The 93384-nt window shown below is 66.5% G+C and carries 86 protein-coding genes, 2 tRNA genes and 2 pseudogenes; 53 read left to right on the forward strand and 37 right to left on the reverse strand.

The genetic code is table 11. The features are described 5' to 3' along the window. Window positions 1-433: 433 nt before the first annotated feature. A complete protein-coding gene (locus ACQR03_RS22430) occupies window positions 434-808 on the reverse strand; it encodes an alpha/beta fold hydrolase (RefSeq protein ID WP_434841889.1) in 375 nt (124 codons plus the stop codon). Between the two features lie 26 nt (window positions 809-834). Beyond that, window positions 835-1806 carry an alpha/beta fold hydrolase gene (locus ACQR03_RS22435; protein WP_315717901.1) on the reverse strand — a complete coding sequence of 324 codons (972 nt, stop codon included), beginning with the start codon at window positions 1804-1806 and terminating at the stop codon, window positions 835-837. A gap of 103 nt (window positions 1807-1909) precedes the next feature. On the opposite strand from ACQR03_RS22435, the gene ACQR03_RS22440 reads away from it, so the two are divergent. Further along, the gene (locus ACQR03_RS22440) at window positions 1910-2842 is read left to right on the forward strand and encodes a LysR family transcriptional regulator (protein WP_315717900.1); all 933 of its coding nucleotides are present in this window, start codon (window positions 1910-1912) and stop codon (window positions 2840-2842) included. Window positions 2843-2856: 14 nt separating this feature from the next. On the opposite strand, the gene ACQR03_RS22445 is transcribed toward ACQR03_RS22440, so the two are convergent. The 6 genes from ACQR03_RS22445 to ACQR03_RS22470 all read right to left on the reverse strand — a co-directional run bounded on the left by ACQR03_RS22445 (window position 2857) and on the right by ACQR03_RS22470 (window position 12981). Then, window positions 2857-6375, reverse strand: a complete 3519-nt coding sequence (locus ACQR03_RS22445; protein WP_434841890.1) for a PAS domain-containing hybrid sensor histidine kinase/response regulator — start codon at window positions 6373-6375, stop codon at window positions 2857-2859. Window positions 6376-6644: 269 nt separating this feature from the next. Next, entirely contained in the window at window positions 6645-7874 is a 1230-nt protein-coding gene (gene hemA, locus ACQR03_RS22450) for a 5-aminolevulinate synthase (protein ID WP_315717898.1), read from the reverse strand. 209 nt (window positions 7875-8083) lie between these two features. After that, window positions 8084-9142 carry an MBL fold metallo-hydrolase gene (locus ACQR03_RS22455; protein WP_315751312.1) on the reverse strand — a complete coding sequence of 353 codons (1059 nt, stop codon included), beginning with the start codon at window positions 9140-9142 and terminating at the stop codon, window positions 8084-8086. Between the two features lie 191 nt (window positions 9143-9333). Then, entirely contained in the window at window positions 9334-11472 is a 2139-nt protein-coding gene (locus tag ACQR03_RS22460) for a methyl-accepting chemotaxis protein (RefSeq protein WP_434841891.1), read from the reverse strand. A 243-nt stretch (window positions 11473-11715) separates the two neighbouring features. Then, window positions 11716-12450 (reverse strand): outer membrane protein, encoded by a 735-nt coding sequence (locus tag ACQR03_RS22465; protein WP_315717895.1) that lies wholly within the window; start codon window positions 12448-12450, stop codon window positions 11716-11718. A 219-nt stretch (window positions 12451-12669) separates the two neighbouring features. Then, window positions 12670-12981 carry a hypothetical protein gene (locus ACQR03_RS22470; protein WP_315717894.1) on the reverse strand — a complete coding sequence of 104 codons (312 nt, stop codon included), beginning with the start codon at window positions 12979-12981 and terminating at the stop codon, window positions 12670-12672. A 286-nt stretch (window positions 12982-13267) separates the two neighbouring features. Between ACQR03_RS22470 and ACQR03_RS22475 the strand changes: the two genes are divergently transcribed. Beyond that, on the forward strand, window positions 13268-15256 hold the full coding sequence (locus ACQR03_RS22475; RefSeq protein WP_316201993.1) for a methyl-accepting chemotaxis protein: 1989 nt from the start codon (window positions 13268-13270) through the stop codon (window positions 15254-15256). A gap of 81 nt (window positions 15257-15337) precedes the next feature. Here the strand turns inward: ACQR03_RS22475 and ACQR03_RS22480 are convergent, their stop codons facing one another. The 3 genes from ACQR03_RS22480 to ACQR03_RS22490 are packed head-to-tail and all read right to left on the reverse strand — an operon-like array spanning window position 15338 to window position 19141. After that, window positions 15338-17602, reverse strand: a complete 2265-nt coding sequence (locus ACQR03_RS22480) for a xanthine dehydrogenase family protein molybdopterin-binding subunit (RefSeq protein ID WP_315751318.1) — start codon at window positions 17600-17602, stop codon at window positions 15338-15340. Then, a complete protein-coding gene (locus ACQR03_RS22485) occupies window positions 17592-18650 on the reverse strand; it encodes an FAD binding domain-containing protein (protein ID WP_315751320.1) in 1059 nt (352 codons plus the stop codon). The genes ACQR03_RS22480 and ACQR03_RS22485 overlap by 11 nt, the downstream gene beginning before the upstream one ends. Next, a complete protein-coding gene (locus tag ACQR03_RS22490; protein WP_315751322.1) occupies window positions 18647-19141 on the reverse strand; it encodes a (2Fe-2S)-binding protein in 495 nt (164 codons plus the stop codon). Before ACQR03_RS22490 ends, ACQR03_RS22485 begins: the two co-directional genes overlap by 4 nt. A gap of 196 nt (window positions 19142-19337) precedes the next feature. On the opposite strand from ACQR03_RS22490, the gene ACQR03_RS22495 reads away from it, so the two are divergent. Beyond that, entirely contained in the window at window positions 19338-19928 is a 591-nt protein-coding gene (locus tag ACQR03_RS22495; RefSeq protein ID WP_315751324.1) for a TetR/AcrR family transcriptional regulator, read from the forward strand. A gap of 281 nt (window positions 19929-20209) precedes the next feature. Here ACQR03_RS22495 and ACQR03_RS22500 read toward each other — a convergent pair whose 3' ends face one another. From ACQR03_RS22500 to ACQR03_RS22510, 3 genes are all read right to left on the reverse strand, one after another. Beyond that, window positions 20210-20506 (reverse strand): zinc-ribbon domain-containing protein, encoded by a 297-nt coding sequence (locus ACQR03_RS22500; RefSeq protein WP_315751326.1) that lies wholly within the window; start codon window positions 20504-20506, stop codon window positions 20210-20212. 46 nt (window positions 20507-20552) lie between these two features. Beyond that, window positions 20553-21254 carry an alpha/beta fold hydrolase gene (locus ACQR03_RS22505; protein WP_315751328.1) on the reverse strand — a complete coding sequence of 234 codons (702 nt, stop codon included), beginning with the start codon at window positions 21252-21254 and terminating at the stop codon, window positions 20553-20555. An 827-nt stretch (window positions 21255-22081) separates the two neighbouring features. Next, window positions 22082-22882 carry an IclR family transcriptional regulator domain-containing protein gene (locus tag ACQR03_RS22510; protein ID WP_315751330.1) on the reverse strand — a complete coding sequence of 267 codons (801 nt, stop codon included), beginning with the start codon at window positions 22880-22882 and terminating at the stop codon, window positions 22082-22084. 211 nt (window positions 22883-23093) lie between these two features. Here ACQR03_RS22510 and ACQR03_RS22515 point away from each other — a divergent pair, with 211 nt between their 5' ends. Together ACQR03_RS22515 and ACQR03_RS22520 are read left to right on the forward strand one after the other, a co-directional pair. Then, window positions 23094-24452: an aromatic ring-hydroxylating dioxygenase subunit alpha gene (locus ACQR03_RS22515; protein WP_315751332.1), complete on the forward strand. Its 1359-nt coding sequence runs from the start codon at window positions 23094-23096 to the stop codon at window positions 24450-24452. A gap of 193 nt (window positions 24453-24645) precedes the next feature. Continuing rightward, window positions 24646-26085 (forward strand): glutamine synthetase family protein, encoded by a 1440-nt coding sequence (locus tag ACQR03_RS22520; protein WP_315751333.1) that lies wholly within the window; start codon window positions 24646-24648, stop codon window positions 26083-26085. A gap of 15 nt (window positions 26086-26100) precedes the next feature. Here ACQR03_RS22520 and ACQR03_RS22525 read toward each other — a convergent pair whose 3' ends face one another. Continuing rightward, a complete protein-coding gene (locus ACQR03_RS22525) occupies window positions 26101-26805 on the reverse strand; it encodes an SDR family oxidoreductase (protein ID WP_315751335.1) in 705 nt (234 codons plus the stop codon). Window positions 26806-27062: 257 nt separating this feature from the next. On the opposite strand from ACQR03_RS22525, the gene ACQR03_RS22530 reads away from it, so the two are divergent. Further along, window positions 27063-28100, forward strand: coding sequence for a magnesium and cobalt transport protein CorA (locus ACQR03_RS22530; RefSeq protein ID WP_315717882.1), 1038 nt, complete (start codon window positions 27063-27065; stop codon window positions 28098-28100). Window positions 28101-28306: 206 nt separating this feature from the next. Here the strand turns inward: ACQR03_RS22530 and ACQR03_RS22535 are convergent, their stop codons facing one another. After that, window positions 28307-29590: a hypothetical protein gene (locus tag ACQR03_RS22535; protein WP_434841892.1), complete on the reverse strand. Its 1284-nt coding sequence runs from the start codon at window positions 29588-29590 to the stop codon at window positions 28307-28309. A 120-nt stretch (window positions 29591-29710) separates the two neighbouring features. Between ACQR03_RS22535 and ACQR03_RS22540 the strand changes: the two genes are divergently transcribed. Together ACQR03_RS22540 and ACQR03_RS22545 are read left to right on the forward strand one after the other, a co-directional pair. After that, window positions 29711-30439, forward strand: coding sequence for an SDR family oxidoreductase (locus ACQR03_RS22540; protein WP_315717881.1), 729 nt, complete (start codon window positions 29711-29713; stop codon window positions 30437-30439). Between the two features lie 203 nt (window positions 30440-30642). After that, a complete protein-coding gene (locus tag ACQR03_RS22545; protein WP_315828007.1) occupies window positions 30643-32718 on the forward strand; it encodes a methyl-accepting chemotaxis protein in 2076 nt (691 codons plus the stop codon). Window positions 32719-33060: 342 nt separating this feature from the next. Here ACQR03_RS22545 and ACQR03_RS22550 read toward each other — a convergent pair. Further along, window positions 33061-33730 (reverse strand): annotated as a pseudogene (locus tag ACQR03_RS22550) (IS3 family transposase); the annotation flags it as partial. A 164-nt stretch (window positions 33731-33894) separates the two neighbouring features. Between ACQR03_RS22550 and ACQR03_RS22555 the strand changes: the two are divergent. After that, complete coding sequence (locus tag ACQR03_RS22555; protein WP_315717878.1) at window positions 33895-34068, forward strand: hypothetical protein; 174 nt, start codon at window positions 33895-33897, stop codon at window positions 34066-34068. 113 nt (window positions 34069-34181) lie between these two features. Here ACQR03_RS22555 and ACQR03_RS22560 read toward each other — a convergent pair whose 3' ends face one another. The 4 genes and pseudogenes from ACQR03_RS22560 to ACQR03_RS22575 all read right to left on the reverse strand — a co-directional run. Continuing rightward, window positions 34182-34535 carry a response regulator gene (locus ACQR03_RS22560; RefSeq protein WP_315717877.1) on the reverse strand — a complete coding sequence of 118 codons (354 nt, stop codon included), beginning with the start codon at window positions 34533-34535 and terminating at the stop codon, window positions 34182-34184. Window positions 34536-34731: 196 nt separating this feature from the next. Next, the gene (locus ACQR03_RS22565) at window positions 34732-35418 is read right to left on the reverse strand and encodes a response regulator transcription factor (RefSeq protein WP_315717876.1); all 687 of its coding nucleotides are present in this window, start codon (window positions 35416-35418) and stop codon (window positions 34732-34734) included. Beyond that, complete coding sequence (locus ACQR03_RS22570; RefSeq protein WP_315717875.1) at window positions 35399-36133, reverse strand: sensor histidine kinase; 735 nt, start codon at window positions 36131-36133, stop codon at window positions 35399-35401. Before ACQR03_RS22570 ends, ACQR03_RS22565 begins: the two co-directional genes overlap by 20 nt. A gap of 489 nt (window positions 36134-36622) precedes the next feature. After that, window positions 36623-36796 (reverse strand): annotated as a pseudogene (locus tag ACQR03_RS22575) (nuclear transport factor 2 family protein); the annotation flags it as partial. Window positions 36797-37228: 432 nt separating this feature from the next. Here ACQR03_RS22575 and ACQR03_RS22580 point away from each other — a divergent pair. Then, complete coding sequence (locus tag ACQR03_RS22580) at window positions 37229-37435, forward strand: hypothetical protein (protein WP_316165561.1); 207 nt, start codon at window positions 37229-37231, stop codon at window positions 37433-37435. 14 nt (window positions 37436-37449) lie between these two features. Here the strand turns inward: ACQR03_RS22580 and ACQR03_RS22585 are convergent. Further along, a tRNA-Thr gene (locus ACQR03_RS22585) sits at window positions 37450-37524 on the reverse strand. Between the two features lie 351 nt (window positions 37525-37875). Between ACQR03_RS22585 and ACQR03_RS22590 the strand changes: the two genes are divergently transcribed. The 16 genes from ACQR03_RS22590 to ACQR03_RS22665 all read left to right on the forward strand — a co-directional run bounded on the left by ACQR03_RS22590 (window position 37876) and on the right by ACQR03_RS22665 (window position 49933). After that, window positions 37876-38058 carry a hypothetical protein gene (locus ACQR03_RS22590; protein WP_316165560.1) on the forward strand — a complete coding sequence of 61 codons (183 nt, stop codon included), beginning with the start codon at window positions 37876-37878 and terminating at the stop codon, window positions 38056-38058. A gap of 43 nt (window positions 38059-38101) precedes the next feature. Continuing rightward, a complete protein-coding gene (locus ACQR03_RS22595; RefSeq protein WP_410052261.1) occupies window positions 38102-39802 on the forward strand; it encodes an FAD-dependent oxidoreductase in 1701 nt (566 codons plus the stop codon). A 149-nt stretch (window positions 39803-39951) separates the two neighbouring features. Beyond that, a complete protein-coding gene (gene murA / locus ACQR03_RS22600) occupies window positions 39952-41241 on the forward strand; it encodes a UDP-N-acetylglucosamine 1-carboxyvinyltransferase (protein WP_316226730.1) in 1290 nt (429 codons plus the stop codon). Window positions 41242-41265: 24 nt separating this feature from the next. Beyond that, complete coding sequence (locus ACQR03_RS22605; RefSeq protein WP_316175679.1) at window positions 41266-41715, forward strand: DUF2948 family protein; 450 nt, start codon at window positions 41266-41268, stop codon at window positions 41713-41715. An 87-nt stretch (window positions 41716-41802) separates the two neighbouring features. Then, on the forward strand, window positions 41803-43098 hold the full coding sequence (gene hisD, locus ACQR03_RS22610; RefSeq protein ID WP_316202000.1) for a histidinol dehydrogenase: 1296 nt from the start codon (window positions 41803-41805) through the stop codon (window positions 43096-43098). Continuing rightward, window positions 43095-43601, forward strand: coding sequence for a UPF0262 family protein (locus tag ACQR03_RS22615; protein ID WP_315717869.1), 507 nt, complete (start codon window positions 43095-43097; stop codon window positions 43599-43601). The genes hisD and ACQR03_RS22615 overlap by 4 nt, the downstream gene beginning before the upstream one ends. Before the next feature lie 54 nt (window positions 43602-43655). After that, window positions 43656-44126 (forward strand): low molecular weight phosphatase family protein, encoded by a 471-nt coding sequence (locus ACQR03_RS22620; protein WP_315717868.1) that lies wholly within the window; start codon window positions 43656-43658, stop codon window positions 44124-44126. 181 nt (window positions 44127-44307) lie between these two features. Then, window positions 44308-44937 carry a Maf-like protein gene (locus ACQR03_RS22625; RefSeq protein WP_006613056.1) on the forward strand — a complete coding sequence of 210 codons (630 nt, stop codon included), beginning with the start codon at window positions 44308-44310 and terminating at the stop codon, window positions 44935-44937. A 51-nt stretch (window positions 44938-44988) separates the two neighbouring features. Next, window positions 44989-45195 carry a DNA gyrase inhibitor YacG gene (gene yacG / locus ACQR03_RS22630; protein ID WP_315751356.1) on the forward strand — a complete coding sequence of 69 codons (207 nt, stop codon included), beginning with the start codon at window positions 44989-44991 and terminating at the stop codon, window positions 45193-45195. 174 nt (window positions 45196-45369) lie between these two features. Further along, window positions 45370-45445: transfer RNA gene (locus tag ACQR03_RS22635), tRNA-Phe, on the forward strand. A gap of 775 nt (window positions 45446-46220) precedes the next feature. Then, window positions 46221-46502 carry a type II toxin-antitoxin system RelE/ParE family toxin gene (locus tag ACQR03_RS22640; protein WP_315751358.1) on the forward strand — a complete coding sequence of 94 codons (282 nt, stop codon included), beginning with the start codon at window positions 46221-46223 and terminating at the stop codon, window positions 46500-46502. Window positions 46503-46513: 11 nt separating this feature from the next. Then, window positions 46514-46819, forward strand: coding sequence for a HigA family addiction module antitoxin (locus ACQR03_RS22645; protein WP_315751360.1), 306 nt, complete (start codon window positions 46514-46516; stop codon window positions 46817-46819). A 1255-nt stretch (window positions 46820-48074) separates the two neighbouring features. Then, window positions 48075-48827 (forward strand): aquaporin Z, encoded by a 753-nt coding sequence (gene aqpZ / locus ACQR03_RS22650; protein ID WP_315826528.1) that lies wholly within the window; start codon window positions 48075-48077, stop codon window positions 48825-48827. Between the two features lie 133 nt (window positions 48828-48960). After that, on the forward strand, window positions 48961-49239 hold the full coding sequence (locus ACQR03_RS22655; RefSeq protein ID WP_315826529.1) for a hypothetical protein: 279 nt from the start codon (window positions 48961-48963) through the stop codon (window positions 49237-49239). 70 nt (window positions 49240-49309) lie between these two features. Further along, the gene (locus ACQR03_RS22660; RefSeq protein WP_315826530.1) at window positions 49310-49627 is read left to right on the forward strand and encodes a hypothetical protein; all 318 of its coding nucleotides are present in this window, start codon (window positions 49310-49312) and stop codon (window positions 49625-49627) included. A 120-nt stretch (window positions 49628-49747) separates the two neighbouring features. Beyond that, window positions 49748-49933 (forward strand): hypothetical protein, encoded by a 186-nt coding sequence (locus tag ACQR03_RS22665; RefSeq protein ID WP_315751364.1) that lies wholly within the window; start codon window positions 49748-49750, stop codon window positions 49931-49933. Between the two features lie 30 nt (window positions 49934-49963). On the opposite strand, the gene ACQR03_RS22670 is transcribed toward ACQR03_RS22665, so the two are convergent. Both ACQR03_RS22670 and ACQR03_RS22675 read right to left on the reverse strand, forming a co-directional pair. Next, window positions 49964-50374 (reverse strand): flagellar basal body rod protein FlgC, encoded by a 411-nt coding sequence (locus ACQR03_RS22670; RefSeq protein ID WP_315716344.1) that lies wholly within the window; start codon window positions 50372-50374, stop codon window positions 49964-49966. A 116-nt stretch (window positions 50375-50490) separates the two neighbouring features. After that, on the reverse strand, window positions 50491-50736 hold the full coding sequence (locus tag ACQR03_RS22675; protein WP_315826531.1) for a hypothetical protein: 246 nt from the start codon (window positions 50734-50736) through the stop codon (window positions 50491-50493). 376 nt (window positions 50737-51112) lie between these two features. Here ACQR03_RS22675 and ACQR03_RS22680 point away from each other — a divergent pair, with 376 nt between their 5' ends. The 10 genes from ACQR03_RS22680 to glgA all read left to right on the forward strand — a co-directional run bounded on the left by ACQR03_RS22680 (window position 51113) and on the right by glgA (window position 63009). Next, entirely contained in the window at window positions 51113-52060 is a 948-nt protein-coding gene (locus ACQR03_RS22680; RefSeq protein ID WP_315826532.1) for a sugar-binding transcriptional regulator, read from the forward strand. 163 nt (window positions 52061-52223) lie between these two features. After that, window positions 52224-53555: an ABC transporter substrate-binding protein gene (locus ACQR03_RS22685; protein WP_315716341.1), complete on the forward strand. Its 1332-nt coding sequence runs from the start codon at window positions 52224-52226 to the stop codon at window positions 53553-53555. Window positions 53556-53961: 406 nt separating this feature from the next. After that, window positions 53962-54834 (forward strand): carbohydrate ABC transporter permease, encoded by an 873-nt coding sequence (locus ACQR03_RS22690; protein ID WP_315826533.1) that lies wholly within the window; start codon window positions 53962-53964, stop codon window positions 54832-54834. 2 nt (window positions 54835-54836) lie between these two features. Further along, entirely contained in the window at window positions 54837-55667 is an 831-nt protein-coding gene (locus tag ACQR03_RS22695; protein WP_315716339.1) for a carbohydrate ABC transporter permease, read from the forward strand. 14 nt (window positions 55668-55681) lie between these two features. Continuing rightward, a complete protein-coding gene (locus ACQR03_RS22700) occupies window positions 55682-56689 on the forward strand; it encodes an ABC transporter ATP-binding protein (RefSeq protein WP_315716338.1) in 1008 nt (335 codons plus the stop codon). A 47-nt stretch (window positions 56690-56736) separates the two neighbouring features. Beyond that, window positions 56737-57510 carry an SDR family NAD(P)-dependent oxidoreductase gene (locus ACQR03_RS22705; RefSeq protein ID WP_315716337.1) on the forward strand — a complete coding sequence of 258 codons (774 nt, stop codon included), beginning with the start codon at window positions 56737-56739 and terminating at the stop codon, window positions 57508-57510. Between the two features lie 29 nt (window positions 57511-57539). Next, on the forward strand, window positions 57540-59189 hold the full coding sequence (locus tag ACQR03_RS22710; protein WP_434841894.1) for an FGGY-family carbohydrate kinase: 1650 nt from the start codon (window positions 57540-57542) through the stop codon (window positions 59187-59189). Further along, the gene (locus ACQR03_RS22715; RefSeq protein ID WP_434841895.1) at window positions 59189-60136 is read left to right on the forward strand and encodes a carbohydrate kinase family protein; all 948 of its coding nucleotides are present in this window, start codon (window positions 59189-59191) and stop codon (window positions 60134-60136) included. Before ACQR03_RS22710 ends, ACQR03_RS22715 begins: the two co-directional genes overlap by 1 nt. Window positions 60137-60280: 144 nt before the next feature. Then, the gene (gene glgC / locus ACQR03_RS22720; RefSeq protein WP_316175700.1) at window positions 60281-61546 is read left to right on the forward strand and encodes a glucose-1-phosphate adenylyltransferase; all 1266 of its coding nucleotides are present in this window, start codon (window positions 60281-60283) and stop codon (window positions 61544-61546) included. Beyond that, window positions 61543-63009, forward strand: coding sequence for a glycogen synthase GlgA (gene glgA / locus ACQR03_RS22725; RefSeq protein WP_316185479.1), 1467 nt, complete (start codon window positions 61543-61545; stop codon window positions 63007-63009). The genes glgC and glgA overlap by 4 nt, the downstream gene beginning before the upstream one ends. A gap of 26 nt (window positions 63010-63035) precedes the next feature. Here glgA and ACQR03_RS22730 read toward each other — a convergent pair whose 3' ends face one another. Then, window positions 63036-64073 (reverse strand): zinc-dependent alcohol dehydrogenase family protein, encoded by a 1038-nt coding sequence (locus tag ACQR03_RS22730; protein ID WP_315826538.1) that lies wholly within the window; start codon window positions 64071-64073, stop codon window positions 63036-63038. A 255-nt stretch (window positions 64074-64328) separates the two neighbouring features. Here ACQR03_RS22730 and ACQR03_RS22735 point away from each other — a divergent pair, with 255 nt between their 5' ends. After that, a complete protein-coding gene (locus ACQR03_RS22735) occupies window positions 64329-65801 on the forward strand; it encodes an N-acyl-D-amino-acid deacylase family protein (protein WP_434841896.1) in 1473 nt (490 codons plus the stop codon). Window positions 65802-65806: 5 nt separating this feature from the next. Here ACQR03_RS22735 and ACQR03_RS22740 read toward each other — a convergent pair whose 3' ends face one another. The 4 genes from ACQR03_RS22740 to ACQR03_RS22755 form a co-directional block, all read right to left on the reverse strand. Continuing rightward, window positions 65807-66685: a caspase family protein gene (locus tag ACQR03_RS22740; protein WP_434841897.1), complete on the reverse strand. Its 879-nt coding sequence runs from the start codon at window positions 66683-66685 to the stop codon at window positions 65807-65809. Between the two features lie 32 nt (window positions 66686-66717). Continuing rightward, a complete protein-coding gene (locus ACQR03_RS22745; RefSeq protein WP_315826541.1) occupies window positions 66718-67146 on the reverse strand; it encodes a hypothetical protein in 429 nt (142 codons plus the stop codon). A 94-nt stretch (window positions 67147-67240) separates the two neighbouring features. After that, window positions 67241-67726, reverse strand: a complete 486-nt coding sequence (locus ACQR03_RS22750; protein WP_434841898.1) for a hypothetical protein — start codon at window positions 67724-67726, stop codon at window positions 67241-67243. Between the two features lie 4 nt (window positions 67727-67730). Then, window positions 67731-68192, reverse strand: coding sequence for a DUF1843 domain-containing protein (locus ACQR03_RS22755; protein ID WP_434841899.1), 462 nt, complete (start codon window positions 68190-68192; stop codon window positions 67731-67733). 79 nt (window positions 68193-68271) lie between these two features. On the opposite strand from ACQR03_RS22755, the gene ACQR03_RS22760 reads away from it, so the two are divergent. Both ACQR03_RS22760 and ACQR03_RS22765 read left to right on the forward strand, forming a co-directional pair. Next, window positions 68272-69744 carry a radical SAM protein gene (locus ACQR03_RS22760; RefSeq protein ID WP_434841900.1) on the forward strand — a complete coding sequence of 491 codons (1473 nt, stop codon included), beginning with the start codon at window positions 68272-68274 and terminating at the stop codon, window positions 69742-69744. Between the two features lie 112 nt (window positions 69745-69856). Then, window positions 69857-70315, forward strand: coding sequence for a hypothetical protein (locus tag ACQR03_RS22765; RefSeq protein ID WP_315716325.1), 459 nt, complete (start codon window positions 69857-69859; stop codon window positions 70313-70315). A gap of 359 nt (window positions 70316-70674) precedes the next feature. Here ACQR03_RS22765 and ACQR03_RS22770 read toward each other — a convergent pair whose 3' ends face one another. Genes ACQR03_RS22770 through ACQR03_RS22780 form a run of 3 tightly spaced genes read right to left on the reverse strand, consistent with a single transcriptional unit; the run spans window position 70675 to window position 73358 of the window. Further along, window positions 70675-71424 carry a CoA-transferase gene (locus tag ACQR03_RS22770; RefSeq protein ID WP_316175704.1) on the reverse strand — a complete coding sequence of 250 codons (750 nt, stop codon included), beginning with the start codon at window positions 71422-71424 and terminating at the stop codon, window positions 70675-70677. Continuing rightward, complete coding sequence (locus ACQR03_RS22775) at window positions 71421-72239, reverse strand: CoA transferase subunit A (protein ID WP_434841901.1); 819 nt, start codon at window positions 72237-72239, stop codon at window positions 71421-71423. Before ACQR03_RS22775 ends, ACQR03_RS22770 begins: the two co-directional genes overlap by 4 nt. A gap of 57 nt (window positions 72240-72296) precedes the next feature. Then, a complete protein-coding gene (locus ACQR03_RS22780) occupies window positions 72297-73358 on the reverse strand; it encodes a LacI family DNA-binding transcriptional regulator (RefSeq protein ID WP_315751400.1) in 1062 nt (353 codons plus the stop codon). A gap of 122 nt (window positions 73359-73480) precedes the next feature. Between ACQR03_RS22780 and ACQR03_RS22785 the strand changes: the two genes are divergently transcribed. Both ACQR03_RS22785 and ACQR03_RS22790 read left to right on the forward strand, forming a co-directional pair. Further along, window positions 73481-74782 (forward strand): M24 family metallopeptidase, encoded by a 1302-nt coding sequence (locus ACQR03_RS22785; protein WP_315751402.1) that lies wholly within the window; start codon window positions 73481-73483, stop codon window positions 74780-74782. A gap of 155 nt (window positions 74783-74937) precedes the next feature. Next, complete coding sequence (locus ACQR03_RS22790) at window positions 74938-75903, forward strand: NAD(P)-dependent oxidoreductase (protein ID WP_315751404.1); 966 nt, start codon at window positions 74938-74940, stop codon at window positions 75901-75903. A 6-nt stretch (window positions 75904-75909) separates the two neighbouring features. Here the strand turns inward: ACQR03_RS22790 and ACQR03_RS22795 are convergent, their stop codons facing one another. From ACQR03_RS22795 to ACQR03_RS22805, 3 genes are all read right to left on the reverse strand, one after another. Next, the gene (locus tag ACQR03_RS22795; RefSeq protein WP_434841902.1) at window positions 75910-77223 is read right to left on the reverse strand and encodes a tetratricopeptide repeat protein; all 1314 of its coding nucleotides are present in this window, start codon (window positions 77221-77223) and stop codon (window positions 75910-75912) included. Window positions 77224-77225: 2 nt separating this feature from the next. Then, entirely contained in the window at window positions 77226-78236 is a 1011-nt protein-coding gene (locus ACQR03_RS22800; RefSeq protein WP_316165538.1) for an aldo/keto reductase, read from the reverse strand. 158 nt (window positions 78237-78394) lie between these two features. Beyond that, entirely contained in the window at window positions 78395-78817 is a 423-nt protein-coding gene (locus tag ACQR03_RS22805) for a PaaI family thioesterase (protein WP_315716316.1), read from the reverse strand. Between the two features lie 80 nt (window positions 78818-78897). Between ACQR03_RS22805 and ACQR03_RS22810 the strand changes: the two genes are divergently transcribed. After that, entirely contained in the window at window positions 78898-79527 is a 630-nt protein-coding gene (locus ACQR03_RS22810; RefSeq protein ID WP_315751410.1) for an NUDIX hydrolase, read from the forward strand. A 25-nt stretch (window positions 79528-79552) separates the two neighbouring features. Further along, window positions 79553-80734 carry a hypothetical protein gene (locus ACQR03_RS22815; protein ID WP_316165807.1) on the forward strand — a complete coding sequence of 394 codons (1182 nt, stop codon included), beginning with the start codon at window positions 79553-79555 and terminating at the stop codon, window positions 80732-80734. An 18-nt stretch (window positions 80735-80752) separates the two neighbouring features. On the opposite strand, the gene ACQR03_RS22820 is transcribed toward ACQR03_RS22815, so the two are convergent. Beyond that, entirely contained in the window at window positions 80753-81055 is a 303-nt protein-coding gene (locus ACQR03_RS22820) for a hypothetical protein (RefSeq protein ID WP_315716313.1), read from the reverse strand. A gap of 173 nt (window positions 81056-81228) precedes the next feature. Between ACQR03_RS22820 and ACQR03_RS22825 the strand changes: the two genes are divergently transcribed. From ACQR03_RS22825 to ACQR03_RS22845, 5 genes are all read left to right on the forward strand, one after another. After that, on the forward strand, window positions 81229-81705 hold the full coding sequence (locus ACQR03_RS22825) for a hypothetical protein (RefSeq protein WP_315716312.1): 477 nt from the start codon (window positions 81229-81231) through the stop codon (window positions 81703-81705). Between the two features lie 208 nt (window positions 81706-81913). Further along, window positions 81914-82876, forward strand: coding sequence for a TAXI family TRAP transporter solute-binding subunit (locus tag ACQR03_RS22830; RefSeq protein WP_315716311.1), 963 nt, complete (start codon window positions 81914-81916; stop codon window positions 82874-82876). Window positions 82877-83032: 156 nt separating this feature from the next. Then, complete coding sequence (locus ACQR03_RS22835) at window positions 83033-85126, forward strand: TRAP transporter permease (protein WP_315716461.1); 2094 nt, start codon at window positions 83033-83035, stop codon at window positions 85124-85126. Then, window positions 85123-85497: a DUF1850 domain-containing protein gene (locus ACQR03_RS22840; protein WP_315751414.1), complete on the forward strand. Its 375-nt coding sequence runs from the start codon at window positions 85123-85125 to the stop codon at window positions 85495-85497. Before ACQR03_RS22835 ends, ACQR03_RS22840 begins: the two co-directional genes overlap by 4 nt. 23 nt (window positions 85498-85520) lie before the next feature. Beyond that, complete coding sequence (locus ACQR03_RS22845; RefSeq protein ID WP_315716309.1) at window positions 85521-86321, forward strand: SDR family NAD(P)-dependent oxidoreductase; 801 nt, start codon at window positions 85521-85523, stop codon at window positions 86319-86321. 147 nt (window positions 86322-86468) lie between these two features. Here the strand turns inward: ACQR03_RS22845 and ACQR03_RS22850 are convergent, their stop codons facing one another. Further along, on the reverse strand, window positions 86469-87239 hold the full coding sequence (locus tag ACQR03_RS22850; RefSeq protein ID WP_315751416.1) for a hypothetical protein: 771 nt from the start codon (window positions 87237-87239) through the stop codon (window positions 86469-86471). A gap of 325 nt (window positions 87240-87564) precedes the next feature. On the opposite strand from ACQR03_RS22850, the gene ACQR03_RS22855 reads away from it, so the two are divergent. The 5 genes from ACQR03_RS22855 to ACQR03_RS22875 all read left to right on the forward strand — a co-directional run bounded on the left by ACQR03_RS22855 (window position 87565) and on the right by ACQR03_RS22875 (window position 93111). Further along, window positions 87565-88314 (forward strand): tetratricopeptide repeat protein, encoded by a 750-nt coding sequence (locus tag ACQR03_RS22855; protein ID WP_315716460.1) that lies wholly within the window; start codon window positions 87565-87567, stop codon window positions 88312-88314. Window positions 88315-88415: 101 nt separating this feature from the next. Continuing rightward, window positions 88416-89798, forward strand: coding sequence for a tetratricopeptide repeat protein (locus tag ACQR03_RS22860; RefSeq protein ID WP_316235510.1), 1383 nt, complete (start codon window positions 88416-88418; stop codon window positions 89796-89798). 122 nt (window positions 89799-89920) lie between these two features. Next, a complete protein-coding gene (locus ACQR03_RS22865; RefSeq protein WP_315751418.1) occupies window positions 89921-91825 on the forward strand; it encodes a propionyl-CoA synthetase in 1905 nt (634 codons plus the stop codon). Between the two features lie 98 nt (window positions 91826-91923). After that, a complete protein-coding gene (locus ACQR03_RS22870) occupies window positions 91924-92196 on the forward strand; it encodes a hypothetical protein (RefSeq protein ID WP_315751419.1) in 273 nt (90 codons plus the stop codon). 183 nt (window positions 92197-92379) lie between these two features. Further along, the gene (locus ACQR03_RS22875; RefSeq protein WP_315751420.1) at window positions 92380-93111 is read left to right on the forward strand and encodes an OmpW/AlkL family protein; all 732 of its coding nucleotides are present in this window, start codon (window positions 92380-92382) and stop codon (window positions 93109-93111) included. Window positions 93112-93384: the final 273 nt, after the last annotated feature.

The following is a 93384-nucleotide window of genomic DNA, read 5'->3' on the forward strand; positions in this document are numbered from 1 at the left end:
TCCGTGCAAGTCTCCCCAAAGCCACGGTAAGATTCCGCAGGTGTGCCGAGGCGCCCTGCCGCGAGGTTTGCGACGTTGAGTTTTGTTGGACTGTTACCGAGGCCTTCCAGTCTTGTGGAGCAAGTGACGCCTTGTTGGTCCGTACATCAATCCGGTCGGCTAGACCTGATCTTTGAGATCGAGTGTAGCAATCTCCTCCCTCACTTCGTCGCTAAGATAATTGGGATTGACCGTTCGCAGATATCGAAGTGCTTCTACGTCATTGGCCTTGTACTCCAGGCGTCGCTTGTAAAATGTTAGGCGACCTTCGGATTCCGAGATTATCTGACCCCAGGTCTTTACCCAAACTCGAACCTTCGGCTCGTCATACTCGGCCACTAAGCCGCGTGCTTTGCCAGTCTGGCGCGTCTCAATTTCGGTGTCGCGAGTCAAGCTATTCGATATTGCAACGAAGTCCCATTCCACATCGGGAGCCTTGAACCTGTCGTCCGAAGCAACTGCCTTTGCGTACGAGGATCTGCGCGATCAGGCCGCCGAAGGAATGGCCGATGAGGGCGGGGCGCCGGTCGAGTGCGCCCGCGATCGCGGCGAAGTGCGCCGCTACCTCGCCGATGGTTTCGGGCGCGGCGGCGCCACCCATCTCCGCCGGCCAGCCGGGCGCCAACCCGGCGTAGCCGGCGGCGTCGAACAGCTCGACCCACCGATCCCACGAGCCGGGCTTCAGCCACAGGCCGTGGATGAAGATGATCGCGCGCCTTTGCGAGGCGTTGGCCCCGCCGATCGCATCATCGCATGTTTGGGTCGACATGATCGGCGCCCTTCTGCTGCGTTGGATCAGTTGCGCGGCGGCGTGGCGGCGGACTGCCCGTTGAGGAAGGCGTCGATCGCAGCGACCGTCGCGGCCGGCTGCTCCTCCATCAGCCAATGGCCGGAGCCGGGGATGACCTGCTCCTGCACGTTGGACGCGCCGGCCCGTGCCACCACCGCCATGGTCGGGCCGAAGGACGCCGCGCCACCGATCGCCAGCACCGGCATCGTCAGCTTGCCATGCGCCGCGAGCCAGGCGCGGTTGTCGATCGCGTCCTGATCGAAGGCGGCGAACTGGCTGAAGCCCGCATGCATCCGCCCCGGGCCGGCATAGAGCTGCGCGTAATGGACGCGCGCGGCCTCCGGGAAGTGGGCAGGGTTAGCCGAGAACTCGTTCCAGAAGCGGTCGAGATAGATGCGCTCGCGCCCCTCCACCAGGCGCTCCATGTCGGGGCCGCCGAAGCGGAAGTGCCACAGCAGCGGGTTCTTCAGGATCTCCTCCCACGGGCCGATGCCCGGCACCGGCGCATCCATCAGCACCAGCTTGGTCACGCGGTCGGCGTGCCGCGCCGCCAGCGCATAGGCGACCATGTTGCCGATGTCGTGCGCCACGACCTCGGCGGTGCGCGCGCCCAGCGCGTCCATGACGCCGGTGATGTCCTCGGCCTGGTTGGCCTTCTCAAAGCCCCTGTCGGCGCGGGCGGACAGGCCGAGCCCGCGCAGGTCGGGCACGATCACGGTGTGGTTCTCGGCGAGCTTAGCGGCGAGCGGCACCCACATGTCGCCGGTGTCGCCATAGCCGTGCAGCAGGACGACCGCCGGTCCGCTGCCGCCGACGCGGACATGGATCGTGGTGCCGTTGGTCGGGATCTCCTGGGTGCGGAAGGTCTTCGGGAAATTGCCGGGCGCGTCGGTTGCGTCGGCGAGGGCGGCGCTGGTCAGCATCGTGAGCGCGCTGGCGGCGAGGGCGGTTCGTTGCAGCAGGCGGGGAAGGGTCATGGCGATCTCCTCATTGGGCGTGTTGATGCACGCAAAGCTAGACGAGGGAGGTGCGCGGTATTAGAGGGTAGCCGCGCCAAGGATTTTTGATCGGGACGCAAAGATGGTACTGGCCAGCGCGGATCGTGCCAGGGATCTCGAAGTGTTCTGCGCCGTCGCCGGCAGCGGCAGCTTCTCGGCCGCTGGTCGCAGTCTCGGGCTGACGCCATCGGCTGTGAGCCGGACGCTCGACCGCATCGAGGCGCGGCTTGGCGCGCGGCTGCTGTTGCGAAGCACGCGGGCGCTGACGCTGACCGCCGAGGGGCAGTCCTATCTCGCGGCCGCCCGTCGCATTCTCGCCGACCTCGACGAGGCCGAGCAGGCGATCGCAGACCAGGGCGCGCCGCGCGGGCGCATCCGGGTCAGCGCCGCCCTCTCGCACGGCCGCGTCTGCATCGTCCCTCTGCTCGGCGAGTTCGTGCGGCGCTATCCGAACATCCTGGTCGACATCAATCTGAGCGACGGGCTCGTCGACGTGGCGGCGGGGCAGGCGGACGTCGCGATTCGCGGCGGTCCGCTGCCCGACAGCGCGCTCACCGCGCGCCGCCTCGGCGACAACGGCCGCACCATCGTCGCCTCGCCCGACTACCTGGCGCGCTGGGGCGTGCCGGAGGCGCCGGAAGACCTCTACAACCACAATTGCTTGAACTTCAGCTTTCGCCGCGCCGAGCCGGTGTGGCCGTTCCGCCGCGATGGCGTCGACTATGCGCTGAAGGTGCGCGGCGCCGTCGAAGCCAACAGCGGCGACACGCTCAGCCAGCTCGCGCTCGATGGCGTCGGCATCGCCCGCGTCGGCGATTTCAGCCTCGGCAACGCGATCGCAGAGGGGCGGCTGGTGCCGCTGCTCGAAGCGTTCAATCCCGGCGACAGGGAGGTCTTTCACGCCGTCTTCGTCGGCGGCGCCAACACGCCCGCGCGTGTTCGGGTGTTCGTGGACTATCTGGTCGAGCGGATGGGGGACAGTCCCGGCAAGGCAGCAACGCGGCGAGGGTCGTGACTTGGCAGCCGCCCTTACTCCGCCGCCACCATCTGCTGAATCCGCCACTGTCCCAACAACGCCCGCAGCGACGCCGGCTTCAGCGGCTTGTTGAGCACGGCGATGTTGTCGTCGCGGGCGGCAGCGCGGACGTGGGGGCTGCGGTCGGCGGTGATCAGGATCGCGGGCAGCGCCTCGTTGAAGCGGCGGCGGATGTCGCGGATGGCGGCGATGCCGTTGCCGCGGTCGAGATGGTAGTCGACGAGCAGGCCGGTGACGGCGCCGTCGCGCGCCGCGATCGCCTCCATCGCGGACTCCGGATCAGGGACGGCGATCACCTCGGCGTCCCACGCCGTCAGCAGGGTCTTCATGCCGTCGAGGATCGCCGGGTCGTTCTCGATGCAGACGATCAGGGCGCCCGCAATCGGCGTCGTCGCCAGCGGGGTCGCGGTGGTGACGGCGGCGGTGTGGTTGATCGCCTTGGCGATCGGCACCGTCACTGAGAACACCGAGCCGCGGCCGGGCCGCGAGTCCAGCGCAATGCCGTGATTGAGCACGCGCGCGATGCGCTCGACGATCGACAGCCCCAGGCCGAGGCCGCGCGCGATCCGCGCGCCCTGCTCGAGGCGGTGGAATTCCTTGAAGATCTCGCCGCGCTTGACCGGGGGGATGCCGACGCCGGTGTCGTAGACGCCGATCTGCAGCGACTGGCCGTGGCGGCGGCAGCCGACCAGCACGCGGCCCTTGGGGGTGTACTTGATGGCGTTGGAGATGAAGTTCTGCAGCAGCCGGCGCAGCAGCAGACGGTCGGACTCGACCGGCAGCGACGACGGCACGAACACCAGCTCCAGACCCTTGGCGCGCGCGGCGGGCGCGAACTCGATCTCCAGCGAGCGCATCAGGTCGGCCATCTTGAAGCTCGAGACCTGCGGCGTCATCGCGCCGGCATCGAGCCGGGAGATGTCGAGCAGCGCGCCGAGAATCTCCTCGATCGCCTCGAGCGAGTCGTCGATGTTCTCGACCAGGCGCGAATCCTCGCCGGCCGTCTGCCGCTCGACGAGGCTCGTCACGTAGAGCCGCGCCGCGTTCAGCGGCTGCAGGATGTCGTGGCTGGCCGCCGCAAGGAAGCGCGTCTTGGAGATGTTGGCGTCCTCGGCGGCGCTCTTCGCCAGCGCCAGCTCCGAGTTCAGCCGCGTCAGCTCCTCGGTGCGGTCGCGGACGCGCTTCTCCAGCGTCGCATTGGCGCGCTCCAGTGCCTCGGCGGCTTCGAACGAGGGCGTGACGTCGGTGAAGGTGATGACGAGGCCGCCATCCGGCATGCGGTTGGTGCGGACCTCGATCACCATGTGGCGGTCGGCGAGGCGTTCCAGATAGGGCTCGCCTTCGGTGGTGTAGGCGGCGAGCCGCCGCGCCAGCAGCGCCTCGCCGTCCTCATAGGTGGGCGCGCCGATCGTGCCCATGAATTCGAGGATTTCCTTCAGCGGGCTGCCGATCTGCACCAGATCCGGCGGCAGCCCGAGCAGGTCGACGAACTGGCCGTTGGAGCAGATCAGTTGCAGGTCGGCGTCGAACACCGCGATGCCCTGGCGCACATGGTTCAGCGCGGTCTGCAGGATCTCGCGGTTGAAATGCAGCGCGGCATGGGAATCGTCGAGCAGCTTGAGCGCGGCCTTGGCGGACACCGTGCGCTTGCGCAGGAGCAGCGACATCACGAGGCGCGACGACGCCGCGCCGATCGACGAGGCGATCAGGTGCTCGGCATGGCGCAGCAGCTCGAAATCGGCCGGCGCGGCCGGATCGAGCGGGAGGTTGCGCTGGGCGGCGAACGACTCGAACGAGGCGCGGGCACGGTCGGGACCGAGATATTGGCCGACCGTGCTCTGGATGTCCTGCACCGTCACGGTCGAGCGCCAGCGCCGGAAGCTCGGCGCACTCGGCGTCAGCTCGGCCGGCACGAAGATGTCGGCCTGCAACAGCTCGATCGACGACGGCTGCCGCGCCAGCGACAGCACGACGTAGGTCAAGAGATTGAGCGACAGGCTCCACAGCACGCCGTGCAGCAGCGGCGGCAAATCGGTGCCGAGCAGCGCCTGCGGCCGCAGCGGCTCGAAGCCGAACGGACCGTGCTGCAGGAACAGGATGCCGGCGGTGGAGGTGTCGAGGAAGCTCGGGATGAACAGCGTGTAGAGCCAGACGGCGAAGCCGACCAGCATGCCGCCCATCGCGCCGCGCGCGGTTGCGCGCCGCCAGAACAGACCGCCGAAGAAGCTCGGTGCGAGCTGCGCGATGGCGGCGAACGACAGCAGGCCGATCGCGGCGAGCTGGGTGTTGCCAAGCGCGCGGTAGTAGAAATAGGCCATCACCATGATGGCGAAGATCGCGATGCGGCGGGTGCCGAGCAGGAAGCCGGCGAAGTCGCGGCCGATCTCGCGCTGCTCCTGGCGCTGCAGCACCAGGGGCACGACGATGTCGTTGCACACCATGATCGACAGCGCCACGCATTCGACGATCACCATCGCGGTCGCCGCCGACAGGCCGCCGACGAAGACCAGGATCGACAGCCATTGCGAATTGGCCTCGATCGGCAGCGCCAGCACGTACATGTCGCTGTCGACGGCGCCGAACGGGAAGGTGATGAGGCCGGCGAGAGCGATCGGGATCACGAACAGATTGATCGCGATCAGATAGAGCGGAAACAGCCAGCGCGCACGCGACACCTCGGCATCGTCGGCGTTCTCGACCACGCTGACATGGAACTGGCGCGGCAGCAGCATCGCGGCGCAGAACGACAGCAGGGTCATGGTGAGGAAATTGCCGATGCCCGGCACATATTCCAGCGCGCGCTCGGCCTCCGGCGATTTCATGGCCCGCTCGATCAGCTCGACCGGCGAGAACATCCAGAAGGTGACGAAGGCGCCGGCGGCGATGAAGGCGACCAGCTTGATGATCGACTCGGTCGCGACCGCCAGCATCAGGCCGTGCTGGTGCTCGGTGGCGTCGGTCTGCCGCGTGCCGAACAGCACCGCGAAGACAGCCATCGCCAAGGTGACCATCAGCGCCATGTCGCCGACGAAGGGGATGTGGGCGAAGGCGCGGTCGTCGATCAGGATGGTCTGCAGCGACGAGGCGACGGCCTTGAGCTGCAGCGCGATGTAGGGCACCGAGCCGATGATCGCGATCAGCGCCACGGTGGCCGCCACCGCCTGGCTCTTGCCGTAGCGGGCGCCGATCAGGTCGGCGACGGAGGTGATGTTCTGCGACTTGGCGAGCCGGATCACCCGGCGCAGCAGCGGCGTGCAGGCGCCGACCATCAGGATCGGCCCGAGATAGATCGCGAGGAAGTCGACGCTGGTGCGGGAGGCAAAGCCGACCGAGCCGAAGAAGGTCCAGGACGTGCAGTAGATCGCCAGCGACAGCGGGTAGATCAGCCCGGCCAGCCGACCGCGGCTCTCTGCCGGCCGCCGTTCGCCGGCCCGGTTGCCGCGGCTGGCGACCAGGAACAGGAACCCGATATAGCCGAACGCGGCCAGGATCACGCCCCAGTCGTGCAGCATCTCCTACGCGTCTCCGACGTCTTCCTCGAAGGCTCCGGGCTGATCCCGTTGTCCGGGAAATCTAGCCCGTTGCTGGAGGCAGGGCGATAGCGATCTTGCCGAGAGAGCGCGGAGCTGGAGTCATCGTTAGCGCGGGAGACCCCGCAGTCTCCGCCGTCATTCCGGAGCGCCCGCAGGGCGAGCCCGGAATCCATGTCGCCTGATGCCGTGCTGCCCGATGGATTCCGGGCTCGTGCTTCGCACGCCCCGGAATGACGGAGAGAGCGATGCTACTCCGCCGCGAGCGGCTTCTTGTGCAGCGCCAGGCCGAGCCGTTCCCAGACCTGCAGCAGGGCCTCGGCCAGGCGATCGATCAGGCCGTCGTCGTGGTAGGGCGAGGGCGTGATGCGCAGGCGCTCGGTGCCCTTGGCGACCGTCGGGTAGTTGATCGGCTGGATGTAGATGCCGTGCTCTTCCAGCAGGAGATCGGAGGCCTGCTTGCACTTCTCGGGATCGCCGACGAACAGCGGCACGATGTGGGTGTCGTTGGTCATCACCGGCAGGCCGGCGGCGTTGAGGACCGCCTTCACCCGTGCGGCGCGGTCCTGGTGGCGCTCGCGCTCCCAGCTCGACGATTTCAGGTGCTTGATCGCAGCCGTGGCGGCCGAGCAGATCGGCGGCGGCAGCGCGGTCGTGAAGATGAAGCCCGGCGCGTACGAGCGAACCGCGTCGATGATCTCGCCCTTCGCGGCGATGTAGCCGCCGAGGCAGCCGAACGCCTTCGCCAGCGTGCCTTCGAGGATGTCGATGCGGTGCATGACGCCATCACGCTCGGCGATGCCGCCGCCGCGCGGGCCGTACATGCCGACCGCGTGCACCTCGTCGACATAGGTCATCGCATTGTAGCGCTCGGCGAGATCGCAGATCGCAGCCAGCGGCGCCACGTCGCCGTCCATCGAATACAGGCTCTCGCAGGCGATCAGCTTCGGCCTGTTAGGACCGGCGGCGATCAGGAGCTGTTCGAGATGGGCGAGATCGTTGTGGCGCCAGATCTGGCGCTCGCAGCCGGACTGGCGCACGCCCTCGATCATCGAATTGTGGTTCAGCGCGTCCGACAGGATCAGGCAGTCGGGAATCAGCTTGGCGAGCGTGGCGATGCCGGTCTGGTTCGACACGTAGCCGGAGGTGAACAGCAGCGCCGCTTCCTTGCCGTGGAGGTCGGCGAGCTCGGCCTCGAGCTGCACCAGGGGATGATGGGTTCCGGCGATGTTGCGGGTGCCGCCGGCGCCGGTGCCGACGCGGGTTGCGGTCTCGACCATCGCGCCGACCACCTTCGGGTGCTGGCCCATGCCGAGATAGTCGTTGGAGCACCAGATCACGACATTGCGCGGTCCACTCGGCGAGTGCCAGGTCGCGTGCGGGAACCGGCCGGCGATGCGTTCGAGATCGGCGAAGACTCGGTAGCGACGCTCATCATGCAGGCGACCGAGGGCGGCACTGAAGTACTGGCTGTAGTCCATCACGAAACCCGAACTGGCGCGCTGCAGTGCAGCACCTGAAGCGAAAACCTCGCGGCATGCGTGGCGTGAGGTCTTCTTAGAGCGTTTCCAGAGCGGCTGTCGAGCCGGAATCCCAAGGCAGGAATTGGGCGATTTGTCCAAGGGGGGAGTGATCTCGGCCGAACGGCGCCGGGATTGCGGCGACGCGGCGGCGTCGCGGCCCCGCAGCCTCAGGTGGTGCGATAATGCAGCACGCCGTCGATGGTCTGGCTGGTCAGGCGGCCCTCGACCAGCATGTAGTTGACATGGGCGATCAGCTCGCCGGCGGCGAAGCCCATCTGGTGCGGGTCGAGCACGTGCTTGTGGAACACGACCGGCACGAGCTGCGCCGAGGTCTTCGGCTCGTCGCGGCAGGCGTCGGCGATCATCCGGCAGCGCTCCTCATGGTGGTCGGCGAGCTGCTTGATGCGCGTCTTCAGCCCGTAGAACGGCACGCCATGGCCTGGCAGCACCAGCACGTCATAGGGCAGGGTGGTGGTGAGGCTCGCCAGCGACGCCAGATATTCGCCGAGCGAGTTCTGGTCGGGCTCGACCGCCCAGACGCTGACATTGGGCGAGATCTTGCTCAGCACCTGGTCGGCGGACAGGAACAGCTTGTCGGCGGCGCAGTACAGCATGACCTGGTCGAGCGCGTGCCCGCCGCCGGTGATGACCTTGAAGCGCCGGCTGCCGATTTGGATTTCGTCGCCATGGGAGATGCGGCGGTAGGAGGCCGGCAACACCGAGACGCGCTGCAGATATTCCTGGCCGCGGCCGAGCAGCTTGTCGGTCAGGGTCTCGTCCATGCCGTGGCGGCGGAAGAACAGCCGCTGGGCATTGCGGCGCTCCTCGGTGCCGCGGTTCTGGTGATAGACCGACTGCAGGTACTCGACCTGCGACATCACCAGCGGGCAATTGAAGCGCTCGACGATCCAGCCGGCGAGCCCGACATGGTCGGGATGCGAATGCGTGACGATCAGCCGGGTGATCTTTACATGCTTCAGCGGGCCGTCGAGCAGCCGCGTCCAGGCGGCGATCGACTCCTCGTTGCCGAAGCCGGAGTCCACCGCGACCCAGCCGTCGCCGTCGGCGAGCAGATAGATGTTCACATGGTTGAGGCGGAACGGCAGCTTCAGCCGCAGCCACAGCACGCCGGGCGCGACCTCGACGACCTGGTCCTCGCCGGGATGCTGCTCCCAGGGATAGCGCAGGGCTTCGGCGGAGGAGGTGGCGGTGTCGGTCTTGGTCATGCCTCATCGATTAACGGCCGCCGCGGACGAGCGCCAGCCGAAAAACACATGGCTGCTTGGCATTCCGGGGTACGGAAGGTGCTTCGGGTCGCGCCAGCATGACCTGCCTCGACGCCTTCTGCTTCGCCACGCCCCCGTCATTCCGGGGCGAGGCCGCAGGCCTCGAACCCGGAATGACCGGCGAGTAGCAACTACGCCGCTCGGATGTTGGTCAGGAACGCATCGACCTCGGCGCGCAGGGTGTCGGCCTCGCGCCGCAGCGCTTCGGAGGCACTGAGCACCTCGTTGGCGGAGGTGCCGGCCTGGGCCGAGGCGCTGGAGACGCCTGTGATGTTGTTGGAGACCTCGGTGGTGCCGGAGGCCGCCTGCTGGATGTTGCGGGCGATCTCGTGCGTCGCGGTGCCCTGCTGCTCCACGGCGGCGGCAATCGCGGTGGTGACGTTGTCGATCTCGGCGATGGTCTCGCCGATGTTGCGGATCGCCGACACCGCCGACGAGGCGACCTGCTGCATGCCTGCGATCTGGGTGCGGATCTCGTCGGTGGCCTTGGCGGTCTGGCTCGCCAGGCTCTTCACCTCCTGCGCGACCACCGCGAAGCCGCGGCCGGCCTCGCCGGCGCGCGCCGCCTCGATGGTGGCGTTGAGCGCGAGCAGGTTGGTCTGCGAGGCGATCGCCTGGATCAGGTCGACGACGACGCTGACGCGGCTCGCGTTGTCGGCGAGTCCCTGCATCGTCGAATCGGTGGCGCCGGCTTCCTCGACCGCCTTCTTGGCGATCTGGGCCGAGGTCACGACCTGGCGGCTGATCTCCGCGATCGACGACGACAATTGCTCGGTGCCGGCCGACACGGTCTGGACGTTGACCGAGGTCTCCTCGGCAGCCGCCGCGACCGCATTGACCAGCGAGTTGGACTGGTCGGCGGTCTGTGACATGCTCTGCGCGGTCGCCTGCATGGCCGTGGCGGAGTTCTGCAGCGTGCCGAGGGCGCTGCGCACCGTCGCCTCGAACGTGGCGATCTGGGCCTCCATGCGCGCGGCGCGCTCGGCCTTGGCGGCATTCTCGCGGTCCTGCTCGGCGGCCAGGGTGCGGGCACGGACCATGTTCTCGCGGAACACCTGCAGGGTGTCGACCATCGTGCCGATCTCGTCGCGCTGCTTCGAGGCCGCAATCTCGGTGTCGAGATCGCCGCTCGACAGCGTCTGCATCGCCTGCTGCAGCCGCTTGATCCGGCGCAGGATGTTGCCGCCGACATAGAGCCAGACGAACAGCACCGAGCCGAGCAGCGTGGCTGCGCCGGCACCGGCCATGCCGAGCGTTGCCAGCTCGATGTCACGGCCCGCCGTGCCGGTGGTGCTTTCGGTCGACTTGCGCACGCCTTCGACGAGCTGCTGCACGCTGATGTCGAGACCGACATTGAGCTTGCGCGTCTCCTCCAGCACGGTCTGCCCGTAATCGTTGGCGTCGAGCTCCTTCTCGCGCGTCTTGAACACGCGGGCCTTGCCCTCGCCGAGCGCGGCGAGCTTCAGCGCGGCATCGTGGATTGCCTTGGTGCTGCGGCCGGTCGGCAGCAATTCGAGATTGGATTTGAGCTGCGCCACCGCCTCCTTGAACTGCCGCTCGATCGTCTCCAGCGTGTCGCTGTCGTTGGCCGATAGCGCGGCAGCCATCTGCGCCACCAGCAGGTTGCCGGACGCGATCACATTGCCGAGCTGCTCGACGAACCGTGCGGCTGCCGTTGCGTCGTCTGCCGACACCTCGGCTGCGCCGAGCACGGCGTTGAGCTGCGTCTGGGCATCCAGCATCGGCTCGTTGGCGGCGGCAGTGAAGTCCGCCTGCGCCTTGCGCAACGCGTCATACTGCTTGTTGTGCAGGGCCGCGACTTCGAGACGCTCGCGTGCGGCGGACACCAGGCTCTGATTGGCCTCGTTGATGTTCTTGATGGTCTCGGCGAGCGGCGCCACCACGCTCTTCGCGGCGCCGAGCGCGCTGATCTCGCTCAGGCGCTCCTGCGTGGTCTTCTGGATCTCCTGCATCTTCTTCAGGCGCTCGTTGAGCGCGTCCTCGCTCTGGGACTGCAGCAGCGCCGGGCCGAGGCTGGCCAGGCCGGAGCTCTGCGCCAGCAGCTGCAGGCTCGCGGTCAGGCGCGGAATCTCGCGGCCCGAGAGTTCGACCATGGTGCCGCCGACGTGTCGCAGCATCAGTCCCGCAGCGACGCTGATCGCGATCGCCATGCCGGCGATCACTGCGAAGGCTGCGAACAGGCTGCCGCGGACGCCCCATCTGGGTCGCAGGACTCCGAGCACCCTGCTGAAGCTGAACCGAATCGCCATCTCTGGTGTCCCCCGATATGCACTACTTGGAGCTGTTGCTTGCAGGCAGTATCGCGGCGGGCGGTTAACAAATCCGGGAAACTACTCGGGCAGTGCTGAGTTTTCTCGCATTTTCGCATTTCACCGTGCGGCATTTAACGGGACGGAAGGGATTGTTGGGCCGCGCCTTCGATAACCTATGACAGAAAAGGCCGGCATCGCTGCCGGCCTTCCCGTCGTTTGTTGTTATTTGACGCCTGCGGATCAGTAGCGGGCCGCGAGCGGAGCGCCCCAGTTGAAGCGGTAGTTCACGCCAGCCTTGAAGGTGTGGTCGTCGGTGGTGAAGCTGCCGGTCGGCACCAGCGCGGCGGGCGCCGTGAAGGTGGCGCTGCCGAAATTGTAGTACTGATACTCGGCCTTGGCCGACCAGTTCGGCGCGAACATGTATTCGAGTCCGCCGCCGACGGTCCAGCCGTTGCGATGGTCGCCGTTGGTCGCGAAGCCGACCGGCGTGCCGGCGAACGTCACCTTCTCGTTGTTGTCGGAATAGGCGTAGCCGCCCTTCACGTAGAGCAGGCCCGGACCCCAGGTATAGCCGAAGCGGCCGGTGATCGAGCCGAGGCCGCGCTGGCTGTTGGTGTAGACGAGGCCGCCGGGGAAGGCGGCGCCGACGCTGCCGCTCAGCCAGCTGTACTGGCCCTCGGCGCCGATCACCCAGGTCGGTGCGAACTGCCAGTCGGCGCCGACCTGCAAGCCGCCCAGGAAGCGGCCGTTGGAGTTGTTGCCGGTGGCGAGGCCGGAGAAGTTGTTGTCGCTCGAGAACGCGCCGCCGAGATGGGCGCCGAGATAGAAGCCGGTCCAGTTGTAGATCGGGGCGGCGTAAGCCGGCGGCGCCTTGGTGGCGTAAGGATAGGTCCGGGCGCCGAGATCGGCGGCGACAGCGGACTGGGCCGAAGCCAGCGCGGCGACGGCAACGGTTGCGAACAGGATCTTCTTCATGGCGGGTCTCCGATACTCAACTAACAAGGCTCGCGCATCGCGCGCCGTCGATGCATCGGAGATAGATCGCTTTTGAATAAAATGCTGTCACTCCCGCAGCACACCGGCCTCCAACCCGACCTTCTCCGGGCAAAGGTTCTGGCGTAGTTAGCAATGCACTAACGAAGGCTGAACCGGGAGTTAACGCCGGGCCCCTTTGTGCCGCCGCGGCACAACCGGTTAAGGCGCGTTAAGAGCTCGATGCAGAGCCGCGACTGCGTCGCGCAGCTGCTCGCGATGAACGATGTCGTCCTTGGGCATCGAAGCGATGCCGGCGGCGAGCTCGTGCAGAATCGCGGCGAGCAGTCCGAAGTTCAGGTGCATATGGATCGACTTGCGGACGTCCTCTGGGCCGGGCCGCTCCAGGGTCAATGCCAGGCCGGATGATTCGAGATGGGCTTCGAACCGCGAGGAATGCTCGAACGTGCCGGCATAGAACTTGTCGGGATATTCGAGCGCGATCTCGGCCTTGTCCGGGATGGGTTTCGACATGGTGGCTCCTGAAGCGACGATCCATGAATGTTCGCAGATCCGCCTCCCGCCGCCTTGCGCCAGGTCATAGTGGGAGGAGCGCCTGCATCCTCGGCCGAAACGGGCTGGACCGCATTTCTACGGGGGCGGAAATTTACCTTCCCTGAGAAAAGGTTGTGCACGCTGGATCAAATTAACGACTCGATGCCGGTCGTTCCGGACGGACCTGCTCCATGCAAGCGAGCGGAGAGGGCTCCGGCGGGGCGACGGCGGGTGCAGTCCACCCTCCAGCGAATGTGCCGCCGACATGAAGATGCGTCTCTCCATTTCCACGTTCATTGCGGCTTTTGGCCTTGTGCTCGCACTCGGCTTCGGTGCGGTCGTGCTGACCAGCGCCTATGCGCTGCGCGAGCTCAAGGTCGGCGGGCCCCTCTACGACAAGATCAAGCTCGGCAATGATCTGGTGGCCGACATCCTGCCGCCGCCTGAATATGTGCTCGAGGCCTATCTCGAGGCGACCCTCGCGCTCCGGACGCCGAACGATCTCGACGCGCACGTCACGAAGCTGGCGCAACTGAAGAAGGACTATGAGGATCGCAAGACGTTCTGGACCGGCTCGGCGCTGCAGCCTGATCTGAAATCGCTGCTGGTCGAACGATCGGACGGCGAGGTCCGGAAATTCTGGCAGGCCCTGGAGGCCGAGTTGATCCCGGCGCTGCGCTCCGGCGACATGGCGAAGGCCGATGCCGCCTATGCCCGGCTGGCCGAAGCCTACGCCGCCCACCGCGCGGTGATCGATACGCTGGTCGACAAGGCGAACAAGCTGAATTCGGACATGGAGGCGACGGCGGCGACCCAGGATCGCAGCATCTCCATCATTGTGTGGACCGTGTCCGGCATCGTTCTGGCTCTGGTCGTCGCCGGCATGTCGGGGCTGGTGATCGGCGTCGTCCGTCCGCTGTCGCGCATGACCGGGCTGATGCGGCGGATCGCCGAGGGCGATCTGTCGGCCGACATTTCCTATTCGGAACGCGGCGACGAGATCGGCGCGATGGCGGGCGCGCTGAGCATCTTCAAGACCAACGCGCTCGAGAACGCGAGCCTGCGCGACAGGCAGGAGCGCGATCGCTCGGCCGCCGAGGAGCATAAGAAGCGCGCCATGCTCGACATGGCCGACGTGATCGAGCGCGAGACCGAGACGTCCGTCGAAGCTGCGGCCGGCGCATCGCGCCAGGTCGAGGCCGTCGCCGCAGGCCTCTCGAAACTGGCCGAGGAACTGTCGACCGATGCGCAATCGGTGGCCGCAGCCTCGGAGAAGTCGCTCTCCAATGCCCAGACGGTCTCGTCGGCAGCCGAGCAACTGAGCTCGGCGATCCGCGAGATCTCGAGCCAGGTGGCGCGCGCCAGCACGATCACCAAATCGGCGGTGACCGAGCGCGAGAAGGCGAAGAACACGATGCTCTCCTTGTCCACGGCCGTGGACAAGATCGCCGAGGTCTCCAACCTGATCGGCGGCATTGCCGAGCAGACCAACCTTTTGGCGCTCAATGCCACCATCGAGGCCGCGCGCGCCGGCGATGCCGGCCGCGGCTTTGCCGTGGTTGCGGCCGAGGTCAAGTCGCTGTCGGATCAGACCGCCAAATCGACCGAGGAGATCTCGCGCCTGATCGGCGAGGTGCAGACCACCACGCAGGCGACCGTCGACGTCGTCGAAGGCATCGGCAGCCAGATTTCCGAGATCGACGAGGTCGCAGCCTCGATCGCCGCGGCGATGGAGGAGCAGCACGCGGCGACCCAGGAGATCAGCCGCTCGGTCCAATCATCGGCCAGCGCGGCGCGCGACGTGTCGTCCAAGATCGGCAATGTCGGCAGGGACGCCGGCATGGTCAACGATCGGGCCGCCGAGGTGCGCAACGCCATCGGCTCCGTGGCAACGGGCCTGACCTCGCTCCGTGCCACGCTGGTGAAGGCCGTCAGGACGGCGACCGCCGAAGCCGATCGCCGTCAGTCGCCGCGGTTGAAGTCGAGCCTGTCGATCAAGGTCGTCGACGATCGCAGGGGCGCGGTGAAGGCCGATCTGGTGGACATTTCCGAAGGCGGCGCCTGGTTCCGGTTCGACCCCGAGCCGGGCATCGGCGATCGCGGCGTCATGGAATTCAGCGGCTTCGACGGCAGCGTGCCGTATCGGGTTCGCGCCCGTGAAAAGGACGCGCTGCATGTCGAGTTCGACCCCGGCCAAAATCGCGAGGCGTTCCTGGCATGGTTCAGGCGGACCTTCGCACGGCAGGCGGCCTAGACGGAGCGAGGTCGCTTGCCTCCGCTCTCGGTCAGGAGAACGGAGGCATTGCTTCGAACGGGCTTCGTCAACGCGCCAATGTCATTGGCGCGAGACCAGATCGCTGATCCGCACCGGAAAGCGCCTGATCCGAATGCCGGTCGCATGCGCCACCGCGTTGGCGACCGCCCCGGCAGAGCCGGTGATGCCGATCTCGCCGACGCCCTTGACGCCGAGCGGGTTGACGAACGGATCGTGCTCCTCGACCGTGAAGGCCTCGATCGCCGGGACGTCGGCATTCACCGGCACATGATACTCGCCGAGATTGGCATTCATGATCCGCCCGGTGCGGCGATCGGTGACCGCCTCCTCGTGCAGCGCCAGCGAGATGCCCCAGATCATGCCGCCGACGAGCTGGCTCTTCACCAGCTTCGGATTGATGATCCGTCCCGCCGCGAACGCGCCGACCATGCGGGTCACCCTGACCTGGCCGAGATCGGGATCGACCTTCACCTCCGCAAAGACCGCGCCATGTGAATGCATCGCATATTGCTCGTTGGCCGCAGGGTCCGGCATGCCGCTGCCGGAGCCCTCGACCTGGTCGAGGCCGGCGCGGGCGAGGATGTCGGCGTAGCTCTCGCCGCGGCCCTCGTCGTCGCGCCGAAGCAGCCGACCGTTGCGCGCGATCACGCCGGCGTTGCCGGCGCCGAACAGCGGCGAGCGCTGGTCTGATGTCGCGAGCTCGGCGAGCCTGGCGATGACGGCGGCGCCCGCATTGTGGATCGCAGTACCGACCGTCGCCGTATGTGCCGAGCCGCCGGCGATGCCGGCATCCGGCAGGTCGGAGGTGCCGGCCTTGAACGTCACCCGGTCGAGTTCGAGCGCGAGCGAGTCTGCCGCAATCTGTGCGAAGGCGGTCCAGGCGCCCTGGCCCATGTCGTGCGCGCCGCTCTCGACGACGCCGGTGCCGTCGCGCCGGATCACCGCGCGGGCCTGGCCCGCGAACATCAGCGCATGGAACGTCGCCGTGCCCATGCCCCAGCCGACCAGGAAGCCGTCCTTGTCGCGCATCATCCGCGGCTTCAGCGGCCGCTCCCACCAGCCGAACCGCTCGGCGCCTTGCGTGTAGCACTCGCGCAGCGCCTTGGATGAGAACGGTCTGCCCGTGGCCGGCTCGACCTCGGCGTAGTTCTTGACCCGGAAGGCGAGCGGATCGAGGCCGCAGGCTTCCGCCATTTCGTCGACGGCGCTCTCCAGCGCGATCGATCCCGGCGCGATTCCGGGGGCGCGCACGAACAGCGGCGTGCCCGTGTCCATGCGTACCGCGTCATAGGTCGTCGCGATCGCCGGCGCGGCATACAGCGTGTGCGTCACATGCGCCGCCGCTTCGTAGAAGTCCTCGAAGCTCGAGGTCGCGATCCTCGCGTGGTGACGGATCGCCGACAATTGTCCGGTGCTGCTGGCGCCGAGCTGCAGCGTCTGCCGGGTCGGCGAGCGATGGCCGAACGGGCCGTAGAGCTGCTCGCGACGCGCCACCAGCTTCACCGGGCGGCCGACCATCTTGGCGGCGAGAATGCCGAGGACCTGCGGCCCGGCCATCAGGCCCTTGCCGCCGAAGCCGCCGCCGAGATAGGGGCTGCGGATCAGGATGTTCTCAGGCGCGATGCCGAACAGCTCGGCAAGGCGGCCGCGCATCATCACCAGGCCCTGGGTCGGCGTGTCGATGATGAGCCTGTCGCCCTGCCACTCGGCGACGATCGCGTGCGGCTCCATTGCGTTGTGATAATGCGGCGGGGTCTCGTAGATCGCGGTGATCTGCTTGTCGCTGCCCGCCAGCGCGGCCTCGACATCGCCGTGATGGCTCTCGGCGGGAAAACCCATGCCGACGACAGGCGGCACATAGGCGTCGGCGGCATCGAGACCGATGCGGGCCGGCTCGGCCTCGTAGCGCGGCGACAGCAGCGCGGCGCCCTCGGTCGCGGCTTCCAGGCTTTCGGCAATGACCAGCGCGATCGGCTGGTTGGCGTAGCGCACACGGTCGTTCTGCAGCGCCTCGAAGCGGAATGCGAACGGGTTCGGCTTGCCGTCGGGATCGGCGTGCAGCGGCGGCCGGTTGGCGGAGGTCATCACCTCGACCACGCCGGGATGCGCCTTGGCGGCTTCGACGTCGAGCGCGACGACGCGGCCGCGCGCGATGCTGGAGACGGCGAGCACGGCATAGAGCAGGCCGGGCGGATTGTTGTCGGCGGCATAGCGCGCCGTGCCGGTGACCTTGGCACGGCCATCGACGCGCGACAGCGGCTGGCCGATGTTGGAGCCGTGTCTGACATGGGCGGGATCGCGGGAGAGATTGAGCTCAGGCGTCATGAAGTGCTCCTGGAACGGCGGAGAAGGGAGAGGCCGGCAGCGCCGGCACGCGCGACGGCGTGCCTTGCGCAGCGGCGGCAAGCGCGCGCATGATCAGGCTGCGCACGAGAGGGATCTTGTGGGCGTTGTCGCCGGATGGCTTTGCATCGCGCAGCGCGATGTCGGCAGCCTGCTGGAATGTGTGCGGCATAGCCGGCTGGCCTGCGAGCAGTGCTTCGGCCTGGTGGGCGCGCCACGGCTTGGCAGCGACGCCGCCGAGCGCCAGACGTGCGTGCTTGATTGCGCCGTTCTCGATCACGAGACCGGCCGCGGCGGAGACGACGGCGAACGCATAGGAATTGCGCTCGCGCACCTTCAGATAGCGCGCGTGCCTTGCGAACGCCCGCGCCGCCGCGGGCAGCCGGACCGCGACGATCATCTCGCCCGGCGCGAGCACGGTCTCGCGCTCCGGCGTGGTGCCGGGGAGCAGATGCAGCGCCTCCAGCGCGACCTCGCGCCGGCCGGAGCCGCCTTCGATCTCGACGATCGCATCGAGCGCGGCGAGCGGCACGCAGAAGTCCGAGGGGTTGGTGGCGATGCAGGCCTCGCTCCAGCCGAGCACGGCGTGCTGATGGGTGTCGCCCCCGCGCGCGTCGCAGCCCGCGCCGGGCGTGCGTTTGTTGCAGGCCGAGGCCGGATCATAGAAATACGCGCAGCGTGTCCGCTGCAGCAGATTGCCGCCGACGGTGGCCGCATTGCGCAACTGTGCCGAGGCGCCCGACAGCAGCGCTTCGGCGACCGCCGGGAAATCGCACGCGAAGGCCGCGTCATGCGCAAAGTCCGCATTGCGCACCAGCGCGCCGATCCGGACGTCGCCATTGCCTGAAGTCTCGATCCGCGTCAGCTCCTTGATCTGCGAGATGTCGACGAGCCGCGCCGGCCTGATGACATTGCCCTTCATCAGATCGAGCAGGTTGGTGCCCGAAGCGAGATAGGCCGCACCGGGCGCGCTGGCCGCTGCGACCGCCTCCGCGACCGTCGACGGCTTCACATAGTCGAACCGGTTCATGCCGCGCGCTCCTTGTCCTCGGCGAGCGTCGCCTGGGCGTCGAGCACCGCCTCGACGATGCCGACATAGGCGCTGCAGCGGCACAGATTGCCGCTCATGCCTTCGCGCACGCGCTCCGGATCGCCGCCGGCGTGACCTTCGTTGATGAGCCCGACCGCGCTCATGATCTGGCCGGGCGTGCAGAAGCCGCATTGCAGGGCATCGTGGGCGATGAAAGCTACCTGCACCGGATGGAGCTGGTCGCCTTGAGCGAGTCCTTCGATGGTGGTGATCGCCGCGCCGTCGAGGCTGACGGCCAGCGTCAGGCAGGAATTGATGCGGCGGCCGTCGACCAGGACGGTGCAGGCGCCGCACTGGCCGCGGTCGCAGCCCTTCTTGGCGCCGGTGAGGTGGAGGCGCTCGCGCAGCAGGTCGAGCAGGGTGACCCTGGGGTCGTCGAGCGCAAGCGTTCGCGGCTCACCGTTGACGGTGAGTCTGACAGTCCAATTCATGCGTTGTTCCGATCGAAGCGATGGCCTAATCGGATCGCAGCGGACACCGCCTTACGGGCGAATGTCCGTCCAGATCCAGCGACCGCGGGACGACAGCTGAGGAAGGTTGGCTGTCCCGGGTGGCAGGTCTATTTATACGGAGGGTTCCTCCGTTTAGCAAGGGGACATGAACGGTCCGTCATCAAGAGCTGGTGAGATGGAGACGAAACCACAAGACCGCCATCGCAAGCCGCGCGCCGATGCGCAGCGCAATCGCGAGCGCGTGCTCGAGGCGGCCAAGGCGGTGTTCAGCGTCGGCGGCGCCGAGGCCAGCCTGGAGGCGGTGGCGCGCCAGGCCGGCGTCGGCATCGGCACGCTGTATCGCCATTTCCCCACCCGCGAGGATCTGTTCGAAGCGGTGTACCGGCGCGAGGTCGAGCAGCTCGCCGAGCTTGCGGAAGAGCTGAAGAGCGAGCAGTCGGCGGTCGAGGCGCTCCGCCGCTGGCTGCGCTCGACGGTGCAGTTCGTCGCCACCAAGAAGGGCATGATGGCCGCGCTCGCGATCGTCATGAACGCGAACTCTGAGCTCGCGGCCTATTCGCACGGCCACCTCACCCGCTCGATCGGCGCGCTGCTGGCGCGTGCCGTCGCGGCCGGCGAGATCCGCAGCGACATCAGCGCCGACGACGTCCTGCGCGCGCTGATCGGCATGTGCTACATGCACGACCAGACCGGCTGGCAGCAGAGCGTGCTGCGGCTGTTGGATGTGTTCGTGGATGGGCTGCGGGTGGGGAAGGGGCGGGCGTGAGATTGCCTCACGCTGCGTATTAGCCGCTCATTGACTTGCCCGGGCCGACACGTCCGACGGCACTCTCGTCCGGGCGATACTCCGTAGATCCGGATGCTCCCTCCATCGTCATTCCGGGGCGCGCGAAGCGCGAGCCCGGAATCCATAACCACGTTCTGTTGCTGAAATTCGCAGTGCCTCTGTACGGCCCTCTCGCTCCACAACCAAGACCTGTGAGTATGGATTCCGGGCTCATTCGCTGCGCGAATGCCCCGGAATGACGAAGTTGGCGTGGGGTGATGCTATGAAACCGGCGTCCCGCAGGCGGCGCAGAATTTCGCGCGGGGTGTTCTCAACGGCTTTCCACACGACGTGCACGCCGGACCGAAATCACTTCGTCGATGGTGCCAGATCGCAAGGGCATTCGTCTCGTCAAAGCCGGTCAGTTCACGGTAGCGCTGCAGCACGCCCGCTTTGCTATCGACCGCAGCGGCGGCTTGCCCGAGAGTACATTCATTCAACCGCCGGTAGTCTTTGATGTCGTCGATCGGTTTCCTCAGGAGAGGCTCGATCTCCACCCACTCCTTCTCATCGAGCATGGGCACCTCGATGCCACAACGCCAGCAATATACTGTGATGGCCATCTCACCCCCGCAACCATTCCATCAGCGCCTGCGCCGTTTCCTCCGGCTGCTCGGGCTGCGGCAGGTGACCGCAATTCTCCAGCACGACCAGCCAGCTGCCGTCGATGCCGTCGGCCATTTCCTTCGACAGGCTGTTCGGGATGGTGTTGTCGGTGTCGCCGGTCAGCACCAGGGTCGGGCAGCGGATCGCTGTCAAGGTCGGCCGCGAGTCCGGACGCGACATGATGGCCGTCAGCTGCCGGATGAAGCCGATGACGCCGACCTCCTCGGCCATGTCGTGCACGAGCTGGCGCAGCCGCGGATCATCCTGGCGCGACGGATGCACGAAGCCCGAGAACAGCTCGTCGACCACGCCGTGATAGTCGCCCTCCTTGGCGCGGGTGATCATGGTGCGGCGGCGGGCGCTCGCCTCCGGCGTGTCGGGCCGCGCCTGGGTGTTGATCAGCGCCAGCCGACCCACGCGTTCTGGCGCCTGGCGCATGATCTCGAGCGCGATGTAGCCGCCCATCGAATGTCCCGCGAGCGCGAAGCGCGGCGGCGCCTCGGCCAGGATGCGGCGCGCGATCGCGGCCATGCTGTCATCGCGGATGTGGTTGGCCACCATCACCGGCCCGAGCCGCCACAGCGCCGGGATGACAGGCGCATAGATGCGGGGCGACGAGATCAGGCCAGGCACCAGCACGAGCGGCAGCGCATCAGTCATGGGTCTTCCCCCCGGAAACGGCATTCACCTGCAGGTCCGGGTGTTGTCCGCCCGGCATGCCATTTACGCGCGAGAAGCAGCCGATGTCCAACGATGTGCTGCGGCTCGCGCCCGCCGCCCCAGGCCGACAACCTCGTCCCCAGCCGAGTCCTGGCTCCTCCTGCGCCTCTTCGCGGCAGCGGGGGGGCCGGTCGGATGATCGCGGTGATCGGGTTGCCCGCGATGCTGCTTGGGCCGCGGCGCCTTCGGCTTTCGTGATTGCGGCGCCATTCGCGGCAATCTGGTGGCGTCGTCCGCAATTCGCGCGTGAGATCGGAGATCGAACTACTTCCGCTCCGGATCATGCCACCATCGCATGCAGCGCGATGATACCTGGACGGACCATCAATCGTGGCAAACAGGGTCGGGCGTCACGATAATATCACGTAATGGGCGTGGGCCGCGGCGTCGCAAGGCCTGCGACCACAACGATTAGTTCGCGCGGCCGGTAACTTCACGTGGCCGGCGATGGCCGGCTCTCTCGTGCTGCTGCGGAGATAAGTTGGTAGCACCGCGCTGTCGGTGATGACATCGGAACGAGTGTCGCGCGAAGTCCGGCTCTCACGAGAACGGCGAGTGCGCCGATCCGCGATGCAGCGAGGGGCGGGACGACGTGCTCGATCAGCGGCGCGACGATGCCTCCCGGCGATGTCGCTGCCGGATGGAGCAGCGGCGCTCGTGGCCGCGAGTTCGATGCGACGCGAGTTCGATGCGAAGGTTGCGGTGGCGTGACCTGATGCGCGAGCGAGAGCCAGCGCGCGCCGGCGGCCGAGGCCTCTCCCCGACGATCAGACGAGCAGAGGCTGCGCCGTCGCCGCGAGCTTCTTCAGCAGCGGCAGGAAGCGCTCCTTCATCTCGTCGACGCCGATGCGATCGACGTGGCCGCCGATGTTGGCGGCGGCGATGATGCCGCCGTCATATCGGCGAATCGGCACTGAAATCGAGCGGAAACCCTGCTCCGCCTCACCGTCGACGAGCGAGTAACCGTCGTCGCGGACGGCGATGATCGACGCGAGCAATGCTTCCTTGTCGGTGATCGTCTGCGGCGTCATCTCGGTCAGAGTCATGCGCTCGACGGCCTGGCGCAACTGATCGTCCGGCATCCGGCTCAGCAACACGCGGCCGACCGACGTGCAGAACGCCGGCAGCCGATAGCCGATTTCGAGCCCGGTCGAGAACATCCGCGTCGAGGTCGCGCGCGCGATGAAGACGACCGACTCGCCGTCGAGGACGGCGAGCGAGCAGACCTCGCGCGCCTCGCCGGCCATGCTGTCCATCAACGGCTGCATCACGCTGTTGATCTGGTTGGAGGCGAGATAGCTGGAGGCCAGCAGCAGCACGCGCGGCGTCAGCGAGAACAGCCGGTCGTCGCCATGGACGAAGCCGGAGGCCTTCAGGGTCAGCAGAATCCGTCGCACCGTGGCGCGGGCGAGGCCGGTGAGTTCCGCGGCCTTGCTCAGCGTCATCGGCCGGCCCTCGCGGCTGAAGGCTTGTATCACCCGCAGGCCGCGATCGAGCGCTTCCACGAACTCGGGGCCGTCGCCCCGAGCCTGCTTCTTCTCCTCATCAGTGCGCTTCAGTTTCGGCATCGGCCTGACATGATCCGCTGTTGTTGTTTTCGGCCGCAGTGAAGCTGCAGTCCGTTGGCCCCTCGGCTTCGGTTGTAGCTTTTTCACTTGCGCTTCTCCCCACTTAAAGCGAATCTAATCTGGGCGAACATGTGTTCGTCTAGCGAACATTATTAGATGATCGCGTGACGCTCAACGCCCGACTTGCGACGGAACAGGAGAGACGGCCATCATGATGAGCCAGGAGCAGAACGACCTGATCACGCGCGTCGGACCCGGCGCGCCCGCCGGTAAACTAATGAGGATGTACTGGCAGCCGGCCGCGCTGGTCGATGAGCTCGTGGGCGAGCGGCCGGTGCGCGCGGTGAAGCTGCTCGGCCAGGACTTCGTGCTCTTCAAGGATGCGCAGGGCCGCTACGGACTACTTGATCGCGATTGTCCGCATCGCGGCGCAGATCTCGCCTTCGGACGGCTGGAGAACGGCGGGTTGCGTTGCGCCTTCCATGGCTGGCTGTTCGACGCCGACGGCAATTGTCTGGAGACGCCGGCCGAACCGGCGGGCTCGCCGCTGTGCAAGAACGTCAAGCAGCGCGCCTATCCCGTGGTCGAGAAGGGCGGCATCCTCTGGGCCTGGCTGGGCGAGGGCGCCGCCCCGGCGTTCCCGGATCTCGACTGCTTCACCGCGCCAGACGCCTACACCTTCGCCTTCAAGGGCCTGATCGAGTGCAACTGGCTGCAAGCGCTGGAGGTCGGCATCGACCCCGCGCATGCCTCGTTCCTGCACCGCTTCTTCGAGGACGAGGATACGTCGACCGCCTATGGCAAGCAGTTCCGCGGCGCCTCCGCCGACAGCGAGCTGCCGATGACCAAGGTGCTGCGCGAATACGATCGTCCGATCATCAATGTCGAGGGGACCGAATACGGCCTGCGCATCATCGCGCTGCGTGAGATCGATGCCGAACGCACCCACGTGCGCGTCACCAATCAGCTGTTCCCGCATGCCTTCGTGATTCCGATGAGCACGGAGATGACGATCACGCAGTGGCACGTGCCGGTCGATGACGAGAGCTGCTATTGGTACGCGATCTTCACCAGCTATGGCGCGCCGGTCGACCGGGCGAAGATGCGGGCGCAGCGGCTCGAGCTCTATGAGCTGCCCGACTATCGCTCGCGCAAGAACAAGAGCAACGACTACGGCTTCGATCCACGGGAGCAGGCGACCGCGACCTACACCGGCATGGGCAACGACATCAACGTGCACGACCAGTGGGCGGTGGAGTCGATGGGCCGAATCCAGGACCGCACCCGCGAGCATCTGGGCCAATCCGACAAGGCGATCATCCAATATCGCCGGCTGCTGCGCGAGCAGATCGAGAAGGTCGCGAGCGGCGAGCCGCCGATGCTGTTCCTCGATGCCGCTGAGGCCCGCAGCGTGCAGGGCCCGGCGACGATGGACGGCATCGGTCCGACGCGCGGCTGGGAGACCTATTGGATGGAAGTCGATGTCCGCCGCCGCCGCAATGCCCCCTGGGCCCCGCCGGTGCCCGCGGATATCGTGCGGCGGGCCCCGCATCTGAGCGCGGCGGAGTAGCTCCTTTGCTCCGAGCTGCCGTAGGGTGGGCAAGGCCGGCGGAACGGCGCGTCGTGCCGTCCGACGGCCCGCCCACCATTCACGCGCACCGTCGCGGCGGTGGGCGCGTCGCGTTCGCAGTGTCCACTGGCGCAACAGCGGAGGCAGCGCCGCGAGCGCGCCTTTGCCCGTCCCACGATTCGAGGAGCCATCGTTGAGTTTCGTCGACAAGCATCAGTTGTGGACCGTCGAGCAGGCCGAGGCCGCAATGCGCATGCGCCGCCTCGCCGAGGAGCACGGCCTCACCACCATCCGCTTCTCGTTCCCGGACCAGCATGGCATCCTGCGCGGCAAGACACTCACTGTCGATGCTGCTTTGTCCTCGCTCGAGGATGGCTGCTCGATCACGACGACCCTGCTCGCCAAGGACACCTCGCATCGCACCGTGTTTCCGGTGTTCACCGCCGGCGGCGGCTTCGGCATGGCCGAGATGCAGGGCGGCAGCGACGCGCTGATGGTGGCCGATCCCACCACGTTCCGGGTGCTGCCCTGGGCGCCCGGCACCGGCTGGGTGCTGTGTGATCTGTATTTCGCCAACGGTGCGCCGGTCCCGTTCGCCACGCGCAATCTCTATCGGTCGGCATTGGCGACGCTCGAACAGCGTGGCTATCAGTTCATGGCCGGCCTCGAGGTCGAGTGCCACATCTTCAAGGTCGAGGATCCCAGGCTCGCGCCCGGTGATGCCGGCTCGCCCGGTCAGCCCGGCGTGCCGCCGACGGTCAGCCTGCTGACCCAGGGCTATCAATATCTCACCGAGCAGCGCTTCGATCAGATGGAGCCGGCGCTCGAGATCATCCGGGCGAACCTCGTCGCGCTGGGCCTGCCGTTGCGCTCGATCGAGCTCGAATATGGACCGAGCCAGTGCGAATTCGTGCTGCAGCCGGGCATCGGGCTGGCGCCTGCGGATACGATGGTGCTGTTCCGCAGCGCCGTGAAGCAGATCTGCCAGCGCCACGGCTATCACGCCACCTTCATGTGCCGGCCGCGCATCCCCAACGTGATGTCGTCGGGCTGGCATCTGCACCAGTCGCTGGTGGCGCGCGACGGCAGCAACGCGTTCATGACGGAGGACGCCGAAGGTCTGTCCGCGCTCGGCCGCCACTACATGGCGGGTCTGCTCGCGCATGCGCGTGCCTCCGCGCTGTTTTCGACGCCGACGATCAACGGCTACCGGCGCTACCGCGCCTATTCGCTGGCGCCGGACCGCGCGATCTGGGGCCGCGACAACAGAGGCGTCATGATCCGCGTGCTCGGCGGCCCCGGCGATCGCGCCACCCGCCTGGAGAACCGCATCGGCGAGCCCGCCGCCAACCCCTATCTCTACATGGCTTCGCAGATATCAGCCGGCCTCGACGGCATCGACCGCGAGCTCGATCCGGGACCGTCGGCGGATGTGCCCTATGAGACCAAGGCGAGCCTGCTGCCGAAATCGTTGCGCGAGGCGGTCGATGCGCTGAAGGACGATGCGTTCTTCCGCCAGGCGTTCGGTTCGACCTTCATCGACTACTACACCTTCATCAAGAACGCCGAGCTCGAGCGCTTCCAGCAGGAGGTCTCCGACTGGGAGCAGCGCGAATATTTCGAGATGTTCTGACGGCGCGGTGGCCCCTCACACGCTGCGCGTCAGCCCGCCGTCGACGCGGATGTTCTGGCCGGTGATGTAGGCGGCACCCTCGGAGGCCAGGAAGGCGATGGTCGCGGCGATCTCCTCGGACTTGCCGTAGCGGCCCATCGGCACCGTCTTACGGCGCTCCTCCGTCGCCGGCAGGCTGTCGATCCAGCCCGGCAGCACGTTGTTCATGCGGATGTTGTCGGCCGCGTAGGTGTCGGTGAAGATCTTGGTGAAGGATGCGAGCCCGGCGCGGAACACCGCCGAGGTCGGGAACATCGAAGACGGTTCGAAGGTCCAGGCGGTCGAGATGTTGATGATCGCGCCGCCCTTATGCGCCTGCATGACCGGTGTCACCAGGCGTGTCGGGCGGATGACGTTCAGCAGATAGGTATCGAGGCCCGTGTGCCACTGCTCGTCGGTCAGCTCCAGGATCGGCGCTCGCGGGCCGTGGCCGGCGCTGTTGACGAGCACATCGATGCGGCCCCAGCGGTCCATCGCGCCGTCGACGAGGCGTTTCAGATCGTCGCTGGACGTGTTGGAGCCGGTGATGCCGAGGCCGCCGAGCTCGGCCGCCAGCGCCTCGCCCTTGCCCGACGACGACAGGATCGCGACGTGGAACCCATCAGCGGCAAGCCGGCGCGCGGCCGCTGCGCCCATGCCGCTGCCGCCCGCGGTGACCAGTGCGACACGTTGTGTGGCCATGACGATGACTCCTGCCTTTCACGGATGACGACGGCGATCATGTAGCGCTGTTCTCCCGGTGGCGTCGAGCAAAACACAGGAACGCGCCGGTCGCCATGACGGCGAGCGACAGATCATCAACAAGCCGTATCGGCACCGATCTGATCCGGCGCGTTGCTTGACCGGCGGCTGCAACGCGCCGAAAATCGGAAACAGGCCGGTGCAACGGGAACGCGCCACCGCGTGGATCCGTTGAGACCGGACAGCAGGGAGGCACGATGCGCCACGTGACGACGCAGACACCGGCCGATACGCCGGCCGTTCAGGTTCGCGGCGCGTCGCGCGAGCCCGGCGTGGTCGCGGCGAGCGCCTATGCCGATGGCCGCCGCGTCGCCGACGTCGCGATCGAGGAGGCCGGCGCCTGGAGCAGGCGGCCGGGCCATGTGGTGTGGATCGGGCTGCATGAGCCTGATGCGGCGCTGCTGCAGCGCGTCGCGGATCAGTTCGGGCTGCACGAGCTCGCGATCGAGGATGCGTCGAAGGCGCATCAGCAGCCCAAGGTCGAGCGCTACGGCGACGCGCTGTTCGTCGTCGCCCGCACCGCGCAGCTCGTCAAGGAGCACATCGTGTTCGGCGAGACCCACATCTTTGTCGGCCCCGGCTTCGTGGTCTCGGTGCGCCACGGCGCCTCGACCTCCTATGGCGCGGTGCGCGAGCGCTGCGAGAGCTGTCCGGGCTCGCTCGCCAAGGGGGAGGACTACATCCTCTATGCGATCCTCGATTTCATCGTCGACAACTACCGGCCGGTGACCGAGAGCATCATGGCCGAGGTCGAGACGCTGGAGGAGGTCGTGCTGCAGCGGCCGCTGGCGCGCCACGAGGTCGACCTTCTGTATCGCCTGCGGCGCGACCTGCTGCGGCTGCGCCGCGCCGTCGGCCCCGTGGTCGACGTCTGCAAGCGGCTCGAGCATGTCGACAACGTCGCGATCGACGCCGAGATGGCGCCGCTGTTTCGCGACGTGCTCGACCACGCCAAGCGCGCCGAGGAGGATGCGGATTCCCTGCGCGAGATCCTCGCCTTCGTGTTCGAGGCCAGCATGATGGCCGGCCAGGCGCAGCAGACCGACATCGCCCGTCGGCTCACGGCCTGGGCCGCGATCCTCGCGGTGCCGACGGCCGTCGCCGGCATCTACGGCATGAACTTCGAGCACATGCCGGAGCTGAAATGGCAATACGGCTACTACGCCGTGCTGGGCTTCATCGCCACCGTGTGCAGCGTGCTGTACTGGCAGTTCCACCGGCGCGGATGGCTGTGAGGGGAGGGCCGTCGGTCCCTCCTCGCGAAGCGGGTTCAGCCACTTGCGAGCGGCGCGAAGGCGTTGCTCCAAATCCCCTGCGCCCAAGCGAGGCGCGGTGCCAGGGCGCCGAGTGCCGTGGCGCCGAGACCGCCGGGCACGGCGTGGCGCGTGTGACATCGAAATCGTTTGCCGTTGAGGAGGCAAGGGGTGCCATGGCGCAGCGGTCACGCCGCGGCGGATCGCCCCTGGTGCGCGGACCACCACGCGGCGATCGCGTCCGTCAGTTCGTCCCAGATCGCCGTCGGCAGGTCGGGCACGGCGACGCGCACGCTGTAGCGATCCGTGGTGGCGTCGTGAAACCATTCCGTCGCAGCGAAATCGAAGCCGAAGCTGCCGGCGTGGCGGATCGGCAGCCCGGCGCGCCGGAGATCGTCGCTCATGGCGGTTGCGGCTTGCCGCGCGGTGGCCTCGTCGAGCGGCGCGCGGCCGGCGAGCGTGACGTAGAGCCCGTGCGCGAAGTCGAGCTCCGCGGTCAGGCCGTGCAGCGCGGTCGCGAATTGACGCCGCGCGCGCCGGCTGTTGCGCAGGATGGCGGCGACGCGCCGCGCGGTCAGTTCGCGATAGGCGGGCAGGCCGACATAAGGCGGGAAATGCGCCGGCAGCGCCGCGCCGCCGAGCAGCCTGACGGCATTGCGCGTCTCGTCCGGCAGCGTCTGAAGCACAACGCGGCCCGCGGCGGCGGCCTTGCTCCAATCGATGAAGGCGACCGAGCCGAGCCGGCCGTATTCGGCGCCGAGCGAGTCGAGCTTGGTGTGGCTGCGCACCATCACGACCGGCACGTCCCAGCGTCGCGCCCAGGCCAGCACGCGGCGAACGCGGCCGGAGCCGTTGGCAAAGCAGGTGGTGTCGAAGATCAGGAGATCGATCACTGGGCGGTCGCAATTCAGTACGGCTTCGAAGCGCGGCGCGGTCGCGCTGGAATCGATCAGCAGCAGCCGCGGCGCGGGCGAGGGCTGCGCCAGCGCGGCGGCAAGGTCACGGGTCAGCGTCACCGGGCGCAGGTGCCGCGCATGCGCCGCGACCAGCTCCTGCGTCTCGCCATAGGAGCCCGGCAGCATCAGCAGGTCCGCCGTACCGAGAACGGGCCGCGTCGCGAGCAGCAGTGCCGCGATCGCCGCCATGCCGGAGATGGTGTAGATGGTGTCATGACGGCTCTCGCCCGCCGCGTAGAACGACGGCCCGCGCACGTCGAGATCGGCGCGCTGATAGTCGTAGCTGAAGGCGAACGGTCCGGCGCGATGATCGTCCGCATCCGCCCAGGCCGTCTCGGTCGCGGTCCAGTCGCTGAGCGCGTGCTCGGCCTTCAGCGCGGCCGCGAGCTGAAACTTGCGCCGGACGACCTCCATCACGGAGCGCGGCGCCGGCAGCGCATGCGGTCTCCGCAGGCAGCAATTCAGGAGCTGCAGCTCCTGATGCTTGCGGGCGAGATAGGCTTCGATCGTCTCCATCGGGCTCTTCACGGGTGATGCTGGCGGCCGGGATGCAACGCGCAGGGATTGCGATGGGTCCAACGGAGTGCGGCAATGCCGCGCGGTTTGCTGTAGTCTGGCCGGACAAGGAGGAGATGAATGGGCAGGGAACTCGAAGGCAAGGTGGCGGCGGTCACCGGCGCGGCGTCGGGCATCGGCCTCGCCAGCAGCGCGGCGATGCTGGCCGCCGGCGCGCGCGTCGTCATGATCGACCGTGATGCCGCGGCGCTGGCGAGCCTGCGCGAGCGGCACGGCGAGGCCGTGATCCCCGTGGTGATCGACCTGCTCGATCCCACGGATTGCGCCACCCTGCTGCCGCGCGTCCTCGATGCGGCCGGCCGGCTCGACATCCTTCACGCCAATGCCGGCAGCTATCTCGGCGGCGACCTCGTCGACGCCAGGACGGACGCGATCGACCGCATGCTGAACCTCAACGTCAACGTCGTGATGAAGAACGTGCGCGACGTGCTCCCGCACATGATCGCGCGCGGCTCCGGCGACATCATCGTCACCAGCTCGCTCGCCGCCCATTACCCGACGCCGTGGGAGCCGGTCTATGCGTCGTCGAAATGGGCGATCGACTGCTTCGTGCAGACGGTGCGCCGCCAGGTCTTCAAGCACGGCATCCGCGTCGGCGCGATCTCGCCAGGCCCGGTGGTCACCGCGCTGATCGCGGACTGGCCGGCCGAGAAGCTGAAGGAGGCGCGCGAGTCCGGCAGCCTGCTGGAGCCCTCGGAGGTCGCCGAGGTGATCATGTTCATGCTGACCCGTCCGCGCGGCATGACCATCCGCGACGTCGTGATGCTGCCGACGAATTTTGATCTGTAGGGCAGCCGGGTTTTCCTGAGCTGGAATCGGTCCCAAGTCATCGCCGCGCTTCAGGACATTCTTCAAGCGGCACGGGACGTCCTGTCCGGTGCCGTGTCTCCGATCGAGGGCGCGCGACGACCCCGTGGAACTACGGGGGTCGAATTAAGCGCAACCTTAATCATAAGGAACCTAGCGTGAGCCCGCGCAATCCGGGGGCAATAATGAAGATCGGCCGACTTTTCGCAATTTCCATGCTGTCGGTGACGGCTTTGGCCGTCCTGCCTGCTGCTCAAGTCGTGATCGAGCAGGTCAGGGCTGTCAGCCACAAGGCCGAGGCGATCAAGACGGTCGAGGCGTTCGGCGCCGTGCTGCTCTACGCGCAGGACGTGGTCGGCCATCGCGCCCCCTACATCACGCCGATCTTCCAGGATACTCCCGCCACGCCCGCGCAGCTCGAAGGCGTGCGCAAGATCAGGCAGTCCGCCGACGCATCCTTCGCCAGGGCGCGCGCGCAGCTGGCGAACGTCTCCAACGGCGAGGCGATCACGCGCAGCCTGGACCAGGCCTCTTCCAAGCTGAACGAGATCCTCGCCAAGGTGGACCCCGCGCTGACCGCGCCGCTGACCGCGCGCGATCCGGCCGTCATCAAGAGCTTTCTCCCCGGGGTCACCCAGGTCGCCCTGGCAATCGAGCCGATCCTGAACCAGCTGCAGAACCGCATCGCCAATGCCGACGCGTCGCTGACGACGCTGCTCGACGTCGCCCGCACCGCGCAGGACCTGCGCGTGACCGCCGGTGGTCGTGCCGCCGCGCTGTCGCCGGCGCTCAGCGCCCGCCGCGCCGTGGCACCGGCCGAGAAGGCGGCGATGGACCGCGCCCAGGGCCGCACCGAGGCCGACCGCGAGCGCCTGGACGCCGGCATCGACCAGCTCGGCAATCCGGAGCGGCTGCTCACGGCGTTCAAGGAGGCCCGTGACGCCTATTTCGGGCGCGCCGTTCCGATCGTCGACAAGGACATCGCAGCCGGGCTCGGCGATCTCAACTACACACTCACCGCCGACAGCCTGGCCGAGGCGGTCGTCCCGGCCGTGCAGAAGTTCTTCGTCGTGCGCGACGCCGCGATCGCCGAGGCCCGCGAACGCGCCGTCGCGGCGCGCGATGCAGCCTATCTGATGCTCGCGCTGGCGACGGCGGTGGTCGCGGCCCTCGCCGGCATTCTCGTGTTCGTCACCATGCTGCTGCGCCGCCGCGTGATCAACCCGATCGTGAACCTGACCGGCCTGATCGGCGAGATGGCGGCCGGCCACGACGACGTGGCGATCCCGACGATCAATCGCGACGACGAGATCGCCGCGATGACCGGCTCGCTGCAGACCTTCAAGGAGGCGCTGCTGGAGAAGAAGCGCGCCGAGCAGGCGGCCGCGGCCGACGCGCAGGCCAAGATCGAGCGCGGCCAGCGTGTCGAGCGCTTCACCCGCGAGTTCGAGATGGCGATCGGCGAGGTCGTCGGCGTCGTGTCATCAGCGTCGGCCGATCTGGAGCGCTCCGCCGCCACGCTGACGACGACCGCCGGCCGCTCGCTGGAGCTCGCCACCGTAGTGACCTCGGCCTCCGAGGAGGCCTCGACCAACGTGCATTCGGTCGCCGCGGCCGCCGAGGAGATGAGCTCGTCGGTCAACGAGATCAGCCGCCAGGTGCAGGACTCCGCGCGCATCGCCAACGAGGCGCTGGCGCAGGCGCGCAAGACCAACGACAACGTCGCGGAGCTTGCCAAGGCGGCGGCGCGGATCGGCGACGTCGTCGAGCTGATCAACGCGATCGCCGGCCAGACCAATCTGCTCGCGCTCAACGCCACCATCGAGGCCGCCCGCGCCGGCGAGGCCGGCCGCGGCTTCGCGGTGGTCGCCTCCGAGGTCAAGGCGCTGGCCGAGCAGACCGCCAAGGCCACCGGCGAGATCGGCCAGCAGATCGGCGGCATCCAGGCGGCGACCCAGGAGTCGGTCGGCTCGATCAAGGAGATCGGCGAGACCATCGCCCGGATGTCGGAGATCGCGTCCGCCATCGCCTCGGCCGTCGAGGAGCAGAGCTCGGCGACGCGCGAGATCTCGCGCAACGTCCAGCAGGCGGCGCACGGCACGCAGCAGGTGTCGGCGAACATCGCCAGCGTCCGGCATGGCGCCGACGAGACCGGCTCGGCCTCCTCGCAGGTGCTGTCCGCCGCGAAGTCGCTGTCCGGCCAGAGCAGCCGCCTCCGCGACGAGGTCAGCCGCTTCCTCGACTCGGTGCGCGCGGCGTGAGGGTGCATTATGCGTGGCCTCGACGAGGGCCGCGCATCGCCACCCGATCGCAGCAGCTATAGCCCGCATGAGCGCAAGCGACATGCGGGGCCAGCCCCCTCAGATATCGGTGCCGCTCATCCGGGCTACAGCTACTCAGATCTGCGCTGCTGCCGATGCTCCGCGATCGGACCGATCGCGCCCTTTGTTCTTCTCGGCTGCCCCGCTCTCCCGCGAACGCGGGAATCCATAACCCCAGGCGGATGTTAGCTTGCGAGACACGTTCAACTGAAGTGGACCCCACGCACGGGACCATGGATCGCCGAAAATTAAGGTGTGATCGCGCCTGCCCTGTCGTTCAAATCAAGCAGCTTCCTGCTGCTGCGTCTGGGCCTGCTGTGGGTATGTGGGCAACGCGTTTGCGTTGTCCAAGCGAAGCGGCATATCCACAGTCTGGGCCGCCTCGATCACATCCATGCCGGCGCGCCATGCCGCCATGGGAAACTGATTGTTCATCGCCTGGTGCGGGCGGCGATGATTATAAAAGGTCATCCATGAGCCGATGCCGTCTCGCGCTTCGCGCCCGTCAGCATAGGCTTTCAGATGCACTTCCTCATACTTGATCGAGCGCCACAATCGTTCGATGAAGATGTTGTCCATGAAACGGCCGCGTCCGTCCATCGAAATCGCAATGCCTGCAGCCTCCAGCCTGCCGGTGAAGGCTGAGCTGGTGAACTGCGCGCCCTGATCGGTGTTGAAGATCTTAGGCCGGCCGTGACGCGCCATCGCCTCGTCGAGCGCAGCGATGCAAAAGCCCGTATTCATCGTGTTCGACAAGCGCCACGCCAGCACCGCCCGGGTGGCCCAGTCGATGATCGCCACCAGATACAGGAACCCCTGCGCCATCGGAATGTAGGTGATGTCGGCCGCCCAGACGTGATTGGGCATCGGTGATGCTGACGCCGCGCAGCAGATAGGGATGGATCTTGTGGCCGGAGGCGGCCTTGCTGGTGCCGGGGCGCGGGACCAGCGCCAGTACCGTTAACGGACCGCCGGACAATGGTTGAAGTTTCCGATACAGGTGCTCTTTGAGTTTTGCTTCCAACCCTCTCCCTTTGAGGGGTTTCCAAGACATGTCTTGCAAGAAGTGGTCGACGTAGCGCCCTTGCAACCTAAGTTTTTGTAGCAGGTGCCCGCATGGACGGTCCAAGGAATGAAAACAATCGCGACTATTGCGGCGGCGGTGCAGATATTTCTCATCGTTTTTTCCCATTTGAAGCGGTGATGGTCTCGATCGAGCCGATAAGCGAAGGGCTCGACCAGCATTTCAGTCGTCAAAGCGGGCACGGCATTGGTAGCTACCAATGCTAACGCTGGAGACTTAAACTGACATCGGGGTCGCACCCCGTTTTCGCATTGGGAGAATCCCCCATGGGCCGCCCAGCTTCGCACGCGTCAACTTGCCGGACGCAGACGGGCATGGATCAAGGCGCCGGTGCGCCGTAAGGGTCGCCGAGCAGCACGCTGCGGATCGCCACCAGAAGGTCTTCTGTCATCTCCTGCTTGGCGACGTAGTCGTCGGTGCCGGATTCGAAAGCGCGGCGGACGTATTGCGGCGAATCATGCCTGCTCAATCCAGGTAGCGGCAGACGAACAAAGCGCGCGCGAACGTCTCTCACCAGATCCAAACCATTGCTATCGCCAAGGAACAGATCGACGATCCCTAGATCGGGTTTCGTGGCCGCGATGGCCACGAGCGCATCCCGTTGGGTGGCCGCCAAGGCACATACGACAAGACCGGGCTCAGCATTGATCAGCGCGGTCAGCCTGCGCCGCATCAGGGGTGACTGTCCACAATGAGCAGACGCCGCGTGCGCCGTGCTGATTGCGCAGTCCGCTTTAGCACCATGGCCCAGACCGCGTGTTCGGCCGTCGCGCTTGCCGGAGAGGGGCTGTGCCTGCTTGGTCGAGAAGTCATCGGCGGCATGGCAGACGTGTATGACACTAGCCGCGCACTTGGGCGAACTTTATGACTCAACCCAATCGGCCGATTGTAACCCATTGAGCCGCGCGTTGGGCGAGTTCAGCAGCCGATTCGATCGCCAGCTTATTCTTGATGTGCTCAAGATGGGATTCTACCGTTTTGACGCTGCGGTTCAGTAGACCAGCGATCTGCCGCGTGGTTCGGCCCTGACCAACGAGCCGAAATACCTGCAATTCCCGATCGCTCAGCGTGCGCACCGGCGAGGCGGTCTCGAGCGGTCGCGCGCCGACGCATCGTTCAGCCAGCCGCCGCTGCAGAGCCTCGCTCATGTAGGTCTCGCCTGCAAGCACCCGACGAATGGCAGCGATCACGGTCGATTCGAGCTGTTGTTTGGTGACATAGCCGAGGGCGCCGGCGCAAAGCGCGCGCTCGGCGAACACCTCTTCGTCGTACATCGAAAGCACCAGCGAGCGAACGCCGGGATGACGCGCTTTGATTTCCTTGACGAGATCTAGGCCGTCCTCGTCGCCGAGAGCAAGGTCTACGATCACCAGATCAGGGCGACTGATCGCGATGGTCTTGAGCGCGGCCACGCGCGTACCGACCGCGCCGTGAACGGCGAGGCCGTTTTCCGCCTCGATGAGGGCGATCAACCCGCGGCACAGCACGGGATGATCGTCGACGACAAGCAGCCTCTTCCGCACCGCGTCCGCGGCTTCAGCCAGGCAAGTGGGCATCGCCGATACTTTCCTGCCGTTCGTAATTCGATAACAGCGGAAACGCGCACGCAACCATGACGCCGCGACGGGCCTGCGGCTCCACAGTAAGAGAACCGCCGATCGCCCGCGCGCGGTAGTCCATGGTATAAAGCCCGATGCCGTCATGATCGCGCCATTTTTCGGGAAGCCCGACACCGTTGTCCCGGATGCTCAATAGTCCCGAGCCTGCAGTGCACGCCAGACGGATCTCGATTTCGTCGGCTCGGCCGTGGCTGACCGCATTGCGGACGGCTTCTTGGGCGATACGCACGAGGTGGCTCGTGGTTTCGCGGCCAAGATCGGGACAAGGGTTATCTTCCACAAACGCACAAAAGGCGCCATGAGCGGCGCTGACGTTGCGGGCGAGGCTCTCAAGGGAGCCGACAAGATCCGCGCTATTCAGACCGATCGAGCTGAGCCCACGAGCGAGGTCACGCGCCTCGCCGATGGTCTCGTTCAGCAATCGTACGAGTTCGGCCGCGGCCGCGGCGGGACCCGGTTGGCCGCTCGCCGCCAAACTTCGCCACAGCGCCGCAGCTAGCGCCGCTAAGCCGGCGAGCGATTGGCAGAGCCCGTCGTGGAGTTCACGCCCAATGCGCTGTCTCTCGCGAGAGGCAATCGCAAGAATTTCACGTTCAAGAATTTCTTGTTGCCCAATATCGCGAGTTATGGCTTCGATCTGCTCCCGTTGCATCGAAGACCAGCCAGGTTTTCTCGTGACTAAGATACACCCTTAGGATGTATCAGTAGTATGATCGAGTCAACTTCAAAGATCGATTTAAACCGCATAACTTTATGTACATTAAAGCTACGCGCCGCACCGTTGTAATTGTCGATCGGCAGGGCGTCGATGAAGCTCATCGCGTCGACGGAGAACACCGCGCCGCCATTCGCCGTCTTTCCCGACGCTAGCATGAGTCAGTGGACGCTGAGCCTTGCAGCTTCCATACGCATGAAATGTGGACGTGAGGTGAAGGTCTCACAGGCGTTGAATAGCGGGCAGCGGGTTTATCCTCATTCATGATTGATCGCCTCGGCAACTCTGTTGAGGCAATCTCATGACAGGCAAGATCAAACCAATCTCGATCTGTCTCGCGGGCGCCCGACCGCAAGGTACGACCGCCGTGCTTCCACGTCAGTTGCGCGAAACGGAAATGCAACGCCAGCGGTCGCCACGCCTCCATTAGACGTCCGTGTAGCAGCCAGTCCCCCGGCTTCCGTCGGGTTTGGTGAAGTGCGTGCGTGCATTCACGACACCGATGTCTCCAAGGACCCTGATCTGGATGTCGCTGCCGGAAATCTCGGTGACCGGCGACTTCCGGGCGACTTGCCGCAGGAAGCCGGCGCGGTCGAGGACGGTCCCGTCCGGGGATTACGGTGACGCTGGGATTACGGTGACGCTGCACCAAACAAAGCCCCCTCCGCCGCCCGTATCCCAGCTCTGCTGAAACTGCCCGTCGTGCCACTCTGCCGCACCCATTCCCCTTGTGCCGTCGGGCAAATCACCTGCACATTTCCGGCCGTCCCGTGCTCATCGAAGAGGGGCGTTCGCGAGTCGTCACGAGCGTTGGGTGTGGGATGCGATGGCCGGGTCGGAGTTGCAGCGCGCATTCGCGAGCGGACGAACAACTTCGATACGGACGGTGAAGTCGCGTGGTCCTGGCCTCCCGATGCTGAGGTCAAGCTCGCTGATGTGCGTCAGTGCATCGCGGGTGATGGGGGCAACAAAGCCCGGTCCCCAGGGAGAGCGCGTATAAATCGTAAGCCCATTGCGCAGGGAGGGCCGGGTGTGTTCGGCCAGACCTGTGGTACCTGCCGCCTGCATTTTTTTCCGCAGGCGGGCCACGGGCGCGGCCAGCGCCCGGCCTTCCCTGCGCCCTCGATTTCCGGAGAGGGCGGTGCTGCAGCAGAGCTCGGACGCAAATTGCGCCGCGAGGCCGATGACGCGCATCTGCGCGTGGCAAGTGGTCCCGAGGCGTCGCCGAAGATCATGTAGGGGGAAGAATGCCCTGGTGCTGCCGGACAGGATTGAACTGTCGACCTCTCCCTTACCAAGGGAGTGCTCTACCACTGAGCTACGGCAGCAAAGGGACTGGCGGGGACCGGCCCGAAAGCCGCGACCGAACGCGGGCGGTTCTTGCCACAAGGTCCCCGCCTGCGCAAGCGCGGCTCGCCTGGTTTTCCGGGAAAGACGTCCGCGTGATGCATCGAAAGGGAGCGAAAGACCTTCGAATCGGAGTGAAATCGCCCGTTCGCGGCGGATTCTCGCGGTTTGCCGCTCGAGGTGCCCAACTGGCCGCAGCCGCGGCGGCAACTCCCCATCCGGGCAGGCGACGGCCGGCCGGGCGGAACCTAGCGTCTGCGTCGCCAACGCCTCTTGGCTTTCGCACCTGCGGCCCCAATTGTGCCTCTGGTATGGGGTGACCGGGGGAAGGGATGACGGATAAGACCGGGAAGGCGGCGCCGAAGGGTGCGCGCGAGGAGCGGCTGAAGCAGGCGCTGCGCGAGAACCTGAAGCGGCGCAAGGCGCAGAGCCGCGAGCGCAGCCAGGCGGTGACGGTCGAGAAGGACGGCTTGGACGAGGCCGCTGCCGACGGCCGGGACGATTCGAAGCATTGAGCAGATGGCAGGCGGGGTGGGCGTGATGGCAGCGGATGAAGGGATGACGGCGGATGCGGCGGCACAACGGGCGGAGCTCGCGAAGACGCTGCCGCGCTTCGACCAGACTTTTCCGGAGCTGACGCCCCAGGAGATCGCGCGCCTGCGCGGCTTCGGCGAGATCCAGACCTATCGTGACGGCGAGCTGCTGTTCGAGACCGGCAAGCCCGGCCCCGGCATGTTCGTCATCCTCAAAGGCCATGTCGCGATCACCCAGCGTGACGGCCTCGGTCACGTCACCCCGGTGATCGACCAGGGGCCAGGGCAGTTTCTGGCCGAGATCGCCCAGCTCTCCGGCCGCGTCGCGCTGGTCGATGGCCATGCCGAGGGCGACGTCGAGGTCATCCTGATTCGCCCCGAACGGTTGCGCGCGCTGTTGATCGCCGAGGCCGAGCTCGGTGAGCGCATCATGCGGGCGCTGATCCTGCGCCGTGTGAATCTCATTCAGGGCGGCGCCGGCGGCCCGGTCATGATCGGGCCGCCGCAATCGGCGGCGATCGCGCGGCTGCAGAGCTTCCTCACCCGCAACGGCTTTCCGCACCATCTGCTCGATCCCGCCGTCGATCACGACGCCGCCGACCTGATCGCGCGCTATTCGCCGACCCCGGCCGAGCTGCCGCTGGTGGTGGTGTCCGACGGCAGCGTGCTGCGCAATCCCAGCGAGACCGAGCTGGCGCGTGCCGTCGGGATGATCGGCGGGCCGCGCGGCGAGAAGATCTACGATGTCGCGGTCGTCGGCTGCGGGCCGGCGGGCCTTGCCACGGCGGTGTATGGCGCCTCCGAAGGTCTTTCCGTCGCGGTGCTGGACTCGCGTGCGTTCGGCGGCCAGGCCGGCGCCAGCGCGCGCATCGAGAACTATTTCGGCTTCCCGACCGGCATCACCGGCCTCGCGCTGACCGCGCGCGCCTTCAACCAGGCGCAGAAGTTCGGCGCCGAGATCATGATCCCGGTGTCGGTCAATGCGCTCGACTGCGAGCGCAAGGCCGGCGCCTTCGTGCTGGCGCTCGAGGGCGGCGACGAGGTGCGGGCGCGCTCGGTGGTGGTCGCCAGCGGCGCGCGCTATCGCCGGCCTGATCTTGCCCGGCTCAAGGAGTTCGAGGGGCGCGGCGTGTGGTACTGGGCCTCGCCGATCGAGGCGCGGCTGTGCGCGGGGCAGGAGGTCGCCCTCGTCGGCGGCGGCAATTCCGCGGGGCAGGCCGCGGTGTTTCTGTCGGGGCACGTCAAGAAGGTGCGGATGATCATCCGTGGCGGCGGGTTGGCCGCGTCGATGTCGCGCTATCTCATCGAGCGCATCGAGGCGACGCCGAACATCGAGCTGTTGTTCAACACCGAGGTCGTCGCGCTCGATGGCGGGGCCGACACCGGCCTCGAACGCATCACCTTGAAGAGCCGGCTGTCCGGCGAAGAGACGCCGGCCGACATCAGCAATCTGTTTCTGTTCGTCGGCGCCGATCCCGCCACCGGCTGGCTCGACGGCTGCGGCATCACGCTCGACCGTGCCGGCTTCGTCGTCACCGGCGCGCAGTCGGAGCAGAATGCCGGGCGGATGGTGTCGCCGCTCGAGACCTCGGTGCCCGGCGTCTATGCGGTCGGCGACGTCCGCTCCGGCTCGGTCAAGCGCGTCGGCGGTGCGATCGGCGAGGGGGCCCAGGTCGTCGCCGCGCTGCACGGGTTTCTGGCCGATGCGCTGGTCCCGCCGGTCTGATTCGCGCCTTTCCGCCGCGGGGGCCGTACCGTCAGGGGATGAATTCCCGGCGGCTGCGACCTGCCGTTGCGAACTCATCAAATCGCCGTAATGTCGGTCCTGTTGCGCCGACCTTAGCCCAATTTCCCGGCCAGCCCAGCAGGACCAGCATGGATCGCATTCGCATCGTCGGCGGCAACCCGCTTCACGGCATCATCCCGATTTCGGGCGCGAAGAACGCTGCGCTGCCGCTGATGATCGCGGGTCTTTTGACGCCGGAGACGCTGATCCTGGACAACGTCCCCCGCCTCGCCGACGTCGCGCAGCTGCAGCGCATCCTCGGCAATCACGGCGTGGACATCATGGCCGTCGGCAAGCGTCCCGGTGACGGCCAGTATCAGGGCCAGACGCTGCAGATCTCGGCGGCCAACATCATCGACACCACGGCGCCCTATGAACTGGTGTCGCGGATGCGCGCCAGCTTCTGGGTGATCGCGCCGCTGCTCGCGCGCATGCACGAGGCGCGGGTGTCGTTGCCGGGCGGCTGCGCCATCGGCACGCGGCCGGTCGACCTCCTGATCATGGCACTGGAAAAGCTCGGCGCCAGCATCGAGATCGATGCCGGCTATGTCGTCGCCAAGGCGCCGGGCGGCCTGCGCGGCGGCACGATCGATTTTCCCAAGGTCACCGTCGGCGGCACCCATGTCGCGGTCATGGCCGCGAGCCTCGCCAAGGGCGCGACCGTCATCACCAACGCCGCCTGCGAGCCGGAGATCACCGATCTCGCCGACTGCCTCAACAAGATGGGCGCGCGCATCACCGGCGCCGGCACGCCACGCATCGAGATCGAGGGCGTGGCGTCGCTGCACGGCGCGCGTCACACCGTGCTGCCCGACCGCATCGAGGCCGGCACCTATGCGATCGCCGCGGCGATGACCGGCGGCGATGTCCGGCTCGCCGGCGCGCGGCCGGAGCTGTTGCAGTCCGCGCTCGACGTGCTGACCGAGGCCGGCGCCGAGATCTCGAGCGACGCCGAGGGCATCCGTGTCGTCAGAAACGGCCACGGCATCCGCCCGGTGCAGGTGACGACCGCGCCGTTCCCCGGTTTTCCGACCGACCTGCAGGCCCAGCTGATGGCGCTGATGGTCTGCGCGCAGGGCGCCTCGGCAATCACCGAGACCATCTTCGAGAACCGATTCATGCATGTGCAGGAACTCGCACGGTTCGGCGCGCGTATCAGTCTCGACGGCGAGACCGCGCGGATCGAGGGCACCTCTCATTTGCGCGGCGCGCCCGTGATGGCGACCGATCTGCGCGCCTCGGTGTCGCTGGTCATTGCCGGGCTTGCTGCGGAAGGCGAAACCATGATCAATCGCGTCTACCATCTCGATCGCGGCTTCGAGCGGCTGGAGGACAAGCTGAAGGCCTGCGGCGCCACGATCGAGCGCATCCGCGAGTGAAGGCGCTGCCAAGAGGATGAGACCGTGACCGACCGGCTCAAACTGATCGCGCTCGATGCCGACGATCTCGCCGTCATCTCGGCCCATGTGCAGGACGCGCGGGTGCAGGCGGCCGACATCATCTGGCGCCAGGCCGAGAAGCGGCTGGTGATCGGCATGAACCGGCTCGACTGGGATCAGGCGCTGCATGGTGAGAGCGAGCCGCGCCGGCTGCTCGCGGCGTTGCGGTTCGACCGGGTGCTGGCCTGCAAATCGCGCCGCATCGACCTCGCCGCGCCCGCGGCCGTGCTGGAGCTGATCGGCATCGAATTCCATGCCGGCGCCGAGCCGCCCGCCGGCAGCGCGCTGCTGCTGTTCTCCCACGGCGGCGCATTGCGGCTCGACGTCGAATGTCTGGAATGCGAGCTGACCGATCTTGGCGAGGACGATCTCGGCACCAGCGATATCGAAGGCGTCCCGCCGCTGACCGGGTAGGCGCCGGTTCAAAGGGTTGACGGCCCCGCGCTGCCGCGCCATTGAGCAGGAGGTCGGGGGCAGCCACCCCTTCGGAAAGTGCCAGAGATGCCCATTCGCCTGTCCCGCGCCAGCACCGATTTCGACACTCAGTTTCGGCAGTTTCTCGCCGCCAAGCGCGAGACCTCCGCCGACGTCGAAGCCGCCGCCCGCGCCATCGTCGACGACGTCGCCCGGCGCGGCGATGCGGCGCTGCTCGAGGCAACGCGCAAGTTCGACCGGCTGGAGCTCGATGCCTCCTCGCTGCGCGTGACGGCCGCCGAGATCGAGGCCGCCTTCAAGGCCTGTGACGCCGCGACCTTGGATGCGCTGAAATTCGCCCGCGACCGCATCGAGGCGTTTCATCTCAAGCAGCTGCCGGCCGACCAGCGTTTCACCGACGAAGCCGGCGTCGAGCTCGGCTGGCGCTGGAGCGCGATCGAATCCGCCGGGCTCTATGTCCCCGGCGGCACCGCGGCCTATCCGTCCTCGGTGCTGATGAATGCCATTCCCGCCAAGGTCGCCGGCGTCGGCCGGCTCGTGATGGTGGTGCCGGCGCCGGACGGCAAGCTCAATCCGCTGGTGCTGGCGGCCGCCCATCTCGGCGGCGTGTCCGAGATCTACCGCGTCGGCGGCGCCCAGGCGGTGGCCGCGCTGGCGCATGGCACCGCGACGATCGCTCCGGTCGCCAAGATCGTCGGCCCGGGCAACGCCTATGTCGCCGCCGCCAAGCGGCTGGTGTTCGGCAAGGTCGGCATCGACATGATCGCCGGCCCCTCCGAGGTGCTTGTCATCGCCGACGACAGCGGCAATGCCGACTGGATCGCCGCCGATCTGCTCGCCCAGGCCGAGCATGACGCCAGCGCGCAATCGATCCTGATCACCGACAGCCGCCGCCTGGCCGATGATGTCGCCCGCGCCGTCGAGGGCCAGCTCAGGACCCTGCCGCGTGCCGCGATCGCCGGCGCGTCCTGGGCCGATTTCGGCGCCATCATCGAGGTCGAGCATCTCGACCAGGCCGTGCCGCTGGCGGACGCCATCGCCGCCGAGCATCTGGAGATCATGACGGCCGATCCCGACGCGTTCGCGGCCCGTGTCCGCAATGCCGGCGCCATCTTCCTGGGTGCGCACACGCCCGAGGCGATCGGCGACTATGTCGGCGGCTCCAATCACGTGCTGCCGACCGCGCGCTCGGCGCGGTTCTCCTCCGGTCTCGGTGTGCTCGACTTCATGAAGCGCACGTCGCTGTTGAAATGCGGCCCCGAGCAGTTGCGCGCGCTGGGGCCAGCGGCGATGACTCTGGGCAAGGCCGAGGGTCTCGACGCCCATTCACGCTCCGTGGGAATACGCCTCAATCTGCCATGACCCAGCACCCGCCAGGCGACGACCGGACCAATCGCATCGTGGCGGTGACGCTCGACGAGGAGTCGATCGGCCGCTCCGGTCCGGACATCGAGCATGAGCGGGCGATCGCGATCTACGACCTCGTCGAGGAGAACCTGTTCGCGCCCGAGGGCGCCGACGGCGCCGGTCCCTTCACCCTGCATCTCGGCATCACCGCCAACCGCCTGATGTTCGACATCCGCAAGGAGGACGGCACGCCTGTCGTAACGCACCTGTTGTCGCTGTCTCCGTTCCGGCGAATCGTGAAGGACTACTTCATGATCTGCGACAGCTACTACCAGGCGATCCGCACCGCGACCCCCGACAAGATCGAGGCCATCGACATGGGCCGGCGCGGCATCCACGACGAGGGCTCGCGCACCTTGCAGGAGCGGCTGAAGGGCAAGGTGCGGGTCGATTTCGAGACCTCGCGCCGGCTGTTCACTTTGATCACGGTGCTGCACTGGAAGGGCGAGGGCCAGTGATGCCGCGGGCCGCCACGCGCGCGTCCCAGCTTTCGGCCAAGGGCGCCTAGGCGCATGGCCGAGGGGCCGCCGCGCGCGCGCCAGCCGCAGGCGGTGCTGTTCGCCTGCGGCCAGAACAGCGTGCGCTCGCCGATGGCCGAGAGCCTGCTGCGCCAGATGTATCCGCAGGCGCTCTATGTCCGCTCCGCCGGCGTCAAGAAGGGTGAGCTCGATCCGTTCGCGGTGTCTGTCATGGCCGAGCTCGGCCAGGACATCTCGCAGCACAAGCCGACCACCTTCGAGGAGCTCGAGGACTGGGAGGGGCTGAATTTCGACCTCATCATCACCCTCTCGCCCGAGGCCCATCACAAGGCCCTGGAGCTGACCCGCACCATCGCCGCCGACGTCGAATACTGGCCGACGCCCGACCCGACCGGCACCGACGGCAATCGCGAGCAGAAGCTCGCGGCCTATCGCGAGGTCTGCGACGGGCTGTTCACGCGGATCCGCAAGCGTTTCGGCAAGCCCGGTCCGGCGGGCTTGTAGGTTCCCGGTTCCACCGCAGGTGTCATCGAACCGAAATACCAACGTCGTCCCCCGCTCAAATTCGCGCCGTAGAGCAGGCTCGTCGCAGCCTTGTCGCAGCCTTCGGGTTGTGGAATGGCAGCCCTTCCGATAGGTTCCGCGCGCACGCCCCGCCGCTTCCGAATCCCCCAGCGAAATCAGCATGCTCGGCCGTCCCAAAATCGTTCTTGCATCCGGCTCGCCGCGGCGTCTGGCGCTGCTCAACCAGGCCGGCATCGAGCCCGACGCGCTGCGCCCGGCCGACGTCGACGAGACGCCGAAGCGTGGCGAGCTGCCGCGCGCCTGCGCCAATCGGCTGGCCCGCGCCAAGGCCGATGCCGCGCTCAAATCCGTCCAGCTCGACGACGAGCTGCGCGGCGCCTTCATCATCTCCGCCGACACCGTGGTCGCGGTCGGCCGCCGCATCCTGCCGAAGGCCAATCTGGTCGACGAGGCCTCGCAGTGCCTGCGCCTCCTGTCCGGCCGCAACCACCGCGTCTACACCGCGATCACGCTGGTGACGCCGAAGGAGGCGTTCCGCCAGCGCCTGGTCGAGACCCGCGTCCGCTTCAAGCGGCTCAGCGAGGACGACATCCAGGCCTATATCGGCTCCGGCGAATGGCGGGGGAAGGCCGGCGGCTACGCCGTGCAGGGCATCGCCGGCTCGTTCGTGGTCAAGATGGTCGGCTCCTACACCAACGTCGTTGGCCTGCCGCTGTACGAGACCACGACGCTGCTCGCCGGCGAGGGGTTTCCGATCCGCTTCGGCTGGCTCAACACCGTCGGAGTCTGACGCCATCCTTGAGGAGGTGCATCGCGCGTCGCGGGCGCCTAGATAGCGGCCATGTCCCAAGAATCGACCCGTTCGACCAGTTCCCCATCCGCCGCCTCCGCCAAGCCCACCGGCCGCTGTCCGATCTGCCGCCGGCCCGCAGCCGAGGCCGTCCGCCCATTCTGCTCGCCGCGCTGCCGCGACGTCGACCTGCATCGCTGGCTCAGCGGCTCCTATGTCATCCCGGCCACCGAGGGCGACGAGGACGACGTCGAATAGGGCCGTGTTTTCATGGCTTTGCCCCAGCGGAGCCGGCCGTCCGGCGGCGGCCCCGGGGCCTTCCGCGCAACTGCGAAAGGAATGTGAAAACTTCGCCTCAGGGCGGTAGACAGCGCCGCCCGCTCTGACTATAACCCGCCGGCTCGCCGGGCTTTTTTGCCCTTCACGAGACCTGCCCAGGTAGCTCAGTTGGTAGAGCATGCGACTGAAAATCGCAGTGTCGGTGGTTCGATTCCGCCCCTGGGCACCACGCTTCGCCCGTTGGGCTACGCGTGGCGCAGCCGCGCTGTAGTCCAACGGGCGAAGCGTGCCCGGCGAAGCCTCTTGGCGAAGCCGGGCGTTTGAGCCCCCCAAGTCTCGCTTGAGACCCGCTCTCTGATCTCCGATCAACCTTGTCAAACAGCCTGCCGCTCGTCGCCGTAGCTCGCGGCCATGCGCTCGCAACCTCGCGGCTGGATTGGCCCGAGCTCTGCTGCATGTGAGCGTCCTCATCAATTGAGAGGGCGCAGGGAAGGCCGAGTGCCGACTGGCACCCGCGGCCCCCGTGCGAAAGAGAGTGCACGGGGCAGGAACCACAGGCTCAGCCGGAAACAACCCGGCCTTCCCTGCGCGATGGTTTGAACGGCTGCTCCGTGCTCTCCCAGGGGACCGGGCTTGCTTGCCCCCGTCATCGACATCGTCGCCGACCAAGACACCAGCGTCGGGGTGTCGGGACCACACGGCTTGACCGTCCGCAGCACGACGTTCGTCCGCACCCCCAAATGAGATGCTGCGTCGCCCCGCGGCCACCGCTCCCCGCCGCAACGTCCCGTGACGATCGCGATGCGCCCCTCTCAGTGCGGGCGGGATGGCGGGAAATGTGGAGGTGATTTGCCCGACGGCGCAAGGGGAATCAGCACGACGGGCAGTCTGTGCAGAGCTGGGATACGCTGGCCGACATACGAGTTGGCAGAAACAGCGCGAGCAGCTCGGAGACATCGCCATTGTTTGACGTATGTATCATTAAATGATACATACGTTGGCACATGATCAGAAGCTTCCGCGACAAGATCACCGAGGCTGTCTTCGACGGCGAGAACCCGAAGGGCTTTCCGTCGGATCTGTCAAAAGTGGCCCGCCGGAAGCTGCGTTACCTCAACGCTGCAGCCGATCTCCGCGACTTGCGATCGCCTCCGGGCAATCGGCTGGAGGCGCTGACGGGGGATCGTCAGGGGCAGCATTCGATTCGCATCAATGATCAATTTCGGGTGTGCTTCGTTTGGACGGCGGAAGGTCCGGCGGACGTCGAGGTCGTGGACTATCACTAAGAGGCACTGCAATGACCAAGAAGCTGAAACCCATGCATCCCGGTGAGGTTCTGCGGGAGGAGTTCCTCGATCCTCTCGGGATCTCCGCGGGCGCTCTCGCCAAGGTGTGTGGCCTGCCGCGGACACGAATCGAGCGGATCGCGAGCGAGCAGAACGGCATCACCGCCGACACCGCGCTTCGGCTCGCCAAGGCGCTCGACACGACGCCCGAGCTTTGGCTCAACCTGCAGACGGACTATGACGTCCAGATCGCGAAGCGCGACCTCGGCAAGACTCTCGACCGGATCGAGACGGTGAACAAGCCGCGAGCGGCGTGACCGGGCCACGGCCGCCGAGCGGTCGCGCACTGCGGCCCGGAGTTTCATGCAGCGTCACCGTAATGCGCAGCTTGAAACTCGCGAGAGCGCGGGTGCTATCAAAACGAAAATCAAAGACGCAATCTCACCCGAGCATCACGACACGCGAACTGACGAAGATGATTGAGGGAGTTTCGACCGTCACGATGTCAGCAATCAGGTCCAAGTTCAGGGCGGACCTCAAACGACCAAGAGAACGAGGCGTGCCGGTGTGCATGTAACGTCGAATTCGTTACCAAGTGTGCACTCCGGAATCACGGTGATTTCCTGAATGCCCTTCTTTTTTGTTGCATGCACGGCCACACTTTGGACACGGCTCTCCGCACCTTATCTCAGGAAACTCCTTCTTGGTTTGTTTCTTTGCAGTGGAGGCCTTCTTGGTAGCGGAGGTCTTCTTTGTAGCGAGGCCGCGTTTGACGTTCCTTTTGGTTGAATTCTTCATTTCAAATACTCTTCATTATTATCGTTGCAACTTTAAGTTCAATTTTGCATTCGCGTATTGATGTAGGTCAATATTTGTCGGGGCAGGGCTAGACGTCGATGTGATCTTTCTCACAGCCCGCCACGCGATGGCGCGTCAATGTCGTCCCGTGTGGTCCTGGCACGCCGAACACGCGAGGTGATGACATGCGCTGGAGTGACTCAGCCAAGGGATTTGCGGTCGTTCTGGTGGTGACCGTCGCGGGGTACGTGTCCACGACCTATGTCGACCACCGGTTTGCCGCGCTTGACGCATCCGCGGATGCGACAACGAGCCCGCCTCCGACATCCTCCGCTTGCGTCGGCGAAGATGGGCGCTGGCACAATTGGCCGTGGGCGAACGTGCCGATGCTCTCGCCGGCATGTCGGCAAAATCGATAGCACGTAGCGGATGAGCGGAGCATCATCCGCCATGCGGGATCATCGATGTCGGCCTGGACCGTCGGCCGCAAGCTCGATGAGCAACCCCTCGCCGATCAAGCTGGTTCACGGCAGGAACGAGCTTCCGCCAGGAATGAGCGCCGACGACTGTTGGCAAGCAGCGTAAGCTGGCGGATGACGCTTCGCTCATCCGCCCTACGAACTACGAACGGTCGGACTCTTTCTGACTCAAAGTCACAGGCATCCCACGGCCGACCGCGAATCCGCCTTTGACTCCAGGTTGTCGAAGTGATCATCTTCTCCATTGACGGGAGAGGCAGGCTCCAGCCAATCACACGCACCCAGGGAGGCGATGATGAACGGCATCAACAACAAGCTCGTGGCGGAGGCGATCGGGACGTTCTGGCTGACGTTCGGCGGTTGCGGCAGTGCGGTGATCGCGGCCGGCGTGCCGGATGTCGGGATCGGCATGCTCGGCGTGGCGCTGGCGTTCGGGCTCACCGTGGTGACCATGGCCTATGCGATCGGGCACATCTCGGGCTGCCATCTCAATCCGGCTGTCACCGTGGGACTGGCGTGTGGCGGGCGTTTCCCGACCGGGCTGATCGTGCCCTACATCATCGCGCAGGTGGTCGGCGCCATCGTTGGCGCGGCCGTGCTGTATGCGATCGCCAGCGGGGCGCCGGACTTCAGCACGGCGAGCGGCTTTGCCGCCAATGGCTATGCGGAGCATTCGCCCGGCAAATATGGGCTCGGGGCCTGCCTGCTCAGCGAGTTCGTGCTGACGATGATGTTCCTGTTCGTCATCATGGGCGCGACCCATGGCAAGGCGCCGGCCGGGTTTGCGCCGCTGGCGATAGGGCTGGCGCTGACGCTCATTCACCTGATCAGCATCCACGTCACCAACACCTCGGTGAACCCGGCGCGCAGCACCGGGCCGGCGCTGTTCGTCGGCGGCTGGGCGCTGGCGCAGCTCTGGCTGTTCTGGGTGGCGCCGCTGCTCGGCGGCGCGGCCGGCGGCTTCATCTATCGCTGGCTGAGCCCGGAGCCGGCCGGCGAGGTGACCGGCGAGCGGACGGGGCAGGGCGCGGTCGCGAAAAGCGCCTAGGAGATCTCCCCACGCAGTTGGATCGGGCCGCGTCACGGCGTGGCCGATGCCGTGGTCGCGCCGCTCTTGATCGCGGTCGGCTCTGCTGGATAATGCGCGCCTTGTCAGCGTGCACGATTTTGCAGGTGTCGTGATGAGCCGGAGGAACAACGAGCCGCTGTCCGATCGGGTCGCCAGGGTGGCCGAGGCGCTGCTGGCCGACCAGCATTACGTCAGCGTCGCCGACCTGTTCTGTGGCCTCGGCTGGCTCGATGCGTCGCTGCTGGAGCAGTGGCGGCGTGGGCAGGTTGGGTCGCTGGAGGAGGTCACACGCTCCGGTCTCCCGCGCATCCAAGGGGCCGAGCCCGAGCGAGACCGCCTATGTCGCACAGACGCCAAGCCGGCAGCCGCTGCGGTTCAGCCGCAGCAATGATCCGCAACTTGAAGAGCTGTTCCGGACGCATTGGGTCTCGCCGGCGCTCTCCGAGAAGAAGCGCGAGCGCGTGGCAGTGAAGGCGAGCCGGGCGCCGGAGCTGGTGGCGATCGCGCCGGCGCGGGACGGCTGGAGCTGTCATCGCTGCGGCGGGACCGGCGATGTCCTCATGATGGAGGATGGCGGTCCGGCGTGTCTCTCATGCGTCGGTCTCGGCGATCTCGTGTTTCTGCCCGCCGGCAACGCGCTGCTGTCGCGGAGGGCCAAGGCGAAGAGCAAACGCCATGCGGTCGTGGTGCGCTTCAGCCGGACGCGCGGGCGCTATGAGCGGCAGGGGCTGCTGGTGGAGCCAGGGGTGCTGGCCGAGCTGGGTCAGGACACCGCGTGAGCACGGCGCAGGACGCGCTGTCGGTCGTCTCCATGATCTCGCCGTGCTACGATGCTCGTCGTCCGCAGGGGCATCCGGTCCGCCCGCTCCGGCGTTCTGCAGCGACAGGTGAGGGCCGCAATGTTCGTCGACTTGCCCGGCCACTGGCCGCATGATCCGAAGCCGGAGCCGCCGAAGCGACGGCTGTCGCCGCGGCGTGAAAAGCTGCTGCTCGTGCTGATCGGCTTCAACATGATGCTGCTTATGGTCGCGCCTATTGGCGGTGCCACGCTGATCCACTGGCTAGTCGCCGTATTCTCGCGCTGACGCGGGAGACGCCGGGCTATCGAGGCCGGCCTACACCTTCATGTCGATCACGGTGCGGCTCATCTCGTCGCTCGCCTTCAGCACTTTCGCGTTCGCGGCGAAGCTGTATTTGGCGACGAGCTGGCTGATCATCTCCTGCGCGAGATCGACATTGGGCGCGGCGACGAGGCCATCCTTGTTGGCGAACGGCGCGGTGGGATCGTAGCTCGCGGACGTACCCGAGCTCGAACGCGTGATGGTCGTCTGCGTGCCGCCGCCGGCGACGTCGCTCTGCACCAGCTCGAGCGGGTCGTAGGCCTTCGGCGCGCCGGCCGGCAGCGTGCCGTCGGCATTGGGCAGCGCGCCCGTGCTCCTGGCATTGGCGACGTTCGAGGCGGACACCTCGAGCCGGCGCGAGGCGGCTTGCATGCCGGAGACTGCGATGGTGGCGGTGGGACTCATGGCGGCGCTTGCTGATGACGTGATGCGCCAGCTAAGCCCGCGGCGCACCAAGCAAGTGTCAAGACCGCCGATGAGACTCGAGCGTCCGGCTCAAGGTTTTGTTCACCATCACGAACTCAACGCGGCCCGTTTGGATCGTCGCGCAGCAGCGCCAAGGCGGTGGGCACATCCATGGCTGCGGAGACGAGCACATATTCGCCGCGTGCCGCGTGGACGCCCCCGGTGACCACGACCGCCCGCTTCGGGCAGAGGCCGAAGCAGCTCGTCGCGATGACGCGGGCGGGCTTCTCGCCTGCGCGGTTGCCGGGGCTGCCGCGGGATTCCAGCGCGTGCTTGAGGGCCTTCTTCAAGGCCTTGTTCAATGCTTTGGGGTCATCGCTGCGCTTCAGGCAATTGCGGCAGACGAACACCGGAGCGGCGCGGTGGGGGCGGACGAGAGAGGGGAGGGCCATGCCCCCGAGCTAAGCGGCCGGCCGAGCCGCCGCATCCCGCGGGGATGCGCAGCCGTCGTGCGCCGAGCGAGGATCCGCGACGCTGGGCGCAACCTGCCGAGATTGGGCTATTGCCCACGATCAGAGCATATGATCTGGTCTGGATGACCCTGCCGCGTTCCTCCTGGGGATGGTGGCGCGCCTCGGTCCCCGGCGCCGTGAGCGCCATGGCATAGTGCAGGCCGATCAGCGTCGGGCCGCGCTCGGCCGGGAAGACGTGTTCTGAAAGGGAGGCCGGCTCGGCGTCATGGCGGGCGACAGCGACAAATCACGGCTCGACGATGCCGCTCGCGCCGGCTGGCTGTACTTCATCGCGGGCCATACCCAGGACGAGATCGCCCGGATGCTGCAGGTGTCGCGCGCCTCGGCGCAGCGGCTGGTGTCGCTGTGCCTTGCCGAGCGGCTGATCACGTTCCGGCTCGAGCATCCGATCGCCTCGTGCATGGCGCTGGCCGCGCAGCTCAAGGCGCGCTTCGCGCTGGTGCACTGCGAGGTGGTCCCGACCGATCCGGCCGCGCCGGCCGGCGCGGCGGGGATCGCCGAACGCTGCGCCAACCTGCTGGAGACGACGCTGCGCGCCGAGACGCCGGTCATCATCGCGCTCGGCACGGGCCGGGCGGTGCGCGCCGCGGTCGAGCGCGTCTCGCCGGTCGACCGGCCCGAGCACCAGATCGTCTCGCTGGTCGGCAACATCCTGGCCGACGGCTCCGCCAGCTTCTTCGACACCGTCGGCCGGCTCGCCGACCGCACCGGCGCGCGGCATTATCCGATGCCGCTGCCGTTCCTGATGGGCACCGAGGACGAGCGCGACCGCATGGTCCGGCTCGATGCCATCGCCAAGGTCAAGGCGGTCGCCGACAAGGCCGACCTCAAGCTGGTCGGCATCGGCCAGATGGACCAGAAGGCGCAGATGCATGTCGACGGCTTCGTCACCCGCGACGAGCTCACCGAGATGATGCGGCTCGGGGCCATCGGCGAGATCACCGGGTGGGCCTATGACGCCAACGGCAGGGTGATCGCCGGCGGCACCAACCGCAGGCTCACCAGCATTCCGCCCGAGGTGCCGGCCCGCGCGATGACGATCGCGGCGGCGCTGGGACCGGCGAAGATCCCGGCCATCCGCGCCGCGCTGACCGGGCGGCTCATCAACGGCCTGATCACCGACGAGGCCACGGCGCGCGCCATCCTGGCGTGAAGGCCCGCGGCGCTGCTGCGCATTGTTCTATCAAAGATCGGATTCCTGTCGCGCCGCACAACCTGTGGGCGCCGGCGCATGCTTGACAAAGCCCGATCAGTGTTGTGAACATCAGCCCAGCCCGTGAGCATATATTCAATAACCGCGGGAATGGGAGGAGACCGTGAAGACCATCTTCACTCGGACGAGCACGCTTGCCGCCCTGCTGGGCGCCGCCACGCTGCTGACACATGCGCCCGCACTGGCGGAGACGAGTCTGACGATCGCCACCGTCAACAACGGTGACATGATCCGGATGCAGGGCCTCACCAGCGAGTTCACCAAGGCCAATCCCGACATCTCCGTGAAATGGGTGACGCTGGAAGAGAACGTGCTGCGCCAGCGCGTGACGACGGACATCGCCACCAAGGGCGGCCAGTTCGACATCCTCACCATCGGCACCTATGAGGTGCCGATCTGGGCCAAGAAGAACTGGCTGGTGCCGCTCGACAAGCTCGGTGCCGACTATGACGCGGGCGACATCCTGCCCAAGATCAAGGACGCCGTGTCGGTCGACGGCAAGCTCTATGCAGCGCCGTTCTACGGCGAGAGCTCGTTCGTGATGTACCGCACCGACCTGTTCGACAAGGCCGGGCTGAAGATGCCGGAGAGCCCGACCTGGGACTTCGTCGTCGACGCCGCCAAGAAGCTGACCGACAAGCAGGGCGGCGTGTACGGCATCTGCCTGCGCGGCAAGGCCGGCTGGGGCGAGAACATGGCGTTCCTGACCGCGATGTCGAATTCGTTCGGCGCGCGCTGGTTCGACGAGAAATGGCAGCCGCAGTTCAACACGCCGGAATGGAAGAAGACGCTGACGACGTATGTCGAGCTGATGAAGGAGGCCGGCCCTCCCGGCGCCAGTTCGAACGGCTTCAACGAGAACCTCGCGCTGTTCAACTCCGGCAAATGCGCGATGTGGATCGACGCGACCGTGGCGGCCTCGTTCGTGACCAACCCGAAGGAGTCGAAGGTCGCCGACAAGGTCGGCTTCGCGCTGGCGCCGAACACCGGCCTCGGCAAGAACGCCAACTGGCTGTGGGCGTGGAGCCTCGCGGTGCCCGCCGGCTCGCAGAAGGTCGAGGCGGCGGAGAAGTTCATCGCCTGGGCGACCAGCAAGGACTATCTGAAGCTCGTCGCGTCGAAGGACGGCTGGGCCAACGTGCCGCCGGGCACGCGCACCTCGCTCTACAAGAACGAGGAGTACCTGAAGGTCGCGCCGTTCGCCAAGCTGACCCTGGCCTCGATCGATGCCGCCGATCCGAACAAGCCGACGGTCAAGCCGGTGCCTTACGTCGGCGTGCAATACGCCGCGATTCCTGAATTCCAGGGCATCGGCACCGCGGTGGGGCAGCAGTTCTCCGCTGCGCTGGCCGGCTCGATGACCGTCGATGCGGCGCTCGCGGCGGCACAGTCCTCCACCGAACGCGAGATGAAGCGCGCCGGCTACATCAAATAGGCGCGCAAAGTTATCAGCTCGACACGAAACTCCTCCCGAGCTGATCACTGGCGGCCATCCCTCCCCACAGGGATGGCCGCATTTTCTCTCCAACGTTGTTCGAGCTCTCGCCCGGACGACGGTGCGCTCCCTCTCCCCGCTTGCGGGGAGAGGGTTGGGGTGAGGGGGACTCTCCACGAATACCGCGCTCGCGGAGAGTCCCCCTCACCCGGATTGCATCTGCCGATGCAATCCTCTCCCCGCGGGCGGGGCGAGGTGCACCGAGCCCGAGGCTTTATTCTCACGGCGGCGTGGTCATTGCGAGGAGCCGAAGGCGACGAAGCAATCCAAAGTCCCCCCGTGATTGTGGATTGCTTCGCTTCGCTCGCAATGACGGCAGTGTTCATCGAGCAAATGGACAGCGGCAATGGCCACCAGACAGACGCAACTCCTCGCCCGCGCGCTGATGTCGCCAGCGGTCATCCTGCTGTTCATCTGGATGATCGTGCCGCTGGCGCTGACGATCTATTTCTCGACCCTGCATTACAGCCTGCTCGATCCCGGCTCGGAGAGCTTCGTCGGCTTCGAGAACTTCACCTACTTCCTCACCGATCCCGCCTTCCTCGCCTCGCTGCAGAATACGCTGGTGCTGGTCGGTTCGGTGCTGCTGCTGACCATCGGTCTCGGCATTCCCCTCGCGATCCTGCTCGACCAGCCCGTGATCGGCCGCAACATCATCCGTCTGATGGTGATCGCGCCGTTCTTCGTGATGCCGACGGTCAGCGCGCTGGTCTGGAAGAACCTGCTGATGCACCCGGTGTCCGGCCTGTTCGCCTGGATCGCGACCTCGCTGGGGCTGACGCCGATCGACTGGTTCACCGACGCGCCGCTGCTCGCGGTCATCTTCATCGTCGCCTGGCAGTGGCTGCCGTTCGCGACCCTGATCCTGCTGACCGCGCTGCAGTCGCTCGACGAGGAGCAGAAGGAGGCCGCCGAAATGGATGGCGCCGGCGCGGTGTCGCGCTTCATCTATCTGACCGTGCCGCATCTGGCGCGCCCGATCACGGTGGTGATCCTGATCGAGACCATCTTCCTGCTCACGGTGTTCGCCGAGATCTTCGTCACCACCGGCGGCGGGCCGGGGTTGCAGACCACCAATATCGCCTTCCTGGTCTATTCTCAGGCGCTGATCCAGTTCGACGTCGGCACCGCCTCGGCCGGCGGCCTCGTCGCGGTGGTCATCGCCAACATCGTCGCCTTCTTCCTGGTCCGCATCGTCGGCCGCAATCTGGAGGCCTGACCATGGCGCGCAAGGTCACCGGACGTCATGTCGCGATCGCGACGCTAGCCGCCTGGCTCGCCGGCTTCGTGATCTTCTTCCCGATCCTGTGGATGGTGCTGGCGAGCTTCAAGACCGAGCTGGAGGCGTTCGCGACGCCGCCGTCGTTCCTGTTCTTCCACTGGACCACCGAGAACTACGTCACCGTGCAGGAGCGCAGCGACTATCTGCACCACGCGCTGAACTCGCTGATCGTCGCCGGCGGTTCGACCCTGATCGCGATGCTGATCGCGATCCCTGCGGCGTGGTCGATGGCGTTTGCGCCGACCAAGCGCACCAAGGACATCCTGCTCTGGATGCTCTCGACCAAGATGATGCCGCCGGTCGGCGTGCTCGTGCCGATCTATCTCATCTACAAGAACTTCGGTCTGCTCGACACCCGCACCGGGCTGGTCTTCATCCTGTGCCTCGGCAATTTGCCGATCGTGATCTGGATGCTGTTCACCTACTTCAAGGAGATCCCGAAGGACATCCTGGAAGCAGCGCGGATGGACGGCGCCACGATCGGGCGCGAGCTGATCTACGTGCTGACGCCGATGGCGATCCCGGGGCTGGCCTCGACCCTTCTCCTGAACCTGATCCTGGCCTGGAACGAGGCGTTCTGGACCTTGAACCTGTCGACCCTGAATGCGGCGCCGCTGACGACCTTCATCGCGTCCTATTCGAGCCCGGAAGGCCTGTTCTGGGCGCGGCTGTCGGCGGCCTCCACGCTCGCGATCGCGCCGATCCTGATCATCGGCTGGTTCAGCCAGAAGCAGCTCGTGCGCGGGCTGACCTTCGGCGCAGTGAAGTAACGAAAGGGCTGACCATGGGACGGATCACGCTGGAAGGTGTGCAGAAATCGTTCGGGCCGGTCCACATCATCAAGGGCGCCGATCTCGACATTCCCGACGGCGCCTTCGTGGTGTTCGTCGGCCCCTCCGGTTGCGGCAAGACCACGCTGCTGCGGCTGATCGCGGGGCTCGAGGACGTCTCCGGCGGACGGATCCTGATCGACGGCAACAATGTCGTCGATGTGCCGCCGGCCAAGCGCGGCCTGTCGATGGTGTTCCAGTCCTACGCGCTGTATCCGCATATGAGCGTGCGCGGCAACATCGCCTTCGGCCTGAAGATGGCCGGGCTGCCCAAGGCCGAGATCAACCAGAAGGTCGAGGCGGCCGCGGCCACCTTGAACCTCACGCCCTATCTCGATCGAAAGCCGCGCGAGCTGTCCGGCGGCCAGCGCCAGCGTGTCGCGATCGGCCGCGCCATCGTGCGCGAGCCCAAAGCGTTCCTGTTCGACGAACCGCTGTCCAATCTCGATGCCGCGCTGCGCGTGCAGATGCGGCTCGAGGTGACGCGGCTGCAGAAGCAGCTCGGCACCACCGCGATCTACGTGACGCACGACCAGGTCGAGGCCATGACCATGGCCGACAAGATCGTGGTGCTGAACGCCGGCCGCATCGAGCAATATGGCTCGCCGATCGAGCTCTATCAGCGCCCCGCCAATCTGTTCGTCGCCAGCTTCATCGGCTCGCCGAAGATGAACCTCATCACCGGCGCGGAAGCGGACAAACACCATGCGACCACGATCGGCGTGCGGCCCGAGCATGTCGCGGTCGTCGACGACGGCGGCGAGGGCTGGCCCGGCAAGGTGGTGATCGCCGAGCATCTCGGCAGCGACACCTTTCTCTACGTCGATGCCGGCGCGCTCGGGACGCTCACCGTGCGCGTCGTCGGCGAGAAACGACTCGGTGCCGGCGACACTGTGACGCTGCGGCCCGAGCCCAGCCGCATCTACCGCTTCGACGAGAGCGGCAATTCGATCTTCGCATGAGAGGTGACGTCCCCTCCGGGCGTCAACGACAACAACGGACCACGACGATGTATCTCGAAAAATTCAAACTGAACGGCAAGACCGCGTTGGTCACCGGCGGCGGGCAGGGCATTGGCCTGGCTTGCGTCGAGGCGCTGGCGGAGGCGGGCGCGCATGTCGTGATCGCCGATCGCGACGCCAAGGCGGCGGCGGACGGGCAGGCGGCGATGAAGGCCAAGGGCTATGACACCGAGACCGCGCTGATGGACGTCACCAACTCGGCTCAGGTCAACGAGGTGGCCGACGATCTGGTCGCGCGCTACGGCGGCATCGACATCCTCGTCAACAATGCCGGCATCGCGCGCAGCGAGACGCCGGCCGAGACCGTCACCGACGAGCACTGGCTGAACGTGCTGGACGTCAATCTCAACGGCACCTTCTGGTGCTGCCGCGCCTTCGGCAAGCACATGCTGGCGGCCAACAGTGGCGCCATCGTCAACATCGGCTCGATGTCCGGCTTCATCGTCAACAAGCCGCAGGAGCAGTGCTTCTACAACGCGTCCAAGGCTGCGGTGCACCATCTGACCAAGTCGCTGGCTGCCGAATGGGGCGCGCGCGGCATCCGCGTCAACGCGGTCGCGCCGACCTATATCGAGACGCCGCTGAACGCCTTCGTGAAGAGCAATCCGCGGATGTACGACGCCTGGATCGGTGGAACCCCGATGGCACGGATGGGGCAGGTCGAGGAGATCGCCTCGGTGGTGCTGTTCCTGGCCTCGGAAGCCGCAAGTTTGATGACCGGCAGCGTCGTCGTTGTCGATGGCGGCTACACTTGCTGGTAAGCTCGCGTCAAAATTGACGGGAGCGAAACATGCGGCAGGCGTTCATCGGTGTCGATGTCGGCACAACCAGCACGCGCGCCGGGATTTTTGACGGCAACGGCCGGCTGCTTGCCGCGGCGCGGCATCCGATCCAGACTTGGCACGAGGCCGGTGATGTCGTCGAGCAGTCGTCCGACGACATCTGGCGTGCGTGCTGCGCGTCGGTCAAAGCCGCGCTAGCGGAGGCCGCGATCGTGCCGGAGCTGATCAAGGGGATCGGCTTCGATGCCACCTGCTCGCTGGTGGTGCTGGACCGCCAGGGCGCGCCGGTCACCGTCAGCGGCTCCGGCGACGCCGGCCGCAATGTCATCGTGTGGATGGATCATCGCGCTCTGGCCGAGGCCCGCGACATCAATGCGACCCAAGACGAGGTGCTGCGCTATGTCGGCGGCTCGATCTCGCCGGAGATGGAGATGCCGAAGCTGCTGTGGCTGAAGCGGCATCTGCGCAAGAGTTTCGATGCGGCCGGCCATTTCTTCGATCTCGCCGACTTCCTCACCTGGCGTGCGTCAGGCTCTCTGGCGCGCTCGATGTGCACCGTCACCTGCAAATGGAATTATCTGGCGCACGAGACGCGCTGGAGCGCGGCCTTCTTTCGCCGTATCGGGCTGGAGGATTTCGTCCGCGAGGATTACGCGCGGATCGGCACCGAGATCGTCGCGCCCGGTACGCCGCTCGGCCGTGGGCTGTCGCAGGACGCGGCCGAACAACTCGGGCTCGTCGCGGGTACGCCGGTCGGAGCCGCGCTGATCGATGCCCATGCCGGCGGCATCGGCGCCATCGGTGGCCGCGCGGCTGACGGCGGGGAGGTCGATGTCTGCGACCGGCTCGCCTACATCATGGGGACTTCGGCCTGCATCATGGCGACGACGCGGGTGCCGTCCTTCGTGTCCGGCGTGTGGGGACCGTATTATCAGGGCATGGTGCCTGGGTTCTGGCTCAACGAGGGTGGCCAGTCTGCCGCGGGGGCGGCGATCGATCATCTGCTGCGCTCGCACCCGGCCGCGGCCGAGGCGACCGCTGCGGCGCGCGCGGAAGGGCTCGACCTGATCACCCTGCTCGAAAAACGGATCATGGCGCGGGTGCCGAATGCCGGCAGCGCGGCGCTGCTGGCGCGAGATCTTCACATTCTCCCGGAATTTCTCGGCAACCGCTCGCCCTATGCCGATCCGGACTCGCGCGCCGTCATTGCCGGCCTCGATCTCGATGCCGATGTCTCCGCGATGGAGCGGCTGTTCATGGCCGGGTTGTGCGGGCTCGCCTATGGCCTTGCCGACGTCATCGATGCCTTCGCCGCCAACGGTGTTACCAGCCGGACGCTGGTCATGGCGGGTGGCGCCTCACGCAGCCCGCTGGTACGCCAGATCATGGCCGATACGACGGGATTGACGGTGGCGCTGCCGGGCACCCAGGAGCCGGTGCTGCTCGGTGCGGCCATGCTCGGCGCGGTCGCCAGCGGCGCTTTCCGCTCGATCGGCGATACGATGGCCTCGATGTCCTCGCTCGGGCGTCTCAGCGACCCGACCGATCCGAACATCGCGGCCTTCCATCGCCGCAAGCGGCGCATCCACGGCTTGCTGCGAGCGCTTGATCGCGAGAGCCGTTCCGTGATGCATGGTGCCGATGAGGAGGCACGCTGATGATCCTGAGCTGCGGCGACGCGTTGATCGATTTCGTGCCGGCCAGATTGGCCGACGGGCGCGATGCCTTGCGGCCAGTGGTCGGCGGCTCCTGCCTGAACGTCGCCGTCGGCGTGGCGCGGCTCGGCGCGCCCACGGGCTTCGTCGGTGGCATCTCGACCGACCTGTTCGGCACCATGATCGCGGCGCATGCCCAAGGCTCGCACGTCGACCTCGGCTGCGCCACGCGCAGCCCGGACCAGACCACGCTCGCTTTCGTGCGCCATGTCGGCAGCGAGGCGCAGTATGCCTTCTACGACGCCGAGACCGCCGCGCGGAAGTGGACGTTCCGGCCGGGCAGTATTGCCTTTGCAGACATCGACGCCATCCATGTCGGATCGACCACGCTGATCCACGATCTCGGTGCCGCGGAGACCCGTGCGCTGATCGCCGCCACGCAGGGCGCGGTGACGATCTCCTTCGACCCGAACTGCCGTCCGAATCTGGTGACTGATAAGGCCGGCTATCGCGCTGACATGGATGGGTTCGCCGCGAGCGCCGACCTGATCAAGATGTCGGATGTCGATTTCGACTATCTGCATGGCCACGACGACTACGCTGCGCGGGCGGACGCGCTGCTGGCGCGCGGCACCAGCCTGGTCGTCGTCACGCGGGGTCCCAAGGGGGCGCTCGGCTGGCATGCGCAGGCCGGCGCGGTCGAGGTCGCGGTCCCCGCGATCGAGGTGGTCGATACGATCGGCGCCGGCGACTCCTTCCAGGCGGGGCTGTTGTTCGCGCTGCGCAAGCTCGGCCGCATTGACCGGGAGGCCCTGAGAGGATTGAGCCAGACCGAAATGCGCAAGGCGCTCGCCTTTGCCGCAGCCTGTGCGGCCGTCACCTGCACCCGCGAGGGCGCCGACCCGCCGCGCTGGGACGACGTGGCTGCAACCTGGGATCGCCTGGGCTGAAGCTCCCCATTGCACTCGTCATTGGGAACTGGTTGGCTGTTCCCCCGTCATATGTGAGTACCGGACGAGGAAGCGCGATCGCGAGACTCCTCTGCCCGGGCCGCGGAAATCTTGACGCGACAAAGAGTTGCAGGGAGGAGAACCATGGCACCCGCCGCACGGACCGAGCCGCTGTCCCGTCACGCGCTGGCCTTCGTGTTGGCTGGCGGACGCGGCAGCCGGCTGCTGGAGCTGACCGACCGGCGCGCCAAGCCCGCCGTCTATTTCGGCGGCAAGTCGCGCATCATCGATTTCGCACTGTCGAACGCCGTCAATTCCGGCATCCGGCGCATCGCCGTGGCGACACAGTACAAGGCGCACAGCCTGATCCGCCATCTGCAGATGGGCTGGAACTTCTTCCGCCCCGAGCGCAACGAGAGCTTCGACATCCTGCCGGCGAGCCAGCGCGTCTCCGAGACGATGTGGTACGTCGGCACGGCCGACGCCGTGTACCAGAACATCGACATTCTCGAGACCTACAACACGAAATACATCGTCGTGCTGGCCGGCGACCACATCTACAAGATGGACTACGAGCTGATGCTCCAGCAGCATGTCGACCAGCGCGCCGACGTCACCGTCGGCTGCCTGGAGATGCCGCGCGAGGAATCCTCAGGCTTCGGCGTCATGCACATCAATGAGGACGACACGATCCGCGACTTCATCGAGAAGCCGGCCGATCCGCCGCCGATGCCGGGCAAACCCGACAAGTCGCTCGCGAGCATGGGCATCTACGTGTTCGACGCCAAATTCCTGTTCGAGGAGCTGAAGCGCGACGCAGCGGACCCGAATTCCAACCATGATTTCGGCCGCGACATCATTCCCTACATCGTCAGGAACGGCCGCGCCGTGGCGCATCAGTTCTCGCGCTCCTGTGTCCGCGCCGCCCACGATCAGGGCAGCTACTGGCGCGATGTCGGAACGGTGGACGCCTATTGGGCGGCCAATCTGGATCTGACGGACGTCGTGCCCGAGCTCGATCTCTACGATCGCTCCTGGCCGCTCTGGACCTATTCTGAGATCACGCCGCCGGCCAAGTTCGTTCACGACACGGACGGCCGCCGCGGCGAGGCGACCTGCTCGCTGGTGTCCGGGGGCTGCATCGTCTCCGGCGCCCAGGTGCAGCGCTCGCTGCTGTTCACCGGTGCTCATCTGCATTCCTATGCCAAGCTGCAGAACGCGGTGCTGTTGCCCTACGTCAACGTCGCGCGCCATGCGCGCCTGACCAACGTGGTGGTCGACCGTGGCGTGCAGATTCCGGAGGGGCTGGTGGTCGGCGAAGATCCGGAGTTCGACGCCAAGCGGTTCAGGACCACGGAGAACGGCGTGACCTTGATTACCCAGCCGATGATCGACGGGCTCAATTCATGACGCCACTGCGCGTTCTGTCGGTTGCCTCCGAGGTCTATCCCATCGTCAAGACGGGCGGCCTCGCCGATGTCGTCGGCGCCCTGCCGTGGGCGCTGATGGCGGAGGACGTCGAGGTCCGCACGCTGATTCCCGGCTATCCCGCGGTCATGAAGGCGCTGGAGCAGGCCAGCGAGATCAGCTCGCTGCCGAACTTCTTCGGCGGCAACGCCCGGCTGCTCGGCGGCAGCCATGGCGCGCTCGATCTGTTCGTGCTCGACGCGCCGCATCTCTACGACCGCGAGGGCAACCCCTATCTGGGGCCCGACGGCAAGGACTGGCCGGACAATGCGTTCCGCTTCGCGGCACTGGCCCGCGCGGCGTCCTATATCGGGCTCGGCGCGGTGCCGGCCTTCGTGCCCGATGTCGTCCACGGCCACGACTGGCAGGCTGGGCTGGTGCCGGCCTATCTGCTGTACAGCCACCGGCCGCATCCCGGCACGGTCGTGACCGTGCACAATCTGGCGTTCCAGGGCCGCTTTCCGCGCCACTTCCTGCCGCCGCTCGGCCTGCCGCCGGAATCCTTCTCGATCTACGGCCTCGAATATTACGGCGACATCAGCTTCCTCAAGGCGGGACTGCAGTTCGCCGACAAGATCACGACGGTGTCGCCGACCTACGCCCGGGAGATCCAGAGCGACGAGCAGGGCATGGGCCTCGGCGGCCTGCTGCGTCAGCGTGCGTCCGACCTCGTCGGCATCCTGAACGGGATCGACACGGCGGTGTGGGATCCCGGCAGCGATCCGGCGATCGCCTCGCATTTCGGCATCGACCGGATCGAGGCGCGGGCACCCAACAAGGCCGCGCTGCAGACGCGCATGGGCCTGCAGGTGGCGCCGGAGACGTTCCTGCTCGGCGTCGTCAGCCGGTTGACCTCGCAGAAGGGGCTCGACCTGCTGCTGTCCTGCCTGCCGACCTTGACCAGTAGCGGCATCCAGCTGGCGCTGCTCGGCGACGGCGAGGCCGAGCTGCGCGACGCGTTCCGTGCCGCGGCCGCGAACGATCCCGGAAAGATCGGCGTCGTCATCGGCTACGACGAGGACTTGGCGCATCTCATCCAGGCCGGCTGCGATGCGCTGGTGGTGCCGTCGCGGTTCGAGCCGTGCGGGCTGACGCAGCTCTGCGCCCTGCGTTACGGTGCGCTGCCGATCGTCACTGCGGTGGGGGGGCTCGCCGACACCGTCATTGACGAGACCGAGGCCGGCGTCGCCGCAACCGGGTTCAAGTGCGCGTCCGTGACAGCGGAGGCGCTCGATCAGACCCTGCGCCGCGCCGCTGCGGCCTTTTACGCCGCGCGCAGCAACGCCTCGAACTGGACCCGCATGCAGCTCAATGCGATGCTGACCGACGTCTCCTGGCGCCACCGCGCCGGCCGCTATGCCGAACTCTACCGGCAGATCGTCGCGCAGCGGCGTCCGGCAGGCTGAGCGCCGCGGCGTACGGGTCGGGAGGCCTATGCCTCGATGAGAACCTTCAACGCATGGGTCTTGGCCGCGGCGCCGAACGTCTCGTAGGCATCGAGGATCTGATCAAGCCTGAAGCGATGGGTGATCAGCCGCTTCGGTTCGAGCTTGCGCGACTGCACCGTCTTCAGCAGCATCGGCGTCGTCACCGTATCGACCAGCCGCGTCGTGATCGCGATGTTGCGGTCCCACAGCTTCTCCAGATGCAGGTCGGCCTTGACCCCATGCACGCCGACATTGGCAATGGTGCCGCCGGGGGCGATGATGTCCTCGCAGGTCACGAACGTGGCGGGCATGCCGACTGCCTCGATCGCGGTGTCGACGCCGCGGCCATTCGTCAGCGCCAGGACCTTCTCGACGGCCTTGCCGTCGGCGTTGTTGACGACGCTGGTGGCGCCGAAGCGGGTGGCGACCTCGAGCCGGTTGTCGTCGAGGTCGATCATGATGATCTCGGCCGGCGAATAGAACTGTGCCGTCAGCAGCGCCGCCAATCCGATCGGGCCGGCGCCGACGATCGCCACCGCCGATCCCGGCTCGACCTTGCCGTTGAGCACGCCGCATTCGAAACCGGTCGGCAGGATGTCGCTCAACATCACCAGCGCATCCTCCTCAGTCCCAGGAGGCACGTGGTAGAGGCTGGTGTCGGCGTGAGGCGTGCGAACATACTCCGCCTGCGTGCCGTCGATCTTGTTGCCGAGGATCCAGCCGCCATGGCGGCAATGCGAATACATGCCGCGCCGGCAATAGTCGCAGGTTCCGCAGGCCGAGATGCAGGAGATGATGACGTGGTCGCCCGGCTTGAACGCGCGCACGGCGCTGCCAACCGCGTCGACCACGCCGACGCCCTCGTGGCCGAGAATGCGGCCCGGTGTACATGTCGGCACGTCACCCTTGAGAATGTGAAGGTCGGTGCCGCAGATCGTCGTCTTCAGGATTTTGACCACCGCATCGCCAGGCTCGATGATGGTCGGCTTCGGGCGCTCGTCGAGAGATTTCTGGCCGGGACCATGATAGACCAGGGCTTTCATGACGTACCTCCGCAGGTTGCTTCCCGGAGGATGGATGGCGCCAGAGAGGTCGCGCGCCGTTGAGGCGTATCAATCCTGGCCAGAGTCCCTATCACTATCGTGTGTCCTGGGTGGCCAGGACGAAAGGCGACGGCGGACGCGCGTCGCGCCTCCAATGCAGTCCAGCCCGGCTCGGATCACATGCGCATCGCTCTGGACGCATCGGTGCGGCTCGCGGATAGTCTCCCGGCTTCCTACAATTCCGCGTGAGATTTCATGACCGACAACCAGCCTTCGTCCGAGTCCTTCGACCTGATCATCCGCGGCGGCACCGTCATCGACGGCACGCGTGCGCCACGCTTCGATGCGGATGTCGGCATCAAGGACGGCCGCATCGTCGCCATCGGCGGGCTTGACGGCCGGCGAGCCAGGCGGGAGATCGACGCCACCGGCCTCATCGTTGCTCCGGGCTTCATCGACTCCCACACCCATGACGACAGCGCCGTGCTGGTCGATCCCGACATGACCTGCAAGGTCTCGCAGGGGGTGACCTCCGTCGTGACCGGCAATTGCGGCGTCAGCATCGCGCCGCTGAAGCCGGGCTCGCCGCGGCCGATGCCGCTCGGCTTGCTATCGCCAAGCGAGGGACAGGTGGTCGAGTATGCCGCGTTCGCCGACTACGTCGCCGCGCTGCGCACGGCGCCCGCGGCGGTCAACGTGGCGCCCATGGTCGGCCACACCGCGCTGCGTGCGTCGGTCGTGAGCGACCTCGGCCGGGCCGCGACGGACGTGGAGATCGCCGAGATGCGCGCGCATGTGCAGGAGGCGCTCGACGCCGGCGCCATCGGCGTCTCGACCGGGACGTTCTATCCGCCGGCGGAGGCGGCGCCGACCGAGGAGATCATCGAGGTGTGCCGTCCGCTCACAGGCAGCGGCGGCGTCTATGCCACGCATATGCGCAACGAGGCGAACGAGGTGATCCAGTCGCTGGAGGAGAGCTTTGCCATCGGCAAGGCGCTCGACGTCCAGGTCGTGATCTCGCATCACAAGGTGGTGGGGCCAGCGAATTTCGGCCGCACCAGGGAGACGCTGCCGCTGATCACGAAGGCGATGAGCTGCCAATGCGTCGCACTCGACTGCTATCCCTACAACGCCTCGTCGACCATGCTGCACACCGACCCGGCCAAGCTGCAGGTCAAGGTCGTCGTCGCGGCCTCCGGACCCCATCCGGAAATGGCGGGTCGGGATCTCGCCGACATCGCCGCGGGCTGGGGCGTCGACCGGCTCGAAGCCGCCAAGCGGCTGCAGCCGGCGTCGGCGATCTACTTCGCGATGGACGAGGCCGACGTGCAGACCATCCTCGCCTTCGAGCCGACCATGATCGGCTCCGACGGGCTGCCGTTCGGCGAGCGTCCGCATCCGCGGCTCTGGGGCACGTTCCCGCGCGTGCTCGGCTACTACTGCCGCGAGCTCGAGCTGTTCTCGCTGGAGACCGCGGTGTGGAAGATGAGCGGGCTGACCGCGCGGAATTTCGGCGTCGAGGGACGCGGCACGATCGCGGTCGGCAACCATGCCGACATCACGATCTTCGATGCCGCCAGCGTCCGGGACAGCGCGACCTATGATGCCCCCTGCGTGCCGGCCGCCGGCATCGAGGCCGTCATCGTCAATGGCGCGCTGACCTGGTGGCAGGGCACGCACCAGAAGGCGCGTGCGGGGCAGGTGATCACGCGCGGATCACGGCGGTGATCTAGCTAGATCGTGAACGGGCGCTGGCTGTCGTACTCACGATCTTCCTTGCCGGTCCTGTAATGGTTCGGCGATTGCGTCGGCAGCATCTTGCGCTGAATCTGAAGGTGGAAATCGTTGTAGTTGCCCTTGAATTGACCGTTCGCCCAGACCAGCAGCAGCGCCGCGGTGAAGACGCTGTTGATGGCGCCATCGAATGACACCTGATTGTCCTGGCAGCCCGAGATCAGACGGATGCTGGCCTTGGCGACATCGCTCGACTCCGCACCCGGCGCGCCCTTTGCGGCCCGGCCGACGGCTTCATAAAATGCGCGGTTCTGCTCATAAGTACGAAGGGCGATATCCTGCGGCAAGAACTTGGGCGCATAGCTGATCCCTTTCGTCGCGGCCCTGCCGGCCACGGCGATATCCAAATTCCCCGCGAAGCCGGCGGCCTGCGCCATCTCGTAGTAGCTCACCTTGGCCACAGTGCCGCTATGGCAGGAATCGGAGAGAATCAGAACACGAACACCATCGGCGATCGCGCCGTACACGCGATAGAGTTCATCATCGATCATCTGTCCGTCATAGAGGCACCAGGTCTCATCGAGTGCGTCGATCTCGTCACCATCGAGGTCCGGAACCTGGCTGCCGTGGCCCGAATAGGTCAGCAGCAGAATGTCTCCGCTGTTCAAGTCGCGGGCGGCCATCGTCAGCATGTCGGTCACGGCGCCGCGCGTGGCCTGCTCGCTGAGCAGAATGCCGGTCCGATAGCCCGCCGTCTTCGCAATCGCCTCCATTGCGCGCGCATCATTCTCACAGGCGTTCAGCTTGCCGTCCCACCCAGCATAGTGCTTCGGATCCAGCCGATTGAGACCGATATGCAGCGAAATGCCCTTGGCCATTTCCGTCCCCCTGATGTCTCGGCTCGCAAACATCAAGCCGGCGGTTCGAGCCGATTGCCGCTTTCCGTGACCACCCAGGCGCAGACCGCGCAGATCGCATCGCCGTAGTCGCCGTGCCAACGGCAGTTCGCGCGGATCGAACACCGCGGCAGCGCCACGGTCCGCTCATTCGGCAAGAGCTCCAGCCCGTGCTCGTTCAGGATCTTGGCGACGCCACAGCGCTTGCCGTCCCACTTTCCGCAGCCGCGCGCGAGGCACGGCGACGAGAAGCGGAAGCGCTGTTCCGGCGGACGTCCCTGCCGGGCGATCGCGACGAAGGCGGCGTCGACCTCGAAGCGCTCGGGAATGAAATCGATCCGGCCCTCGGCATTGACGATGCCGAGCAGCGTGTTGCCGTCGGCGCAGCGCGAACTCGGGCACATCGGCACCGACTTCGGCTTCACGGATGCTGCATCGGACATCGCCTGAACGCCTCTCGATTAGCTCTCGCCTCGCCCGGCTTGCTTGGTCTGGACATCGCCGTGATCCGAACGTGTGCCGGGCATTCGACCGCACTCAGGGATTATCCGGCTTCGGTCGATAGACAGCTCCGTAAATGTGGGAGCCAGGTCCCGCTCCGAACGCCTTGATCTGCGACAGCGGCGTCGCAACCATGTCGCCGCGCGTATCGAGCTTTGCGATTTCAGCCGTCACCGCCTTCTGAATGGCTTGCTCGATCTCAGACTTCAACTGGCCGGAGAGCGGACCGCCATCGATCTGAGCGACGAAGCGCTCCATCTCCGGCGCGGGCGCCGCCTTGGCGCCTCCACGCTTCGCAATCTCAGCGTCCAAAGCGGCCAGCGCCGCAACAAGATCACCCTGGACGCCGACGATCTGGCGCGCATGGTCGCGCAACGACACCAGATCGTCGATGGATGCGGGCCCTTTGACGGCCGCCGCCAACGCGTTGCCAATGGCAACGCCATAGACCATGATTGCTCCACCGGCGAAGGATGCGATTCCGCCAGCCGTACTCTTCTCGGTCATGATGTCGCCCTCCAAACCTTCAAGGCGCTGACTGAAGATCGATCGTGGCGATCAGACCCGCAGTGGCGCCGCCGTGCGTTCCCCCGAACGATTGGATCTGAGACAACGCCGTGATCTTCAGGTCGCCGCCGCTATCGTGAGCGGCAATGGCAGCCTTCACCGCATTATTCACGGCCTGCTCGATGCTCTGTCTCGCCTGTGGTTCGATCGGAAGGCCGGTGATCTGCACGGTGAAGCGTTCGGATGGCACCACCTCGACAGGCGCCGCGCCCTTGGCGGCCGCCTGTCCGCCGCGCTTGACGATTTCCTTGTCGAGCGCGTTCACCGCAGAAACCAGATCGCCTTGAGCGTCGACGATCGCCTTCGCGTGCGAGCGCAATGTGACCAACTCGTCCAGAGTGATACCGCCACTTGCGAGCGCATTGCCGATCGCAAGGCCGTACAGAGGCACCACTCCGCCTGGAACGCCTTCCTTCGCCAAATTCGCCTCCCTCGTCCTCTATACAATCTAAGGTTAGTATTTTACGATACCAATCGTCAACGATGTCGCGGCAAATTTCATGTTCTCTCGTGTACCCCACGCCGATACCGAGATGCCGGTCCGATCAATCCCTTCCGGCGGCTTGCCTACCGCTCAACCGCGCTATGTGGTCTGGGAGATCACGCTCCTCTGCAACCTGAAGTGCAGCCATTGCGGGTCCCGGGCCGGCGCACCTCGCAATGACGAACTGACCACCGCGGAATGCATCGCTCTGATTGGCGAACTTGCGCGCGCTGGCACCAAGGAGATCGTTCTGATCGGCGGCGAAGCTTACCTCCGCCCCGATTGGCTGGTCCTCGTCGAGGAGATCACTCGCAACGGCATTGTCTGCGGCCTGCAGACCGGCGCCCGGGCACTCACGGAAGCGAAGATCGAAGCAGCCGCGCGCGCCGGACTCAAGACCGTCGGCGTTTCCATCGACGGCCCGGCCGCTACACATGATCGGCTCCGCGGTATCAAGGGCAGCCACGGCCAAGCGGTGGCCGCGATCCGGAACGCGCGAAAGCATGGGCTGATGGCGACCGCCAACTCGCAGGTCAATCGTCTTACCCTGGGCGGCCTGCGCGACATTTTCGATACGATCATCGACGCCGGGGCCTCCGCCTGGCAGATTCAGCTCACCGTGCCCATGGGCAATGCGGCCGATGCTCCATCCTTGCTGCTGCAGCCCTTCGATCTCGCTGCGCTGATGCCGGAGCTGTTTGCACTGTTCGAAGAGGGCCTCGATCGCGGCCTGCAGCTTATGCCCGGTAACAACATCGGGTATTTTGGCCCATACGAAGCGGCTTGGCGCAGTACCTCCGGACGATTCGAATACTACGGCGGCTGCCAGGCCGGACGGGCTGGCCTGGGAATCGAGGCTGACGGCGCCATCAAGGGCTGCCCGTCGCTCCCCACGGCCGCCTATGTCGGCGGCAATATCCGCGATCGATCATTTACCGACATCTGGAACGACAGCGCCGAACTGCGTTTCATGCGCGATCTCGACGAGAGCCGCGGGCGCCGCTGGGGGTTCTGCGCCAAATGCTACTACGGTCCGATGTGCCGCGCCGGGTGCAGTTGGACCACGCACGTGCTGTCGGGACGGCCTGGCAACAATCCGTTCTGCCACTACCGGGTATTGCGGCTGGCCGAACGCGGCTGGCGCGAGGTGATCGTGCAGCGGACGAGGCCATCGGGACGACAGCCGTTCGACCATGGCTGCTTCGACATCATGATCGAGGACGCCCACGGCCGCCGATACGGCCAGGAAGTGTACGCGAGCGACGAGTTCCAGGATCTCGCGCCTGACGCGGCGGCGAGGCTGGACCAGCTGCTGCTCTGCGAGTCCTGCAAGCACTTCTTCTATCAGGGAGAGCCGGAATGCCCGCATTGCCACGCAGGCGCGGACGCAACGAACAGTGCCGATGATCACGTGCGGGTCGTGCAACGCGTCATGCAGCACCACAACGAGATCGAACAAATCCTGCGCCGTATCGCGGCGCCCGCCTGACCGAAGGGCGCCTCCGCAGGTTGAGCGGAGTCGTTCGTCGGTACCTGCGGCCGCGGGAAGGCGCTGGCGAAAGTCGTCTGGTCCAATCAAACCCAACCGAGGAGAGTATCCCATGAATGCAAATGAAGACGTCAGAGCCGCGCTGGCGAACATTCCCGTGTCCTGGCTGCACATGCCGGCTCTGGCGTTCGCTGAAGCAGGAGCAGCGGGCGCGAAGGAATTCGGTCCGAAGATCGCGCCCGCCGTGCTGGCGCTCGGCGCTGCAGCCGCAGGAGCGATCATCGGCGGTGGCCTGCAACTCACGCATCAATACCTTCACGACAGCAAAGCCGGACCTGTATCGTATCAGGGCATCGACAAGGTGATCTGCACGGCGACCTTCGCCGAGATCGAAGCAGCCGCAACGCGCATCTACCAGGAGTCCGCCCAGGCCAAGGACGGCAATGCGCTGCAGCAGATCATCGATACTGCGGCAGGCGCGAAGTTCGTTCCGGCGCTGGCGCCCGTTGCCGGAGCGGCGGCGGCCTTCATTGCCGGTGTCTATGCCGGTGCTGCGGCGGCACGTCACTGATCAACAGTGAAACTGATCAACGCTGAAGGCGGCGCGCGGCTTGCCCGTGCGCCGGTTTCACCGGCGCGGCACCGCATGATGCCGACCGAGTCGACGGGCGGCTTTGGCCCCCCCGGGCATCGTGGACGGCGCGTGCGCCAGACCCGCCGCTACCAGTGGCGGCAAACCGTTCCGGTCGCAGCATAGCTCAGCGGAATGGCGATGGGCCTGAGTTTTCTTACTCGTTCGTCCATTTGAGCCTTGGCGGATTTGCCGAGTTCAAAATGCCCGCCCCGCGGCGCGCGGTGGCCTATCCATCCAATTGGCGATCCAATTTTGGCGTCGGCACCAGCATGAACAGGCGTAGCCTGGATCGCTAGCTAAGCCGCTGCAGCCATCGCGCGCGCGAATTCCGGATAGCATTCGGCGAGCTCGTCGAGGATCCGGCCGCGGATCAGCTCGACCGTCGCCCGGTCCGGCGCGGGCGTGGGCGGCACGATCTCCGGCACCGTATAATCGAATCCGGTGCGATCGCGCACGTCGTCGGCGGAGTAGCCCGGGTGCACCGAGCGCAGCCGGAAGCTGCCGCGCTCGCGGTCGAAATCGAACAGCGCCAGATTGGTCAGCAGCGCCTGCGGGCCGCCGCGCCGCTTCACCTCCGGCGTGGTCGCGGCGGCGCTGACGAAATCCACCTTCGGCACCAACACGCGCGGCGAATGCTCTTCGCGAAACAGGATCACCCGCGGAATGAGATGGTAGAGATAGGCCGAGCCGAACGAGCCCGGCCAGCGCACATCCATCCGCGGATAGTCGCCGGTGCCGACCAGGTTGATGTTGCCGCTGCCGTCGATCTGACCGCCGCCGAGAAAGAACGCGTCGACGCGGCCCTGCGCGGCGCAGTCGAACAGCTCGACGCCGCCATTGGTGAAGAAATTGTGCCGGCTCGAGCCGAGGATCGAGATGCGGACCGGCGGCTTGCCCGCTTGCGCGTTCCGTGCGCGCAGCAGCATCGCGCCGGCCGCCGGGATCGGCGACGAGGCGCCGACAGCGACATGGCGGATGCCATCGAGCAGGTCGGCGATGGTGGTGATCAGCAGCTCCTTGCGCGCGCGTTCATCGTGCATGGTCATGCCACCTGCTTGCTGCGGGCCAGGAAGGCGGAGAGATAGCTGCGAAAGCCCTCGTTGGTGCGCGCCATCGCGGCGTAGCGCGCCAGCTCGGCGCCATCGGTCTCGTATTCGTCCCACAGCGGCAGCGGCCAGGCCCCGTTCGCGGCCACCGCGATGGCATCGACATACAGCGCCGGCAGCACGCCGGCCGCCGAGTCTTCGGTCGCCATCAAATCGCGATCGACGATGCGCTCGACGGTGACCAGCGTGCGCTTCGCCGCATAGGCCATCGTCGCCAGCTCGCGGTAGCGACCGATGCGGACATTGCCGAAGCGGTCGGCCTCGGGCGCATGAAACAGCGCCACGTCGGGCGTGATCGCCGGCACCACGACCACCTTGCCGGGCTCGCCGACCGGACTGTCGATCACCTTCCAATCGGGGCGGACCTGCAGCAGATCGCTGCCGATGATGCCGGCGATCGGCATGAACGGCACGCCCTTCTGCCCGGCCAGCAGGCCGGCATGGATCGCAGGGCAGGTGGCATCGCGCAGGCGGATGCTGCCGTCGCGCACGGCCGAGACGAAGCGCGGTGCGCCGCCGGCCTCGCCGAGCGAGACGGCGCTGGTTTCCACCACCGCGGCCACGCCGGCGCCGATCAGCAGATCGGCCTGGAGGCCTGATATCGGCACGCAGACGAGATGCAGTCCGGTGAGGCCGGCCTCGATCATGGCCGCCGTCGCCGCCATCGAGACGCCGGCACGGTCGACCGGGATCGCGATCGATTGCCCCGGTGCGATGGATGCGACGAGCGCCCCCAGACCGACCATCTCCGTCATCGGCGTATCCTCCCGTTGTTGCTTTGCCGCGCAGTGTAGCGATGACCCGCGGACCTGTCAGTGCTCGTATGCGATCGTCGAGCCGCGGATGATGAGCTCCGGCGCCAGGACGATGTGGTCGGTCGCTGCCTCGCGCCCGGCAAGGCGGTCGAGCAGCAGCCGCGCCGCGGCTTCCCCCATGTCGCGCTGGGCGATCCGCACCGTGGTCAGCGGCGGCGCGACCATGTCGACGAACGGCATGTCGTTGTGGCCGACCACGGAGATATCACCGGGGCAGGTCAGGCCGCGCGCGGCGATCGCGTCATAGACGCCGAGCGCCAGTAGATCATTGGCGGCGACGATTGCGGTCGGGCGCGTCCGCCGCGCGAGCAGGCGCAGCGCAGCCTCGCGACCCGCCGCCCGCGTATAGGCTTCGACGGCTTCGACCGGCGCATGGCGGGCGGACAGTCCCGCGACCCTGATGCTGGCCTCGAAGCCGGCGCGGCGGTGCGCGCCGGTCGAGACGTGCTGCGGGCCCGCGACGTGACCGATGCGGCGGTGGCCGAGCGCGACGAGATGCTGGACGGCGAGACGCATGCCGGCGGCATCGTCGCTGGCTGCCGAGGGCAGGAGTCCGGCGGCATCGACGCGATTGACCAGCACCACCGGCAGCGCCGCGTCCAGGCAGTGCTTCACGACATCGTCGCGCAAGCTCACCGTCGCCAGCACCAGACCGTCGACGCCGCGGGCAATCAGCCGGTCGACCAGATCCTGCTCCGAGCCCTTGCTGCCGACGTCGACGACGATCGTCGCATAGCCCTCGGCGTTGAGACGATCGGCGATGCCGGACAGCACGGGCGGGAAGCCGGGATCGGCGATATCGGGCGCGAGCACACCGATCAGGCCGCTGCGCCCGGTTCGCAGGCCCTTGGCGGCCATGTTCAGCCGATAGCCGAGCGCGTTGGCGGCGGCCTGGATCCGCTCCACGACATCGCCCGCCACCAGATGCTTCATGGCCGGGCTGAGCGCGCGCGACACCGTGGAGGGATGCACGTCGCAGCGCGCGGCGACGTCCTTGATCGTCGGGCGTGAGGACGCCGTTGCGCGCGGGCTCCTTGTCGATGGCGACGTCCGTTTCATCTCCGCTCCCCGATGCCGCAGCGCAACGACGTTTTGATCGCGCGGTACCTTGACACATTTTGCGTGCGTGCAATAAATCCGGCTCTGCAATCGATTGCAATAGCACAATGGGAAACGCCCACATGACAGCTAGCGCGCTGAAGCCGCATCTGGTCAGCCCGGAGCATCTCGATCCGCATTGGCGCTGGGGGCGGGCGATTCCGTCGCATGGCCATGTCTCGGTGGATTTCGAGCGCCGCGTCGATTTCGACAGGTTGCGGCGCTACCGACTGGCGCGGGCGCGCGTGGCGCTGAAGGCGTCGGGCTATGGTGCGCTGCTGCTGTTCGACGTCAACAACATTCGCTACGTGTCCGGCACCAAGATCGGCGAATGGGAGCGCGACAAGCTGTGCCGTTTCGCGCTGCTGGCCGGCGACGGCGAGCCGATCGTGTGGGATTTCGGTTCGGCAGCCGTCCACCATCGTCTGTTCTGCGACTGGCTGGCGCCGGAGAACTGCCGCGCCGGCATGCTCGGCATGCGCGGCACCGTGCCGCCGGCGGTCGGACTGATGAAGGCGCATGCCGAGGAGGTGATGAGCCTGTTGCGGTCGGCCGGCGTTGCCGACATGCCGGTCGGCGTCGACCTCGCCGAGACCGCGATGTTCTTCGAGCTGCAGAAGGCCGGCATGAAGGTGGTCGACGGCCAGCAGGTCATGCTGGACGCGCGCGAGATCAAGAACATCGACGAGATCATGCTGTTGAATCAGGCCGCGGCCATGGTCGACGGTGTCTATCATTCGATCTACGAACACCTGAAGCCGGGCGTGCGTGAGAACGACATCGTCGCGCTCGCCAACAAGATGCTCTATGAGATGGGCTCCGACGACGTCGAGGCGATCAATGCCATCTCCGGTGAGCGCTGCAATCCGCATCCGCACAATTTCACCGACCGCATCCTGCGTCCGGGCGACCAGGCGTTCTTCGACATCCTGCAGTCCTATCAGGGCTACCGGACCTGCTACTACCGCACTTTCAACGTCGGCCGCGCCACGCCGGCGCAGCACGACGCCTACAAGCAGTGCCGCGAATGGCTCGATCATGCGATCGCGCTGATCAAGCCAGGCGTCTCGACCGACACCGTCGCCAAGGTCTGGCCTAAGGCCGAGGAGTTCGGCTTTCCCTCGGAGATGGCCGCCTTCGGCCTGCAGTTCGGCCACGGCCTCGGGCTCGCGCTGCATGAGCGCCCGATCATCTCGCGGCTGGTCTCGCTGGACAATCCGATGGAGATCAAGACCGGCATGGTGTTCGCGCTCGAGACCTACTGTCCGGCGACCGACGGCTTCTCGGCCGCGCGGATCGAGGAGGAGGTCGTGGTCACCGACAAGGGCTGTCAGGTGATCACGCTGTTCCCGGCCGAGGAATTGCCGATCGCCAACCGCTATTGAGCGAACGAACGGTGCGACCAGGAGAGTGGTCTTCGTGTTTTCGTCATTGCGAGCGAAGCGAAGCAATCCAGGGCGGCAGCCGTGACTCTGGATTGCTTCGTCGCTTCGCTCCTCGCAATGACCGCATCCGTGATAAGTAGGACGAGGAGACGACAATGACCACGACGCATTCGCTCGGCTGGATCGGCATGGGGCGCATGGGCTATCCCATGGCCGAGCGCCTGCTCAAGGCCGGCCACAAGGTGTCGATCTACAATCGCACCCGCGCCAAGGCCGAGCCGCTGGCGGCGAAAGGCGGCGTGATCGTCGATCATCCCCGCGATCTCGCCGCGTGCGACATCGTGTTCACGATGGTGTCGACGGGCAAGGATCTCGAGCAGGTCTATTTCGGCGACAACGGCCTGGTGGCCGCCAGTTCCGGATCGCGTCCCCGGATCCTGGTGGACTGCTCCTCGATCGGCATCGAGCAGTCGGAGGCGATCGCCGCCAGGCTCGTTCGACTGGGCTGTGAGTTCGTGCGCGCGCCGGTGTCCGGCAACGGCAAATGCGTCAAGGCCGGCAAGCTGTCGTCGGTGGTCTCCGGCCCCAAGGCCGCATTCGAGGTCATCGCACCGTATCTGGCGAAGATCGCCGTCTCCGGCGTGTCCTATGTCGGCGAGGGCGAGCTCGCGCGCATCTGCAAGATCGCGCACAACGTCTTCCTCGGCGTCGTGATCCAGAACCTCGCCGAGATCACCATCCTGGCGCAGAAGGCCGGCGTGCCGCGCCATGCCTTCCTGAACTTCATGAACGCCAGCGTCATGGGCTCGACTTTCACGAAGTACAAGAGCAACGCGCTGGTCAATCTCGACTGGACCACAACCTTCACGCCGCCGCTGCTGCGCAAGGATCTCGATCTCGGCCTGTCGGCAGCGCGCCAGCTCGACGTCGCGATGCCGGTGACGGCCGCGACGCGCGAGGCATTGCAGGCCCATGTCGGCGCGGCCTCGCTCCAGGTCGATCCCGCCGCTTATCTGGAGAAGGATTTCGCGGCGCTGCTGGAGACCGTGGCGCTCGCGGCGGGTCTCAAGCTGCAGCCCGAGAATGTGCCGATGCCGACCGGGCTGGAGACCGAGGGATAATCCGGCTCACCTCGCGGTGAGCGCCCGCCAGCGTGTGTCGCGCGCGGAGGGGCGGCGGTGCAGGCGGGCATCGAGCAGGTCTCGTGCCTGGGCCAGCGCGCCGCTGCGGATCAGCGCCAGGATGTAGGTGTCCTCGATCACCTCGCGCTGGGCGTGGCTGCCGCCGATGCGGGGGAGATCGCCGATGACGGGCGCAAGCTCGCGCGCGCATCCGCGCCAATTGTCATCGGCGAACGCACGCAGCGCCCGCAACATGTGCGGCACGATGCGCCCGGCCGGCAGCCTGCCCTCGGCCTGCCGCCGCTCGATCGCGGCAAGGCGTCCCTTGAGCGCGGCGCTGTCATGCGTTGCTGCCGCGATCATCACCAGATGCATCTCGGCGAAGGCGAGGGTCGAGCCCGTGAAGCGCGTGCTCGCATAGGCCGCCGTATCGGCCCATGCGTTGGGCGGCACCGGTTGCTCGTCAGCCATCAGCCGCCACAGCAGCGAGGCGCAGTCGGACAGGGTGTTGAGCGGGGGCGCCGAGTCCATCGTCGGCACCAGCACGTCGGTATAGACCGCCCGCGCCTTGTCGGTATCGCCCCGGTCCAGCGCGCCGAGCGCCTGGTGCCAGCAGATATGGCCATGCAGCATTCCCGTGCGGTCATAGTCGCCGATCCACCCCTCGACGAGCGCATCGGCCTCGTCCACCGCGCCTTCCTCGAACATCGCATGCAGCAGCGCATGCACGGCATAGGCGTTGTGCCGGCGCAGCGCGAAGCTGCGCTCGGTGACGGCGCGGCCCTTCGCCAACTCGCCGGCCTCGGTCAGGGCCCAGCCATGGTTGGACATGAACCACCAGTCCTCGCCATAATCAGCGGCGAAGCGGTCGCAGAGGTCGCGGCGGGCGGCATCGTGATCGGCGCGGCCGGAGAAGGCGAGCAGGCCGAAAGCGCCGAGCGGGAGCGCCATGATCATGGCGTCCCGCGGCCAGTTCGCCAGATGCGCCAGGGTCGATGTCAGCGCGTCAGTGCCGCGTCCCTCGATGGCGAGCACCAGGGTCGCGACATGGCTCTGCTCGCGCGGGGTGCCGCGCTTGGCAGCGAGATCGCGGGCGCGTGCGATGGTCTGCAGCGCCGCCTCGCGCTGCATGTAGATCGCGTGGATGCGAGCACGCGCCGCGTGCGCCAGCGCGAACTCCGGATCGAGCATGATCGCCCGCTCGAACGCGTCAATGGCCCCGGGCCAGAATGCGAGCAGCAGATCCATGCCCTCGCGATAGGCTGCGGCCGCGTCAGTGGAGGCGGTCGACAGTGGCAGGCCGTAGCGATCCTCCTCCATCTTTAGCCCACCCGCGGCCTGCGGCCCTCGATCGGATAGGCCGGATCGTTGTAGCCCGGCGTCGAGGCGTGACCGGTCACGACCAGCCGGTCGATCAGCGCCTCGTCGTCGGCGGCAAAGGGATAGTCGAGCGCGCGGATGTAATCGTCCCATTGCGCCTCGGTGCGCGGACCCGCGATCACGGAGCTGATGAAGGCGGAGTTGAGCACCCAGGACACGGCGAACTGTCCCGGCGTGAAGCCCTTCGTCTCGGCGTGACGCTTGATCTCCTGCGCCAGCTTCAACGATTCGGGCCGCCACTCGGTCTGCATCATTCGCGTATCGTTGCGGCCGGCGCGGGTGTCCATGTCCGGCGGCGCATCGGGGCTGTACTTTCCGGTGAGCACGCCGCGCGCCAGCGGGCTGTAGGGCACGACGCCGAGGCCGTAATAGCCGCAGGCCGGCAGGTGCTCGACCTCCGGCATCCGGTTCATCGCATTGTAGTACGGCTGGCTGACGACAGGGCGGTCGATGCCGATGGCGTCGCAGAGATTGCAGATCTCGGCGAGCCGCCAGGCGCGGTAGTTGGAGACGCCGAAATAGCGGATCTTGCCGGCACGCATGAGATCGCCGATCGCGCGCACGGTTTCCTCGAGCGGCGTCGCGTGATCTTCCTTGTGCAGGTAGTAGATGTCGATGTGACCGGTGCCGAGCCGCCGCAGGCTTTCGTCGGCAGCCCGCAGCACCCAGCGCCGCGACAGGCCGGCGCGGTTGGGATCGTCGCCCATCGGGTTGGCGAGCTTGGTGGCGACGATCCAGCGGTCGCGCTCGCGCGCGATGGCGCGGCCGACCACCTCTTCCGAGACGCCCTTGTTGTAGGCATCCGCGGTGTCGATGAAGTTGACGCCGGCGTCGCGCGCTTTGGCGATGATGCGGGCGGATGCCGGCTCATCGGTGGGACCGCCGAACATCATCGTGCCCAGGCAGATCGGCGACACTTTCAGGCCGGAACGGCCGAGCTGGCGATAGTCCATTGATGCCTCATTCTTGCCACACGCGCGCATGGGTTTGATAGGACGATAAACCCATCAACGCGTCTTTGCGAGCGCAGCGAAGCAATCCAGAGTCCCTTCCGCCACCCTGGATTGCTTCGTCGCTGCGCTCCTCGCAATGACGGCGGAGCGAGTGACCCCTATTCGCTCTTCAAGATCTTGAACACGCCCGAGGCCATCGCGATCACGCGAGGTCCGGCCGTGACCTCGGTGGTGATGAACACCAGGCTGCGGGTGATCCGCACCACATGCGGCCGCGACACCAGGGTCTCGCCGATCTTGCCGGACTCGACGAAATGCGTGTCGAACTGGATCGTCGCCATGTGCTCCTTGCCTGCGGCGTAGCGGGCCGTCATGCCGCAACTGCGGTCGGCCAGCGTCATGATCACGCCGCCCTGGACCAGGCCGCGGCGGTTGTGGTGCTTGTCCTCGGTGACGATGGCGTACTCGTGGACACCGCCGACGACCCGCTGCCACAGCGGGCCGATCAGATGCAGGAAACCGGAGGTGTCGACGATCTCCCAGCCGTCGGACGTCATCCTGGCCGCGGCCGATTTCGTCATCGCTGAAGACCCTTCCCGTTGTGGCCCGAGCCGGCCTGGAGGTCGTTTCATCTGTCGCCGGCCTGGTGTAGTCAAGCTGCATGCCGATGCCGTTCGACGATGCCACCAGGCGGAAAATCGCAAGCTGCTGCGCGGGCTTCGTGCGGTTGGAGGCGACTGCGGCGGCGGCCTCGCTGAAGCGCGCGGCGGTGGTGATCGCGCTGGCCCCCCACCACGAGACTGGCAACACGGCGCTGCTGCTCACTCTGCGTGCCGCAGGGCTGCGCAGCCATGGCGGGCAATGGGCGCTGCCGGGCGGACGCTGCGACGCCGGCGAAACGACGGTCGAGGCCGCCCTGCGCGAGCTCGCAGAGGAGCTCGGGCTGATCCTGGCGCCGGACGCGGTGCTGGGCCTGCTCGACGACTACCCGACACGGTCGGGCTATCTGATTACCCCGGTCGTGGTATGGGCGGGCGATGGCCGCACGCTGCGACCGAATCCGGACGAGGTCTCCTCGGTGCACCGGATCGGCCTGGATGCGATCACGGCGGACGACGCGTTCGACTTCACCGTGATCCCAGAGAGCACGCGGCGCGTGATCCGCTTTCACGCCCGCGAGGGCCTCATTCACGCGCCCACCGCAGCGCTGATCTATCAGTTCCGCGAGGTGCTGTCCGGCCGCGACACCCGGGTGCATGAGCTGGAACAGCCGGTGTTTGCCTGGAAGTAGCCGCCGTTTCGGCTACAAGGGCGGCATGCTTCATCAGCCGATTCGCACGCTTGTCCTGATTGTCGCCTGCGCGGTCGCGGGCGCACCGCCATTGCTGGCCGGGGAACCCGCGCCAGTCGCAGCTCCGCGCGATGCCTTGGCCCAGATGGCCTCGCCCGCCGCGATCGCGGAGTACCAACGCAGGCTCGCCGAATATCAGCAGGCGCGTGCGGTGTTTGACCAGGAGGCGGGCGCCTATTGGAAGGCGATCTCGGATAAGCGCCGCATCCGCAACGCCAAGCGTCGCGACCGCCAGCCGATTGGGCTCGACGACTATGTGCTGGAGCAGCCGCCGGTCTACACCGGGCCGAAGCGGCCGGTGAACCCCGAGCCGGAACCTGAGGGCGAGCCGCGCGAGCGCAAGTACATCCCCGTGGTCGCCGACCTCGTGAAGGCGGCACAGGAGCATTTCCAATGGTCGCCGCAGCGCCCTGCCAACGACATCGATTTCAAACGCGCCTATGCGCGCTTCGCCGCGGCGTCGGGACTGACGCGCGAGCAGGCGGTGCGCGTCTATGCCTTCGAGACCGGCGGCAACGGCAAGCACGACTCGCAATCGGGCTTCAAGGGCAACCGCGCGATCTCGACCGCGATCGGCTACAATCAGCTCTTGACCACCAACAGCGTCGAGCTGCTGGCCGAGCAGGGGCCGCTGTTCATCCGCCTGCTCGGCGAACGCGTGGCTCGGACGTCCGGCCCGGCACGCGGCGCGATGGAGCACAAACTCGCGGTCCTGAAGAAGATGGTCGCGATTGCGCGCTCCGTGCCGGACGACTGGTCGGCGCATGAGAAGATCGGCAACACGCCGCAAGGCTGGGCCATGCATGCGATGGTGCTCGACATCGACGTCGGGCCGATGCTGCAGACCCACAAGCTCTTGACCTCGGTGCTGTTCGCGCGCGCCAAGGGCTACATGAGGCCGCTTTCGGCCGCCGAGCTCGAGATGATGAATCTCACCGGTGACGGCACGGGCTTCGACATGGTGACGATGCCGCTCGAGATGCGCGATCAGGTTCCGACCGCCAACTTCTTCCAGCGCGGCGGCTACGAGCGCAATCCGGTCGCCGTTCGCCACAACACCGTGGCGAAGCTGCTTGCGGTGACGGATTCCAGGATGGACTCGCTCAGCAGCCTGCCCGGCGCCAAGGAGCTGGCGGCCGCGTTCTGAGGCTGCGCTCGCTCGCCCTTACTCATCCGCGCCGAACGAGAAGCTGCCGTCGCCGTCGAGATAGGGGGCCGTCCGCATGTAGAGCTGACCGTTCTGGCCGACGAAGAACAGCGTGCCCTTCGGTACCTTCTTGGCGCCCTTGAGCAGCATGTCGGCGTTCTTGGTGCCCATCTTGTAGGCGAGCGTCCGGCCATCCTTGCCATAGGCGTAGCCCATGTCGGGCTTCAGCTCCCACGGCTCCGGTGGTGCCGCGCGCACCGCGCTGGTCAGTGCACCCAGCGCACCGAGGGCGATCAGGGCTTTCAGAACCAAGCTCTTCATGTCCTCCTCCAATCGATGTCGTCTCGAACAAATCACGAACGCTGACGCGACGTCAACGTCGCCCCGTCGCAGTGCAGTGATCGTTGGGCGGATTTTCCATTCGCCGATCTCGCGATTATCCTGCAGCGTGGTTTAGAAACATAGGCCAAGAAAACAATTTGGGGATGATTCGGATGAGCCTTGTCACGAAGATCGGTTGGGTTGCGGCGTTGTCGCTGGTGACGTTGGCATCCGCCCGGGCCGACGACTTCAAGCTGTCCAACAACCAGCGCATCGCCTGCAGCCGCGGTCTCTCCGCCGGCAAGCTCAATACGGCCGTCTGCAAGTCCTACGCCTACCTCTTCAACGTGAAGACCTCGGAATATTTCCGCTGCCAGGTCTCACTGTCGCTGACCCGGGACAACAAGGAAGTCATCAACGTCCAGACCGACGGCGGCTGCACCAGGAAGCCGCGCGTGTTCGACACCGATTCCAAATATGAGTTCGACGCCACCGAGACCGAGCCGGCGAACACCAACTCCTTCTTCGGCAATGGCGGCTATTCGATCTGGGTGGCGGATACGACCCAGCAGAAGGTGCGCGGCTGCATGACGATCTCGTCCGGGCTCGGCTCGGACATCTCCAAGTGCCTCGACATGACGTTCCAGTGACCGGCGGCCTTGCGAGCGAGGCGGCCCGCTCCTCTGGGCTGCACCTGCGGTTCAAGCTGGTGGTGCTGTCAATGTAAGATTGAACGCGGGGCGCATCGGTCCCGGCCTCGCGCCGTGGGAGCGGGAGAGGCTGGTGCGCCAGTCTTTCGGATGGGTTGACCCCGCGCCCGCAGCCGTCCAATTTGCGGCAAAATCAATGGGAGGATCCATGCGCTTCTCGAAAATCTCTGGCACTGCAACCGGTTTCATTCTGGCAGCCGCCTGTCTGCTCGCGGCGCCAGCGGCGCAGGCCCAGAGCTTCATCAACGTGCTCACCGGCGGCACGTCGGGCGTCTACTATCCGCTCGGTGTCGCGATCGGGAAGATCTACGGCGACAAGATCCCCAATGTGAAAACCCAGGTGCAGGCGACCAAGGCCTCCGTCGAGAACCTGATCCTGCTGCAGCAGGGCCGCGGCGAGCTCGCCTTCGCGCTCGGCGACTCCCTGAAGGCCGCCTGGAACGGCGAGGAGGAGGCCGGTTTCAAGACCAAGCTGGACAAGCTGCGCACGATCGGCGCGATCTATCCGAACTACATCCAGATCGTCGCGACGGCCGAGTCCGGCATCAAGACGCTGGCGGATCTCAAGGGCAAGAGTCTGTCGGTCGGCGCGCCGAAGTCCGGCACCGAGCTCAACTCGCGCGCGATCCTCGCCGCCGCCGGCATGAGCTACAAGGATCTCGGCAAGGTGGAGTATCTGCCGTTCGCCGAATCGGTCGACCTGATGAAGAACCGGCAGCTCGGTGCCACCTTGCAGTCGGCTGGCCTTGGCGTCGCATCGTTGAAGGATCTATCGACCTCGTCGCCGATCACCGTGGTGTCGGTGCCGAAGGAGGTCGTCGACAAGATCGGGCCCCCGTTCGTCGCGGCGACCATCCCGGCCAACACCTATACCGGCCAGGACAAGGACGTGCCCACCGCGGCCGTGATCAACTATCTCGTCACCAGCTCGGCGGTATCCGACGATCTCGCCTATCAGATGACCAAGCTGATCTTCGAGTCGCTGCCGGAGCTCGCCAATGCGCACGCCGCCGGCAAGGAGATCAAGCTGGAGACGGCGGCGCAGGACAGCCCGGTGCCGCTGCACCCCGGCGCGATCCGCTACTACAAGGAAAAGGGCATCCTGAAATAAGGACGCTGCTCGCCCGGCCTGCCTTGTAGGCCGGATCATTCGCAACCGGCTGCGTGGGAAACATTCCGCGCAGTCTTGTCGTTCAGGTGATTGCGGCCATGGTCAGCAGCGCCTGATGGGCGCGTTGGGGGGATCATGACGATCGAAGCCGTGAACATGGAAACGCCGGTCAAGGTCGAGTTCGACAATTTCGAGCACGGCTTTCCGGAAGGCTTCGGCCCCGGCCGCTGGGGCTATCTCGCCTACGGCATCGGGCTCGCCTTTGCGATATTCCAGCTCTACGTCGCCGCCTTCAACTATCTGCCGAGCCAGGTCGTGCGCGGCGTCCATGTCGGCTTCCTACTGCTGCTGACCTTCGGCCTGATCGGCAACTTCACCGCCAGGACCGACGCCGGGCGCATCGCGGGCTGGACCATCGGCGCCATCGGCTTCCTGTGCGGCCTCTATCAGTGGATTTTCTATGCCGACCTGATCGCGCGCGACGGCGATCCGACGCGCACCGATCTCGTGGTCGGAACCCTGCTGGCGGTACTGATCTTCGAGGGCACGCGCCGGCTGATGGGGCTCGCGCTGCCGCTGATGTGCGGCGCCTGCCTGTTGTACTGGTTCTTCGGCCAGTATCTGCCGGCGCCGCTCAACCATCGCGGCTATGATTTCGATCAGGTGATTACACACCTCTCCTTCGGCACCGAGGGCTTCTACGGCGTGCCGATCTACGTCTCGGCGACCTACATCTTCCTGTTCATCCTGTTCGGCTCGTTCCTCGAGCATGCCGGCATGATCCAGCTGTTCACCGACGTCTCGCTCGGCCTGTTCGGTCGCACCCGCGGCGGTCCTGCCAAGGTCGCGGTGTTCGCCTCCGGCATGATGGGCACGATCTCCGGCTCGGGCGTCGCCAATGTCGTCACTGTCGGCCAGTTCACGATTCCGCTGATGATCCGGTTCGGCTACCGCCGCGCCTTTGCGGCCGGCGTCGAAGCCACCGCGTCGATGGGCGGACAGATCATGCCGCCCGTGATGGGCGCGGTCGCCTTCATCATGGCCGAAACCCTGGGCGTCGACTACTCGGTGATCGTCAAGGCGGCGGTCATTCCAGCCATTCTCTATTTCGCCTCGGCGTTCTGGATGGTGCATCTGGAGGCCGGCAAGCACGGCCTGACCGGCATGAAGCCGTCGGAGATCCCGAGCGCCTGGAAGGCGCTGGTGGCGCGCTGGTATCTCGTGCTGCCGCTCGCCGCGCTGGTCTACATGCTGTTCGAGGGTTTCACGCCGCTGTATGCGGGCTCGATGGGACTCGCGCTGACGGTGGCGCTGATCCTGGGCACCTCGATCACCATGGGCTTCTCCAACCAGGTGCTGCGCTACGTCTTCTGGATCGGGCTCGCGCTCGTCGTCGGCGCGCTGTCGCGCAACGGCCTGCAGATCATTCCCGTCGCCTCCGTCGTCGTTGCGCTCATCGTCATCACCGGCTTCGTGCGCGGCGGAATGGGCACCTTGCACGCCTGCCGCGATTCCCTGGCTGAAAGTGCGAAGTCGGCGCTGACCGTCGGCATGGCCTGCGCCATCGTCGGCGTCATCATCGGCATGATGACGCAGACCGGCGTCGGCTCGATCTTCGGAAGCTGGGTGATCGGCCTCGGCAAGACCAGCCTGTTCGCGGCGCTGATCATGACCATGCTGCTGTCGATCCTGCTCGGCACCGGCATCCCGACCATCCCGACCTACATCATCACCGCGGCACTGGCGGCCCCCGCGCTCGCCAAGCTGGGCGTGCCCCTGATCGCGAGCCACATGTTCGCGTTCTACTACGGCATCATGGCCGACCTTTCGCCGCCGGTCGCGCTGGCCGCGCTGGCGGCCGCCCCGATCGCCAAGGAGAATCCCGACAAGATCGGCTGGGAGGCGATGCGGATCGCGCTCGCCGGCTACGTCATTCCGTTCCTGTTCGTCTACTCGCCCGCGCTGATGCTGCAGCCGGGTGACCCGATGGAGGCGCAACTCGGCTTCATCGGCGCGGTGGCGTATGCTTCCGTCAAGGCGCTGATCTCGATCGGCCTGTTCGGCATGGTGGCGATCGGCTTCCTGTACGTGCGCATGACCCTGGTCGAGCGCCTGCTGGCGTTTGTCGCGTCCGTCTGCCTACTCGGCGAATTTCCCTACAGTGACGTGCTGGGATTTGCCCTGGCGGTGGTGATCGTGGCGTGGCAGTGGCGGCAGCGGCCGCCGGCTGCCGTGGCGGCCTCCGCTTGAGCCTCTGCCTCGCCTCATCAGGTGTGGTGAAGGCGCTGACCCTCGCCGGCTTCACCTTGGCCTGGACCCACTCGGTCGAGAGGACCGCGTGGCAGGAGGACTGGCGCGTCACGTCTGACGGTCTCGAACTGGTGCAGGCGCGCGTCAAGGGCTCGGGCGCGGGCATGGAGCCGCCGCCGGAGGCGCGGCTGGTCGACGGCTGGTTCCAGTGGCAGACCCAGCGGGGGCCGCTGTCGCGGATCGTGCTCGCCAATTCCGGCGCGGCCGGCGAGTGGCGCATCTGCGCGGACGGGCAATGCCGGACGCTGTCGGACATCTTCGGCCATGACATCGGCGCAGCGACCATCACGATGAGCGCCTGTACCGAATAACGAATAAGCGACGGGAGAACGCGATGGATCGTCTCAGGGGCAAGGTGGCGCTGGTGGTCGGTGCGGGCTCGATCGGGCCGGGCTGGGGCAACGGCAAGGCCACGGCCGTGACCTTTGCGCGACAGGGCGCCAAGGTGTTCTGCGTCGACCGCAACAAGGACGCCGCCGCGGAGACCGCCTCGATCATTTCAGGCGAAGGCGGGCAGGCCGAGGCGTTCACCGCCGACGTCTCGAAGGCCGTCGAGGTCGAGGCGATGGTGAAGGCCTGTGTGGCGGCCTATGGCCGCATCGACGTGCTCGACAACAATGTCGGCATCGCCGAGATGGGCAGCGTCGTCGATGTCGAGGAGGCCGAGTGGGATCGCGTGTTCGCGGTCAACCTCAAGAGCGCCTATCTCGCCATGAAGCACGTCATTCCGGTGATGATCGGGCAGGGCGGCGGCTCCATCATCAACATCTCTTCTGTCGCCTCGATCCGCCAGGTCGGGATCTCCTATGTCAGCTATGGCGCCAGCAAGGCGGCGATGAACCAGATGACGCGCACGACCGCGGTCGAGTTCGCGCCGAAGCACGTCCGCGTCAATGCGATCCTGCCCGGGCTCATGAAGACGCCGATGGTCGAGCACTCAGCGGGGCTGGCCGCGAGCTACGCCAAGGGCGATGTCGAGGAGATGTGGCGCAAGCGTGATGCGCAGGTGCCGATGGGGCACATGGGCGACGCCTTCGACGTCGCCAATGCCGCCTTGTTCCTCGCCTCCGACGAGTCGCGCTATGTCACCGGCACCATGCTGGTGGTGGATGGCGGGCTGACCTGCCGGAGTTAGGTCTCGCCGCGCGCGTCATTGCGAGCAACGCGATGTGTCCGCCGTCGCTCGAAGAGCGAAGGCGGAAGTCTCCAGGAAGCCCTGGATTGCTTCGTCGCCTTCGGCTCCTCGCAATGACGCGTGTTACAGGGGAGATCAGCGCTGCGGCTATTGCGCCATCGCCAGCATGCCGCCTGCAATCGCATGCCACGTCGAGGTCATGCTGATCGGCCAGTTCAGGAGCTTCACGGCGATCAGCGCCAGCCCGCCATAGACGTAGACCGGGTGGACGCGTCCGAACGTGCGGCGGTCGTGGACGATCGCGACGACGAGCAGCAGGTAGGCGACGAAGGCCGGTGGGATCGTCACGAACACCGGCGGCGGGCCGAGCGGGCCGGGCGGCGCCAGGAATGTCAGGAACCAGCGCGCCACGGCGGCGTCGAGCAGCGAGATGCCGGCGAGCAGCATCAGCCGCTTGTGCGTTTCCGGCCGGCTTAGATGGACAACCGCGAGCGCAAAGACCACGGCGAAGAAGGCGATGCCGCTGAGGGGCACGATGGCAAAGGCGATGCCCTCGTTGGCCTGACCCATCGCCGCGGAGCGCTTCATCGCCTCGATGGCAACGAGGAAGCCAAAGATCGTCATCGCCGTGGCGAGCGATACGCCGAAGATGCCGAGCGAGCGGTGCCGCGCCGTGCGTCCGGATGCGGCAAGCCAGCTCTGCAGCGCGAAATACAGAGTCCAGGCGAAGAACAGGAAGCCGTGGAAATGAATCACGGGCGCGCCGGAGAATGAGCGGCGGGCCAGTGGCAGCCAGTAGGTCGGTGCGAAGCCGATGATCGCAATGGCCATGCAGGCCAGAGCCATGTTGAAATAGAAATAGCGCGCAGGGGACGCAACGACGCCGCGTGCGCGCGAATTGTCGGTCAGAATAGTCATGCGGTTGTGTCTGCGGGGACCGCAACAGGTTCAAATGGCGACCGAGGACGTCGCCGGGGTGCGCATCCACAACATCTTGAGGGGAATGCGCGGCACGATCACGCGCATTTCAGTCGAGGCCGCAATCCACTCGCGAGCTCCCGTTCGCAAAGGTCGCCTTCTCCCGGAAAGGGACTGTCGCACCGCTGCTGCCGCTGTATAGTTGAAGTGCCGCGGCGGCGATTGCGCCCCCCGCGCGCCGTGCCGGATCGCCCACGACCTGAGAGAGCCATCTGCCTTGACCGCATCCGTCTCCTCGTGGGCTGCTGCCGATCGCCGGGATGGGGTGCTGCGCCTGGCCGCGCTGGTCACGCTCGGATGGCTGGTCTCGACCCAGGCCCATGCGGTCGGCGCGGCCGAGCCCGGCAAGGAGCCGGCGGTGGATGCCGGTGCCTGCATCGCGGCCTCGGAGGCGCACGATGGCGACAAGGTGCTCACCGAATGCGGCGCCGTGATCGACAATCCCAAGGCCGCGAGGGTCGATCGCATCAACGCACTGATCGCGCGCGCCTCGATCTTCATCACCAGGGGTGAGATCGATCGCGCCATCGCCGATTACGGCGTGACCTTGCAGCTCGACCCGACCCTCGCCAGCATCTTCAACGCGCGCGGCGAACTGCATCGCAAGAAGGGCGACCGTCCGAAGGCGCTGGCCGATTTCGCCGCGGCGCTGCGGCTCAATCCGGATCACGCCAGCGCCCGCAGCAACTACCACGCACTCGCTGTGGAGCTCGAGCGCCTGGGCGCGCAGATGGCCGTCGCGGGGCGGCCGAGCTTCAATTGCGCCACGGCGCGTCGCGCCGTGGAGAAGGCGATCTGCGCCGATCCGGAGCTCGCCAATCTCGATCGCGAGATCGACGGCGCGCAGGCCCGCGTCGTTCGCGAGGCGGCCGGCCCCGCCGCAGCCCGCGCCCTGCAGCGCGAGCAGGACGCGTTCATCGCGCGGCGCAACGCCGGCTTTGGCAAGCCCGGCTACGATCTCAAGAAGGCGATGGAGGACCGCCTGCGGCGGCTGAACGGCGTCGACGGCTATTAACCATCGGCGTGGCCGCTTGAACCGGGTTCCGGCCGGAGACGACAACGGGGGAGATCAGCGTCTCACCCGCAACAGTCGAAATTCGAGCCGAGTCCATGCCGATGCACGCTTTCATTCGTTCGATTTCATCCTGCTCATCCTACCTCGCGCTGGGTCTTGCAGCCGGTCTTGTCCTTGGCCTCGGGGCCCAGCCTGCATTCGCCGCGGACCCCGAATGCGCTTTGGGCAGCAAGGCGCCCCCGTCCGAGCTCATCACCGCCTGCTCGACCGCAATCGAGCAGGCATCGAGTTCGCCGAAGGATCAATCCATCGCCTTGGTTGCCCGCGCCGATGCCCGTGCGCGTACCTCGGGCGGCCTGACCCAGGCCCTGAAGGACCTCGACCGTGCCATCGCGCTCGACGGCAAGAATGCGCGCGCCTATCGGCTGCGTGGCGACCTAATGCGCGAAGCCGGTGGCGATGCCGGCAGGGCGGCGGCCGATCTGAGCATGGCGATCTCGCTCGATCCGAATGACGCCGAAGCCTATGAGCTGCGTGGCGTTGTCTATACCGAGCAGCGCCGTCTTGATCGCGCTCTGGCCGACTACGACCAGGCGATCCGGCTGAAGCCCGACTACGCGCAGGCCTTTGCCGACCGCGGCGTCGCCTTCTACCTGCGCGGCGACAACGAGAAGGCCGTGCGCGACTATGACGAGGCGATCCGGCTCGACCCGAAACGGCCGCGCACATTCACCAACCGTGCCGCGGCCTACAAGAAGCTCGGCCAGATGGACAAGGCGCTGGCCGATGACGATGAGGCGATCCGGCGCGATCCGAAGGTGTCGGAATATTACGACAATCGTGGCCTCACCTACGCCGCCATGAAGGAGTACGACAAGGCGATCGCCGATTATGATCAGGCGATCAGGATGGAGCAGCGGGCAAATTTCTTCACCAACCGCGGCGATTCCCATCAGTTCAAGGGCGAGCTCGGCGCGGCGCTCAGCGACTACGACGCCGCGCTGCGGCTCGATCCGAATTTCGCGCTCGCCTACAACAACCGGGCGGTGCTGTACAAGAAGATGGGCGAGCGCGCCAAGGCGCTGGCCGACTACGAGGCCGCGCTGCGGCTGGATCCCGGCAACGACAATGCCATCGCCGGCCGGCGCGTCATGCTGGCCGAGATCAAGAAGTTCGGCGCCGAGCCGCCGCGTCCGTTGAACGCGCCGTCAGAGCGAAGCGGTCCGTCGTTCGATTGCGCCACGGCCGCGCGCGAGGTCGAGAAGGTCATCTGCGCCGACCCGCAGCTCTCGGTGCTCGATCTCGGCATTTCCGAAAGCTATGCCCGGCGCTTGAAGTCCTCCCGCGGCCGCGCCGCTGCCGAGCTGCGCGGAACGCAGCGTGACTTCATCGCGGAGCGCAATGCCCGGTTCGGCAAGCCCGGCTACGACCTTCGTCTAGCCCTGCAGCGTCGCCTGGATACCCTCCGCGATGGAGCGCATTGATCCGGCCCGGAAAATGGGCGAACGTCCGGGCCTGCCTGATCTGGATCAATTCATGACGGCTTGAACTGTCGCTTTGTCCCGTGACAATACTCGGGAATAAACACAGATCTTGGGGAAACGTCATGAGCGCTGCGAGCCGCTATCACGAGGTCCATGCACGGTCGCTGCAGGACCCGGAAGGGTTCTGGGCCGAGGCCGCCCGCGCGATCGACTGGATCGAGCCGGCCAAGACCATCTTCGATCCCGCGATGGGCGCCTACGGCCGCTGGTTTGCGGGGGCCGTCGTCAATACCTGCTACAACGCGCTCGACCGCCACGTCGCCGCCGGCCGCGGCGATCAACTGGCGCTGATCCACGATTCGCCGCTCACCAGCTCGGTCACGAAGCTCACCTATGCCGAGATGCTGAAGGAGGTGCAGACGCTCGCCGCGATCATGCAGGATTTCGGCGTTGGCAAGGGCGACCGCGTCATCCTGTATATGCCCATGGTGCCCGAGGCGATGGTCGCGATGCTGGCCTGCGCGCGCATCGGCGCGGTGCATTCGGTGGTGTTCGGCGGCTTCGCGGCCAAGGAGCTCGCGACCCGCATCGACGACGCCACGCCGAAGCTCGTGCTGTCGGCGAGCTGCGGCATCGAGCCCGGCCGCATCGTGCAATACAAGCCGCTGCTCGATCAGGCGATCGAGCTCGCCGACAACAGGCCCAAGGCCTGCATCGTCCTGCAGCGTCCCGAGCATGTCTGCGAGCTGAAGCCCGGCCGCGATTACGACTGGGCGGCGCTGCGCAAGTCTGCGCTCGCCAATGGCAAGCTGGCGCCGTGCGTGCCGGTGCTGGCGACCGATCCGCTCTACATCCTCTATACCTCCGGCACGACCGGCAAGCCGAAGGGCGTGGTGCGCGACAATGGCGGGCACCTCGTCGCGCTGAAATGGTCGATGGAGAATCTCTACGGCATCAAGCCGGGTGAGGTCTGGTGGTGCGCCTCCGACATCGGCTGGGTGGTTGGCCACAGCTACATCATCTACGGCCCGCTGATCCATGGCGCGACCTCGGTGATGTACGAGGGCAAGCCGGTCGGAACGCCCGATGCCGGCGCGTTCTGGCGCGTCATCAGCGATCATAAGGCGGTCGCTCTGTTTACCGCGCCCACGGCATTCCGCGCCATCCGCAAGGAGGATCCGGAAGGTACTTTCTTGCGCAAATACGATCTATCGCATTTCCGCACCCTGTTCCTGGCCGGCGAGCGCGCCGATCCGCCGACGGTGGAATGGGCCGAGCAGCAATTGAAGGTGCCGGTGATCGATCATTGGTGGCAGACCGAAACCGGCTGGTGCATCGCCGGCAATCCGGTCGGCCTTGGCCTGTTGCCCGTGAAGCACGGCTCGCCGACGGTGCCGATGCCGGGCTACCAGGTCGACATCGTCGACGAGGCCGCCAAGCCGGTGCCCGCCAACACCATGGGCTCGATCGTGATCAAGCTGCCAATGCCGCCCGGCTGCCTGCCGACCCTGTGGCAGCAGGAGGACCGCTTCAAGGAATCCTATCTCAGCGAATTCCCCGGCTACTACAAGACCTCAGACGCCGGCTACAAGGATGAGGACGGCTATGTCTTCGTGATGGGCCGCACCGACGACATCATCAATGTCGCCGGCCACAGGCTGTCGACCGGCGGCATGGAAGAGATATTGGCCTCGCATCCCGACGTCGCGGAATGCGCCGTGCTCGGCATCAAGGATGCGATCAAGGGCGAGGTGCCGTGCGGCTTCATCGTGCTCAAGGCCGGTGTCTCGCGCAGCCCGTCGCAGATCGAAAAGGAGATCGTGGCGCTGGTACGCGACAAGCTCGGACCGGTCGCTGCGTTCAAGCTCGCCATCACCGTCGGCCGGTTGCCGAAGACGCGCTCCGGCAAGATCCTGCGCGGCACGATCAAGAAGATCGCCGACGGCGAGCAATGGAGCATGCCGGCCACGATCGAGGATCCCAAGGTGCTCGAAGAAATCGGCGAGGCGCTGAAGAGCCGCGTCTGACACGCCGCCGCTGAAAGGTGACCCGGGCTTGACCCGGGCGCCCATTCTCGTCAAGCAACGGCGTCAGACCAGCCCGATTGACGAGAATGGAACGTTCGATGCGACAGACCTCCGCCTGCCTGGCCCTGGTGCTGATGGCCGTATTTTCGCTCTCGGCCTGCGCCTCCCGCAACCAGGGTCCGGCGGTGGCGCTCGGCAATGACGACGATGATGCGGTCTGTCAGGCCGGTGGCAAGGTCGCGCCGGGCTCCGCCGAATATGTCGCCTGCCGCAAGGACCGCGACGTGCAGCGGCAGCGCGCCGAGGCACGTGCCGACCGCCGGCAGCGCGATCTCGGCGAATACATGATGAACCACCCCGACCGGCCCTGAGCGCCACTGCAAGCGCCTCTCATGGCGCGTGACTTCGATGCAACAGTTGCGTGACATCGGCGCTGCAACAATGCCGATTGATTGAGATCAAATCCAACTCCATGGCGTCCCTGCCACATCTGTGACCGCAAGGCGCGGCCGTGCCCGCGCAGATGTTGCTCAAGGGTGGCTATGGGGATCTCGATGAACAGGATGTTGAAACTCTCGTCGTCGCTGCTGGTGCTGGCGGCGATCTGCGGAGCCATGGGCTCGGCGCAAGCGGCCGACCTGCAGGCGGCGCCGGTCTACACCAAGGCGCCGGTGGTCGAGGCGTGGAATCCGTGGATGCTTCGTGTGCGCGCGCTCGGCGTGCTGCCGGATGCTGGCGGCTCCACCGTGAACGTGACCGGCGTGCCGGCGCTGTCGTCGCCGAACTCCGGCCTGTCGATCTCCAACTCGGTCGTGCCCGAGCTCGACATCAGCTACTTCTTCACCAAGAACATCGCGGCCGAGCTGATCCTCGGCGTCACCCGGCATTCCATCGGCGGCACCGGCTCGCTCGACGGCCTCAACATGGGCAAGGCCTGGCTGCTGCCGCCGACGCTGACCCTGCAATATCACTTCACCGATTTCGGCGCGTTCAAGCCGTATGTCGGCGCGGGTGTGAACTACACGGTCTTCTTCAACCAGAGCGCCGCGAACCAGGTGTGGAACGGTCTTGCCGTCACCAACCTGCACATCTCCAACCAGTGGGGCGCCGCGGTCCAGTTCGGCTTCGACTACATGCTCGACAGGCACTGGGGCCTGAACGTCGACGTCAAGAAGCTGTGGCTGCAGCCGAACTACTCGGCGACCGTCAACGGCGCAATTCCGGTCACCGGCCGCGCCAACATCGATCCGTGGCTGGTCGGCGTCGGCGTCACCTACAAGTTCTGATTTTTTCAGTTCCTCCCAAGACTGTCATGGCGCCGGCATTCCCGGCGCCATTTTTTTTGGACTGTTTGCGGGTCGCGAAGCTCGGGCTCGGGCCTGTAAAACCGGCGTCGTCCCGGCCTTGAGCCGGGACCCATACGCCGCAGCGGGAGTGAGGAAAGACGCGCTGAGTTACAGCCAGCTTGAGCCGTCACGCAATCCTGTGGTTATGGGTCCCTGTGTCTGGAAAGTCTGCCATGATGATGGTGGGCGGGAAGCCGTTGGGTCCTTGGCGCT

The sequence above is a fragment of the Bradyrhizobium sp. HKCCYLS3070 genome, from assembly GCF_051167575.1.
Lineage (GTDB): Bacteria > Pseudomonadota > Alphaproteobacteria > Rhizobiales > Xanthobacteraceae > Bradyrhizobium.

What these genes read in the sequence shown, in the direction of transcription:
- ACQR03_RS22430 (WP_434841889.1), bottom strand. Translation starts at nt 808, where the DNA reads ATGTCGACCCAAACATGCGATGATGCGATCGGCGGGGCCAACGCCTCG.
- ACQR03_RS22435 (WP_315717901.1), bottom strand. Translation starts at nt 1,806, where the DNA reads ATGACCCTTCCCCGCCTGCTGCAACGAACCGCCCTCGCCGCCAGCGCG.
- ACQR03_RS22440 (WP_315717900.1), top strand. Translation starts at nt 1,910, where the DNA reads ATGGTACTGGCCAGCGCGGATCGTGCCAGGGATCTCGAAGTGTTCTGC.
- ACQR03_RS22445 (WP_434841890.1), bottom strand. Translation starts at nt 6,375, where the DNA reads ATGCTGCACGACTGGGGCGTGATCCTGGCCGCGTTCGGCTATATCGGG.
- hemA (WP_315717898.1), bottom strand. Translation starts at nt 7,874, where the DNA reads ATGGACTACAGCCAGTACTTCAGTGCCGCCCTCGGTCGCCTGCATGAT.
- ACQR03_RS22455 (WP_315751312.1), bottom strand. Translation starts at nt 9,142, where the DNA reads ATGACCAAGACCGACACCGCCACCTCCTCCGCCGAAGCCCTGCGCTAT.
- ACQR03_RS22460 (WP_434841891.1), bottom strand. Translation starts at nt 11,472, where the DNA reads ATGGCGATTCGGTTCAGCTTCAGCAGGGTGCTCGGAGTCCTGCGACCC.
- ACQR03_RS22465 (WP_315717895.1), bottom strand. Translation starts at nt 12,450, where the DNA reads ATGAAGAAGATCCTGTTCGCAACCGTTGCCGTCGCCGCGCTGGCTTCG.
- ACQR03_RS22470 (WP_315717894.1), bottom strand. Translation starts at nt 12,981, where the DNA reads ATGTCGAAACCCATCCCGGACAAGGCCGAGATCGCGCTCGAATATCCC.
- ACQR03_RS22475 (WP_316201993.1), top strand. Translation starts at nt 13,268, where the DNA reads ATGAAGATGCGTCTCTCCATTTCCACGTTCATTGCGGCTTTTGGCCTT.
- ACQR03_RS22480 (WP_315751318.1), bottom strand. Translation starts at nt 17,602, where the DNA reads ATGACGCCTGAGCTCAATCTCTCCCGCGATCCCGCCCATGTCAGACAC.
- ACQR03_RS22485 (WP_315751320.1), bottom strand. Translation starts at nt 18,650, where the DNA reads ATGAACCGGTTCGACTATGTGAAGCCGTCGACGGTCGCGGAGGCGGTC.
- ACQR03_RS22490 (WP_315751322.1), bottom strand. Translation starts at nt 19,141, where the DNA reads ATGAATTGGACTGTCAGACTCACCGTCAACGGTGAGCCGCGAACGCTT.
- ACQR03_RS22495 (WP_315751324.1), top strand. Translation starts at nt 19,338, where the DNA reads ATGGAGACGAAACCACAAGACCGCCATCGCAAGCCGCGCGCCGATGCG.
- ACQR03_RS22500 (WP_315751326.1), bottom strand. Translation starts at nt 20,506, where the DNA reads ATGCTCGATGAGAAGGAGTGGGTGGAGATCGAGCCTCTCCTGAGGAAA.
- ACQR03_RS22505 (WP_315751328.1), bottom strand. Translation starts at nt 21,254, where the DNA reads ATGACTGATGCGCTGCCGCTCGTGCTGGTGCCTGGCCTGATCTCGTCG.
- ACQR03_RS22510 (WP_315751330.1), bottom strand. Translation starts at nt 22,882, where the DNA reads ATGCCGAAACTGAAGCGCACTGATGAGGAGAAGAAGCAGGCTCGGGGC.
- ACQR03_RS22515 (WP_315751332.1), top strand. Translation starts at nt 23,094, where the DNA reads ATGATGAGCCAGGAGCAGAACGACCTGATCACGCGCGTCGGACCCGGC.
- ACQR03_RS22525 (WP_315751335.1), bottom strand. Translation starts at nt 26,805, where the DNA reads ATGGCCACACAACGTGTCGCACTGGTCACCGCGGGCGGCAGCGGCATG.
- ACQR03_RS22530 (WP_315717882.1), top strand. Translation starts at nt 27,063, where the DNA reads ATGCGCCACGTGACGACGCAGACACCGGCCGATACGCCGGCCGTTCAG.
- ACQR03_RS22535 (WP_434841892.1), bottom strand. Translation starts at nt 29,590, where the DNA reads ATGGAGACGATCGAAGCCTATCTCGCCCGCAAGCATCAGGAGCTGCAG.
- ACQR03_RS22540 (WP_315717881.1), top strand. Translation starts at nt 29,711, where the DNA reads ATGGGCAGGGAACTCGAAGGCAAGGTGGCGGCGGTCACCGGCGCGGCG.
- ACQR03_RS22545 (WP_315828007.1), top strand. Translation starts at nt 30,643, where the DNA reads ATGAAGATCGGCCGACTTTTCGCAATTTCCATGCTGTCGGTGACGGCT.
- ACQR03_RS22555 (WP_315717878.1), top strand. Translation starts at nt 33,895, where the DNA reads ATGGACGGTCCAAGGAATGAAAACAATCGCGACTATTGCGGCGGCGGT.
- ACQR03_RS22560 (WP_315717877.1), bottom strand. Translation starts at nt 34,535, where the DNA reads ATGCGGCGCAGGCTGACCGCGCTGATCAATGCTGAGCCCGGTCTTGTC.
- ACQR03_RS22565 (WP_315717876.1), bottom strand. Translation starts at nt 35,418, where the DNA reads ATGCCCACTTGCCTGGCTGAAGCCGCGGACGCGGTGCGGAAGAGGCTG.
- ACQR03_RS22570 (WP_315717875.1), bottom strand. Translation starts at nt 36,133, where the DNA reads ATGCAACGGGAGCAGATCGAAGCCATAACTCGCGATATTGGGCAACAA.
- ACQR03_RS22590 (WP_316165560.1), top strand. Translation starts at nt 37,876, where the DNA reads ATGACGGATAAGACCGGGAAGGCGGCGCCGAAGGGTGCGCGCGAGGAG.
- ACQR03_RS22595 (WP_410052261.1), top strand. Translation starts at nt 38,102, where the DNA reads ATGACGGCGGATGCGGCGGCACAACGGGCGGAGCTCGCGAAGACGCTG.
- murA (WP_316226730.1), top strand. Translation starts at nt 39,952, where the DNA reads ATGGATCGCATTCGCATCGTCGGCGGCAACCCGCTTCACGGCATCATC.
- hisD (WP_316202000.1), top strand. Translation starts at nt 41,803, where the DNA reads ATGCCCATTCGCCTGTCCCGCGCCAGCACCGATTTCGACACTCAGTTT.
- ACQR03_RS22615 (WP_315717869.1), top strand. Translation starts at nt 43,095, where the DNA reads ATGACCCAGCACCCGCCAGGCGACGACCGGACCAATCGCATCGTGGCG.
- ACQR03_RS22620 (WP_315717868.1), top strand. Translation starts at nt 43,656, where the DNA reads ATGGCCGAGGGGCCGCCGCGCGCGCGCCAGCCGCAGGCGGTGCTGTTC.
- ACQR03_RS22625 (WP_006613056.1), top strand. Translation starts at nt 44,308, where the DNA reads ATGCTCGGCCGTCCCAAAATCGTTCTTGCATCCGGCTCGCCGCGGCGT.
- yacG (WP_315751356.1), top strand. Translation starts at nt 44,989, where the DNA reads ATGTCCCAAGAATCGACCCGTTCGACCAGTTCCCCATCCGCCGCCTCC.
- ACQR03_RS22640 (WP_315751358.1), top strand. Translation starts at nt 46,221, where the DNA reads ATGATCAGAAGCTTCCGCGACAAGATCACCGAGGCTGTCTTCGACGGC.
- ACQR03_RS22645 (WP_315751360.1), top strand. Translation starts at nt 46,514, where the DNA reads ATGACCAAGAAGCTGAAACCCATGCATCCCGGTGAGGTTCTGCGGGAG.
- aqpZ (WP_315826528.1), top strand. Translation starts at nt 48,075, where the DNA reads ATGAACGGCATCAACAACAAGCTCGTGGCGGAGGCGATCGGGACGTTC.
- ACQR03_RS22655 (WP_315826529.1), top strand. Translation starts at nt 48,961, where the DNA reads ATGAGCCGGAGGAACAACGAGCCGCTGTCCGATCGGGTCGCCAGGGTG.
- ACQR03_RS22665 (WP_315751364.1), top strand. Translation starts at nt 49,748, where the DNA reads ATGTTCGTCGACTTGCCCGGCCACTGGCCGCATGATCCGAAGCCGGAG.
- ACQR03_RS22670 (WP_315716344.1), bottom strand. Translation starts at nt 50,374, where the DNA reads ATGAGTCCCACCGCCACCATCGCAGTCTCCGGCATGCAAGCCGCCTCG.
- ACQR03_RS22680 (WP_315826532.1), top strand. Translation starts at nt 51,113, where the DNA reads ATGGCGGGCGACAGCGACAAATCACGGCTCGACGATGCCGCTCGCGCC.
- ACQR03_RS22690 (WP_315826533.1), top strand. Translation starts at nt 53,962, where the DNA reads ATGGCCACCAGACAGACGCAACTCCTCGCCCGCGCGCTGATGTCGCCA.
- ACQR03_RS22695 (WP_315716339.1), top strand. Translation starts at nt 54,837, where the DNA reads ATGGCGCGCAAGGTCACCGGACGTCATGTCGCGATCGCGACGCTAGCC.
- ACQR03_RS22700 (WP_315716338.1), top strand. Translation starts at nt 55,682, where the DNA reads ATGGGACGGATCACGCTGGAAGGTGTGCAGAAATCGTTCGGGCCGGTC.
- ACQR03_RS22705 (WP_315716337.1), top strand. Translation starts at nt 56,737, where the DNA reads ATGTATCTCGAAAAATTCAAACTGAACGGCAAGACCGCGTTGGTCACC.
- ACQR03_RS22710 (WP_434841894.1), top strand. Translation starts at nt 57,540, where the DNA reads ATGCGGCAGGCGTTCATCGGTGTCGATGTCGGCACAACCAGCACGCGC.
- ACQR03_RS22715 (WP_434841895.1), top strand. Translation starts at nt 59,189, where the DNA reads ATGATCCTGAGCTGCGGCGACGCGTTGATCGATTTCGTGCCGGCCAGA.
- glgC (WP_316175700.1), top strand. Translation starts at nt 60,281, where the DNA reads ATGGCACCCGCCGCACGGACCGAGCCGCTGTCCCGTCACGCGCTGGCC.
- glgA (WP_316185479.1), top strand. Translation starts at nt 61,543, where the DNA reads ATGACGCCACTGCGCGTTCTGTCGGTTGCCTCCGAGGTCTATCCCATC.
- ACQR03_RS22730 (WP_315826538.1), bottom strand. Translation starts at nt 64,073, where the DNA reads ATGAAAGCCCTGGTCTATCATGGTCCCGGCCAGAAATCTCTCGACGAG.
- ACQR03_RS22735 (WP_434841896.1), top strand. Translation starts at nt 64,329, where the DNA reads ATGACCGACAACCAGCCTTCGTCCGAGTCCTTCGACCTGATCATCCGC.
- ACQR03_RS22740 (WP_434841897.1), bottom strand. Translation starts at nt 66,685, where the DNA reads ATGGCCAAGGGCATTTCGCTGCATATCGGTCTCAATCGGCTGGATCCG.
- ACQR03_RS22745 (WP_315826541.1), bottom strand. Translation starts at nt 67,146, where the DNA reads ATGTCCGATGCAGCATCCGTGAAGCCGAAGTCGGTGCCGATGTGCCCG.
- ACQR03_RS22760 (WP_434841900.1), top strand. Translation starts at nt 68,272, where the DNA reads ATGTTCTCTCGTGTACCCCACGCCGATACCGAGATGCCGGTCCGATCA.
- ACQR03_RS22765 (WP_315716325.1), top strand. Translation starts at nt 69,857, where the DNA reads ATGAATGCAAATGAAGACGTCAGAGCCGCGCTGGCGAACATTCCCGTG.
- ACQR03_RS22770 (WP_316175704.1), bottom strand. Translation starts at nt 71,424, where the DNA reads ATGACCATGCACGATGAACGCGCGCGCAAGGAGCTGCTGATCACCACC.
- ACQR03_RS22775 (WP_434841901.1), bottom strand. Translation starts at nt 72,239, where the DNA reads ATGACGGAGATGGTCGGTCTGGGGGCGCTCGTCGCATCCATCGCACCG.
- ACQR03_RS22780 (WP_315751400.1), bottom strand. Translation starts at nt 73,358, where the DNA reads ATGAAACGGACGTCGCCATCGACAAGGAGCCCGCGCGCAACGGCGTCC.
- ACQR03_RS22785 (WP_315751402.1), top strand. Translation starts at nt 73,481, where the DNA reads ATGACAGCTAGCGCGCTGAAGCCGCATCTGGTCAGCCCGGAGCATCTC.
- ACQR03_RS22790 (WP_315751404.1), top strand. Translation starts at nt 74,938, where the DNA reads ATGACCACGACGCATTCGCTCGGCTGGATCGGCATGGGGCGCATGGGC.
- ACQR03_RS22795 (WP_434841902.1), bottom strand. Translation starts at nt 77,223, where the DNA reads ATGGAGGAGGATCGCTACGGCCTGCCACTGTCGACCGCCTCCACTGAC.
- ACQR03_RS22800 (WP_316165538.1), bottom strand. Translation starts at nt 78,236, where the DNA reads ATGGACTATCGCCAGCTCGGCCGTTCCGGCCTGAAAGTGTCGCCGATC.
- ACQR03_RS22805 (WP_315716316.1), bottom strand. Translation starts at nt 78,817, where the DNA reads ATGACGAAATCGGCCGCGGCCAGGATGACGTCCGACGGCTGGGAGATC.
- ACQR03_RS22810 (WP_315751410.1), top strand. Translation starts at nt 78,898, where the DNA reads ATGCCGATGCCGTTCGACGATGCCACCAGGCGGAAAATCGCAAGCTGC.
- ACQR03_RS22815 (WP_316165807.1), top strand. Translation starts at nt 79,553, where the DNA reads ATGCTTCATCAGCCGATTCGCACGCTTGTCCTGATTGTCGCCTGCGCG.
- ACQR03_RS22820 (WP_315716313.1), bottom strand. Translation starts at nt 81,055, where the DNA reads ATGAAGAGCTTGGTTCTGAAAGCCCTGATCGCCCTCGGTGCGCTGGGT.
- ACQR03_RS22825 (WP_315716312.1), top strand. Translation starts at nt 81,229, where the DNA reads ATGAGCCTTGTCACGAAGATCGGTTGGGTTGCGGCGTTGTCGCTGGTG.
- ACQR03_RS22830 (WP_315716311.1), top strand. Translation starts at nt 81,914, where the DNA reads ATGCGCTTCTCGAAAATCTCTGGCACTGCAACCGGTTTCATTCTGGCA.
- ACQR03_RS22835 (WP_315716461.1), top strand. Translation starts at nt 83,033, where the DNA reads ATGGAAACGCCGGTCAAGGTCGAGTTCGACAATTTCGAGCACGGCTTT.
- ACQR03_RS22845 (WP_315716309.1), top strand. Translation starts at nt 85,521, where the DNA reads ATGGATCGTCTCAGGGGCAAGGTGGCGCTGGTGGTCGGTGCGGGCTCG.
- ACQR03_RS22850 (WP_315751416.1), bottom strand. Translation starts at nt 87,239, where the DNA reads ATGACTATTCTGACCGACAATTCGCGCGCACGCGGCGTCGTTGCGTCC.
- ACQR03_RS22860 (WP_316235510.1), top strand. Translation starts at nt 88,416, where the DNA reads ATGCACGCTTTCATTCGTTCGATTTCATCCTGCTCATCCTACCTCGCG.
- ACQR03_RS22865 (WP_315751418.1), top strand. Translation starts at nt 89,921, where the DNA reads ATGAGCGCTGCGAGCCGCTATCACGAGGTCCATGCACGGTCGCTGCAG.
- ACQR03_RS22870 (WP_315751419.1), top strand. Translation starts at nt 91,924, where the DNA reads ATGCGACAGACCTCCGCCTGCCTGGCCCTGGTGCTGATGGCCGTATTT.
- ACQR03_RS22875 (WP_315751420.1), top strand. Translation starts at nt 92,380, where the DNA reads ATGAACAGGATGTTGAAACTCTCGTCGTCGCTGCTGGTGCTGGCGGCG.